The 110257-nt window shown below is 71.1% G+C and carries 120 protein-coding genes and 1 pseudogene (2 of these 121 only partly in view); 58 read left to right on the plus strand and 63 right to left on the minus strand.

Annotation, left to right across the window (positions count from 1 at the left end; genetic code table 11):
• From ACIQGQ_RS13420 to ACIQGQ_RS13445, 6 genes are all read right to left on the minus strand, one after another.
• Positions 1-96, minus strand: the beginning of a protein-coding gene (locus ACIQGQ_RS13420) for an ABC transporter permease subunit (protein ID WP_402394535.1). The gene continues 1620 nt to the left of window position 1, outside the view; the window shows 96 of its 1716 coding nt (coding positions 1-96); the start codon lies at positions 94-96; the stop codon falls past the left edge of the window.
• A gap of 4 nt (positions 97-100) precedes the next feature.
• Positions 101-1624 (minus strand): ABC transporter substrate-binding protein, encoded by a 1524-nt coding sequence (locus ACIQGQ_RS13425; RefSeq protein WP_402394537.1) that lies wholly within the window; start codon positions 1622-1624, stop codon positions 101-103.
• A 47-nt stretch (positions 1625-1671) separates the two neighbouring features.
• A complete protein-coding gene (locus tag ACIQGQ_RS13430) occupies positions 1672-2268 on the minus strand; it encodes a GNAT family N-acetyltransferase (protein ID WP_402394540.1) in 597 nt (198 codons plus the stop codon).
• Between the two features lie 119 nt (positions 2269-2387).
• A complete protein-coding gene (gene ispF / locus ACIQGQ_RS13435) occupies positions 2388-2927 on the minus strand; it encodes a 2-C-methyl-D-erythritol 2,4-cyclodiphosphate synthase (protein ID WP_402394543.1) in 540 nt (179 codons plus the stop codon).
• Entirely contained in the window at positions 2917-3663 is a 747-nt protein-coding gene (ispD, locus tag ACIQGQ_RS13440) for a 2-C-methyl-D-erythritol 4-phosphate cytidylyltransferase (RefSeq protein ID WP_402394546.1), read from the minus strand. Before ispD ends, ispF begins: the two co-directional genes overlap by 11 nt.
• Positions 3664-4152: 489 nt before the next feature.
• Positions 4153-4635, minus strand: a complete 483-nt coding sequence (locus tag ACIQGQ_RS13445; RefSeq protein ID WP_006380568.1) for a CarD family transcriptional regulator — start codon at positions 4633-4635, stop codon at positions 4153-4155.
• Between the two features lie 652 nt (positions 4636-5287).
• Here ACIQGQ_RS13445 and ACIQGQ_RS13450 point away from each other — a divergent pair.
• Complete coding sequence (locus tag ACIQGQ_RS13450; RefSeq protein WP_402394548.1) at positions 5288-5935, plus strand: DUF461 domain-containing protein; 648 nt, start codon at positions 5288-5290, stop codon at positions 5933-5935.
• A 124-nt stretch (positions 5936-6059) separates the two neighbouring features.
• Here the strand turns inward: ACIQGQ_RS13450 and ACIQGQ_RS13455 are convergent, their stop codons facing one another.
• On the minus strand, positions 6060-6740 hold the full coding sequence (locus tag ACIQGQ_RS13455) for a response regulator transcription factor (RefSeq protein WP_072487966.1): 681 nt from the start codon (positions 6738-6740) through the stop codon (positions 6060-6062).
• Entirely contained in the window at positions 6737-8011 is a 1275-nt protein-coding gene (locus tag ACIQGQ_RS13460; protein WP_402394551.1) for a sensor histidine kinase, read from the minus strand. Before ACIQGQ_RS13460 ends, ACIQGQ_RS13455 begins: the two co-directional genes overlap by 4 nt.
• 198 nt (positions 8012-8209) lie before the next feature.
• Here ACIQGQ_RS13460 and phoU point away from each other — a divergent pair, with 198 nt between their 5' ends.
• Together phoU and ACIQGQ_RS13470 are read left to right on the plus strand one after the other, a co-directional pair.
• Entirely contained in the window at positions 8210-8887 is a 678-nt protein-coding gene (phoU, locus tag ACIQGQ_RS13465; RefSeq protein ID WP_352279022.1) for a phosphate signaling complex protein PhoU, read from the plus strand.
• 208 nt (positions 8888-9095) lie between these two features.
• Positions 9096-9245 (plus strand): hypothetical protein, encoded by a 150-nt coding sequence (locus tag ACIQGQ_RS13470; RefSeq protein WP_352279020.1) that lies wholly within the window; start codon positions 9096-9098, stop codon positions 9243-9245.
• A 94-nt stretch (positions 9246-9339) separates the two neighbouring features.
• Here the strand turns inward: ACIQGQ_RS13470 and ACIQGQ_RS13475 are convergent, their stop codons facing one another.
• Positions 9340-10647, minus strand: coding sequence for an MDR family MFS transporter (locus ACIQGQ_RS13475; protein ID WP_402394555.1), 1308 nt, complete (start codon positions 10645-10647; stop codon positions 9340-9342).
• Between the two features lie 236 nt (positions 10648-10883).
• Between ACIQGQ_RS13475 and ACIQGQ_RS13480 the strand changes: the two genes are divergently transcribed.
• From ACIQGQ_RS13480 to ACIQGQ_RS13500, 5 genes are all read left to right on the plus strand, one after another.
• Complete coding sequence (locus ACIQGQ_RS13480) at positions 10884-11642, plus strand: phosphoglyceromutase (protein ID WP_352279017.1); 759 nt, start codon at positions 10884-10886, stop codon at positions 11640-11642.
• Positions 11643-11806: 164 nt separating this feature from the next.
• Positions 11807-12259 (plus strand): NUDIX hydrolase, encoded by a 453-nt coding sequence (locus ACIQGQ_RS13485; protein WP_402394559.1) that lies wholly within the window; start codon positions 11807-11809, stop codon positions 12257-12259.
• 183 nt (positions 12260-12442) lie between these two features.
• On the plus strand, positions 12443-12643 hold the full coding sequence (locus ACIQGQ_RS13490) for a hypothetical protein (RefSeq protein ID WP_402394561.1): 201 nt from the start codon (positions 12443-12445) through the stop codon (positions 12641-12643).
• 230 nt (positions 12644-12873) lie between these two features.
• Positions 12874-13122: a hypothetical protein gene (locus ACIQGQ_RS13495; RefSeq protein ID WP_266416166.1), complete on the plus strand. Its 249-nt coding sequence runs from the start codon at positions 12874-12876 to the stop codon at positions 13120-13122.
• Positions 13119-13361: a hypothetical protein gene (locus ACIQGQ_RS13500; protein WP_352279011.1), complete on the plus strand. Its 243-nt coding sequence runs from the start codon at positions 13119-13121 to the stop codon at positions 13359-13361. The genes ACIQGQ_RS13495 and ACIQGQ_RS13500 overlap by 4 nt, the downstream gene beginning before the upstream one ends.
• 87 nt (positions 13362-13448) lie before the next feature.
• On the opposite strand, the gene ACIQGQ_RS13505 is transcribed toward ACIQGQ_RS13500, so the two are convergent.
• From ACIQGQ_RS13505 to mshA, 7 genes are all read right to left on the minus strand, one after another.
• Positions 13449-13826, minus strand: coding sequence for a hypothetical protein (locus ACIQGQ_RS13505; protein ID WP_402394564.1), 378 nt, complete (start codon positions 13824-13826; stop codon positions 13449-13451).
• Between the two features lie 246 nt (positions 13827-14072).
• Positions 14073-14726: a hypothetical protein gene (locus ACIQGQ_RS13510; protein ID WP_402394566.1), complete on the minus strand. Its 654-nt coding sequence runs from the start codon at positions 14724-14726 to the stop codon at positions 14073-14075.
• Positions 14727-14764: 38 nt separating this feature from the next.
• Positions 14765-15838: a MerR family transcriptional regulator gene (locus ACIQGQ_RS13515; RefSeq protein WP_402394568.1), complete on the minus strand. Its 1074-nt coding sequence runs from the start codon at positions 15836-15838 to the stop codon at positions 14765-14767.
• Positions 15839-15961: 123 nt separating this feature from the next.
• Positions 15962-16303 (minus strand): SCO0607 family lipoprotein, encoded by a 342-nt coding sequence (locus ACIQGQ_RS13520; protein WP_402394570.1) that lies wholly within the window; start codon positions 16301-16303, stop codon positions 15962-15964.
• Between the two features lie 138 nt (positions 16304-16441).
• Positions 16442-17236: a hypothetical protein gene (locus tag ACIQGQ_RS13525; RefSeq protein ID WP_402394572.1), complete on the minus strand. Its 795-nt coding sequence runs from the start codon at positions 17234-17236 to the stop codon at positions 16442-16444.
• A 163-nt stretch (positions 17237-17399) separates the two neighbouring features.
• Positions 17400-17942, minus strand: coding sequence for a YbjN domain-containing protein (locus tag ACIQGQ_RS13530; RefSeq protein ID WP_402394575.1), 543 nt, complete (start codon positions 17940-17942; stop codon positions 17400-17402).
• Positions 17935-19272: a D-inositol-3-phosphate glycosyltransferase gene (gene mshA, locus ACIQGQ_RS13535; protein WP_366298621.1), complete on the minus strand. Its 1338-nt coding sequence runs from the start codon at positions 19270-19272 to the stop codon at positions 17935-17937. Before mshA ends, ACIQGQ_RS13530 begins: the two co-directional genes overlap by 8 nt.
• Before the next feature lie 235 nt (positions 19273-19507).
• Here mshA and ACIQGQ_RS13540 point away from each other — a divergent pair, with 235 nt between their 5' ends.
• The 3 genes from ACIQGQ_RS13540 to ACIQGQ_RS13550 all read left to right on the plus strand — a co-directional run bounded on the left by ACIQGQ_RS13540 (position 19508) and on the right by ACIQGQ_RS13550 (position 23360).
• Positions 19508-20284 carry a class I SAM-dependent methyltransferase gene (locus tag ACIQGQ_RS13540; RefSeq protein WP_402394578.1) on the plus strand — a complete coding sequence of 259 codons (777 nt, stop codon included), beginning with the start codon at positions 19508-19510 and terminating at the stop codon, positions 20282-20284.
• 280 nt (positions 20285-20564) lie between these two features.
• Positions 20565-21620, plus strand: coding sequence for an NlpC/P60 family protein (locus tag ACIQGQ_RS13545; RefSeq protein WP_402394580.1), 1056 nt, complete (start codon positions 20565-20567; stop codon positions 21618-21620).
• Positions 21621-22034: 414 nt separating this feature from the next.
• The gene (locus ACIQGQ_RS13550) at positions 22035-23360 is read left to right on the plus strand and encodes a PP2C family protein-serine/threonine phosphatase (RefSeq protein WP_402394582.1); all 1326 of its coding nucleotides are present in this window, start codon (positions 22035-22037) and stop codon (positions 23358-23360) included.
• 52 nt (positions 23361-23412) lie between these two features.
• On the opposite strand, the gene ACIQGQ_RS13555 is transcribed toward ACIQGQ_RS13550, so the two are convergent.
• The 3 genes from ACIQGQ_RS13555 to ACIQGQ_RS13565 form a co-directional block, all read right to left on the minus strand.
• A complete protein-coding gene (locus ACIQGQ_RS13555) occupies positions 23413-23748 on the minus strand; it encodes a DUF2516 family protein (protein WP_402394585.1) in 336 nt (111 codons plus the stop codon).
• 131 nt (positions 23749-23879) lie between these two features.
• A complete protein-coding gene (locus tag ACIQGQ_RS13560) occupies positions 23880-24518 on the minus strand; it encodes a hypothetical protein (protein WP_402394587.1) in 639 nt (212 codons plus the stop codon).
• Positions 24519-24691: 173 nt separating this feature from the next.
• Positions 24692-25117 carry a helix-turn-helix domain-containing protein gene (locus ACIQGQ_RS13565; RefSeq protein ID WP_402394589.1) on the minus strand — a complete coding sequence of 142 codons (426 nt, stop codon included), beginning with the start codon at positions 25115-25117 and terminating at the stop codon, positions 24692-24694.
• 260 nt (positions 25118-25377) lie between these two features.
• On the opposite strand from ACIQGQ_RS13565, the gene ACIQGQ_RS13570 reads away from it, so the two are divergent.
• The 6 genes from ACIQGQ_RS13570 (at position 25378) to ACIQGQ_RS13595 (ending at position 30830) form a co-directional block, all read left to right on the plus strand.
• A complete protein-coding gene (locus ACIQGQ_RS13570) occupies positions 25378-25677 on the plus strand; it encodes a hypothetical protein (protein ID WP_402394592.1) in 300 nt (99 codons plus the stop codon).
• Positions 25678-25850: 173 nt separating this feature from the next.
• Positions 25851-26531, plus strand: coding sequence for an SMI1/KNR4 family protein (locus ACIQGQ_RS13575; protein WP_402394595.1), 681 nt, complete (start codon positions 25851-25853; stop codon positions 26529-26531).
• A gap of 212 nt (positions 26532-26743) precedes the next feature.
• Positions 26744-27319 (plus strand): NUDIX hydrolase, encoded by a 576-nt coding sequence (locus ACIQGQ_RS13580; protein WP_402394846.1) that lies wholly within the window; start codon positions 26744-26746, stop codon positions 27317-27319.
• 18 nt (positions 27320-27337) lie between these two features.
• Positions 27338-27991 (plus strand): nucleotidyltransferase family protein, encoded by a 654-nt coding sequence (locus tag ACIQGQ_RS13585; protein WP_402394598.1) that lies wholly within the window; start codon positions 27338-27340, stop codon positions 27989-27991.
• 429 nt (positions 27992-28420) lie between these two features.
• Positions 28421-28717, plus strand: coding sequence for a hypothetical protein (locus ACIQGQ_RS13590; protein WP_402394849.1), 297 nt, complete (start codon positions 28421-28423; stop codon positions 28715-28717).
• A 298-nt stretch (positions 28718-29015) separates the two neighbouring features.
• Entirely contained in the window at positions 29016-30830 is a 1815-nt protein-coding gene (locus ACIQGQ_RS13595; RefSeq protein ID WP_402394601.1) for a CocE/NonD family hydrolase, read from the plus strand.
• Positions 30831-30998: 168 nt separating this feature from the next.
• Here ACIQGQ_RS13595 and ACIQGQ_RS13600 read toward each other — a convergent pair whose 3' ends face one another.
• On the minus strand, positions 30999-31220 hold the full coding sequence (locus ACIQGQ_RS13600) for a hypothetical protein (RefSeq protein WP_402394604.1): 222 nt from the start codon (positions 31218-31220) through the stop codon (positions 30999-31001).
• A gap of 172 nt (positions 31221-31392) precedes the next feature.
• Here ACIQGQ_RS13600 and ACIQGQ_RS13605 point away from each other — a divergent pair, with 172 nt between their 5' ends.
• Positions 31393-31992 carry a TetR/AcrR family transcriptional regulator gene (locus ACIQGQ_RS13605; RefSeq protein ID WP_402394606.1) on the plus strand — a complete coding sequence of 200 codons (600 nt, stop codon included), beginning with the start codon at positions 31393-31395 and terminating at the stop codon, positions 31990-31992.
• A 98-nt stretch (positions 31993-32090) separates the two neighbouring features.
• Here ACIQGQ_RS13605 and ACIQGQ_RS13610 read toward each other — a convergent pair whose 3' ends face one another.
• Positions 32091-32519 carry an ester cyclase gene (locus ACIQGQ_RS13610; RefSeq protein ID WP_402394608.1) on the minus strand — a complete coding sequence of 143 codons (429 nt, stop codon included), beginning with the start codon at positions 32517-32519 and terminating at the stop codon, positions 32091-32093.
• Between the two features lie 94 nt (positions 32520-32613).
• On the opposite strand from ACIQGQ_RS13610, the gene ACIQGQ_RS13615 reads away from it, so the two are divergent.
• On the plus strand, positions 32614-33486 hold the full coding sequence (locus ACIQGQ_RS13615; RefSeq protein WP_402394611.1) for an alpha/beta fold hydrolase: 873 nt from the start codon (positions 32614-32616) through the stop codon (positions 33484-33486).
• Between the two features lie 31 nt (positions 33487-33517).
• On the opposite strand, the gene ACIQGQ_RS13620 is transcribed toward ACIQGQ_RS13615, so the two are convergent.
• Complete coding sequence (locus ACIQGQ_RS13620; protein WP_402394614.1) at positions 33518-34180, minus strand: glyoxalase; 663 nt, start codon at positions 34178-34180, stop codon at positions 33518-33520.
• 134 nt (positions 34181-34314) lie between these two features.
• Here ACIQGQ_RS13620 and ACIQGQ_RS13625 point away from each other — a divergent pair, with 134 nt between their 5' ends.
• From ACIQGQ_RS13625 to ACIQGQ_RS13640, 4 genes are all read left to right on the plus strand, one after another.
• A complete protein-coding gene (locus ACIQGQ_RS13625; protein ID WP_402394617.1) occupies positions 34315-35082 on the plus strand; it encodes an MBL fold metallo-hydrolase in 768 nt (255 codons plus the stop codon).
• Between the two features lie 82 nt (positions 35083-35164).
• Positions 35165-36286: a MerR family transcriptional regulator gene (locus tag ACIQGQ_RS13630; protein ID WP_402394620.1), complete on the plus strand. Its 1122-nt coding sequence runs from the start codon at positions 35165-35167 to the stop codon at positions 36284-36286.
• An 80-nt stretch (positions 36287-36366) separates the two neighbouring features.
• Positions 36367-37287 (plus strand): oxidoreductase, encoded by a 921-nt coding sequence (locus ACIQGQ_RS13635; protein WP_402394623.1) that lies wholly within the window; start codon positions 36367-36369, stop codon positions 37285-37287.
• Positions 37288-37528: 241 nt separating this feature from the next.
• Entirely contained in the window at positions 37529-38062 is a 534-nt protein-coding gene (locus ACIQGQ_RS13640) for a DUF2199 domain-containing protein (RefSeq protein WP_402394625.1), read from the plus strand.
• Positions 38063-38104: 42 nt separating this feature from the next.
• Here ACIQGQ_RS13640 and ACIQGQ_RS13645 read toward each other — a convergent pair whose 3' ends face one another.
• The 4 genes from ACIQGQ_RS13645 to ACIQGQ_RS13660 form a co-directional block, all read right to left on the minus strand.
• Entirely contained in the window at positions 38105-38776 is a 672-nt protein-coding gene (locus ACIQGQ_RS13645; RefSeq protein ID WP_402394627.1) for a TetR family transcriptional regulator, read from the minus strand.
• A gap of 35 nt (positions 38777-38811) precedes the next feature.
• On the minus strand, positions 38812-40071 hold the full coding sequence (locus ACIQGQ_RS13650) for a GNAT family N-acetyltransferase (RefSeq protein WP_402394629.1): 1260 nt from the start codon (positions 40069-40071) through the stop codon (positions 38812-38814).
• Between the two features lie 112 nt (positions 40072-40183).
• Entirely contained in the window at positions 40184-41167 is a 984-nt protein-coding gene (locus ACIQGQ_RS13655) for an asparaginase (RefSeq protein WP_402394632.1), read from the minus strand.
• A 47-nt stretch (positions 41168-41214) separates the two neighbouring features.
• Positions 41215-41847: an ABC transporter substrate-binding protein gene (locus ACIQGQ_RS13660; protein WP_402394634.1), complete on the minus strand. Its 633-nt coding sequence runs from the start codon at positions 41845-41847 to the stop codon at positions 41215-41217.
• A gap of 116 nt (positions 41848-41963) precedes the next feature.
• Between ACIQGQ_RS13660 and dtd the strand changes: the two genes are divergently transcribed.
• Positions 41964-42413, plus strand: a complete 450-nt coding sequence (gene dtd, locus ACIQGQ_RS13665) for a D-aminoacyl-tRNA deacylase (protein WP_402394635.1) — start codon at positions 41964-41966, stop codon at positions 42411-42413.
• 36 nt (positions 42414-42449) lie between these two features.
• Here dtd and ACIQGQ_RS13670 read toward each other — a convergent pair whose 3' ends face one another.
• From ACIQGQ_RS13670 to ACIQGQ_RS13695, 6 genes are all read right to left on the minus strand, one after another.
• Positions 42450-43415, minus strand: a complete 966-nt coding sequence (locus ACIQGQ_RS13670; protein ID WP_402394637.1) for a YgfZ/GcvT domain-containing protein — start codon at positions 43413-43415, stop codon at positions 42450-42452.
• A 52-nt stretch (positions 43416-43467) separates the two neighbouring features.
• On the minus strand, positions 43468-43944 hold the full coding sequence (locus tag ACIQGQ_RS13675) for a Fur family transcriptional regulator (protein ID WP_402394640.1): 477 nt from the start codon (positions 43942-43944) through the stop codon (positions 43468-43470).
• Positions 43945-44052: 108 nt separating this feature from the next.
• Positions 44053-44625 carry an FABP family protein gene (locus tag ACIQGQ_RS13680; RefSeq protein WP_366298592.1) on the minus strand — a complete coding sequence of 191 codons (573 nt, stop codon included), beginning with the start codon at positions 44623-44625 and terminating at the stop codon, positions 44053-44055.
• A gap of 351 nt (positions 44626-44976) precedes the next feature.
• Positions 44977-45885 carry a hypothetical protein gene (locus tag ACIQGQ_RS13685; RefSeq protein ID WP_402394643.1) on the minus strand — a complete coding sequence of 303 codons (909 nt, stop codon included), beginning with the start codon at positions 45883-45885 and terminating at the stop codon, positions 44977-44979.
• The gene (locus ACIQGQ_RS13690; RefSeq protein ID WP_402394645.1) at positions 45882-46721 is read right to left on the minus strand and encodes a hypothetical protein; all 840 of its coding nucleotides are present in this window, start codon (positions 46719-46721) and stop codon (positions 45882-45884) included. Before ACIQGQ_RS13690 ends, ACIQGQ_RS13685 begins: the two co-directional genes overlap by 4 nt.
• Positions 46718-47587 (minus strand): hypothetical protein, encoded by an 870-nt coding sequence (locus tag ACIQGQ_RS13695; protein ID WP_402394648.1) that lies wholly within the window; start codon positions 47585-47587, stop codon positions 46718-46720. Before ACIQGQ_RS13695 ends, ACIQGQ_RS13690 begins: the two co-directional genes overlap by 4 nt.
• A gap of 106 nt (positions 47588-47693) precedes the next feature.
• Between ACIQGQ_RS13695 and ACIQGQ_RS13700 the strand changes: the two genes are divergently transcribed.
• Positions 47694-48056 (plus strand): DsrE family protein, encoded by a 363-nt coding sequence (locus tag ACIQGQ_RS13700; protein WP_352278959.1) that lies wholly within the window; start codon positions 47694-47696, stop codon positions 48054-48056.
• A 33-nt stretch (positions 48057-48089) separates the two neighbouring features.
• Here the strand turns inward: ACIQGQ_RS13700 and ACIQGQ_RS13705 are convergent, their stop codons facing one another.
• The 8 genes from ACIQGQ_RS13705 to ACIQGQ_RS13740 form a co-directional block, all read right to left on the minus strand.
• A complete protein-coding gene (locus ACIQGQ_RS13705; protein WP_366298588.1) occupies positions 48090-48347 on the minus strand; it encodes a DUF3099 domain-containing protein in 258 nt (85 codons plus the stop codon).
• Between the two features lie 167 nt (positions 48348-48514).
• Entirely contained in the window at positions 48515-48802 is a 288-nt protein-coding gene (locus ACIQGQ_RS13710; RefSeq protein ID WP_030925040.1) for a DUF1416 domain-containing protein, read from the minus strand.
• Between the two features lie 50 nt (positions 48803-48852).
• A complete protein-coding gene (locus tag ACIQGQ_RS13715; protein ID WP_366298587.1) occupies positions 48853-49698 on the minus strand; it encodes a sulfurtransferase in 846 nt (281 codons plus the stop codon).
• Between the two features lie 169 nt (positions 49699-49867).
• Positions 49868-49975 carry a putative leader peptide gene (locus ACIQGQ_RS13720; RefSeq protein WP_350983699.1) on the minus strand — a complete coding sequence of 36 codons (108 nt, stop codon included), beginning with the start codon at positions 49973-49975 and terminating at the stop codon, positions 49868-49870.
• 227 nt (positions 49976-50202) lie between these two features.
• The gene (locus ACIQGQ_RS13725; protein WP_402394652.1) at positions 50203-50892 is read right to left on the minus strand and encodes a DUF2993 domain-containing protein; all 690 of its coding nucleotides are present in this window, start codon (positions 50890-50892) and stop codon (positions 50203-50205) included.
• A gap of 168 nt (positions 50893-51060) precedes the next feature.
• Positions 51061-52587 (minus strand): hypothetical protein, encoded by a 1527-nt coding sequence (locus tag ACIQGQ_RS13730; protein ID WP_402394655.1) that lies wholly within the window; start codon positions 52585-52587, stop codon positions 51061-51063.
• A 10-nt stretch (positions 52588-52597) separates the two neighbouring features.
• Positions 52598-52852 (minus strand): MoaD/ThiS family protein, encoded by a 255-nt coding sequence (locus tag ACIQGQ_RS13735; RefSeq protein ID WP_366298584.1) that lies wholly within the window; start codon positions 52850-52852, stop codon positions 52598-52600.
• A gap of 56 nt (positions 52853-52908) precedes the next feature.
• A complete protein-coding gene (locus ACIQGQ_RS13740) occupies positions 52909-53799 on the minus strand; it encodes an alpha/beta hydrolase family protein (protein WP_402394659.1) in 891 nt (296 codons plus the stop codon).
• 258 nt (positions 53800-54057) lie between these two features.
• Here ACIQGQ_RS13740 and ACIQGQ_RS13745 point away from each other — a divergent pair, with 258 nt between their 5' ends.
• The 5 genes from ACIQGQ_RS13745 to ACIQGQ_RS13765 all read left to right on the plus strand — a co-directional run bounded on the left by ACIQGQ_RS13745 (position 54058) and on the right by ACIQGQ_RS13765 (position 59447).
• Entirely contained in the window at positions 54058-54882 is an 825-nt protein-coding gene (locus tag ACIQGQ_RS13745; RefSeq protein ID WP_402394662.1) for a winged-helix domain-containing protein, read from the plus strand.
• Between the two features lie 24 nt (positions 54883-54906).
• The gene (locus ACIQGQ_RS13750; RefSeq protein WP_366298580.1) at positions 54907-55950 is read left to right on the plus strand and encodes a LacI family DNA-binding transcriptional regulator; all 1044 of its coding nucleotides are present in this window, start codon (positions 54907-54909) and stop codon (positions 55948-55950) included.
• Positions 55951-56050: 100 nt separating this feature from the next.
• On the plus strand, positions 56051-57178 hold the full coding sequence (locus tag ACIQGQ_RS13755) for a S1C family serine protease (RefSeq protein WP_402394666.1): 1128 nt from the start codon (positions 56051-56053) through the stop codon (positions 57176-57178).
• A gap of 110 nt (positions 57179-57288) precedes the next feature.
• Positions 57289-58020 carry a response regulator transcription factor gene (locus ACIQGQ_RS13760; protein ID WP_402394668.1) on the plus strand — a complete coding sequence of 244 codons (732 nt, stop codon included), beginning with the start codon at positions 57289-57291 and terminating at the stop codon, positions 58018-58020.
• Positions 58017-59447, plus strand: a complete 1431-nt coding sequence (locus ACIQGQ_RS13765) for a sensor histidine kinase (protein ID WP_402394670.1) — start codon at positions 58017-58019, stop codon at positions 59445-59447. Before ACIQGQ_RS13760 ends, ACIQGQ_RS13765 begins: the two co-directional genes overlap by 4 nt.
• Positions 59448-59458: 11 nt before the next feature.
• Here ACIQGQ_RS13765 and ACIQGQ_RS13770 read toward each other — a convergent pair whose 3' ends face one another.
• The 3 genes from ACIQGQ_RS13770 to ACIQGQ_RS13780 all read right to left on the minus strand — a co-directional run bounded on the left by ACIQGQ_RS13770 (position 59459) and on the right by ACIQGQ_RS13780 (position 60984).
• Positions 59459-59620, minus strand: a complete 162-nt coding sequence (locus tag ACIQGQ_RS13770) for a hypothetical protein (protein ID WP_402394673.1) — start codon at positions 59618-59620, stop codon at positions 59459-59461.
• A 157-nt stretch (positions 59621-59777) separates the two neighbouring features.
• On the minus strand, positions 59778-60287 hold the full coding sequence (locus tag ACIQGQ_RS13775; RefSeq protein ID WP_402394675.1) for a DinB family protein: 510 nt from the start codon (positions 60285-60287) through the stop codon (positions 59778-59780).
• A gap of 106 nt (positions 60288-60393) precedes the next feature.
• Positions 60394-60984, minus strand: coding sequence for a TetR/AcrR family transcriptional regulator (locus tag ACIQGQ_RS13780; protein WP_402394678.1), 591 nt, complete (start codon positions 60982-60984; stop codon positions 60394-60396).
• A 240-nt stretch (positions 60985-61224) separates the two neighbouring features.
• Here ACIQGQ_RS13780 and ACIQGQ_RS13785 point away from each other — a divergent pair, with 240 nt between their 5' ends.
• Positions 61225-63141 carry a serine/threonine-protein kinase gene (locus tag ACIQGQ_RS13785; RefSeq protein ID WP_402394681.1) on the plus strand — a complete coding sequence of 639 codons (1917 nt, stop codon included), beginning with the start codon at positions 61225-61227 and terminating at the stop codon, positions 63139-63141.
• A gap of 17 nt (positions 63142-63158) precedes the next feature.
• Here ACIQGQ_RS13785 and ACIQGQ_RS13790 read toward each other — a convergent pair whose 3' ends face one another.
• Complete coding sequence (locus ACIQGQ_RS13790; protein WP_402394683.1) at positions 63159-64070, minus strand: phosphatidylinositol-specific phospholipase C; 912 nt, start codon at positions 64068-64070, stop codon at positions 63159-63161.
• Between ACIQGQ_RS13790 and ACIQGQ_RS13795 the strand changes: the two genes are divergently transcribed.
• Complete coding sequence (locus tag ACIQGQ_RS13795; protein ID WP_402394686.1) at positions 64069-64716, plus strand: hypothetical protein; 648 nt, start codon at positions 64069-64071, stop codon at positions 64714-64716. The two genes, ACIQGQ_RS13790 and ACIQGQ_RS13795, sit on opposite strands and share 2 nt — an antisense overlap.
• 153 nt (positions 64717-64869) lie before the next feature.
• Complete coding sequence (locus tag ACIQGQ_RS13800; RefSeq protein WP_402394688.1) at positions 64870-65400, plus strand: hypothetical protein; 531 nt, start codon at positions 64870-64872, stop codon at positions 65398-65400.
• Between the two features lie 50 nt (positions 65401-65450).
• Here the strand turns inward: ACIQGQ_RS13800 and ACIQGQ_RS13805 are convergent, their stop codons facing one another.
• The 9 genes and pseudogenes from ACIQGQ_RS13805 to ACIQGQ_RS13845 form a co-directional block, all read right to left on the minus strand.
• Positions 65451-66056: an RDD family protein gene (locus ACIQGQ_RS13805; protein ID WP_402394691.1), complete on the minus strand. Its 606-nt coding sequence runs from the start codon at positions 66054-66056 to the stop codon at positions 65451-65453.
• 87 nt (positions 66057-66143) lie between these two features.
• The gene (locus tag ACIQGQ_RS13810) at positions 66144-67010 is read right to left on the minus strand and encodes an immunity 49 family protein (RefSeq protein WP_402394694.1); all 867 of its coding nucleotides are present in this window, start codon (positions 67008-67010) and stop codon (positions 66144-66146) included.
• A 298-nt stretch (positions 67011-67308) separates the two neighbouring features.
• Positions 67309-67530 (minus strand): annotated as a pseudogene (locus ACIQGQ_RS13815) (RDD family protein); the annotation flags it as partial.
• 73 nt (positions 67531-67603) lie between these two features.
• Complete coding sequence (locus ACIQGQ_RS13820; RefSeq protein WP_402394696.1) at positions 67604-68605, minus strand: hypothetical protein; 1002 nt, start codon at positions 68603-68605, stop codon at positions 67604-67606.
• Positions 68602-70980 carry a hypothetical protein gene (locus tag ACIQGQ_RS13825; RefSeq protein ID WP_402394699.1) on the minus strand — a complete coding sequence of 793 codons (2379 nt, stop codon included), beginning with the start codon at positions 70978-70980 and terminating at the stop codon, positions 68602-68604. Before ACIQGQ_RS13825 ends, ACIQGQ_RS13820 begins: the two co-directional genes overlap by 4 nt.
• Positions 70977-71402, minus strand: coding sequence for a DUF6507 family protein (locus tag ACIQGQ_RS13830; RefSeq protein ID WP_402394702.1), 426 nt, complete (start codon positions 71400-71402; stop codon positions 70977-70979). The genes ACIQGQ_RS13825 and ACIQGQ_RS13830 overlap by 4 nt, the downstream gene beginning before the upstream one ends.
• 203 nt (positions 71403-71605) lie before the next feature.
• Positions 71606-71968: a hypothetical protein gene (locus tag ACIQGQ_RS13835; protein ID WP_402394705.1), complete on the minus strand. Its 363-nt coding sequence runs from the start codon at positions 71966-71968 to the stop codon at positions 71606-71608.
• 332 nt (positions 71969-72300) lie between these two features.
• Positions 72301-72495 (minus strand): DUF397 domain-containing protein, encoded by a 195-nt coding sequence (locus ACIQGQ_RS13840; RefSeq protein ID WP_352278921.1) that lies wholly within the window; start codon positions 72493-72495, stop codon positions 72301-72303.
• 13 nt (positions 72496-72508) lie between these two features.
• A complete protein-coding gene (locus tag ACIQGQ_RS13845; RefSeq protein WP_402394708.1) occupies positions 72509-73360 on the minus strand; it encodes a helix-turn-helix domain-containing protein in 852 nt (283 codons plus the stop codon).
• A gap of 260 nt (positions 73361-73620) precedes the next feature.
• On the opposite strand from ACIQGQ_RS13845, the gene ACIQGQ_RS13850 reads away from it, so the two are divergent.
• Complete coding sequence (locus tag ACIQGQ_RS13850; RefSeq protein ID WP_402394711.1) at positions 73621-74235, plus strand: ATP-binding protein; 615 nt, start codon at positions 73621-73623, stop codon at positions 74233-74235.
• Here ACIQGQ_RS13850 and ACIQGQ_RS13855 read toward each other — a convergent pair.
• Positions 74160-76013 (minus strand): bifunctional metallophosphatase/5'-nucleotidase, encoded by a 1854-nt coding sequence (locus ACIQGQ_RS13855; protein ID WP_402394713.1) that lies wholly within the window; start codon positions 76011-76013, stop codon positions 74160-74162. The genes ACIQGQ_RS13850 and ACIQGQ_RS13855 overlap by 76 nt on opposite strands.
• Positions 76014-76340: 327 nt before the next feature.
• On the opposite strand from ACIQGQ_RS13855, the gene mshD reads away from it, so the two are divergent.
• The 11 genes from mshD to pstB all read left to right on the plus strand — a co-directional run bounded on the left by mshD (position 76341) and on the right by pstB (position 88038).
• Positions 76341-77264, plus strand: a complete 924-nt coding sequence (gene mshD, locus ACIQGQ_RS13860) for a mycothiol synthase (protein ID WP_402394715.1) — start codon at positions 76341-76343, stop codon at positions 77262-77264.
• 103 nt (positions 77265-77367) lie between these two features.
• On the plus strand, positions 77368-77775 hold the full coding sequence (locus tag ACIQGQ_RS13865) for a GntR family transcriptional regulator (protein WP_402394718.1): 408 nt from the start codon (positions 77368-77370) through the stop codon (positions 77773-77775).
• The gene (locus ACIQGQ_RS13870; protein ID WP_402394720.1) at positions 77775-78671 is read left to right on the plus strand and encodes an ABC transporter ATP-binding protein; all 897 of its coding nucleotides are present in this window, start codon (positions 77775-77777) and stop codon (positions 78669-78671) included. The genes ACIQGQ_RS13865 and ACIQGQ_RS13870 overlap by 1 nt, the downstream gene beginning before the upstream one ends.
• Positions 78668-79618, plus strand: coding sequence for a hypothetical protein (locus ACIQGQ_RS13875; protein WP_402394723.1), 951 nt, complete (start codon positions 78668-78670; stop codon positions 79616-79618). Before ACIQGQ_RS13870 ends, ACIQGQ_RS13875 begins: the two co-directional genes overlap by 4 nt.
• 329 nt (positions 79619-79947) lie before the next feature.
• Positions 79948-82200 carry an RNA degradosome polyphosphate kinase gene (locus ACIQGQ_RS13880; RefSeq protein WP_402394725.1) on the plus strand — a complete coding sequence of 751 codons (2253 nt, stop codon included), beginning with the start codon at positions 79948-79950 and terminating at the stop codon, positions 82198-82200.
• Positions 82187-83185 carry a CHAD domain-containing protein gene (locus ACIQGQ_RS13885; protein WP_402394728.1) on the plus strand — a complete coding sequence of 333 codons (999 nt, stop codon included), beginning with the start codon at positions 82187-82189 and terminating at the stop codon, positions 83183-83185. Before ACIQGQ_RS13880 ends, ACIQGQ_RS13885 begins: the two co-directional genes overlap by 14 nt.
• A 62-nt stretch (positions 83186-83247) precedes the next feature.
• Positions 83248-83652: an NUDIX hydrolase gene (locus ACIQGQ_RS13890; RefSeq protein ID WP_402394851.1), complete on the plus strand. Its 405-nt coding sequence runs from the start codon at positions 83248-83250 to the stop codon at positions 83650-83652.
• Positions 83653-83851: 199 nt separating this feature from the next.
• A complete protein-coding gene (gene pstS / locus ACIQGQ_RS13895) occupies positions 83852-84988 on the plus strand; it encodes a phosphate ABC transporter substrate-binding protein PstS (RefSeq protein ID WP_402394731.1) in 1137 nt (378 codons plus the stop codon).
• 167 nt (positions 84989-85155) lie between these two features.
• On the plus strand, positions 85156-86151 hold the full coding sequence (gene pstC, locus ACIQGQ_RS13900) for a phosphate ABC transporter permease subunit PstC (RefSeq protein ID WP_366298556.1): 996 nt from the start codon (positions 85156-85158) through the stop codon (positions 86149-86151).
• Positions 86148-87233 carry a phosphate ABC transporter permease PstA gene (gene pstA / locus ACIQGQ_RS13905; RefSeq protein ID WP_402394733.1) on the plus strand — a complete coding sequence of 362 codons (1086 nt, stop codon included), beginning with the start codon at positions 86148-86150 and terminating at the stop codon, positions 87231-87233. Before pstC ends, pstA begins: the two co-directional genes overlap by 4 nt.
• A 28-nt stretch (positions 87234-87261) precedes the next feature.
• On the plus strand, positions 87262-88038 hold the full coding sequence (gene pstB / locus ACIQGQ_RS13910; protein WP_402394736.1) for a phosphate ABC transporter ATP-binding protein PstB: 777 nt from the start codon (positions 87262-87264) through the stop codon (positions 88036-88038).
• Between the two features lie 177 nt (positions 88039-88215).
• On the opposite strand, the gene ACIQGQ_RS13915 is transcribed toward pstB, so the two are convergent.
• Entirely contained in the window at positions 88216-89214 is a 999-nt protein-coding gene (locus tag ACIQGQ_RS13915; RefSeq protein ID WP_402394739.1) for an anion permease, read from the minus strand.
• A 5-nt stretch (positions 89215-89219) separates the two neighbouring features.
• A complete protein-coding gene (locus tag ACIQGQ_RS13920) occupies positions 89220-89840 on the minus strand; it encodes a DUF47 family protein (RefSeq protein ID WP_352278893.1) in 621 nt (206 codons plus the stop codon).
• Between the two features lie 200 nt (positions 89841-90040).
• Between ACIQGQ_RS13920 and ACIQGQ_RS13925 the strand changes: the two genes are divergently transcribed.
• Complete coding sequence (locus tag ACIQGQ_RS13925) at positions 90041-90391, plus strand: metal-sensitive transcriptional regulator (protein WP_402394741.1); 351 nt, start codon at positions 90041-90043, stop codon at positions 90389-90391.
• 30 nt (positions 90392-90421) lie between these two features.
• Here ACIQGQ_RS13925 and ACIQGQ_RS13930 read toward each other — a convergent pair whose 3' ends face one another.
• Entirely contained in the window at positions 90422-90616 is a 195-nt protein-coding gene (locus tag ACIQGQ_RS13930) for a hypothetical protein (RefSeq protein WP_352278889.1), read from the minus strand.
• Positions 90617-90790: 174 nt separating this feature from the next.
• Positions 90791-91690, minus strand: a complete 900-nt coding sequence (locus ACIQGQ_RS13935; protein WP_402394743.1) for a hypothetical protein — start codon at positions 91688-91690, stop codon at positions 90791-90793.
• 130 nt (positions 91691-91820) lie between these two features.
• Between ACIQGQ_RS13935 and ACIQGQ_RS13940 the strand changes: the two genes are divergently transcribed.
• Both ACIQGQ_RS13940 and ACIQGQ_RS13945 read left to right on the plus strand, forming a co-directional pair.
• Positions 91821-92009, plus strand: a complete 189-nt coding sequence (locus ACIQGQ_RS13940) for a hypothetical protein (RefSeq protein ID WP_402394745.1) — start codon at positions 91821-91823, stop codon at positions 92007-92009.
• 56 nt (positions 92010-92065) lie between these two features.
• The gene (locus ACIQGQ_RS13945) at positions 92066-93670 is read left to right on the plus strand and encodes an FAD-binding oxidoreductase (RefSeq protein WP_402394748.1); all 1605 of its coding nucleotides are present in this window, start codon (positions 92066-92068) and stop codon (positions 93668-93670) included.
• Positions 93671-93703: 33 nt separating this feature from the next.
• Here ACIQGQ_RS13945 and ACIQGQ_RS13950 read toward each other — a convergent pair whose 3' ends face one another.
• The 4 genes from ACIQGQ_RS13950 to ACIQGQ_RS13965 all read right to left on the minus strand — a co-directional run bounded on the left by ACIQGQ_RS13950 (position 93704) and on the right by ACIQGQ_RS13965 (position 98742).
• Positions 93704-94435, minus strand: a complete 732-nt coding sequence (locus tag ACIQGQ_RS13950) for a phosphatase PAP2 family protein (protein ID WP_402394750.1) — start codon at positions 94433-94435, stop codon at positions 93704-93706.
• 296 nt (positions 94436-94731) lie between these two features.
• Entirely contained in the window at positions 94732-95733 is a 1002-nt protein-coding gene (locus ACIQGQ_RS13955) for an NlpC/P60 family protein (protein ID WP_402394853.1), read from the minus strand.
• Between the two features lie 187 nt (positions 95734-95920).
• The gene (locus ACIQGQ_RS13960; protein ID WP_366298546.1) at positions 95921-96520 is read right to left on the minus strand and encodes a hypothetical protein; all 600 of its coding nucleotides are present in this window, start codon (positions 96518-96520) and stop codon (positions 95921-95923) included.
• On the minus strand, positions 96517-98742 hold the full coding sequence (locus ACIQGQ_RS13965) for an alpha/beta hydrolase (RefSeq protein WP_402394753.1): 2226 nt from the start codon (positions 98740-98742) through the stop codon (positions 96517-96519). Before ACIQGQ_RS13965 ends, ACIQGQ_RS13960 begins: the two co-directional genes overlap by 4 nt.
• A 586-nt stretch (positions 98743-99328) precedes the next feature.
• Here ACIQGQ_RS13965 and ACIQGQ_RS13970 point away from each other — a divergent pair.
• From ACIQGQ_RS13970 to ACIQGQ_RS14010, 9 genes are all read left to right on the plus strand, one after another.
• Positions 99329-100090, plus strand: a complete 762-nt coding sequence (locus ACIQGQ_RS13970; RefSeq protein WP_402394755.1) for a DUF4232 domain-containing protein — start codon at positions 99329-99331, stop codon at positions 100088-100090.
• A gap of 184 nt (positions 100091-100274) precedes the next feature.
• Positions 100275-100709: a DUF6892 domain-containing protein gene (locus tag ACIQGQ_RS13975; RefSeq protein WP_402394758.1), complete on the plus strand. Its 435-nt coding sequence runs from the start codon at positions 100275-100277 to the stop codon at positions 100707-100709.
• An 82-nt stretch (positions 100710-100791) separates the two neighbouring features.
• Positions 100792-101430 (plus strand): DUF402 domain-containing protein, encoded by a 639-nt coding sequence (locus ACIQGQ_RS13980; protein WP_402394856.1) that lies wholly within the window; start codon positions 100792-100794, stop codon positions 101428-101430.
• A 313-nt stretch (positions 101431-101743) separates the two neighbouring features.
• Positions 101744-102052 carry a hypothetical protein gene (locus ACIQGQ_RS13985; RefSeq protein WP_352278875.1) on the plus strand — a complete coding sequence of 103 codons (309 nt, stop codon included), beginning with the start codon at positions 101744-101746 and terminating at the stop codon, positions 102050-102052.
• 183 nt (positions 102053-102235) lie between these two features.
• Entirely contained in the window at positions 102236-103108 is an 873-nt protein-coding gene (locus ACIQGQ_RS13990; protein ID WP_402394761.1) for a hypothetical protein, read from the plus strand.
• Positions 103098-104447, plus strand: coding sequence for a hypothetical protein (locus ACIQGQ_RS13995; protein ID WP_402394763.1), 1350 nt, complete (start codon positions 103098-103100; stop codon positions 104445-104447). Before ACIQGQ_RS13990 ends, ACIQGQ_RS13995 begins: the two co-directional genes overlap by 11 nt.
• Positions 104444-105994: an SCO6880 family protein gene (locus tag ACIQGQ_RS14000; protein WP_402394765.1), complete on the plus strand. Its 1551-nt coding sequence runs from the start codon at positions 104444-104446 to the stop codon at positions 105992-105994. Before ACIQGQ_RS13995 ends, ACIQGQ_RS14000 begins: the two co-directional genes overlap by 4 nt.
• 111 nt (positions 105995-106105) lie before the next feature.
• Positions 106106-107536, plus strand: a complete 1431-nt coding sequence (locus ACIQGQ_RS14005) for an ATP-binding protein (protein WP_402394767.1) — start codon at positions 106106-106108, stop codon at positions 107534-107536.
• 1 nt (position 107537) lies between these two features.
• Positions 107538-109121 (plus strand): type VI secretion protein, encoded by a 1584-nt coding sequence (locus tag ACIQGQ_RS14010; RefSeq protein ID WP_402394769.1) that lies wholly within the window; start codon positions 107538-107540, stop codon positions 109119-109121.
• 72 nt (positions 109122-109193) lie between these two features.
• Here the strand turns inward: ACIQGQ_RS14010 and ACIQGQ_RS14015 are convergent, their stop codons facing one another.
• Positions 109194-109751, minus strand: a complete 558-nt coding sequence (locus tag ACIQGQ_RS14015) for a GNAT family N-acetyltransferase (RefSeq protein WP_402394771.1) — start codon at positions 109749-109751, stop codon at positions 109194-109196.
• Between the two features lie 148 nt (positions 109752-109899).
• On the opposite strand from ACIQGQ_RS14015, the gene ACIQGQ_RS14020 reads away from it, so the two are divergent.
• Positions 109900-110257 carry the beginning of an ABC transporter ATP-binding protein gene (locus ACIQGQ_RS14020; RefSeq protein ID WP_402394774.1) on the plus strand. Its footprint extends 578 nt past the window's final position, so the window shows 358 of its 936 coding nt (coding positions 1-358); its start codon is at positions 109900-109902; the stop codon falls past the right edge of the window.

Consider the following 110257-nt stretch of genomic DNA (forward strand, 5'->3'; position numbering starts at 1 on the left):
CGTGAGCGCCGGGTCGGTCCGGGTCAGCCGGGGCAGCAGCCCGATGACGGCGACGACCGCGAGGAGGGTGCCCAGCCGCCCCGCCAGGTGCTTCACCCGGTCACCCGACGCGGGTGTCGGCGGTGATCAGGGTCCGTTCCATCGGGTCGAGCGAGACGCCGTGGACGCGGCTCCCGTCGTAGCCCTGGACGAAGCGCTCGTGGAGCAGCGGGACGAGGGCGTCGGTGCCGAGGACACCGGCCTCGGCGGCCATCTCGGCGCGGTGGCGGGCGGCGGTGTCGGCGAGGGTTCCGGCCTTGTCCACGGCGGCGTCGACGCGCTTGTCGCAGAGCTGGGAGATGTTGAAGCTGCCGTCGCAGGTGAAGTCGGAGGCGAGGTAGGAGACCGGGTCGGCGGTGTCCAGGAGGGTGTTGCGGGCCTGGATGAACGCGTCGAACTTCCCGGCCAGCGCGTCGGCCTCCAGCTGGGCGTAGTCGCGGACGACCTGCTTGACGGTGAAGCCGCGGGCGGTGAGCTGCTGCTGGACGACGGTGGCGACCTCGGGCAGCTCGGGCCGGTTGGTGTACGTGGCGAGGACGACCTCCCCCGTCTTCGCGACCTGCTCCTTGCTCGCGGCCTTCGCCCGGTGGGCGGGGGCGGTCCGGTCGGCGGCGGCCCAGGGGACGCCGGGGCCGAGGAGGCCCTTGGCGGTGTCGGCGCGGCCCTCGTAGACGCCCTTGACCAGGGCGGCCGAGTCGATCGCCTCGCGGGCGGCGGCGCGCATCGCCGGGTCGGCGAAGACCCCGCGCCGGGTGTTGAGGGAGAGGCCGTTGGTGCGGGCGGAGGGGAATTCGTGGACCAGCCCGTCGCCGAGGAGGGGCACCTGGGAGAGCGGTACGTACTCGGCGACGTCGGCGGCCCCGGTGCGCAGGGCGTTGGCCCGGGCGGTGCCGTCGGCGACGAACTTCACGTCGACGCCGGGGGCCTTGGCCTTGCTGCCCCAGTAGCCGTCGTTGCGGCCGAGGGTGGCGCTGACGGCGCCGTTGACCTTGGTGAGGGTGAAGGGGCCGGTGGCGTGCCCGGCGGGGTCCGCCTTGCCGTCGGCGTACGCGGCGCCGGAGAGGATCGTGAGCGAGGGGTTGGCCAGGCGCTGGGGCAGCAGCGGGTCCGGGGTCGCGGTGGTGATCCGCACGGTCCGGGTGTCCGGGGTGGCGACGGTGAGGCGGGTGTCGCTGAGGACGCGCGGCTTGGGGGACGCCTTCTCGGCGGCGCGCAGCGAGCGGGCGACGGCGGCCGCGTCCAGCTCCGTGCCGTCCTGGAAGCGGGCCTCGCGCAGCGTGAAGGTCCAGGTGCGGTCGTTCTCGCGCTTCCATGAGGTGGCGAGGGCGGGCTTGGGCGCGCCGTTGGCGTCCAGCGCGGTGAGGCCCTCGATCACGGCGAGCCGGCTGAGGGTGACCGCGTCGTCGCCGTAGGGGGACATGGCCTGGGCGGGCGGGAAGGCCATGACGACCCGGAGCCGTTGCGCACCGCCGCCGGAGCCGCCGGAGCCGTTCGAGGACGAACAGGCGGTGGCCAGCGGGACGAGGAGGGCGGCGGCGAGGAGCGCCGCGGGCAGCGCGGGGCGACGGCTTCGGGGCAGGGACATGAAAGCGACCTTATATGAAAATGATTGTCATTTAACAGGTGGGGGCGTTACCTGACCGGGGCGGCGGGCGCCGGGGCCGTCACCGGCATCGGCAGTTCGAAGTGGACGATGCCCTGCCCACCGCCCGGGAACGCGCGCTCGTCGCAGACCTCCTCGGCGAGCGAACGCCAGAACGGCTCCGCGCCGGGCACCGCCGGGTCGGTGTGCAGGTAGATCGCCTCGTACCCGCCCGCCCGCGCGGCGAAGTCGCACAGCTCGCGCACCAGCCGCCTAGCCAGCCCGTGCCTGCGGTGGCCGGGAGCGACGTAGATCCGGCAGAGCTGGGCCGTGGTGCCGGACGGGAAGCGGTCCGCGACCCACCGCGGATTGGGCGGCGCCTGCGGGCCCCGGTCGCGCACCGCACCGGTGGCGACGATCTCCCCGCCGCGCTCGACGACCAGCAGGGTGCACCGCTTGGGCCGCAGGTAGGCGGCCTCGGGGTCGATGATGTCGGCGTGCCAGCGCGGCACGTAGCCGGACTTCAGGTCGCGGTAGACGGTGTCCAGCATCACGGCCCGCGCCCCGCCGAGATCGGCCGCGGTGGCGGTGCGCAGGACGTATCCGTCGGTCTCGGGCGCCGCCGGCGCCTGGGTCATGGTGCTCATCGGCGGCTCACCGTTCTCCTGCCTCTACGACACATCGCTTGCCGTACCAGCGTACGTGCAAGCGATGTGCAACAAGAGGCGCGGTCCGGCGTACCGCCAGGTCAGGGCCGTGCCACCGGTCAGGCTGTGCGGTAGACCAGCGCGGTCGCGATGCCCGCGAGCCCCTCGCCCCGGCCGGTGAAGCCCAGCCCGTCCGAGGTGGCGGCGGAGAGCGAGACGGGCGCGCCCACGGCGGCCGACAGCACCCGCTGCGCCTCCTCGCGCCGCTTGCCGATCTTCGGCCGTACACCGACGACCTGGACGGCCACGTTGCCGATCTCGAAGCCTCCGGCCCGGACGATCCGGGCCGCCTCGGTGAGCAGGGTCACCCCGGCCGCGCCGGACCACTCGGGGCGGCCGGTCCCGAAGTGCTGCCCGAGGTCACCGAGCCCGGCGGCCGAGAACAGCGCGTTGCACGCGGCATGGGCCACGACGTCGGCGTCCGAGTGCCCGGCGAGCCCGGGCCCCTCGCCCTCCCAGCGCAGCCCCGCGCACCACAGCTCGCGCCCCTCCTCGAAGGCGTGGATGTCGGTGCCGATCCCCACCAGCGGGATCACCGGCCCGGTCCGCCCCAAGGAGGAAACCGTTTCCTCGGATGCCGTCGCCTTCTCAGAAGCCATCGTTCGCCCTCCTGCGTGCGAGTACCGCCTCGGCCAGCACCAGATCGAGCGGCCGGGTCACCTTGAACGCCTCTTCGTGCCCGGGGACGACCACGACGGGCGCCCCGGTCCGCTCCACCATGCCCGCGTCGTCCGTCGCACCCTCGCCGCTGAGCGCGACGGTCTCGTGCGCGCGGACGAGCGTGTCCCGGTCGAAGCCCTGCGGGGTCTGCACCGCGCGCAGCCTGGCCCGTACGGGCGTGCCGAGCACCGGCTCCGGCTCCCCCGGCGCCCCCGGCTCGACCTCTTTGACCGTGTCGGCCAGCGGCAGCGCCGGTACGACGGCGGGCGCCCCGCCCCGTACCGCCTCGACCACCGCGTCGACCGTGTCGACCGGCACCAGCGGGCGGGCGGCGTCGTGGACCAGGACGACGGAGACGTCCTCGGGCAGCGCCTCGACACCGAGCCGCACCGACTCCTGGCGGGTGGCGCCGCCGGGCACGACCAGGTAGTCGGTGCGCTCGGGCAGGGCGTGCTCGTCGAGGAGGTTCTTGACCTCGGGGGCGCCCTCCGGCGGCGCCACGACGACGACCAGGGAGACGGCGCGGGAGGCCGCCATGGCCCGGACCGCGTGGATGAGCATGGGCGTACCGCCCAGCGCGCGGAGCGCCTTGGGGGCGCCCGGACCGAGCCGCACACCGCGGCCGGCCGCGGGAATCACGGCGGCGGTGCGGGACGGACGCGATTGATCAGACATCGGTTGCACTCCGAAGCTTCGGCATGTTTGTTTCCACGGCCGACATGGGTATGGCCAGAAGCGAGCCGGGCGCCCAGTCCCGACTCGGCCGGGCCCTTTCCGTGACACCCGGCCGATTCGGACCAGCCGCCCCGGCGGCTCGGGGTCGACCGCACAAGATCGCGAGCAAGGTATCGGGGCTCTCACCGATGAAGCCAACGCATCGGTGAGTCCAGATACATTTCAGCCAGGCTGCGTTGAAATCAAGACATCCGCAGCCTGGTAATAGGCATGCCTTAGACATGCCGCAGTGCCCGGCGACATACCGTGAATAGGGATGTCAGCGGGCACTGCGGCACATTGATGGGGACACCGACCGATCACCACCGGCACGGTTAATCGCGTCGACGAGACCGACTCGGCTTCGAACAGCGCGCCCCGACCGGTTCCGGTTCAGTACGGCCGGTTCGTTCCGATCGACTCAGCCCGACCGGGCCCGGTCCGATCGGCTCAGGATGCGAGGACCTCGTCGAGCAGGGCCTCGGCCTTGTCTTCGTTGGTGTTCTCCGCCAGGGCGAGCTCGCTCACCAGAATCTGGCGGGCCTTGGCGAGCATCCGCTTCTCACCTGCGGAAAGTCCGCGCTCGCGCTCACGACGCCACAGGTCGCGAACCACTTCGGCGACCTTGATGACATCGCCGGAGGCGAGCTTCTCGAGATTTGCCTTGTAGCGCCGGGACCAGTTCGTCGGCTCTTCGGCGTACGGTGCGCGCAGCACCTCGAAGACCCGGTCCAGCCCCTCCTGCCCGACTACGTCGCGCACACCCACGAACTCCGCATTGTCCGCCGGCACACGAACCGTCAAGTCGCCCTGGGCGACCTTGAGCACCAAGTAGGTCTTGTCCACGCCTTTGATCTGGCGAGTTTCGATAGCCTCGATCAGCGCGGCCCCGTGATGGGGATAGACCACGGTGTCGCCAACCTTGAACGTCATGTGACAGGTACCCCTTCCGTGGCTATCAAGCGTAACACGAGAACGGCTTCTCCTGAATGGCGTTTTCGCAGGTCAGGGCATATCTCGGGGCTTGACAACAGCGACGGGCACGTGCTGCGGAAGACTTACGGAGGGCGGTATTCGCAGGTCGGAGCGGTTGTGCGGGCAAGGTGAAACACACACGTCCCACACATCCGAACCACCCGGCGAAGGTGACGAACATCCCGTTTTGCCGGATTCCGGATGCCAGACTTTCCCTACTCCGTTCGGAGATCGATCACCCGTCCGAGGGTAAGCGGAGGTAAGTGGCGTTGATCAATGGAATTGATCGCCGGCGCGGCATGATCGCTTATGCGCTCGGAATGCGCCACGCTCCATGAATTGATCACCGGCGATATGTGAACAGCACGTGTCAACGCGTGCCGGTCCGTTTCGGAGGGGCTCCGAGGACACCCGCCCGTACCTCTTCGTCCGCGCGGCGCGACCCTCGGTGATCCGAACGGAAGACCAGGGACACCGTCTTTGGGGCGGGTCGGGTGCGGGGGCGGCGGGGCGGCTCGGTAGCCTAAGGCCGCTGACACACCCTTAGGGCGGCTTTACGCGGCCGTCCTCCCCCGTCCGCCGCCCGAACGTTCAAGGAGTTGCCGCCGCCGTGAGCCGCAGCCTTCGACACGGCGCCCTCGCCGCCACTGCCATCGTGTTCTCGATCGCCTCGCTCGCCGCGTGCGGCGCGGGCAATGACGCAGCGACGCTGCAGGTCAAGCCGGACAATGCCGCCACCACCATCGGCGACATCAGCGTCCAGAACGTGAACGTCATCACCCAGCCCCGGCTCACCGCCGAGGGCCCGGCCGTCATCGCCGCGACGCTGTTCAACAACGGCACCAAGACGCAGACCCTGAAGTCCGTGGCCCTCCAGGCCGGGGGCGCCCCGGTGCAGCTGCACCCCGCCAAGGGCGAGAGCCGGATCGTGGTCCCGGCCGGCGGCAAGGTGACCCTGGGCGGCGCGAACAACGCCGCCGCCGTGATCGAGGGCGGCTCGGAGGCCGCCAAGGCGGGCGGCGTGCAGCGCGTCGTCTTCACCTTCAGCTCGACCGGCGAGGTCCCGATCGACGCCCTCGTCGTGCCCGCGGAGAGCTACTTCAAGGGCTACGGCCCGAGCAGCCTGCCCGTGCTGCCGTCGAAGACCCCCGCGTCGCCGACCGGCTCCGCCACCAACAAGCCCGCCGAGGGCGCGTCCGGCGACGCCGTGCCGGACGCCCCGAGCGACTCCACGTCCGCCTCGGCCGACTCGCACTGACCGTACGCCGCACGGCGGGGCCCCGGCCCTGACCCCGCGCGCATACGTGAACGGCGGAGGGCGCCCTCCCTTTCGAGGGGGCGCCCTCCGCCGTTTCCGTGCGCTTCCGCGCGCCGGTGACGGCCTACGGCTCGAACTTGTAGCCCAGGCCCCGCACCGTCACCAGGAAGCGGGGAGCGCCCGGGTCGGGCTCGATCTTGGCGCGCAGCCGCTTGACGTGGACGTCGAGGGTCTTGGTGTCGCCGACGTAGTCCGCGCCCCACACCCGGTCGATCAGCTGCATACGGGTCAGGACCCGGCCCGCGTTGCGCAGCAGCATCTCCAGGAGGTCGAACTCCTTGAGCGGCAGGTCGACCTTGCCGCCGGCGACCGTCACGACGTGGCGGTCCACGTCCATCCGGACCGGGCCCGCCTCCAGGGCCGCGGGGGTGACCTCCTCCGGCTCGCCGCGGCGGCGGAGCACCGCGCGGATGCGGGCGACCAGCTCCCGCGAGGAGAACGGCTTGGTCACGTAGTCGTCGGCTCCTATTTCCAGGCCGACGACCTTGTCGATCTCGCTGTCCTTCGCCGTGACCATGATCACGGGGACGTTGGACCTGCTGCGCAGCTGACGGCAGACCTCGGTGCCGGGCAGGCCCGGAAGCATCAGGTCGAGCAGGACGAGGTCGGCGCCGTTGCGCTCGAACTCGTCAAGCCCGTCCGGGCCGGTGGCCGCGATGGCGACCTCGAAGCCCTCCTTGCGGAGCATGTAGGACAGGGCGTCGCTGAAGGATTCCTCATCCTCGACGACGAGCACTCGGGTCACGGAAGGACCTCCGGGGCTGGGATTGGTTCAAGGGTGTCGGGGTGGGCGGGTCCCTCGGGACCCTCGTCGTCGTTGACGGTGCGCGGCCCGGCCGGACCGCGGTCGCGCTCCCGTACGGAGCCCGCTTCGGGCAGCCGCAGGGTGAAGGTGGAGCCCTGGCCCTCCGAGCTCCAGACCGTGACCTCCCCGCCGTGCGAGGCGGCCACGTGCTTCACGATGGCGAGGCCGAGGCCGGTGCCACCGGTGGCCCGTGAGCGGGCCGGGTCGACGCGGTAGAACCGTTCGAAGACCCGCTCGCGGTCCTTCTCCGAGATGCCTATGCCCTGGTCGGTCACGGCGATCTCGATCTGGTCCCCGCCGGGTACGGACACCCGCCGGGCGGCGATGCCCACCCGGGTACGGGCGGGGCTGTAGTTGACGGCGTTCTCGACGAGGTTGCCGAGGGCCGCGGCGAGCTGTCCGCGGTTGCCCCAGATGTGAAGCTCCGCGGTGCCGCCGGCCGCCATGGTGATCTGCTTGGAGCCGGCCTGCTGGCGGCAGCGGTCGATGGCCTCGGCCACCAGCTCGTCCACCCGGACCGGCTCGGCGTCCTCCAGCGGGTCGTCGTTCTGCACCCGCGAGAGGTCGATGATCTCCTGGACGAGGTTGGTCAGCCGGGTCGCCTCGACCTGCATCCGGCCCGCGAAGCGCTCCACCGCCTCCGGGTCGTCGCTGGCGTCCATCACGGCCTCGGAGAGCAGCGAGAGCGCCCCCACCGGGGTCTTCAGTTCATGGCTGACGTTGGCGACGAAGTCGCGTCGTACCGCTTCTATCCGGCGGGCCTCCGTGAGGTCCTCGACCAGCAGGAGCACCAGGCGGGAGCCGAGCGGGGCGACCCGGGCGGAGACCGCGAGGGCCTCGCCCCGGCCGGTCCCGCGCCGGGGCAGGTCCAGCTCGACCTGGCGTATCTCGCCGTCCCTGCGGGTGTCCCGGGCCATGTTGAGCATCGGTTCCACCGCGAGCCGACCGCCCCGTACCAGCCCCAGCGCATAGGCGGCGGAGCTGGCCTTGACCACGCTGTCGCTCTCGTCGAGCACCACCGCCGACGAGCTGAGCACGGACAGGACCGTGTCCACTCCGGGCGGAAGGGGGGCGTTGCTGTCGGGCCGCATGGAGGTCCGCGTCGGCTTCTTCTGGTCGCGCTCGCTCCAGCGGAACGCGAGCATGGCGATCACACCGGTGCCCGCACCGCCGATCGCCGCAGCTGCGGCGACTGCCGCGTTCACGTCCATACGTCAAGGTTATGCGGGTACCGGAGGACTCTCCCAGCCATCCGAGTGCCTGTCCGAACACTCGTCGCCCAGAGTTCACCGAGGGGCAAGGGCTGGTTCACTTGGGCGGCCGGAGCCCGACGCGTAGGCGCCCCAAGGTGGCAGCGTGGGGTTCGAAGCTGGCCCCGGCCTTACGAAGAGGACTGGAGAGGGACTTCCATGCGTGACGCGTACCACGAGGAACTCGACTCGATCGGCGAAGGTCTGGTCGAGATGGCCCGGCTCGTCGGGTCGGCGATCGGCCGGGCGACGACCTCCATGCTCGATGCCGATCTCAAGCTCGCGGAGAGCGTGATCGCCGCCGACCAGAAGGTCGACGACCTTCAGCACGACCTGGAGGCGCGGGCCATCGCCCTGCTCGCGCGCCAGCAGCCCGTCGCGACGGACCTGCGCATAGTGGTCACCTCCCTGCGGATGAGCGCCGACCTGGAGCGCTCGGGCGACCTCGCCCAGCACGTCGCCAAGCTGGCCCGGCTGCGTTTCCCGGCGTCGGCGGTCCCGCACGACCTGCACGCCACCATCCTGGAGATGGGGCAGCTGGCGCAGCGCCTGATGGCCAAGGCCGCCGAGGTCATCATCACCAAGGACGTCGACCTGGCCCTCCAGCTGGAGCAGGACGACGACGAGATGGACCTGCTGCACCGCACGCTCTTCCAGCACCTGATGGACGACCGCTGGAAGCACGGCATCGAGACCGCCGTGGACGTGACGCTGCTCGGCCGCTACTACGAGCGCTTCGCGGACCACGCGGTGTCGGTGGCGAAGCGGGTGGTGTACCTGGTGACGGGCGAGCACGCGGACGAGATCCAGCAGCAGGCGGCGGTGGAGGGCGCCTGACACGGGTACGCGGGGGCGTGCGGGCCGCCACCGGGGGCGCGTAAGAGGGCGTGCGCGGGGCGCATGGGCGGCCCTGCGCGAGTGCGCCGTTGATGCGCCCGCCGGTGCGGGCATCCAATGGGGTGGGGCTGCGCGCCTTGCCCGTACGCCCCGGCCGTATGCGCGTCGTCGTGGCGTACGGCCCTGTCGTACGCCTTGAGGAGGATCCATGGCCGATTCCCCCGTCACCGACCCCCAGCAGGACGTGCCCGCCGAGGCGGTCCGCCTGCCCCTGCTCGGCGCCTGTGGCTGCGGCTCCGGCTGCGGCTGCGGCTGCCAGTCGGGCGCCCCGTGCCAGTGCGGTGGCTGCTGCGGCTGACCGTCCGTCGTGCCACCGGGCGCGCCCCGCGCGAAGCTTTCGCGCGGGGCGCCGCCGTGTCCCGGTGCCCCGCCCCGGGTGCGGGTGCGGGTGCTCAGGCCGTCCGCTCGGCGGGGGCTCCGGTGTCGGCGCGGTCCTCCTCCGCGGCCGGGCCCGGCCGGCCCCCGGCCGCCGCCACCGCGTCCGACGCCGGAAGGTTCCGCATCAGCAGCCCATACCCCAGCGCGGCCACCGTCCCCAGCACGGCGCACGTGCCCCACAGCCACTTCGGGCCGAACCGGTCGATCACCAGGCCCGACATCAGCGGGGCGATCAGCGCCGCCACGGCCCACGACATCGTGTACATGCCCTGGTAGCGGCCCCGGCCCCGGGCGGGCGACAGCCGGACGACCAGGCTGCTCTGGATCGGCGAGTTGACGATCTCGGCGACCGTCCAGACGCAGATGGTCAGCGCGTAGGCCCCGACCGACCCGGCGAACGCGGTCAGCCCGAACCCGTACCCGGCCAGCAGCGAGGAGACGACCAGCAGCCGGCGCGGGTCGCGGTGCTCGATGAAGCGCGTGACGGGGATCTGGAGCACCACGATCAGCACCCCGTTGACGGCGACGGCGGTGCCGAAGTCGGAGCTGGAGAACCCGTCCGACCCCATGGCCACCGGCAGCCCCACGTACCCCTGCTGGAAGATCAGGGCGATGACGAAGGAGAGGCCGACCACGCTCATGAACCGGCCGTCGCGCAGCACGGTGGAGAGCCGGACCTCCTCCTCCGCCACACCGCCGCCTGCCGGGCCGACCGCCGCGGCCTTCTCCGGCCGGGTCTCGGGCACCTTCAGGAAGACGACGACGGCGCAGGCCAGCGTCATGACGGCCTCGCCCAGGAACCCGGCGAGATAGCTGTACTCGGCGACGAACCCGGCACCGGCCGAGGAGACCGCGAAGCCGAGGTTGATGGCCCAGTAGTTCAACGAGAAGGCCCGTACCCGGTCCTCCGGCCGGACGATGTCGGCCATCATCGCCTGCACGGCCGGCCGCGAGGCGTTGCTCGCCATGCCGACGACGAAGGCGACGCCCGCGATCGCCACCGGGTGGACCATGAAGCCGAGCACCGCCACCGACAGGGCCGTCGACGTCTGCGCGATCAGCATCGTGGGGCGGCGGCCGAGCCGGTCGGTCATCACCCCGGCCCCGAGCGAGGAGACGACCCCGCCGAGCCCGTGCAGCGCGGCGACCAGCCCGGCGTACGAGGCCGAGTACCCCCGGTCCAGGGTCAGGTAGAGCGCCATGAACGTGGCGACGAAGCCACCGAGGCGGTTGACCAGTGTGCTGGTCCACAGCCACCAGAACTGGCTGGGCAGACCGGACACGGATGCGCGGGCGGCCCGTCTGAGACCGGCGACGGACATGCGGAATCCCCCCGGGGACGTAGGTGACGTGGATACGGAACGAAAGCCGCTGGGTAAGCGGCCCGGCTGTTGTCCACACATTACGAATCCGGAATTCCGGTCCGCCAGTCGTTTGACGCCCGCCGTCAATCGACCGCCCGACCGGCCCGGACCCCGGCCCACCCCGGGGCTGCCCGACCTGTCCGCCCTGTGGCCGCTCGCGCGGGGTTCGTACGGGTTCGATTACGCTCGGCACCATGGCCGACGCACCGTACAAGCTGATCCTCCTCCGCCACGGCGAGAGCGAATGGAACGCGAAGAACCTGTTCACCGGCTGGGTGGACGTCAACCTCACCGAGAAGGGCGAGAAGGAGGCGGTCCGCGGCGGTGAGCTGCTGAAGGACGCCGGCCTGCTCCCCGACGTGCTGCACACCTCCCTCCAGAAGCGCGCCATCCGCACCGCGCAGCTCGCGCTGGAGTCCGCGGACCGCCACTGGATCCCCGTCCACCGCTCCTGGCGGCTGAACGAGCGCCACTACGGCGCCCTCCAGGGCAAGGACAAGGCCCAGACGCTGGCCGAGTTCGGCGAGGAGCAGTTCATGCTCTGGCGCCGCTCGTACGACACCCCGCCGCCCGCCCTGGAGGACGGCACCGAGTTCTCGCAGAGCGACGACCCGCGCTACGCGACGATCCCGCCGGAGCTGCGCCCGCGCACCGAGTGCCTCAAGGACGTCGTCGTCCGCATGCTGCCGTACTGGTACGACGGCATCGTCCCGGACCTCCTCGCCGGCCGCACGGTCCTGGTCGCCGCGCACGGCAACAGCCTCCGCGCGCTGGTCAAGCACCTCGACGGCATCTCCGACGCCGACATCGCGGGCCTGAACATCCCGACCGGCATCCCGCTCGCCTACGAGCTGGACGCCGACTTCCGCCCCCTGAAGCCGGGCGGCACCTACCTCGACCCGGACGCGGCGAAGGCCGCCATCGAGGCCGTGAAGAACCAGGGCAAGAAGTAACGCATCCTGCGATCACGCCTCCCACCTGTGCGTACGGCACGGGCGGGAGGCGTTTTCGTGCGCGGGGCCCCTCCGGGGAAGGCCGGATCGCGATCATGCCGGTACGGCGTCCGCGACGGTGTGCCAGGGTTCGGTCCGACGGAACCGATACGGGGGAGGACATGATGAACGCTCAGGTCAGGACGCGCGTTTCCGCGTACGCGATAGCCGTGCGGGACGGCCACATGCTGGTGGCCCGGCTGTCGGAGGCGTCGCCGGTCTTCGCGCCGGGGCTGTGGCACCTGCCCGGCGGAGGGATCGACCCGGGTGAGCAGCCGGTCGAGACGCTGGCGCGCGAACTGCTGGAGGAGACGGGCCTCGAACCGACCGAGGCCCGCCTGCTCGACGCACGGACGTACCCGGCCCGGCGGAACGGCGTGAGCTGGAGCCTGACGGCCCTGTTCTACGCCGTCTCCCTCAAGGACGGGGAGCCGACGGTCACCGAGATCGACGGCTCCACCGAAGCGGCCATGTGGGTCCCGCTCACCGACCTGGGGCCCGGCACCGTGTCTCCCCCGACGGCCGACGCCCTGGGCATGCTGGACCGGGCCGAGTCGGCTCTCACGCAGGCCCGTTGACGGACCCGACGCGGGCGGCGCCTGCCGGACCTAAGCCGATGGCATGGCTGCTCCACACCACCACCGCCGTGCTGCAACGACCGCCAGAACCCGCCTTTCCGGTCAGGAGAGGGCTTTTCGCGGGCCGTCCCGCGGTGCGCACGGGTGCGGGGTGCGCTCCTGTGCTCCGGTCCGGGAGGCGTCGTGAACGGCCGGGAGTGGGACGACGACAGTGACTACGAGGAGGCCGTCGCGCGGGCCAGGACGGCGACACGGGTCGGCCTGTCCGCGATCGCGGGAGTGACGGGTTTGTCGGTCCTGGCTGTAGTCGCCGCCGTCGCCGCCCTGCTCGTGGGCGGAGTGCTCTTCATGCTCGGCGTTCCGTACGCCGACGCCTGGTCGTGACGTAGCCTCAGGTTGCGTCAACTGCCCCCGTCCGCACGTTATGTCACGGATTGCCGAAGGCGTTCCTACCTGTTTCCGACGGTCCGTGCGTATGGCGTCGTCGGCGGCGCTAAGGTCTTCGTCACACTGCTGCCACGTGCCCGGAAGGCTATCGTCCGGAACGCGGCCGGGTGGCGTTCCGGGGGCGTTTCCGGGGCGTACGGGGAGAGCGACGAGAGCGGGGAGCAATCATGGGCGAGCCCCTGAAGACCTTCGTCGGTGGTGCCGAGGTCGACGTGCCCAACAGCATTCCGGCCATCCGGGCCACGCTGCCGGAGGAGAGACGCGAGGAGTTCGACCGCGCCATCAACGAGGCGGGGGTCCACGAGATCCAGGCGGTGATGCGGCACTGGATGCTGGAGGCCGTGCCCGACCCCGAGGCCGAGCGGATCCTGGACCGGCTGGCGCAGGACGAGGCCGAGAGGCGGAGCGTCGCTTGAGCTTCCGCATCTCCTACGCGCCGCCCGCCGACGACTCGCTGGCCAAGATGCGCGACGGCGAGACCTTCCGGGCCGAGATGGCCCGGACGCTGGGCCTCGACCCGTACGGGCACGGCTCGTCGGCCGTGAAGAGCGAACGCGACCGCCGCGAGGCGACGGTCGCCGGGGCGATCGTGCTCTATTACGTCTCCGGGTCGGTGCTGACCGTCACCGTCGTACGGCTCGTCCCGCTGCCCTGAACCGCCCGGATCACGGACCGGGACTACGAGCCGGCCGGATCGTGTCCCGGGGCTAAGTGGTGGGCTCCGGAAGTCCTTCGGGGTTGATCAGGCTGCCAGGGCGACGGAGGATTCTTCTTGTCGGTCAGCTGGTGTGTGTCGGTCGAGCCGGGCCAGCAGATCGCCCAGGGCGGAGGTGGTGAACTTCCACCGGAACGGCTGTGCCGTGGCGTTGTAACGGTCTTCGAATGCTCGGAGCCGGTCCCGGACCCGGGTGAGGTCCGTGAAGTCGTTGGGTTGGACGACCTTGCGTCGGACGATGGAGAAGAAGATCTCGATCTGGTTGGTCCAAGAGGCGTGTACGGAAGCGTGGACCATGATCGCGTTCGGAAACGCCTTGGTCAGACGGTTGACGGCCTTCTTCCCTCGATGGGAGGAGCCGTTGTCGACGATCCAGAAGACGCGCCTGGACGGAGGTCTTCTCATCGCTGGAGACGACGTACTCGTCCTCGCCCAGCGGGACACCCTCGAACGTGCGGGCGTACAGGTCCAGGACACGCTGGGCCTTGGCGCGGAAGTCCGGGTCGCGGACGAAGATCCAGGACCGGTACCGCCAGGGCTTGAGCGCGTCAGGTCGGCGGGCCATCGTGATCGTTGAAGGTCCGTCGGCCCCCACGAAGGCGGCCGGCGGTCTACGTGCGTGTCGCGCGGGTCACCGAGGATCGGGGGCGCTCACGCGGCGGACCGGGCCTTGATCGCGTGGCTGAGGACGGCCTGCTCCTCGTCGGGAAGACGACGCTCGGCATGGAGCATGCGCAGGGCGGTGGTGACGCGTTCCTCGTCCTCGGGCGTGCCGAGGCTGCCCATGTACGGGGGCAGCAGCAGACTCAGGGCTTCGAGGTCCGCGCGTGCGCAGAGCGTGGTGAGGAGTTCGCCGACCGGGTCTTCGCGCTGCTGTGGTGCGGCCGGAGTGGTGGCACGCAGTCCTGCGGCGATGCGGTAGCGGAGCCACTGCTGGTGGGGGCCGACTGGGACGTCGTCGATGTGCTCGGCGGCGGACTCGAAGTGTTCGCGGGCCTGCTCGATCCGGCCCAGGTCCCGGTGGGCCCGGGCCATGTTGCCGTGAAGTGAGGCGTAGAAGCCGCGGACGCGGTCGTCGCCGACCTTGTCGGCCCGGTTCAGGCACTCCTGGTTCCAGCGCAGAGTCTCCTGCGGAGTCGGCTGGTGCCGGGCGAGGTAGTGCGCGGCGATGCAGGCGTCGTAGTCGTCCTCGGCCGCTTCCCAGGCTTGAAGGAACAGGTCCCGGGCTCGGGCATCTCGTCCTTCGGCCTCGGCCTGCATACCCTGCGCGCACAGCCGCACGACGATGTTCTCGGGGTCGGTCACGGTTCTCCTGAGGTGGTGAGGATGCGGTGCCGGGGGAATCAGCTGGAGGCGTCGAGGGCGACGGGCATGATCAGCGTGCTGAAGCTGCCCTGGTCTGCGGAACGCACCACGACAGGCCGGTCTGCGGCGGAGACCTCCAACAGAACGTCGGGCCCGACACTGGCCTCCAGCGCGGGGCCCAGGACGGCGGGGTCGAAACCGATCCGCTGGGGCAGGTCTTCATGGCAGACCGCAGGCAGGGCGACGGCGTCGGAGCGGTCGGCGAACGAGACGACCAGCTCGTCGTCGGCGAAGCTCAGAGCGATACGTGCGGCGTCTGCGTGGCTGTTGACCGCCTCACGCAGAGCCAGGCGATCCACAATCACGCGGTATTCGGGCGGGGGCAGGGCCGAAAGCATCTCGCGGTAGGCAGGGAACAGGTCATCGATCGTCACCAGAACGCGGGACTCTGCCGTACTGCTTGCGCGGGCGCCGTCCGGTCCGACCTGGATGGTGACCTCATGGACTCGCGCCGCCCATTGCCCGAACTGGATCAGGTCAGCCGCGTGCACCAGCAGGCGGCAGGGCCCTCCGTCGAGTGCCGCCGGCCTCAGGACGCGCATCGACAGGCGGTAGCGATCGGTAGCCACCAGACGCACCTCGCCGTCATCGATCTCGATGAGGACGCAACCCAGCACAGGAAGTTCCGCGTCGGAAGCCGCGGCCGGCACCACCTGGCGTACTGCACTGGCCAACTCCACGCCACCGATTCGCGCTTCCGTCATGCTGTCGGCAGTCGAGAAGGAACGTAGAACCACGGCGATGGCCGCCTCGGCCGTCTGCTTCTGGTCCCGCATCCTGTCCAAGTGCCGCTTCAGTACCTCTCGGCCCTCGTGCTCGGGCCCGTCGAGCACCACGGTGACCTCAGCCAGCGGCAGTCCCGCTTCTCTCAGACTGCGCAGGAGAGCGGCACGGGACTCCTGCGCAGGACTGTAGAAGCGGTATCCCGTCGCCCCGTCAACCCACACCGGCCGCAGAACGCGGCAGTCGTCGTAGAAACGCAAGGCGCTCGGAGCGAGACCGACCCGCCGCGCGAAGGCGCTGATGCTCAGTAGTTCCGTGGTGCCGTCCATGGCCCCGATTGTCAACGTTCATCCAACTTGAACGTCAACTCGCGCTTCGGCCGGGTTCCACGCCACCACCTGGCACAGGAGCTCCCCCAGCATCAACCCCCGAAGGACTTCCGGAGCCGACCGCTAAGAGCCGGCCGGGACCTCGATGATGTCGCCCTTCTTGTCCACGGTGTGGGTCCGCCAGTAGATGTCCCACTTGTCGTCCACGTGCTTCGGCACCCTGCCCTCCGGGTAGCGGACGTATCCCTTCGGCGGGTCCTCGCCGTCGGGCTGGCAGGCCGATCCGGTGCCCCCGATCGTCATGACCGGATACTCCCCGTTGCTGCAGGTCGCGTCCTGCACCGAGCAGCCCGTGGTCAACGCCGCCACGGCCGCCGCCGCGAGGGCGAGGGCCACCGCCGCCCTGTTCCGGCCCCGCCCGTCGCGCGTGGAGATCGTCCGGCCGTTCCGACTGGTCCCGTACATGGTCCTGCTCCTTCTGCTCGCTGGTGCCCCCAGCCTGCCCGGCGCAGAAACCATCGATCATGAGTACGAGTACTCACCCCCGGGGCGCCACGTACTTGTCCGTCCGTACGTACGTGGCGCCCCGTCGCGCACCAGGGGTCAGGCGAGCTTCGCGGCCTGGGCCTCGACCACCGCGGCCGGCAGTTCGAAGTCCCCGCCCTCGCTCGCCGCCGCGAGGTTCATCGAGGAGAACGAGGCGAGCGTGGCGCCCTGGCGCAGCACCACCAGCTTCATCCGGTTCTTCTCGCCGTCCTGCTGCACCTCGATGGTCCAGGCGGCGGCCTCCTCGCCGCCCTTGACCTTCTCCTCGGTGATCCCGGCGATCTTCTGCTTCTCGCCGGCCGCGGTGTACTCGAAGCCGCCCGCGCACTCGGTGGCGGCGGTGCGCATCGAGGCGACCGAATCCTGTGCGCCCTTGCCGTCGTACGAACCGAGGGCGAGCTGCGTGGTCGTGATGTCGAAGGCGGCCTTGAACGCCTTCTCCACGTCCGCGTCGTCCTGCTTCTTCAGGTCGGTCTTCTTCGGCTTGCTGACGACCGTGCGCTTGGTGAACGCCGCCGGCTCACCGACCTGGGAGCCCATCAGGGCGTGGACCAGCGGGGTGCAGGCCTCCTTCTCGACCTTGATCTGGTCGACCGGGAGGGTGTCCTTGGCCGCGGTCTTGCTGATCTCGTGGTCCTTGACGTCGCCCTGGGCCAGCGCGACCTTCTCCAGCTCGGCGGCGCTCAGCGCCTTCGCGGCGGGCGCGGCCGCCGCGGACTCCTTGCCCTTGGTGCCCTTGTCCCCGGCGCCCGGGTCGGACGCGGAGTCCGAACCGCCGCACGCGGTGACGAGCAGAGCCAGGGACGCCGCAGTGGCGGCAACAGCGGTACGACGTATGGCGATGGAGCGCATTGTCTGGTCTGATCCGTCTCTATGAGCCGAGTGTTCGATCTTGATCACTCTAGGAGCGGAAAATGACCTGATGACCCGTCAAATCGGGCGCAGGGGGCGATCGTGACGAGCCTGTGATCCTCCTGTGAAGGCGGCCGCGCGATGGGCGCGGCCGCGGGGGAGCTCAGTCGGCCGAGCCGTCCTGCTGCCGGGTCAGCCGGTCGAACGCGTCCAGGTTCCGGGTGGACTCGCCGCGCGAGACGCGCCAGGCGTACTCCTTGCGGATGGCGCTCGCGAACCCCAGCTCCAGCAGGGTGTTGAAGGACCCGTCGGCCGCTTCGAGGACCACGCCGAGCAGCCGGTCCAGCTCCTGCGGGGTGACCACGGAGAGCGGCAGCCTGCCGACGAGGTAGATGTCGCCGAGCCCGTCGATCGCGTAACTGACGCCGAACAGGCGGAGGTTGCGCTCCAGGAGCCAGCGGTGGACGGCCGCGTCGTTCTCGTCGGGGTGGCGGACGACGAAGGCGTTGAGGGAGAGCGAGTGCGTGCCGACGCGCAGCGAGCAGGTGGTGGACAGCTTGCGCGTGCCGGGCAGCTTGACGACGTAGTCGCCGGGCGCGGGGCTCTCCCATTCGAGCCCGGCTTCCTCCAGGGTCGCCTCGACGACCCGCGCGGCCCGCTCCGTCGTCACGGCTCCGCCGGTCAGGTCCTCGGGTACGTCAGCCATGGTGCGAGCGTACGCGACGGCGGTGGCCCTGCATCGCGGCCGTGTACACCTCGGCGGTCGCGGCGGCGGCGGTGTCCCAGCCGAAGCCCCGGGCGTGCGCGGCCGCCGCCGCGCCCATCCGGGTGACCAGCTCCGGCGAGGCGAACCGGGCCAGCTCGCGCGCGTACGCCGCCGGGTCGTGCCCGGGTATCAGGAAGCCGCTCACCCCGTCCCGCACCGCCACCGGAAGACCGCCCACGGCCGCCGCGACGACCGGGGTGCCCGCCGCCTGCGCCTCGATGGCGACCAGGCCGAAGGACTCGCTGTGCGAGGGCATGACCAGCACGGAAGCAGCCCGGAACCAGTCGGCGAGCTGCTCCTGCCCGACCGGCGGCTGGAACCGTACGACGTCGGCGATGCCCAGCAGCGCCGCCAGCTTCTGGAGCCCCTCCGGCTTGGCGAGCCCGCTGCCGCTCGGGCCGCCGACGACCGGCACGACCAGCCGGCCGCGCAGCGCGGGTTCCCGGTCCAGCAGCACCGCCACCGCCCGCAGCAGCACGTCGGGCGCCTTCAGTGGCTGGATCCGGCCGGCGAAGAGCGGGATCAGGGCGTCCTGCGGCAGCCCGAGACGGGCCCGCGCGGCGGCCCGGCCGTCGGCGGGGCGGAAGCGGTCCAGGTTGACGCCGGGGTGGACGACGGCGACGGACGCGGGATCGGCGTCGTAGAAGCGGACGAGCTCGTCGGCCTCCTCGGCGGTGTTGGCGATCAGCCGGTCCGCCGCGTCCACGATCTGGGTCTCGCCGATCACCCGGGCGGGCGGCTCGGGGGTGTCGCCCTCGGCCAGCGCGGCGTTCTTGACCTTCGCCATGGTGTGCATGGCGTGGACGAGCGGGACGCCCCAGCGCTGGGCGGCGAGCCAGCCGACGTGGCCGGAGAGCCAGTAGTGGGAGTGGACCAGGTCGTAGTAGCCGGGGCGCTGGCCGGCCCACGCCTGCATCACGCCGTGCGTGAAGGCGCAGAGCTGGGCGGGCAGCTCCTCCTTGGCCAGGCCCTCGTACGGCCCCGCGTCGACATGGCGGACCAGGACGCCGGGGGCCAGCTCGACCACCGGGGGCAGCCCGCCGGTGGTGGACCGGGTGAAGATCTCGACCTCGACACCGATCGCGGCGAGCCGTCTGGCCAGCTCGACGATGTAGACGTTCATCCCGCCCGCGTCGCCGGTGCCCGGCTGGTGGAGCGGTGAGGTGTGCACGGAGAGCATCGCGATGCGGCGGGGCCTGCGGTGGCCGCCGGGGAACCTGAGGCGCGGCGCCGCGCGGCCACTGCCGCGCCGGGAGACGTACTGACTCACGTCGTCCGGTCCTCCTCATCCAGGGCATGACTGCGGAGGGACCCGAGCCCCGCCAGGGGCTGGAACATCGGAACGCCCTCTTTCATTTCCGCTTTACCAAATCATTACGGTGCAGCAGGCGCACTTCGGGCGCGCGACCAGCGCGCGACCGGCGCGCCATCCGCACCCGCCCCGGCCCGCCCGCCCGAGCCCCCGTCCCGCCGACGCGCCCCGCGGGATCGTTACGCTCGGTGTCATGCGCCCCATCGGCACCGCGACCCGCGGGACCACCAACCCGAACCGGCTCCGCCGCATGGACCGCTGGATCGCCGCCACCCACGGCCCGGCCCTGCGCCGCGCCGACCGCCCCGTCGCCGTCGACCTCGGCTACGGCGCCGCCCCGTGGACCGCCGTCGAACTGCTGCACCGGCTGCGCACCGCCGAGCCGCGCACCGCCGTGGCCGGCATCGAGATCGATCCGGAGCGGGTCGCGGCGGCGAAGCCGTACGAGTGCGAGGGCCTGACCTTTCTGCACGGCGGCTTCGAGATCCCGCTCCCCGAGCGCCCCGAACTCATCCGCGCGGCGAACGTGCTGCGCCAGTACGAGGAGGGCGAGGTGGCCGCGGTCTGGCGGCGGCTGTGTGCCCGTCTGGCGCCGGGCGGGCTGCTGGTGGAGGGCACCTGCGACGAGATCGGACGGCGGCACGTGTGGGTGGCGCTCGGCCCGGAGGGGCCGCGCACCGTGACGTTCGCGGCCCGGCTCGCCTCCCTGGACCGCCCCTCCGACCTGGCGGAACGTCTCCCCAAGGCGTTGATCCACCGCAATGTGCCCGGCGAACCGGTCCACGCCTTCCTGCGGGACTTCGACCGGGCGTGGGCCGCGGCGGCCCCGTACGCCTCACTGGGCGCGCGGCAGCGCTGGATCACGGCGGTGCGCTCGCTGTCGGGCGACTGGCCGCTGGCCGACGGGGTACGGCGGTGGCGGCAGGGCGAGGTGACCGTGGAGTGGGCCGCCCTCCGGCCCAACCCGTAACGTCTGTCGGCCCGTAGCGCCTGCCGGCCCGTAATGCCTGCCGGTTCGCAGCACCTGCCGGCCCGTAACGCCTTTCGGTGAACGCGCCCGCCGGGGGAACGGGATCGGCGCTCCGTTCGTCCAGAGAGAGGGGAGCGGGGAAGCGGGGGCGCCACCGGGGATATACGGCCGTCAGGACAGCTGTCGTGCGCCCCTGTTGCTTTTCGGTACGGCATGGCACGATCTCGACATCGGCGAAAAGTTACTGACGGTAAATCAGATTTATTCGGAGGGGTGTCCCGTGAACCGACGTCACTGTGCCTCAGCCGCGATCACTCTGGTCTGCGCGCTGTCCGTGCTCATCACGCCGGTCCAGGCCCTCGCCGCACCCACGCCGCCGTCCGCCGGTGCCGAGGTGCCGAAGAAGACCCTCGAAGAGGTGCGCGAGGAGATCGACGCCCTCTACCGCAAGGCCGGGGCGGCCACCGACGCGTACAACCTCGCCGAGGAGCGGGCCGACAAGCAGTCCACCGAGATCGTGAAACTGGCCCGCGCCATCGTCGTCGGCCAGGCGAAGATCACCGAACTCAAGGAGCAGGCGGGCGCCCAGGCCCGCGAGCAGTACCGCACCGGAGGGCTGCCGCCCGGCGCGCAGCTGATGCTCAGCGACGACCCGCAGCTCTTCCTGGACGGCGTGAGCCGGGTCCGGGAGGGCCAGCAGGCCGTCCAGGGCGTGCTCGGCGAACTGACCAGGACACAGCAGGACCTGGAGACGTACACCAAGGACGCGAGCATCAACTGGAAGAAGCTCGAAGCCGGCCGGATCAAGCAGGCCAAGGCCAAGAAGCGGATCAACGCCCAGATCGCCGCGGCGAAGAAGCTGGAGTCCCGGCTGAAGAAGGAGGAGCGGGCGCGCCTGCTCAAGCTGGAGGAGGAGGCCGCCTACCAGCAGCAGACGGCCTGGCTCAGCTCCGGCGCCCTGAAGGACATCAACCGCGAGGCGAGCGCCGCCGGCAAGAGGGCGGTGGCGTTCGCGACCGCCCAGATAGGCAAGCCGTACGTGTGGGGCGCCGAGGGCCCCAGGTCGTACGACTGCTCCGGGCTCACGTCCCAGGCCTGGGCGGCGGCAGGCCGGCCGATCCCCCGCACCTCGCAGGAGCAGTGGCGGCTGCTGCCGCGCATCGCCATCAAGGACATGCGCCCCGGCGACCTGATCATCTACCACTCCGACGCCAGCCACGTGGGCATGTACGTCGGAGACGGCGCGATCGTGCACGCCCCCCGTCCGGGGCGCAATGTGACGCTGGCGGGCGCGGGCTCGATGCAGATACTCGGCGTCGTACGCCCGGACAAGTAGGCGGTACGGGGCCGGCCGACGCGCGGGCCCCGGAAGGGCGCCATGTGCCACGTGCCGTGCGCCCGAGCCGACCGTGAGCCGGTTTCATCCGGTTCGTCGGATTTCTCGTGCCTGCCGGTCCGGTCGGCCGCGGGGCCCGGGGTGGCCCGTCCCGTCCGCCGCTCGGGCACCGCCGGTGCCCGGAACGCCCTCCGGTCGTTCCGCGTGACCTTTGTCATGCCCGGGTAGCGGCCCGTTTCCCGGTTCGGCGCGCCGGATCCGTGACCTGACGCGGCTTATGCCGGTGCATATGCCCGAGGCGGGTCCCGGGACGCCATTCCGTTCCCCCGGCATGGACCGCTATCGTCCCCGTCTGGCAGTTCGTCGATCGTCGTTCCGCCGTGCCCTCGGGGGGAGGGAAGGAAAACCGAGCCGATGCCCGTATCCGTACCGCAGCAGGACACCGACACCGCTGCGGAGTCCTCCCACGACGGCGTCCTCACCCTCCTGGTGATCGAGGACGACCCGGCGGGCACCTTCACCGTGCCCGAGCTCCCGGCCGTGGCCGGTACGAGGGTGCGCGTCCGTACCGCCCGCAATCTGACCGAGGCGGGCCGGCTCCTCACCGACGACGTCGACTGCATACTGCTGGACCTCGCCCTGCCCTCCGGCAGCGAGACCCGGGCCGCCAAGGGCCGCGACACGACGGAAGCGGGAACGGAAACGGGGACGGAGTCGGGGCCGGAGGCGGACCACCGGCTCGCCGCCCTTGAGCACGTGGTGCGGATCGCCCCGCGCCACGCCGTCCTCGCCCTGACCGCCGAGAACGACACCGAGCTGGCCGCCGCGGCCGTACGGGTGGGCGCCCAGGACTACCTCTGCCGCGACGAGCTGGACGGGCGGCTGCTCAGCCGCGCCATCCGGTACGCCGTCGAGCGCAAGCGCGCCGATGTCGCCCAGCGCAGGCTCACCGAGTCCACGCTGCGCGCCCAGGAGAACGCCCGCCTCGAACGCGGCCTGCTGCCCACCCCGCTGCTCGACGGCTCCGACCTGCGCTTCGCGGCCCGCTACCGCCCCGGCCGCAGCCGCGCCCTGCTCGGCGGAGACTTCTACGACACCGTCCGCACCCCCGACGGCACCGTCCACGTGATGATCGGCGACGTCTGCGGCCACGGCCCCGACGAGGCGGCCCTCGGCGTGGAACTGCGCATCGCGTGGCGGGCGTTGACCCTGGCCGGACTCTGCGGCGACGAACTGCTCACCACCCTTCAGCAGGTCCTGGAGCACGAGCGGGAGAGCGAGGAGATCTTCGCGACGCTCTGCACCGTCGACATCGCCCCCGACGGCCGCCACGCCGGGCTCTGCCTGGCCGGCCACCCGGCCCCACTGCTCGCCCGGCACGGGCAGGCCGCACAACTCCTCCCGTACGAGGACGGCGGCCCGGCCCTGGGGCTGCTCCCGCACGCCCGCTGGCCCCGCCGCCAGGTGGAGCTGGGCAGCGGCTGGAGTCTGATGCTGTACACGGACGGGCTGATCGAGGGACGGGTCGGGCCGGAAGGGGCCCAGCGGCTGGGCCAGGACGGCATGGTCGAGATGATCAACCGGCAACTGGCGGACGGGCTGACCGGCGAGGACCTCCTGGAGGCCGCGGTCGCCCGGGTCCGGGAGCTGAACGGCGGCGAGCTGACCGACGACGTCGCGGTCCTCCTGCTCGGCCACGACCTGGAGAACGCGCACCGCCCGGCCGCCGTCGCCCCGTGACCGGGACGGTTCGGCGACCGGGCGGGGCCCGATGGCTGCTGCGGCCGCTCGCTCAGCGACCGCCGTTGTAGGGGCCGTACGGGCCGTCGCTGCTGGAACCGCCGCCCCGGCCGCGCCCGCCCGTGACCGCCTGGAGCGCGGGCCGCACGTCCACCAGGAAGACGATGGAGGCGACCAGCCCCGCGAGCTGGAGGAAGAGCATCGGCACGAAGAGGTTCACGGCGACGGTGATGCCGAGGATGATCAGCCAGAACGACTTCTTCTGCTTGTCCGCCGCACGGTAGGCGTCCTCCCGCGCCATCGACGCCATGATCAGCGCGACCACGGCCAGCACCAGCATGAGCAGGTAGAGCAGCCCGACGAATGTGCTGAATCCGGTGAGCAACATGGTGTGTACCGCCTAGTGAGTGGATGAGCGCCTCGACGCCAAGGTACCCGGGACAGCGGTCCGGACACCCGGATGGATTCCCGGACCACCGTCGTCCGCCGCCCGTGGCGGGCGTGCCGAGTGCCTGCCGGCTACTTCTCCTTCGCGCTCGGCGGGGTGGCCTTCTTCGCGGCGGGCTTGCGCGCGGGCGCCTTCCTGGCGGGCGCGGCGGTCTTGGGCACGGCCTTCGCCTCGGGCGCGGGCTTGGCGGCGGGTGCGGGCTTGGCGGCGGGTGTCGGACCGGTCTTCGCGGTGCCCGTCCGGGTGCCGGACTCCTTGCGCGGCTCGACGACGACGGCGATTTCGACGGCCTCCTCGGCCGCCTCGCCCCGCCAGTTCCGTACGGTCCGCTCGCCGCGCTCGGCGACCTTCTCGTACGTCTCCCGGGCCCGCACCGCGTACTCCGCGGCCACACCCAGGCTCCGCAGCGCCAGGTCCTGCGCGTTCTCCCCGAGCTTGCGCAGGTCGCTGTCGAAGGCGCCGATCACCTCGTTGACCTTGGCCTGCACGGTGGCCTGCGCCTCCTTGGCCTGCGTGGTCACCTTCTCCTGCACGACCTTGGGGTCGGTGTTGCGTACGGCCTCGATGCGCTCGGGCGCCTCGGCGCGCAGCTGGTCGAGCAGCGCCGGGACCTTGCGCGCCTGCTCGACGGCGAGATCGGCCGTACCGGCGGCGAAGTAGAGAGGGGTCGGGTCGGTGAGGGTCTTGCGCAGGTCATCGGTGATGGCCATGACTGTGGTCCTCCCGGATCATCGGGCTCGGTGCGAGGGTTCTCAGAAGTTCTGGAGTTCTGGAGTTCTGAAGCTCTGGGGCTATGGAGTTCTGGAATCGGAGGAGTCGGAGGAGTCGAAAGGGCGCGGAGGACGCGTCGGCCGGACCGAACGGCACCCGCGGCACCACCCGGCTACGAGGGCTCGGCAGGCCCCGCGGCCGCTTCGGCACCGGCGTCCGTTCCCGGCTCGTCGTCGGTCCGGGGACCGGACTCGAAACCGTTCTCCCTGCGGAAGGAGTCGTAGATCTGCAGCAGAACGCTCTTCTGCCGCTCGTTTATCGACGGATCGGCGAGGATCACCGCCCGCGTCTCCAGCTCCTCCCGCTCCCGCTCGTCCAGAATCCCGGCCCGTACGTAAAGGGTCTCGGCGGAGATCCGCAGCGCCTTGGCGACCTGCTGCAGCACCTCGGCGCTCGGCTTGCGCAGCCCGCGCTCGATCTGGCTGAGGTAGGGATTGGACACCCCGGCGGCATCGGCGAGCTGCCGCAACGACAGCTGCGCGTTGCGCCGCTGCTCGCGCAGGTACTCCCCGAGATTGCCGACGTTGAGTGATGCCATGCCCCGATGGTGCACCCCTCTTGCTAACTATTGCAAGCAGACGCTTGCAAAAGTGCGCCACACCACTCCCCCGGCCGATGGCGCTGGAGCGCGACAGCCGTCACCTGCCCGCGATGCCTGCCGCCGCCGACACGTGCGACCGAGCTGTGGCGGCCTGAAGTGTCCTGTCGCGGTACGCCTGGCAGACGGTGAGCCGATGGAGCGTGGAACGCGGCAGAGGGGGGCAGCGTCTCAGTGGCATGAGAAGCACTCTGCTCGTGGTGGCGGTCGGCATCGCTGCCGGCATCTGCCTGATCCTGGCGGATCGCGTTCTGTTGTGGGCGGAACGCCGCGGATGGATCTACTACCGCAAGACGAAGGGGCGTACCGCGGCACTGGCGGAGGAGTTCTCTCCGGCGGCGCAAGCGATGAAGCGGGCGATGGAGCAGGAGAGGGTCCGCAAGAACGTCCGGCCCGCCGAGGGCCCGCCGCTCGGCGTGGACCTGGACAGGGGCGTCGCGCGGATCCGTCGCTCACAGCACGGGCGGCAAGAATCCGCCGACCCGGACGAGTTCGAGTGAGAATCCGCCGGCTCGCATGCGACAGGACATGAAGCCGCAGGTCGGAGCCGTGGTGTCCAGGACCCGGCTGTGACAACAACCGTGAGAACCGCCCACTGGTGGCGGCCACGGCCCTTGGCTCGGTGCGCGCGGACCGGCCGACCGGTGTCAGTGGCGCCGCGTACGGTCTGCGCATGATTGATCAGTGGGCAGGGGTGCGGGAACGCGTCGCGGCGCTGGGCGCTCAGCCGGCGAGCGGTGAAGTCTTCGGCGCGCACGGGCACCAGTGGACCTTGGAGGAGCCGCTCACCGACGAGGAACTCGCCGGACTCGAAGGCCAGATAGGCGTGCGGCTGCCGGAGGACTACCGGACCTTTCTCCTCCGTGTCGCCGCGGGCGGTGCGGGACCGGCCTACGGCCTCTTCCCCGTGCGGCGCGTAGAGAGCCGGTGGCGCTGGGAGGGCGACGGAGCGAGTCTGGCCGACCTCTCCACACTCGCGGAGCCGTTCCCGGAACAGGGACCGGACGCCGCGAGCCTCGAAGAGCTCCTTGCCCAACGCCCCGAGGAAGAGGACTTCGACGAGATCGAGGACTTCGACGATGCCTTCGAAGCGTGGGACGAGCAGTGGGGCGCCCTGTTGTTCGCCCCGGAGCGCACCGCCGGCGCCATCGTGATCTCTCATCTGGGCTGTACCATGCGGGAGTGGCTGGTCATCAGCGGCATTCATCGGGGCACGGTCTGGTCGGACGCCCGGGTCGACGACGTCGACCTGGTGCCGTGCCTCGACGCCGACGGGAAGCCGGTCACCTTCACCCGCTGGTACACCGCCTGGCTGGAGCAGGCCGAACGGTCGACGCAGTCTCGGATCGGGTGAGCGTGGGCGCCCCGGCACGTAGGGGCGCGCGCATGCGGGTGGGGGTGGATGCGGTCGACCGGGCCGGGCCGAAGCACCACCACGGGTCCGCGGAGGACGTACCCGACCTGCTCCGCCGATGCCCGACTCTCCACGGGCCCGGATTCGCCTCGCAGCAGTGCACGCACCTGCGCCGAACGATCCGGGCGTGACGGTCGGTGGGTTCTGCCAGGGTGTGCGGCGTGGATGAACTGGTGGAGCGTGTCGACGATCAGGATCGTGTGCTGGGGGTGGCGGTCAGCCGTCAGCGGGCCATCCGGGAGGGCTGGCTGCACCGCGTCGCCGTGACGGTGTGCCGTGATGGGCGTGGCCGGATTCTCGTCCACCGGCGGTCGGAGCAGGTGTCGCGCTTCCCCGGGCTCCATGAGGTCGAGGTCGGTGGCGCCGTGAGTGCCGGCGAGTCCTATGAACAGGCCGCCGCGCGGGAGTTGGCCGAAGAGCTGGGCGTTCGTGCGCTGCCGCGCCTGCTGTTCACGTTCCTCAACCGCGGCGGGTTGAGCCCGCACTGGCTCGGTGTGCACGAAGCCGTGGTGCCGGACGCCATCGTCCCCGATCCCGATGAGGTCGCCTGGCACGGCTGGCTGACGGAGCCTGAGCTGCGGTCGGCCCTGCTGGAGTGCCGCTTCACTCCCGACAGCCACGAAGCCTTCAGCCGGTATCTCGCGTTCCGGAGCGCGCAGTCCCGACCTCTCCCGCCTCTCGGGCCGGGACGCCCGCCGGCGGTCAACGCGCCTTGTGAGAAAGGCTGATCGTGATAGGGAGTACGGATGTTCGGTCGACTCCCGCTCGTTGAGCAGCTCGACGGACTGCGGTCCGTCCTCTCCCGGAACGAGGTCCTGACCGATGTGATGGCCAGGGCGGCGACATTGGAGCTGCCCGGCTGGTACGTGACGGCGGGCTGCCTGTTCCAGACGGTGTGGAACGTGGTCACCGACAGGCCCCCGGCCAGCGGTATCAAGGACTACGACATTTTCTACTTCGACGACACCGACCTGTCCTGGGAGGCGGAGGACGCCGTGATCAAGGCGGGGCAGGAGGTGTTCGCCGGGCTGCCGGCGGAGGTGGAGATCCGTAACGAGGCCCGTGTGCATCTCTGGTACGAGCAGAAATTCGGCGTGGCCTGCCCGCCCCACGATTCCACCGAGGCGGCGATCGACTCGTTCGCCGCGACGACGTGCTGTCTGGGGGTGCGTCCGGACCACGACGGTGGCTGGCGAGTCTATGCGCCCCACGGGCTCTCCGACGTGTTCAACCTCGTGGTCCGGCCCAACCCGGTCCTTGCCCCTCGGGAGGTCTACGAGGCCAAGGCGGAGCGTTGGAGGGACGAGTGGCCGCAGCTCACCGTACTGCCGTGGCCGGACGGACACCCGGATGCGAGTGACCATGCGGCGAGTTCCTCTCCGGCGGGCCGGTTGCCCTGACGGCAGCCGGCAAGGGCTGCGAGATCCATGCGGGCGTCGCGGGTGGGCGCCGAGAGCGCGGTCTGCGTCACGCCGTCACTGGACGAGCGGGGCCGGACGCTTCCGCGCTCCGCTTGGGCCTGCGGCGTTTCCGTCAACCCCGGCACCGGTCGCATCACCATGTTGACCGGCGGCAGCGGGTTCGCGGCCGCCCGCTCCTCCCTGTCGCCGGGCCGTGGCGGGCCTCTGGCCTGCTGTGACGGCTCGGTCCGGCTGCGACGCAACCGTTGGCGGAGTACTTCCTCCTCATCGGCGACTTCTGCCGTAAACGAAGGCCTTCCGGGGCATTTCACCTTCGGTCTCCGCGTGAAGCGGTGACCGAAGTACCACCGGACGCGGGCCTGTTGGAGGCCCCGCGCGGCCGTTCAGTGAAAGGCGGAAGCCGTGAGCATGACCCAGACCGGCACGCTCCAGTTGAGCTCGTCCAGTGCCGTGGCGTTGAAGGGCGGGGACACCTCGACGTTCACCCAGGTCACCTTCCCCTCGCCCTTCCCGCGCGGCTCGACGGTCATCGTCGTTCCGTTCGTACAGACCTTCGCGGGCCCGGACACGCCGGGTCTGCGGATCGCCGACGTCACCGTCACCGGCTTCAAGATCCGTATGAACGAGCTGGCGGGCAGCGGCAAGGCGCTCTCGGACGGAACCCACACCTCCGAGACTGTCGGCTGGATCGCCAGCACCGTCTGAGCGGCCGGGACGACCGGCACTGCCCGTCCTGCCGCCTGCCGCGCCCGGGGCGCGGGAGGCGGCAGGCGTGAGGCCCGTCGCCGCGGCGGCGCGGTCGGTCCGGCCCGCTCGCGGTGGGGTCGGTGGGGCGCGTCCACCGGCTGGGGGTTCTCCATCCGATCGAGTGCGGTGGGCCGCCCTTCCGTTTCGGTGGGTGTGCTCCTGTCCATGATCCGCCTGGCGCCCGGCGGGCGTCCCGGCCGCCCGGACGCGGAAGAAGTCCTGGTCGGCCGGCTCACCAGAAGGAACGGAGCGGTTCATGACTACCGAAGGCGGAGCGCCCCTCGCGTCGGTCACCGACGCGACCCTCGCGGACATCGCGGCCAACGGCATCTGGCGCGGCGCGAGCCTCGACATCAACCCGTCGGTGCTCGCCGTCGCGCGCGCCCTGCTCGCGGCCCTCCAGGGCACGGCCCCGGCCGGGACGCTCCCCGAGGATCTGCGGGAGCTGGTGGCGCGGGTCCTGCGGGAGGCCGGGGTCACCTTCCCGCGGATCGCCGTGACGGACGAGATCGGCCTCTCCGCGATCGCGATCAAGCAGAAGACCTCGGAGCCGCGCCCGGTCGTCATCGTGCCCGCCGGCTGGAACCCGTACGGCTGGATGCCGTTCATGGTCGGCTACCTCTCCCTGGCGGCGCGCGGTTACCACGTGCTGGCGTACACGCCCCGCGGGTTCGGCGAGACGGACGGGCCGTTCACGTCCGACGGGTTCATCGGCGTCGCCGGACCGGACGACTGGGCGGACGGGTCGAAGGTGATCGACCACGCGGAAGAGCTGTTCACGCCGAACAAGGTCGGGTTCATGGGCCTGTCCTACGGCTCCGGCATCAGCCAGCTGGTCGCCGCGCACGACAAGAAGGACCGGGTCGCCGTCGTGGCCGCCCTCAGCACCTGGGGCAACCTCGCCACCAGCCTCTACGACAACGGCACCCGGCACGAGAAGGCCGTGGAGCTGCTGATCGGCTTCACCGGGGCCGAGAAGGGCAAGGAGCACGAGCGGTTCGACGAGGCCACGTGGGCCATCCTCCAGAACTTCCAGAACGGGGAGAAGATGGATGAGGTGGTGGAGTGGGGCACCGAGCGCTCCCCGGAGACCTACGTGGACATCACCAACGGGCGAGCCATCCCGACCTTCTACTCCAACACCTGGCACGAGAGCCTGTTCCCCGCCGGTGAGGCGATCGCGACCTTCGAGAAGCTCACCGTCCCCAAGCACCTGAACCTGTGGATCGGCGACCACGGCGCCCCGGAAGGCGTCGGCATCACCGGCTTCCCGGGCGGAACCCCGTTCTGGAGCTACCTGGCGCCGACGACGGAAACGTACGCCTGGCTCGACCACCACCTGCTCGGGAAGAGCGGCGACGTGCCCGACTGGCCGGTGGTCAACAGCCAGGTGATGTTCACCTACAAGACCAGGCCGACCGGCATCGGCGGCGACCGGATCGTCGAGGCGGCGCGGCGCGAACCTCTCCGCTCCTGGTCCGAGGCCACCACCCGCACCGAGACCTGGTACCTGAGCGGTGCCGAGGGGAACGGCGGGGCCACCCTGTCGGACAAGCCGTCCGCGGGCTGGAGCCGGGAGTTCACCGCCGGGCACGAGACCACCGCGACCGCCATGGACGACATCATGGAGACCGGGCAGAAGGAGTGGTTCGGCAACCCCAAGCCCTACGACCCGGCGGGCTTCGAGCCGGACCGGCTCCTCGTCTGGTCCACGGAGGAGTTGGCGGGCGGACGCCGCGTCCGGGGCGCCGCCGGACTCCGGCTCACCGTCCGCGTCGAGGAGGGCGACGCCGCGACCCTGGTCGCCTATCTCTTCGACGTGGCCCCGGACGGCACTGCCCGGATCATCACCCACGAGCCGCTCACCGTCACGGATCTGGCCCCCGGCACGGACCGGAACGTCGACTGGACGCTCCAGCCCGCCGCCTACGACCTCGCCGACGGCCACCGCCTCGCCCTGGTCGTCAACAGCCGGGACCGGCTCTACGCCTTCACCGGCACGGAGGACTCCACCACCACCATCACCTCCCCGACCGGCCAGGAAGCGGCCCTGGAACTGCCGCTCGGCTGACGGCACCCCGGGCCCGACCGGGTACCGAAGGGCCCTGAATGTCGTGGGGGCCGGCGGGGAGCGGAACAACACCTTGCTCCCGGGCCCGGCCCCCTCCTCTCGCCACGGGAGACCCCCGCGATCCGGTCGGCCGGTCGGCCGCGGCGCGGTCGGCCGACGGCGATCCGGTCAGCCGCGGCGTCCGGCCGCCTTCGCCTCGCCGTGGGCCCGGCCCGCGACGACCGCGCCCACCACCGCGCCGAGCACGTAGACGGTGATGCAGGCCGCGAATCCGCCCGGCAGCCAGCCGAGCAGGCCGAGGTTGTCGTGGTCGATGAGCAGGCGGATCGCTCCCTGCGCCCCGATGGCGAGGAGGACCGCACCGAGCACCTGAAGGATGTCGTACTTCATCGCGATGCCTTCCAGATCTTCAGAACGTCGCCGCCACACGAGAACGCCATGCCAGAGGGGTTTCGAGGCCGCCGACGAGGCCGTTGCAATGCACTTGCATTGTAATAGGATGGAGGCCTCGTTCGCAATGCGTTCGCATGGTGAACGGAGGAGAGGGAGGGACGGAGGCGCCGTGCCGAAGATCGTGGATCACGAACAGCGCAGGAAGCGCCTGATCGAGGCCGTCTGGGCGCTGGCGGTCCGGGGCGGCATCGAGCAGGTGACGCTCCGCAAGGTGGCCGAGGAGGCGGGCGTCTCCATGGGGCAGGTGCAGCACTACTACGCGTCGATGCAGGCCCTGATCCGCGACGCGCTCGAACGGGCCGTCCAGGCCGTGAACGCGAACATCGAGCACGCGGTCGCGGCGGCGGACGCGACGAGCCCGGAAGCCGTGCTCCGGGCCTGCCTCCACGCCCTGATCGGCCCCGACGAGGAGAGCACACGGCTCATGCGGTTCTCCCTGGCGGTGGCGGGCCGGGCCGTCTCCGATCCGACGATGGCCAGGGTCCTGGCTCCGGGCGACGACGCGCTGCTCTCCTTCACGGCCGGGCTCATCACCGCGGCCCGGCAGGAGCGGGGCCGCGAGCCCCACGGGGACGAGCGGACGGACGCCGACATCTGCTGGTCGCTCGCGACCGGTCTCGGCGTGGACGTCGCTCTCGGGTACCGCTCGCCCGATGCCGCCGGGCGCGTCCTCGGCCACCACATCGACCGGCTCCTGGAATCGCGGTAGCGCGCTTCGACGGCCGGCGCGGCGACGCCTTCCCGGTCGCCGCCCCCGGTCGGGGGCCGCAGCCGCCGCGCGGGTCCGCGAGCGGGAACGGGGCGGGGTCAGTCCCCGGTGGCCGCCCGCCGCAGCTGGGCGGCGGTTCCCTGCCGGTCGATCTGGATCCAGTACTCGACGATGAGCCCGTCCTCGACGCGGTAGACCGCACTGGTCATCGTCGTGATCCGCGCGCCGGTCGGAGCATGGCCGCCCACCGGGCCGACATGGCGCCCGTCCTGCGTCCACCGGGCGTAGACCCGGTCCCCCTCGGCGATGAGCTCGTCCACGGTCAGCGTGAAGGGACCGTACGCGTCGAGCATCTCCTGGACGTGCTCGGTGTACTGCCGCGGCGTCCGCTCCACGACCTCCGGCGCCTCGGAGGCGACCTGGTGGGCCCGGACCAGGTCGGCCATGAAGTGCCCGGCCCGCTCGGGGTGCAGCCCCGAGCGCACCTGGAGGAGGAACTGGCGGACGGTGTCCTTGGCATTGTTCATGGGACAAGTCTGGCATCCCGCTCGGACAGCCCCCGTTCCGCATATTCCGGGCTTCCGAACTTGCCCTGGAGATCGTTCCGTTGGAGGCTGAGGCATGCGTAATCCGCCGACCTTCGTCCTTGTCCACGGAGCCTTCGCGAACTCGTTCTCGTTCGCGCCCCTCCAGGCCGAACTCGCCCTGCTCGGGCACCGTTCGGCCGCCGTCGACCTTCCGGGGCACGGATTCGGGGCGACCTTCCCCGTGGCCTACCAGGCACCCCAGGACCTCGACGCGCTCGCCTCGGAACCGGGGAGCATCAAGGGGGTCACCCTCGCCGACAACGTCGCCCGCGTGATCGAGACCCTCGAACGGGCCCGACGGAACGGGCCCACCGTCCTCGTCTCCCACAGCAGGGGCGGCATCACGGCCACCGCCGTCGCCAACGCCCGGCCCGACCTGGTCGACCGGATCGTCTACGTCGCCTCCTGGTGCCCCGTCGAACTGGACGTGGCGGGCTACTACACCCAGCCGGAGATGGCGAGCGTCGACCCGGCGGCCTTCCTCCCCACGATCGTCGGGAACCCGGCCGAACTCGGCCTGCTCCGGACCAACTTCCGCACCGCCGACCCGGCGGCGCTCGCCGCGTTCAAGCGGGCCTTCGCCGCCGATCTGACCGATGACGAGTTCCGGACGCTGCTGAACACCTTCCAGCCCGACGAGAACCTCGACGCCGGTACGCCCGACGACCGGGCCCGGGCCGAGACCTGGGGCCGGATCCCCCGGACCTATGTGCGGCTGGCCGCCGACACCAGCGTTCCGCCCGCCGTCCAGGACCGCATGATCCGCGAGGCCGACGCGCTCACCCCCGACAACCCCTTCGACGTGCGGACGCTCGAAGGGAGCCACCTGCGCTGGCTCGTCCACCCGAAGCCCGCCGCCGAACTGCTCGCGGACCTCGCGGACTCCCCGGGTCCCACCGCGCGCTGACCGGTACGGGGTGCGGGGCGACCGGCGCGGCTCACGGGGCGGACGGTCCGGCGGTCTCCCAGACGAATCCGTCCGGGTCGGTGAACGGGGCGCCGGTGGAGCCGCCGAGGGCGATGCGGTGCGAGCCGGTGCCCTCGGCGGGGACGCCCAGGTCCTTGGCCAGGCCGCCGCGCTTGTACAGGGCCAGCTTGACGGGGTCGGAGTCCTCGGCGGCGAACTCCGCGTACTTGCCGCCGAAGCTCTTGGCCACCGTCAGGCCCAGGCCGGCGTAGAACCGGCGGCTCGCCCTGACGTCCTCGACGCCGAGCAGGAGGACGAGCTCGTCGATCCGGCGGGTGGCCGGGCCGGTGTCCTTCTTCGCCGAGGTCGCGATCTTCCAGATCGTGCCGTCCGGGGCGCGCACGACGCCGCCGTACCCCCACATCGACTTCGTGGCGGGCTTCAGCACCGTGGCCCCCGCGTCCACCGCGTCGGCCACGAAGCCGTCGACGGTGGCCGGACCGGACACCGTGAGGGCCAGGGTGAAGCCCCGGAACCCGGTGGAATCCGCACCGGACGCACCGGACGCCCGCAGCCGGATCCGCGGCTCCACGCCGAAGGCGGTGTAGAAGCGGCGGGCGGCCTCGGGGTCGGCCACCTCAAGGGTGACGGAGGCGACGGAGGTGACGGGCGCGGGGGAAGTGGTGGTTGCCATGGATCCCACGTTAGGGACGGCCGGGTGGCGGGGGCTTCTCGATTCCTGATCGGTTCTCCCTCCGGCCGGTCCCGGATGCCGAACCCCCGCCGAACCCCCACCGGACCCCGCCCGTGGCCTGCCAGGATGGCCGTATGGCGGAAACAAGGAAGTCGGCCGTGGGGGACATGGCGGTGCGCCGCCTCGATCTGGGGTACTTCGTCCGGCCCGCCCAGGAGGTCGGCGGCCCGCAGCCCAGGGTCGAGCCCGTCCTCGCCTACCTGGTGCGCCACGAGCGCGGACTGCTCCTCTTCGACACCGGAATCGGCGACGCGGCCCCCGGGACCGAGGCGCACTACCGGCCCCGGCGGCGGCCCCTGCGGGACGCGCTCGCGGCGGCCGGGGCCGACCCGGCGGACATCTCCGTGGTCGTCAACTGCCACCTGCACTTCGACCACTGCGGCGGCAACCCCCTGCTGGCCGGCCGCACCGTCCTGGTCCAGGACGTCGAGCTGGCCGCCGCCCGCCGGGGCGGCCACACCTTCGAGGAACTGGTCGACTTCCCCGGCGCGCGGTACGAGGAGCTCTCCGGCGAGGCGGAGGTCTGGCCCGGGGTCCACATCGTCCCGACGCCCGGACACACCGAGGGGCATCAGTCGCTGGTCCTGCGCCGGAGCGACGGCACCGTGGTCCTCGCCGGTCAGGCGCACGACTTCGCCTCCGAGTTCGCCTCCGGGCAACTGGCCCGCCGGGCCGCCCTCCAGGACGTGTCCCCGCCGCTCCCCCCGTACCCGCCCTGGCTGGACCGGCTCGCCGACTTCGACCCGCGGCGGGTGCTGTTCGCCCACGACTGCTCGGTCTGGGAACCCGCGGAAGGGCCGCCCGGCGACACCCCGTACGAGGTGTCGCCGGCGTGGACGTGAGACCGCTGGTTGACCTTGCCCCTGGGGGAGCCCGCAGCATCGGTGGGGCCGGGCGCCGCGCCCGGCGCGAGGAGGGACCGGCATGGGCCTGTTGACCATCGGGGCGTTCGCGAGGGCGTCCCGGCTGTCGCCGAAGGCCCTGCGGCTCTACGACGAGCTCGGGCTGCTGACCCCCGCCCGGGTCGACCCCGTGACCGGCTACCGCCACTACGCACCCGAGCAGCTGGAACGGGCCCGGCTGGTGGCCTGGTTGCGGCGGATCGGGATGCCGCTGGCCCGGATCCAGCGGGTCTGCGCGCTGGAGCCGGAACCGGCCGCCCAGGAGATCCGCTCGTTCTGGGCCGGTGTCGAGGCCGACACCGCCGCACGGCGCGATCTGGCCGCCTTCCTCGTCGACCATCTGGCACGGAAGGACCCCGCCATGACCGCGACCACCGCACCGCTGGAGATCCGTTACGCCGCCCTCTCCGACACCGGGCTCGTCCGCGAGCACAACCAGGACACCGCGTACGCCGGTTCCGGGCTCCTCGCCGTCGCCGACGGCTTCGGCGGTACGGGAGCCCCCGCGAGCGCCGCCGCCGTCGACGCGCTCAGGCGGCTCGAAACCGGCGGCGTCCCGGCCGGCGGCCTGCTCGACGCCCTCCAGGACGCGGTCGAACAGGCCGCGCGAGCCGTGCGGGACGTCACCGGAACCGGTACGGACACGGACACGGAGACGGATGCCGCCTCAGGGGCCGGGGCCGAAGCCGATCCCTGGGCCGGGGCCGGGACCACGCTCACCGCGATGCTCTGGACCGGATCGCAGCTCGCCCTCGTCCACATCGGCGATTCCCGCGCCTACCTCCTGCGCGACGACGAGCTGTTCCGGATCACCGACGACCACACCCTGGTGCAGTCCCTCGTCGACGAGGGACGCCTCACTCCGGAGGAGGCCGCCTCCTCCCCGCAGCGCTCGCTGCTCCGGCGCGCCCTGGGCCGGGGCGCCGACGGCACCCCCGATCTGCGCCTCCAGGACGCCCGCCCCGGCGACCGGTACCTGCTCTGCTCGGACGGCCTGTCCACCGTCGTACCGTCCGACGCGATCCACCGGCTCCTCGCCGGTACGCCGGAGCCGGAACGGGCCGTCCGCGCACTCGTCGGCCTCGCCAACGAATCCGGCGGGCCCGACAACGTCAGCTGCGTGGTCGCCGACGTCGTGGGCTGACCGGCCCGCACCACGGAACCGCACCGGCCCCCACGCAACCGGAGGCGACGATTCGGCCCGGGTGAGCGATGCTGCACCCCATGATCGCCTCGCAGAACGACCCGAACCCCTCCCCTGAACCCGACCCCGTACCCGCGCCCCCGGCCGGCCCCGGCGTCTTCGCGCTGGGCGGCACCGTCACCGTCCCCCGGCTCGGCTTCGGCGCCATGCAGCTGCCGGGGCGGTGGAGCGGCCCGGCGGGCGACACCGAGAGGGCCCTGGCCGTGACCCGGCGCGCGGTGGAGCTCGGGGTGCGGTACATCGACACCGCCGCCTTCTACTTCTCCCCCACCCACCGGGCCAACGACCTGCTGCGCGAGGCGCTCTTCCCGTACGCCCCCGACCTCGTCATCGCCACCAAGGTCGGCCCGCTGCGGGACGAGACCGGCGAGATGTACGCCGAGGCCCGCCCCGACCAGCTCCGCGCGGAGGTCGAACGGAACCTGGAGGACCTCCGGGTCGACACCCTCGACCTGGTCCATCTGCGGGTGGGCCGGCTGGGCTCGGGGCTCGACGACCCGCTCGGCGAGCGGTTCGAGGTGCTGGCCGCCCTGCGCGAGGAGGGGCTGATCCGGCAGCTCGGCGTCAGCAATGTGACGGCCAACCAGCTCGCCGAGGCCCGGTCCATCGCCCCGGTCGTCGCCGTGCAGAACCGGTTCGGCGTGCTCGACCAGTCCGATCCCGGGCTCGTCGACCTCTGCGCGGACGCCGGTATCGCGTACATGCCGTTCTTCGCGCTCGGCGGCGGGCACACCCCGCTCGACAGCGAGGGGGTACGGACGGTGGCCGCCCGGCACGGCGCCACGGAGCACCAGGTCGCCCTCGCCTGGGGCCTCGCCCGCTCCCCCTCGATCGTCCAGATCCCCGGCACCGCCTCGCTCGCGCACCTGGAGCAGAACATGGCCGCCGGGCGGCTGGCCCTCGACGCGGAGGACCTGGCCCTGCTCGGCCACCGCGGCTGAATCACGGCAGCACCGCACGGCCGGGGCTCCGGGCCCGCGCCCGGAGCCCCGGCCGTGAAAGGCCCTGAGGGCTGTCCGGTAATCCCTGGCGGGCGTGCGACGACAGTCACGGCACCTCGCCGCGTTGTCGGAACGCCCGAATACATCCAGTATTCGGGCGTCCCTCCGCCTTGCGATGCACCGCGTCTGACGCCGCACACCGATCCACCAGGGATTGCCGGACAGCCCTTAGGATCCGCCCATGGCTATCGACCCCGGATACACCTGCTCCCGCTGCGGCGAACACCACGCGGAACTCCCGATGGGGTACTCGACCATGGCGCCCGACGTCTGGGACGCGAGCCTGGAGAGCGACCCCGACAGCATGCTCTCCTCCGACCAGTGCATCGTCAGACACGAGCACTACTTCATCAAGGGCCTGATCGAGATACCCGTCTCCGGCAGCCCGGAGCCGTTCTCCTGGGGCGTGTGGATCTCGCTCAGCCGGGAGAACTTCGGCCGCGCCCTCGACCGGTGGCAGACCCCCGGCCGCGAGTCGGAGCCGCCGTACTTCGGCTGGCTGAGCACCGAACTGGGGCTGTACTCGCCCCGCACCACCAACCTCAAGACCAACGCCCACACCCGCGCGATCGGTCTGCGCCCCCGCATCGAGCTGGAGCCCACCGACCACCCGCTCGCCGTGGAGCAGCGCACCGGCATCACCCTCGACCGGGTCCGGGAGATCGCCGAGGCCGTACTCCACGGCGACGACGGCACGACCGGCGCGACCGGCTGAGCCGAGGCGCGGGGCGACCGGCCGGGGGCGCGGTCGCCCTCGTCACTCCCCCAGACCGTCCCGCAGCTGCGCGAAGGCCAGTGCGGCCGCCTCGACCGCCTCCCCGTACACCCGGTCCGCCCGCTCCCCCGCGTCCATCCGCCGCCAGTTCTCCAGGGCCAGCACGTTCAGGACGGCGACGATCTGGGCGGCCGCCAGCCGGTCCCGCATCCGGCCGCCCAGCGCGGCGGCGAGCGCCGCCTCCGAACGGCTCCGGTAGGCGGACATCCCGGCCGCCAGCGACGGCGCCGCGTACAGCATCCGCTGGTACGCCAGCACCTCCGGCACGTCGCAGAGCCCGGTCACCGGGTCGCGCCGGTCCAGGCCGTCCAGGAAGTTGCGGTGCAGGGCGTCGAGCGGGGACTCGGCGCCGGAGCGCCCGGCGACCACCCGGGCCGACTCGTCCTCGTGGTCGGCGAACCGGTGCAGGGCCAGGTCCTCCTTGGCGGGGAAGTACCGGAAGAGCGTCGGCTTGGAGATGCCCGCCGCGGCCGCCACCTCCGCCACCGAGACCTGGTCGAAGCCCCGCTCCAGGAAGAGCGCGATCGCGGCGTCGGAGACCGCCTGGTACGTCAGCCGCTTCTTCCGCTCCCGCAGCCCCAGCCGCTCGTCCCCGGACCGCCCGGCACCCGCGCCCCCGTCCACGTCACCGCCCCTGCTCCCGTCCACGTCCATGGCCCCGAAGCGTACGCGGGACGGTCCCCGGCCGGTCAGAACATGTCCGGGCACCAGGCACGCCGGGCCGCCCGGAACATCCCCTCGGCGACCGCCACCGCGCCCTGCCGCCGCTCCTCGATCCGCCCCAGCGCGGCCAGCCGGACCGGGGACTCGTCGCCGAGGTAGAGGGTGCCCAGCTCCCGTACGTCCAGCGCGAGGTCGGCGTCGTCCGTGGTGGGCGTGCAGGCCGCGGCGCCGGAGGCGGTGGCTTCGAGGCGGTAGCGCCCGCCGGCCAGGCCCGCCGCGTCGTGGATGTCGAGGACGAGCGTGCCGGGCACCGCGTAGCTGCGGGCCTCCAGGGCGGCGACGACGTCCAGCACCCGCACCCACAGGTAGTCGGCCTGGGTCACCACCCGGGCCGCGCGCGGGTCCGGCAGGAGGAGCGGCACCAGGTCGTCGGGGGCCCGGTTGCCGGTACGGACCTTGGTGACCCAGTCGACCGAGCAGAGGTAGTGCCACAGCGCGCGCTCGGCGGCCGGCGTGGTGGCGATCAGGCTCGACACCGTGGCGGTGTTCAGCGGCTGCTTGGCCTCGCTCCAGACGGAGTCGGCGCGGTAGACGAGCAGGCCGTCGGGCTCGCCGTCCGCGTCGCTGTGGAGCACGTAGAAGGGCTCCCTCCAGGGGAAGGGACCGGCCACGTTCTCGCCGGTGTTCAGCTCCCACCAGCGGGCGTCCCGGTCGATCACCCCGTGCTGCCGGGCGCGCAGCCGGTCGTGGACCGCCGGGCCGAGCTTGCGGACGGTCGCGCCGTCGACCAGGTCGATCCGGCCGTCCCCGGGCCCGGTGGGGACCGGCCGGTGCGGGTCGAGGCCGCTCCTCGGCACGTCGATCTCCCAGTCGGTCGTCCAGACCGCCGGGCCGAAGCCGAACCGCCCGTAGATCGGGTACTCGGCGGCGACCAGTGTGGCGACCACCTCGCCGCGCTCCTTGGCGTCGGCCAGGTCCGCGTCCATCATCCGGTGGAGCAGGCCGCGCCGCCGGTGGGTGGGCGAGACCGTGACGTTGGAGATCGCGTCGGCCCGCACCACCCCGCCGCCGACGACCGTCAGCTCCTGTGCGAAGGAGCGGTACGTGGCCACGCACCGCCCGCCGTCGAACGCCCCCCGCGTGCGGTCGAGGTCGGTGTACGGAAACCGTTTCCGGGCCTCCTCCGCCGCCTCCTCGGCCGTGGTCGGACGCAGGAACCCGGCGTGCTTGGCGCGGGTCCAGTCGGGGAGTTCGGCAGCGGTGATGGTACGGACGTCGAGGGCCATACGCGCCACGCTAGGTGCCCCGGCCCGCACTGTCGCCCCGTTTTCCCCCCGGCCACCGGAATCGACCGAAAGCCGCTGGTCAGCAGCGGGACGGCGGCCGGCCGGCGACGGGTCAGAAGGCCGCCCGGACCTCGCCGACCTCCCGGTCCCCGCCCATCAGCGGGGCGCGGCCGATCCGCTCGACCACCGGCGCGTCGACGCCGAGGAGCCGCAGCGCGCGGGCCAGCACCGGGCCCAGCACCCGGATCGCCCCGTCGTCCACCTTGAAGGCCAGCGCCCGGCCGTCCGCCAGCGCCACCGCCTGCACCGCCTCGGCCCCCATCTTGGAGAGCGTGCCCGGCACCTCCCGCATCAGCCAGGTGTCGGGGCGGCGTGTCCCGGCCACGTACTCGGGGTGGGCGCGCATCGCGTCGCCGACCCGGCGCTCCGGCGTCCCGGGCTCCGCGAGCACGAAGGTGCGGAAGGCCCGCGCCAGGCCCACCAGGCTGATCGCCATCAGCGGCGCCCCGCACCCGTCCGTGCCGACCGCCGTGACCGGCTCCCCGGCCGCCGCCTCGACGCCCCGGTGGACCAGCTGCTGGAGGGGGTGGGCCGGGTCGAGGTAGCCCGCCCGGTCCCAGCCGTTGAGCGCGCAGGCCGCGAGCATCGCCGCGTGCTTGCCGGAGCAGTTCATGGTGATCGGCGCGCGGACGTGGCCCGCGGCGAGGTACGCCTCCGCCTCCACCGGGTCCAGCGGCAGGTCCGGCGGGGTCTGGAGGTCGTCGGGCGTCAGTCCGTGCTCGGCGAGCATCGTGCGGACGAGCTCCAGGTGGAAGGGTTCGCCGGAGTGGCTCGCGGCGGCCAGAGCCAGCCGCTCCCCGGACAGGTCGAGCCCGGCCCGCAGCACGGCCGCGGCCTGCATCGGCTTGTTGGCGGACCGGGGGAAGACCGGTGCCGTCGGGTCGCCCAGCGACCACTCCACGCTCCCGTCGGCGGCCAGGACGACCAGGGAGCCCCGGTGGTGGCCCTCCACGAAGCCGGACCGTACGACCTCGGCCAGGACGGGGAGCTCCGGGGACACGGGGGATATGGCGGCGGGGGCGGCGCTGGAGGACATGGATGGACCTTCCGGGGACTGGCGTACCCGCCCCCGGAAGGATCGCTTCAGGCGAGCAGGTCGTCTACTTGGGCTTCCCCGTCACGGTACCTGCGGGCGATCTCCGCGCTGCAATCGTCGGCGGTGCGCTGGAGGTGGTGGCGGCGGCGGGAGACCTGCTGCTCGTAGCGGACCAGGCGCCCCATCGCGGTGTGCAGCTCCTCGTCCGTACGGGCGTCGAGGTCGGAGAGCTCGACCTCGGCGAGCGTCTCGGCGGCCAGCCGGCGGTACTCGTCGCTGCGCGGCGTGGTGAGCGTGACGTGCCGGGCGGAGGAGCGGTGCCGGGACGGGGTGTCGGCGAGGATCTCCGAGAGCCGGTCGACCACCGGCACCTCCGGGTCCAGCCGCCGGGCCAGCTCGGCGCGGAGGATGTCGATCCGGCCCTGGACGAGCCGGCGGACGTAGCTGAGGTCGGCCTCGTCGCGCTGCGAGTCGCGGCGGAGCGTACGCAGTTCCGGCAGCCGCAACGCGCCCAGGGGCGGGGCGGTGTCCAGGTGCGGGGAGCCCGGTTCGGCGAGCGCGTCCCCGGAATCGTGGCCGGTACGCTGCACGGGTGGGCGCATGGTGCTGGTGCTGGCACCGGCGCCGGTGGGCGTGACCGGCACGGCGCCGGGGGACTGCCCGGTTCCATAGGTACTCATGCTTGTGTCCATCCCCTCGACCGGTGCGTCGGCGCACCGCCTTCGAGCATGGTGCCACTTGGCCGGGTCCCATGTGGATGCTCTGTACCCATTCAGCCCAAGATAGGTTGGTCTGTATGCGTGCAGTGGTACAGAGGGTGGACGGCGCGAGCGTCACGGTCGCCGACGGTACGGACGGGGTGGACGGCCCCCGGGTGGTCGGCGAGATCGTCGGCGAGGGGCTGTGTGTGCTGGTGGGGGTCACCCACGAGGACACCCCGGAGAAGGCGGCCCAGCTCGCCCGGAAGCTCTGGTCGCTCCGGGTCCTGGAGGGCGAGAAGTCCTGCTCCGATGTGAATGCACCGCTTCTGGTGATTTCTCAGTTCACCCTCTACGGGGACGCCCGCAAGGGCCGCAGGCCCACCTGGAACGCGGCGGCGCCCGGCGAGGTCGCCGAGCCGCTCGTGGACGAGGTGGTGAAGCAGCTGCGGGCGCTGGGCGCGCGGGTGGAGACGGGCCGGTTCGGGGCGAGCATGCGGGTCTCGCTCACCAACAACGGCCCGTTCACCGTCCTCGTGGAGATCTGACCGGGGCCGGGCCCTGGTCCGGGTCGGCCTGTCGGCCTACGGCTCGACGACCGTTTCCTGGGCGGCGGCGGTGTCCCCGGCGAGCAGCGGGGCGTCCACCGCGACGTTCCGCTTGACCAGGGCCAGCGCGATCGGCCCCAGCTCGTGGTGGCGGGCGGACGTGGTGACGAAGCCGAGCTGGCGCCCCTCCGCCCCGTCCGCCGCGAGCCGTACCGGGGTGCCGTGTCCGGGCAGCACGACCTCGCTGCCGTCGAGGTGCAGGAAGACCAGCCGACGCGGCGGCTTGCCCAGGTTCTGCACCCGGGCCACCGTCTCCTGGCCCCGGTAGCAGCCCTTCTGGAGGTGGACGGCGGTGCCGATCCAGCCCAGCTCGTGCGGGATGGTGCGGTGGTCGGTCTCGAAGCCGAGCCGGGGCCGGTGCGCCTCCACGCGCAGCGCCTCGTACGCCAGGACACCGGCCACGGGGCCGTTCTCCGCCGCGTACGCCGCCAGGTCGGCACGGGGCAGGAAGAGGTCGCGGCCGTACGCCGTCTCCCGTACCGGCACGCCGTCCGGGGCCTTCGCGATGGATCCGGCCGGCAGGTGCACCACGGCGAAGTCCTCGGTGCGGTCGGCGACTTCGACCCGGTAGAAGAACTTCATCGACTCCAGGTAGGCGACCAGCTCGCCCTGGGTGCCCGGCTCGGCGTGCATCCACACGGTCTCGCCGTCGTCGACCAGGTAGAGGGCGTGCTCGATGTGCCCGTTGGCGCTGAGGATCAGGGCCTCGGTGGCCTGGCCGGGGGCGAGTTCGCTGACGTGCTGGGTGAGCAGCAGATGCAGCCAGGACAGCCGGTCGCCGCCGCTGACGGTGACGACGGCGCGGTGCGACAGATCGACCAGGCCGGAACCGTCGGCGAGCGCGCGCTGCTCGCGGAACAGGTCGCCGTAGTGGGCGGCGACGCCTTCGTCGCGGCCTTCGGCGGGGACGGCGCCGGGCAGGGACAGCAGGGGGCTCTTCATGCGACCAGCGTACGACGCGGTGCGCCGGGGCCCGCCGGGGTCCTCCGGACCGTCACGGACGCCGGGACGCGGGGTCCTGCGCCGCCCCGGCCGGCTCGCCCGTCCCGCCCTGCTTCGCCGCGCATCCGGCGCAGCGGCCGAAGATCGCGAAGTGCTTCATGTCGGTCTCGAACCCGAAGTCGGCGCGGAGCCGGGCGGTGAAGTCGGCGACCACGCCGAGATCCGCCTCGATGACGTCCGAGCAGTCCCGGCAGACCAGGTGGATGTGGTGGTGCCGGTCGGCCAGGTGGTAGGTGGGCGCCCCGTGCCCGAGATGGGCGTGGCTGACCAGCCCCAGCTCCTCCAGGAGCTCAAGGGTCCGGTAGACGGTGGAGATGTTCACCCCGGAGGCGGTCCTGCGCACCTCGGAGAGGATGTCGTCGGGGGTCGCGTGTTCCAGTGCGTCGACGGCTTCCAGGACCAGCTGGCGCTGCGGCGTCAGCCGATAGCCGCGCTGCCGGAGATCGGTCTTCCAGTCGGTGCTCACCACAGGCCCAGTGTAGGACCGGACGGGCACCCGTCCGCCGTGGTTGCGCGGAGAATCCGTACGGCCGTACGGATTCTCGCGGCCCGTACGGCCCCGGGCGCCCCCTGCGGGCTACTTGAAGAAGGCGATGCCGTCGTCCGGCAGGTCGCCGAGGTTCTTCGCCATCGCCTCGACCTCTTCGGGGGTGACGACCTTCTTCAGGTGCGCCGACATGTACGGGCGGAGCTCCACCTCGGGGGTGGCCTTCTCGCCGACCCACATCAGGTCGCTCTTCACGTAGCCGTACAGCCGCTTGCCACCGCTGTACGGGCCGGAGGCGGCGGTGCGCGCCACCGCGTCGGTGACCAGGTCGATCTGCGGCTTCTTGTCGGCCAGCTCGCCGTACCAGATCTCGATGACGCCCTGGTCGCGGACCATGACGACCTCGACCTTGCGGTCCTTGTCGATGCGCCAGTAGCCGGACTCGGTCTCCAGCGGCCTGACCTTGTTGCCCTCGGAGTCGAGCACCCAGCTGCGCGAGACGTACTCCAGGAAGTCCCGGCCGTCGTGGCTGAAGGTGACTTCCTGGCCGAAGTTGCACTGCTCGGCGCCGGGGAAGTCGGAGACGCCCGCGCCCGCCCAGTTGCCGAGGAGGAAGGCCAGCGGGACGAGGTCCGGGTGCAGGTCGGACGGGATCTCGATCATGAACGGCTCAGGCGATCTGTGAGGTGGGGGCGAGGGTGGGTGCGACATCGGACGTGACACGTCGGGTACGAGGTGTCACGTCGCCGCGAGGGGTACCCGTGGTGGCCGGGTGTGCCCGGAGGGTCAGCGCTGACCCTGGTACAGCTTCTTCACGCTCAGGCCGACGAAGGCGAGAACGCCGACGCAGACCAGGACCAGCAGGGCGGAGAAGAATGCCTCAAGCACGGGAACTCCTTGCAACGAGCGTTATGGCAGCAGTACGGGCCGGGCCCCAGCCTAATGGGTTGGGGCCCGGCCCGCCGGTCCGGGGCCGCTGCCCGGGGGACGGGCCCGGACGGCGGCCGGGACCGGTCAGCCCAGCAGCTGGGCCTGGAGGATCATCGTCTGGTGGAACGGGACGGCCGGGGTGGCCTCCTTGCCGGTGCCCTCGCGGGACTGGACGACGAGGGCGAGGGTGTCCCCGCCGACCAGGTACCCGTGGCGGACCCGCGCCTCGCCGTACGGCTTCTCCTCGTCGAACACGTAGGGCGCGACGCCCTCCACCTTTCCGCCGCCGTTCCACTCCTCGTCGAGGACCGAGTCGGACACCCCGGTCAGCGGCGTCTCCACCCCGCTCTCGGTGATCAGGTCCAGGAAGCTCTGGGCGAAGGCCGTCGAGTTGAACCGGACGAGGTAGATCCGGGTCGACGTGCCGTCCGGCATGGTCCAGCCGCGGGCGACGGCGTGACGCGGCGCCGCGTCCCTGAGAGCCGCCCCGAGCTTGGAGCGCCCCTTCTTCTCGTACGCGGAGAGGTACGTGTCCGTGCTCACCCAGCCGCCGTCGAGTTTCTTGTCGACGGTTGCTCCGGCCGGGGCGGGCAGCAGCAGGCGCCGCAGGTCGGCGTGGTGGACCTCGCCGGTGTTGCCCTCGCTGTACGGGCGGGGCGCGCCGTCCGGGAGCGCGGGCAGGCTCAGCTCGGGGTAGTCCCAGCGGCCGTCGCTCTCGGTGGCCAGACCGGGTACGTCGGTGCGGTCCATCGAGGCGATGCCGTACGCCGTACCGACGCCGAGCCCGACGAAGACCGCGGCGACGACGGTGTACCGGGCGACGGCCCGCAGGATCCGCCGGGGCGGCTTCGGCGCCGCTGGCGGGTCCTGCGGGCCGACGGCCTCGGCGGGGGCGGCCGGCTCGGCGGACACGGCGGGGACGGCCGGCCCGGTGGGCTCGGTGGCCGGGTCCGGTACGGGGTCGGCGGGTGTGCGGGTCGGCTGCTCGGTCATACGTACTCCCCCGGGGACGTGAGGTGGTTGAGCTGGTCCTTCAGGAGGTCGGCGACGGCCGTCCGGTCGAACGGCTTGGTCCCGGACGCCCTGAGGGTGATGCTCATCTCGCCCTCGTACGCGAAGCAGTCCATCGACGCGAGGTCCTTCCCGCTGCCCTTGCGGGGGGTGAAGCACGTGGCCTTCTTGGTGTGCTCCTTGATCTTCGGCCCCTCGCGGAAGAGGTCGAGGGCCCCCATGAGGCCCGTCCGGAAGCCGTAGAGGTCCCGGACCGCCTTCCGGTTCTTCACCCGCGTGATCTCGGTGCTGACCATCAGGGTGTTGCCCTCGTCCACATAGGTGCGGACGGCGATGCCCTCGATGTGGAGCTTGTCGATCCGTTCCTCGTAGGCGCGGCGTTCCTTGCCCGCGAGGCCTTTGGCGCCCTGCTTCATGGCGGCGGCGGCGCGCTTTCCGCTCAGCTCGCCGTCGTTGCCGAGGTCCCGCTGGTCGGGGCCGAGCCGGTAGCCGGACGGGACCGGCAGCAGCAGCTTGCTGAGCTCGGTGGAGGCCCGGCCCCGGGCCACGTCACCGGCGGGGTCCTTGCCCGGCTTCTGCGCGGGCTCCGCCCAGAGACGGGTCGAGGTGCTCCGGTCGGCGCCGTCCACCGTGACCTTGACGTACGCGGCGGAGAGCACGACCCCGGCGAGGGCGGTCGCGACGGGGAGCCAGACGAAGGCGGCGCGGCGCACCCGGCCGGGTCGGGCGGGGGCCTCGGCGGCCGGGGTCCCGGTGTCCGGGGCGGGGGCGGCGGTGCTCTCCTCGGGTGCGGCCGCCTGCGGGGTCACGTCGTTCACAGGCGCTCCAGCTGTCGTTCGGCCAGCGTCCGGATGTCCTTCTTGCTGATCGGCGCGGTGTCGTAGAGGTGGATGTCGGCCATGATGTCGCCCCGGTACATGGTCGCCCTGGCGTGGTAGAGCGGCATGTAGCCGGGTTTCCGCTCGACCCCGTAGAGGTAGTAGCGGCCGATGCCGCTGCCCTTGATCGCGTCGCCCTCGTTGCCCGCGCCGATCTCGCTCCCGGACATGTACGCGAGCTGGTCCTCGGCGAACTCCCGGGCCGGCTGCACGGCCGACGGACGGAACTGCACGAGGTGGACCGTGGCGTTGGCGTACTGCCCGCGCTTCCAGGCGGCGGCCGCGACGCGGCGCACGTCGCTCTCCAGGAGGTACTCGTACATGCCGCCCTCGTCCTTGTAGGAACGGGCGTAGATGTCCGGGCTCGCCCAGCCGTCGATGACGCCCAGCTCCAGCGGGTCGTCGCTCCAGCCCGCGGGCCGGTCCACGAGCAGCTTGCGCAGGTCGCCGTCCGTCTTCACCCGGCGGTCCTGGGACACGGGCAGCGGGTCGGGGGTCTTGCCCGGGGGCAGCGCCTTCGCCGGGTACGCCAGTCCGGGCTGGGACAGGGCGGGCAGCGGGGTCGGGTCGCGGCGGTCCTGGATCTCGTAGCCCGCGGCGGTGCCGACCCCGATGCCGAGCACCGCGGCGACGGCGACGAGCAGCGCCGTACGCCCGCGCGGGCGCTTCATGACAGGTGCGGCGGGTACGGCGGGCTCGGCGGATGCGGCCGGTGCGGCGGGCGGCTCGGGATCGGCCTGTTCGACCTGCTCCGGCTGCTCGGGCTGCTCCAACTGCTCGTCAGAAATGGTGTCTTTTGGTTCCAATGGAGGTCCCCCCACGAGACCTGAGGCGCGAGTTCCGTTACCCGCGCATCCACCTGACCTTCACCATGTGAAGAAGGTTGCCCGCCCGCCGATTACAGTTCGGCATATGTCGAAGAAGCTCGTGATCAAGGTGACCGCAGGTGCCGACTCCGCCGAGCGCTGCTCGCAGGCGTTCACGGTGGCCGCGGTCGCCGTCGCCAGCGGGGTGGAGGTCTCGCTCTGGCTGACCGGGGAGTCGTCCTGGTTCGCGCTGCCGGGGCGCGCCGCCGAGTTCGAGCTGCCGCACGCCGCGCCGCTGCCGGACCTGATCGAGTCGATCCAGGCGGGTGGCCGGATCACCCTGTGCACGCAGTGCGCGGCCCGGCGCGACATCACCGAGCAGGACGTGCTGGAGGGGGTGCGGATCGCCGGGGCACAGGTCTTCGTCAGCGAGATCATGGCCGACGGCGTCCAGGCGCTCGTCTACTGACATCGGCACCCGTCACCGGCCCGGCCGCCCGGGTCAGTGGCGCTTCTTGCCGTCGAGTTCGTCCCACCACTCGTCGGACTGCGGGTCGCCGGACGGGTCGTCCCACCAGCGGTCCTCCGGCCCGCGCCGGTTGGCGACCATCGCCGCCACCGGCGGGATGACCATCGCGACGACGCACATCGCTATGGCGGCGGGCATCGACCACAGCCGGACGAACGACCAGGCGGAGACGAAGAGGACGATGCAGACGCCCATCATCAGGAAATAGCCGCGACGGCGTCGCGCGTACATGCCTCCAGGGTAGGCCCGGCCACCGCCCGGCGGCAGTGCGCCGGGGCGGTACGTGCAGCACGAGGGGCCGTACCCCGGATCAGGAAGGCGTCCAACCCCCTGGGGTACGGCCCCTCGGCCGGTTCACGGGCCGTACGGAACGGCGTCCGTACGGGCGGGTGTCCGTACTAGACGGCGATGGCCACCTCGGAGAGGCCGCCGGTCTGCGCGACGACGGTGCGGTCGGCGCTGCCGCCGGGGACCAGGGCGCGGACCGTCCAGGTGCCCTCGGCCGCGTAGAAGCGGAACTGTCCGGTGGCCGAGGTCGGGACCTCGGCGGTGAACTCGCCGGTCGAGTCGAGCAGGCGCACGTAGCCGGTGACGGGCTCGCCGTCGCGGGTCACGCTGCCCTGGATGGTGGTCTCACCGGGCTTGATGGTCGAGGCGTCGGGGCCGCCGGCCTTCGCTCCACACATGGGGTTTCGTCCTTCGGGTCGGGGTTCGTGCTGGTCCGGGTCGTGCGGAGTTACTTGTTGGCACCGAGCTCGATCGGCACGCCGACGAGCGAGCCGTACTCGGTCCACGAACCGTCGTAGTTCTTGACGTTCTCCTGGCCGAGCAGCTCGTGCAGGACGAACCAGGTGAGCGCGGAGCGCTCGCCGATCCGGCAGTACGCGATGGTGTCCTTCGCGAGGTCGACCTGCTCGGACTCGTAGAGCGCCTTGAGCTCCTCGTCCGACTTGAAGGTGCCGTCGTCGTTGGCGTTCTTCGACCACGGGATGTTGCGGGCGCTCGGCACGTGGCCGGGACGCTGGGACTGCTCCTGCGGGAGGTGGGCCGGGGCGAGCAGCTTGCCGCTGAACTCGTCGGGCGACCGGACGTCGACCAGGTTCTTGTTGCCGATCGCGTCCACGACGTCGTCGCGGTAGGCGCGGATCGACTCGTCCTGCGGCTGGGCCTTGTACTGGGTGGCCGGGCGGGACGGGATCTGGTCGCCGTCGACCAGGTCGCGGGAGTCGAGCTCCCACTTCTTGCGGCCGCCGTCGAGCAGCCGGACGTCCTGGTGGCCGTAGAGCTTGAAGTACCAGAACGCGTAGGACGCGAACCAGTTGTTGTTGCCGCCGTACAGCACGACCGTGGTGTCGTTGCCGATGCCCTTCTCCGACAGCAGCTTCTCGAAGCCGGCCTGGTCGATGAAGTCGCGGCGGACCGGGTCCTGGAGGTCCTTGGTCCAGTCGATCCGGATCGCGTTCTTGATGTGGTTCTTCTCGTAGGCCGAGGTGTCCTCGTCGACCTCGACGAGGGCGACCTGCGGGTCGTCGATGTGGGCCTCGACCCAGTCGGCGTCTACCAGGACGTCACTGCGGCTCATGCTGTTCTCCTCCGGGGCAGTCTGCGGCGGGATGATGCGGGACGGTGCGGGGTGCGGGTGCGATGCCGGGCACGGCCGTGCGACGTGCGGCGCCCGTACGACGGCGATCGGAAAGAGGCCCCGACTTCGGTCGGAAGGGCCGGGAAGCGCGGGGTGCCGGAGCGCCCGCTCAGACAGTGCGACAGAGCATGGCGGCGACGCGGCACAGGTCCACTGCCCGCCGCTTCGTGAGATCCGCCCGGCCCCGCTGAGGGAGCCCGCCAATAGAGCACTGCATGGAACCGATCGTAGGGAGGTCCGGGCGGCCATGTCACCGCTGTATCGAATCCTGATACACGATCGTCCGCATCTCGGGACGAGAAGGGGCCCGGCGCCCCTGGCGGAGCGGCCGGGCGACGCCCGTGCGGGGCGGCCATCTGCGGATCGGACTCGCGCGTCTCACTATGTGGTGCGAGGGGGTGGACGACGCGCGGTCCGGGCGGGCTCGGCCCGGATCAGTCCGGATCAGCCCGCGAGCCGTACCTCGGTGCCGGTCACCGAGATCTCCAGTCCGTCCGCCGTGGGCTGGATCCGCTGGAGCTTCAGGCCGCTGGGCAGGCCGCCGACCTCCCGGTCGAAGTCGGTCTTGCCGCGCACCAGCCCCTCCAGCCCGGGGATGCCCTCGCCGGGCACCTTGTCGGCGCGGACCCGGACGGTGTCGCCGTCGACCAGCGTGACACTGGAGAGCACGCTGCGCGAGAGCGGACGGCCGAGGATGTCGACCGTTCCGGTGACCTTCACCTTGCCGTTGCCGCCGTACTCGACGACGACCCCGTCGCTGGCGGCCTTGGTGAGGTCCTCGTACGAGACGACGGCGGTGCCGGTGGCGCGGGCGGCGGTGGCGGCGGTGTAGTTGTCGGTCAGCCGCACGTCGTGCAGGGCCGCCTCCATCCGGCTGATCCGCAGGCGGCGGCCGTTGGCGTCGGTCTCGATGCCGGTGATCCGCACGTCGACCTCGTCGAACCGGCTGTCGGCCGCCTGGGTGAGGAAGGGGAAGCCCTTGATGGAGACGTCCGCCGAGCCGATCGTGGCCCCGGTGATCTTGATCTGTCCGGCGGCCTCCGACTCCGCGAAGTACACCGCCGCCCGGTCGGCGGCGACGAAGACGCCACCCAGGATCACCACGACGACCAGCAGTATTCGCAGTGCGCGCATGCCCGCTCTCTCCCCCACCCGCAGTCCGGCCCGGCCCGGAACGCCCACACCGTCCACAGGTTGTGCACGGCTCGTGCGTGGCGCCCCTGAAGATCGACGAGCATAGACCCCCGCCCGGTTCCCTGGGCGGGAAACCGGGCGGGGGCAGAGGCGCGGGCGGTACGGCCGTTACGCGACCATGCGGCCGATCAGGTAGACGGCGGGCGCGGCGGCGGTGAGCGGCAGGGCCACCCCGGCGGTCATGTGGACGAAGCGCGACGGGTAGTCGTAGCTCGCCACCCGCAGCCCGATCAGCGCGCAGCCGCCCGCCACCAGGCCGAGCAGCGCGCCCTTGGTGCCCAGGTCGGTGAGGGCGCCGCCCACGGCGCCGCCGGCCGCCGCGACGAGCAGCGCCGCCACGACCGAGACCGGGCCGGGCAACGGCAGCGCGCGGACCAGCGCCGCGGCCGCGACGGCCACCGCACCGGCCACCACCGCGTCCGGGACCGCCGCGAGGTAGCCGCCGGCCAGGACCGTCAGGGCCGCCGAGGCGAGGGTGGCCATCAGCCCCTGCATCCGCTCGTCGGCGCTCGCCCGGCTGCGCAGCTGGAGGACCAGGGTGAGCAGCACCCAGACGCCGAGGGTGCCCAGGAGGGCGGCCGGGCCGTTCTCCCGGCCCGCGGCGAGCAGCGCCACGTCGGCGACGAGGCCGCCCGCGAAGGCGAGCGCGATGCCCTGCCGGGCCGGCCACATGCCGTTGAGCCGGAACCAGCCGGCCGCCGTCAGGGCCTGGAGCAGCACCAGCGGCACGACCAGGGCGTACGAGCCGATCGCGGCACCCAGGGCGATCAGCAGCCCGAGCGCCGCGGTGATCCCGGCGGGCTGTATCCCCGGCGCGATGATCGGCGAGCGGCCCTCGGCGCGGGCCCGCTGGGCGTCGGTGATCCGGCTGTTGCCCACGGTGGTGGGCGCGCCGTACCCGTCCGCGTCGAGCGCGGGGGCGATGTCGGCGGACCCGGTGACGGCCCCGGTCGCGGGCCCGGTGACCGGCTGCGCGACCGGCACCTCGGGCGGCAGCGGGTACGAGCCCGATGCGCCCTGGGGCGGCACCGGCGGCAGGTAGGCGGTCTCGGCGGCGTCCGGGGCGGGCTGCTGGTGCTGCGCCTGCGGATGCTGCTGGTGGTGCTGCGGGTGCTGGGCCTGGTGGTGCTGTGCCTGGTGGGTCTGCGGGTCCGGCTGGGGCTGCTGCGGGTACGGGGACTGCTGCGCGGGCTGGACCGGCTGGAGGTACTGGGTCGGCTCGGCGTGCTGCTGGGGCGCGGCGGTCTGCTGGGGACGCTGGACGACCGGCTGGTACTGGGTGTCCCAGGTCTGCCCCTCCCAGGTCTGCGCGACGGCGGGGTCCGGTGCGGCGTGGGCGGCGGCCGGCTCCTGCGGGTACCCGCCCGGCCAGGACTGCCCCTGGGCCTGGCCCTGCTGCTGCCCCTGCGGGGCGGCCCCGTACGCGTCGGACCCGTACGACTGACCGCCGTAGGACTGGCCGGCCTGCGGCTGACCGCCGTACGACCGGTCGCCGTACGGCTGGCCGGCGTGCGGCTGCTGCGTGCCGTACGCCGGGTCGTGGCCGGGAGCGGAACCGGGACCTGGGCCGGGACCGGGGCCGTGCCCGTACCCGGGGTCCTGTCCGTACGGGTGCTGCTGATCGTTGCTGCTCATGTTCTGCGGTTCATCCTCCTGCGAACGGCGGGAGCACCTCGACCGTGCCGCCCTCGGCAAGGCGTACGGTCTCATGGCCACGGGTGCCCACGGGGTCACCGTCGATGAGGAACGAGCACCGCTGAAGCACTCGGGTGAGCTCTCCGGGGTGCCGTTCACGCACCGTGTCGAGCGCCTCGGCCAGGGTCCGAGCCGTGCACGGCTCCTCCGCGATTCCGGCCGCGGCCTTGGCGGCGGCCCAGTAGCGGATCGTCACCGTGGACATGGCACCGCTCCTCTCGTCTCGTGCCGTCCCGTCTCCGGTCGGCTGTCCATCATGGGTCACGCCGTGACCGCCCAGTCGGCGATCCGGGTGAGCAGGTTCTCGTCCGCGGCGTTCTCGGCGTGGCCCATGCCGGGTTCCAGCCACAGTTCGGCGTCCTCGCCCGCCGCGGCGGCCAGCGAGCGCGGGTGGTCCAGCGGGAAGTACGCGTCGCGGTCGCCGTGCACGATCAGCAGCGGCGCCGGGGCGATCAGCCGGGCGGCCTCGACCGGGGGCATCGGCACCGGGTCCCACGGCCCCCGGGCTATCCGGGTGCGCAGGCCGTACCGGCCGGCCAGCCGGCCCGTCGGGCGGGTGACCAGCCAGTGCACCCGGCGCATCGGCGCCGTACCCCGGTAGAACCAGCGCGCCGGGGCGCTCACCGCCACCACCGCGTCCGCGCCCTCCGCCGCCCGCCCCGCGTACAGCGCCCCGTGGCGCAGCACCACCGAGCCGCCCATCGAGAAGCCCACCGTCACCACCCGCCGGTGCCCGAGCGACCGGGCCCACGCCACCGCCGCCGCCAGGTCCCGCACCTCGCGGTCGCCGACCGTGGACCGCCCGCCGGACCCGCCGTGCCCCCGGAACGAGAAGGTCACCACGGCCGCCCGCCCCGCGAACACCCCGGCCGCCCGCCGCACAGCGGGCCGGTCCACCGAACCGGTGAACCCGTGCGCGACCACGATCACGGTCCCGGCGTCCGCACCGTCCACGCCGTCCGCAGTACCGTCGAAGGATGCCCCCGGCTCGTACATCGCCTCGATCCGCACCCCGTCGTCGGTGCGCAGAACCGTCCGCAGAACGGCCCGCGGCGCCGTCCCCGGAGCCGTGCGCGGCGCGGTACGCGGGAGAGCGGGCGTGATCGAGGGAACAGGAGAACGCCCGATCGGCCCCTCGGACACAGAAGTCATGTGGGCTATTGTGCTGGGAAGAGGATCCGGGCAGAGCAGCCCCCGGGTCCTTTTGTGCGTTCCGGACGTTGTTACGGCGACGTTTCCACAAACTCAGCACCCATCGGAACCCGCACCACGAACCGTACGAAGAAGTGCCGCATACTCCCCCGGGTCCGGCCCGGGAGTGCCCCTCTCGCAGGGAACGAGGAGGACCGACGTCATGGGCGAGCGAACCGCACACCATCATCGACCGATGCCCCGGGCAGGTGGGCGTCGATGAGCTCACTGCTGCTTCTCACCAACGCGCTCCAACCGTCGACGGAGGTGCTCCCCGCGCTCGGCCTGCTGCTGCACAGCGTGCGGGTGGCGCCCGCCGAGGGCCCCGCGCTCGTCGACACCCCCGGTGCCGACGTCATCCTGATCGACGGCCGCCGCGACCTTCCCCAGGTGCGTTCGCTCTGCCAGCTGCTGCGGTCCACCGGGCCGGGCTGCCCGCTGGTCCTCGTGGTGACGGAGGGCGGGCTCGCGGCCGTCACCGCCGACTGGGGCATCGACGACGTGCTGCTGGACACGGCGGGACCGGCCGAGGTCGAGGCCCGGCTGCGGCTGGCCACCGGGCGGCAGCAGCTCGCCTCCGACGACTCCCCGATGGAGATCCGCAACGGGGACCTCTCGGTCGACGAGGCCACGTACAGCGCGAAGCTGAAGGGGCGGGTCCTGGACCTGACCTTCAAGGAGTTCGAACTGCTCAAGTACCTGGCGCAGCACCCGGGCCGGGTCTTCACCCGCGCCCAGCTGCTCCAGGAGGTCTGGGGCTACGACTACTTCGGGGGCACGCGCACCGTCGACGTCCACGTACGGCGGCTGCGGGCCAAGCTCGGCCCGGAGCACGAGTCGCTGATCGGGACGGTCCGCAACGTGGGCTACCGCTTCGTGGTGCCCGAGAAGGCGGAGCGCGCGGCCGAGGAGGCCAAAAGCAGGGGCCGGACCGCCCCGGCGCGGGACTCCGGGGCGGCAGCCCGTTCGGAGGTGACCCGTTCGGAGCAGCCGGTCCGTTCCGGGGCGCGGGAAGAAGCCCCGGTCCGCCCTGCCGGACGGTAGGTATATCCGCGTAGACTGCCGCGCGTGGCCAAGGTGACGCGGGACGATGTGGCGAGACTGGCGGGGACGTCGACCGCGGTCGTCAGCTACGTCATCAACAACGGACCGAGGCCGGTCGCCCCGGCCACGCGCGAGCGGGTGCTCGCCGCCATCAAGGAGCTGGGCTACCGGCCGGACCGGGTCGCCCAGGCGATGGCCTCGCGGCGCACCGACCTCATAGGGATGATCGTGCCGGACGCCCGGCAGCCGTTCTTCGCGGAGATGGCGCACGCGGTCGAACAGGCCGCCGCCGAGCGCGGGAAGATGGTGCTGGTCGGCAACTCCGACTACCGCGACGAGCGCGAGGTCCACTATCTGCGGGCCTTCCTCGGCATGCGGGTCTCCGGCCTGATCCTGGTCAGCCAGGGCCCCAGCGAGCGGGCCGCGGCCGAGATCGAGGCGTGGGACGCGCGGGTGGTGCTGCTGCACGAGCGGCCGGAGGCGATCGAGGACGTCGCGGTCGTCACCGACGACGTGGGCGGCGCCCAGCTCGCCACCCGTCATCTGCTGGAGCACGGCAACGCGTACGTGGCGTGCTTCGGCGGCGTGGAGTCCACCCCGGCGGTCGGCGACCCGGTCGCCGATCACGTCGAGGGCTGGCGCCGGGCGATGCAGGAGTCCGGGCGGTCGACGGAGGGCCGGCTCTTCCAGGCCCCGTACAACCGCTACGACGCCTACAAGGTGGCGCTGGAGCTGCTCGCCGGGCCGGACCGGCCACCGGCCATCTTCTGCTCCACGGACGACCAGGCCATCGGCGTACTGCGGGCCGCCCGCGAGCTGCGGATCGACGTGCCGGGGGAGCTCGCGGTGGCGGGCTTCGACGACGTGAAGGAAGCCGGGCTGACCGATCCGCCGCTGACCACGGTCTCCTCGGACCGCCCGGCGATGGCGCGGGCCGCGGTGGACCTGGTCCTCGACGACTCGCTGCGGGTGTCGGGGTCGCGCCGGGAGCGGCTGAAGCAGTTCCCGTCCGCGCTGGTGGTTCGGCGCTCCTGCGGCTGCGGGGACCCGGCCCTGGGCCCGAGGTAGGGCCCGGCGGCCCGCTCCTTATATCGGGCATACGCGCTTCTGCCGGGCTTCTCAGGGCGGACTCAGGCTCCTCTCATCTTCGGCGGACACGCTCGTAGTCATGACAGAGAGCCAGCGCCCGAGCGGCGAGTACCCGATGTACCCCTCGTACGGCAACGGCGACGCGGCCTACCCGCCGCCGCCGTCATACCCGCCCGTGCAGCCCTCCGCGCAGCCGCAGACACAGACGCACCCGGAGCCGCAGCCGTACCCGCAGGCGCAGACGCAGTCCGAGCAGGCCGCGTGGCCCCCGCCCGAGCCGGCCGCGCCCCGTCACCGCGAGCGGGCCAGGCGCCCGGTGGCCCTCCTGGCCGCGGTGGCCATCGCGGCGGCGGTCGTCGGCGGCGGCACCGCCGCCCTCGTCGGCGAGCTCACCGGCCGCGGCGGCGACACCGACTCCGCCGCCGGTGTCGTCCCCGGCACCACCGTCTCGCAGAGCAGCAAGGGCACCGTCGCCGGTGTCGCCAAGGCCGTCTCCCCGATGATCGTCGAGATCAACGCGGCGTCGACGGCGGGCGAGTCCACCGGCTCCGGCGTGGTCATCACCTCCGACGGCGAGATCGTCACCAACAACCACGTCATCTCCGGCGCCTCGTCGATCAAGGTGCAGCTCAGCACCGGCCGCACGTACACCGCGAAGGTCGTCGGCACCGACCCCGCCAAGGACCTCGCCCTGATCAAGCTCCAGGGCGCGAGCGGACTCAAGACGGCCACACTGGGCGACTCCTCGGCGGTCGCGGTCGGCGACCAGGTCGTCGCGATCGGCTCCCCCGAGGGCCTCACCGGCACCGTCACCAGCGGCATCGTCTCCGCCCTCGACCGCGATGTCACCGTCGCCAAGGAGGACGGCAGCGGCCAGAGCCAGGGACAGGACCAGAGCCAGGGCGGGCTGGGCGGCGGGCAGTGGCCGTTCGAGTTCGGCGGCCGCCAGTTCAACGGCGACACCGGCGAGTCGACCACCACGTACAAGGCCATCCAGACCGACGCCTCGCTCAACCCCGGCAACTCCGGCGGCGCCCTCATCAACATGAACGGCGAGATCATCGGCATCAACTCCGCGATGTACTCGGCGAGTTCGTCCGGCGGCTCGGACAGTTCGAGCGCGGGCAGCGTGGGGCTCGGCTTCGCCATCCCGGTGAACACCCTCAAGGCCGACCTGGACTCCCTGCGCTCCGGCGGCAGCTCCTGAGGGCCCGGCCGTACGGGGCCGGGCGCCCGGGCGTGCGAGGCTGAGACCCGGAAGCCACCGCCGTACGCGAACGAGAGAACCGGACCGACCGGGGAAGAGGACCACGACCGATGAGCCCCGCCGAGGACGCCCCGCAGCGCATCCTGATCGTCGACGACGAACCCGCCGTGCGCGAGGCCCTGCAACGCAGCCTCGCGTTCGAGGGCTACGGGACCGAGGTCGCCGTCGACGGTCTCGACGCGCTGGCCAGGGCCGAGTCGTACGCCCCCGACCTCATCGTCCTCGACATCCAGATGCCCCGGATGGACGGCCTGACCGCCGCCCGACGGCTCCGCTCCGCCGGCACCACCACCCCCATCCTGATGCTGACCGCCCGCGACACCGTCGGCGACCGGGTCACCGGCCTCGACGCGGGCGCCGACGACTACCTGGTCAAGCCCTTCGAGCTGGACGAGCTCTTCGCCCGCATCCGCGCCCTGCTGCGCCGCAGCTCGTACGCGGCCCCGGCGGGCACCACCGCCGCCGACCCCGACGAACTGGCCTTCGCCGACCTCCGGATGAACCTCGCCACCCGCGAGGTCACCCGGGGCGACCGCCGCGTCGAGCTGACCCGTACCGAGTTCACCCTGCTGGAGATGTTCCTGGCCCACCCGCGCCAGGTCCTCACCCGCGAGCAGATCCTCAAGGCCGTGTGGGGCTTCGACTTCGAGCCCAGCTCCAACTCCCTGGACGTGTACGTGATGTATCTGCGCCGCAAGACGGAGGCGGGCGGCGAGCCGCGCCTCGTGCACACCGTGCGCGGGGTCGGCTACGCGCTCCGCGCCGGCGGCGGTGACGGATGACCGGCTCCCCGTCCCGTTTCCGGGCCCTGCCGCTCCGCTCCCGGCTCGCCCTGCTGGTGGCGAGCGCGGTCGCGGCGGCGGTCGCGGCGGTGGCGGTGGCCTGCTGGTTCGTCACCCGGGAGCAGCTGGAGAACCAGCTCGACACCTCGCTGCGGAACGTCTCGGTCAGCGACGACCTCGTACGGAGCCTGTTCGCCGCCTGCACCCGCCCCGACCAGGCCGCTCCCCCGCCGGTCAAGGGGACGTACACCGTGCAGCTGGTCACCGCGTCCGGCAGCACCTGCACCTCGGCCGGGGCCTCCCCGATCGACGTGACGCCCGCGGACACCGCCGTCGCCGCCGGGGAACAGCACGACGCCCTGCACACGGCCACCACCAGGAACGGCAGCAAGGTACGGGTGCACACCTACCCGTACGAGACCCGCACCCCGCTGCCCGGGCTGGTCACGGGCGGTTTCGCGGTCTCGGTGGCCCGCCCGCTGAGCGAGATCGACGACCCGCTCTCCTCGCTCGCCTGGATGCTCCTGGTCGTCTCCGGCATCGGGGTCGTCGGCGCCGGGGCGGCCGGGCTCTGGGTGGCCCGCACCGGCCTGCGCCCGGTCGACCGGCTCACCGGCGCCGTCGAGCACGTCGCCCGCACCGAGGACCTCACCGTCCGCATCCCGGTCGACGGCGAGGACGAGATCGCCCGGCTCTCCCGCTCCTTCAACTCGATGACCGCCTCCCTGGCCAGCTCCCGCGACCGCCAGGCCCAGCTGATCGCCGACGCGGGCCACGAGCTGCGCACCCCGCTGACGTCGCTGCGCACCAACATCGAGCTCCTCGCCCGCAGCGACGACACCGGCCGGGCCATCCCGCCCGACGACCGCAGGGCCCTGATGACCTCGGTGAAGGCGCAGATGACCGAACTGGCCTCGCTCATCGGCGACCTCCAGGAACTGGCCCGCCCCGACGCCCCGGCCCCCGGCCCGCTCCAGGTCGTCGCGCTGCACGACATCGCGGACACCGCCCTGGAACGCGCCCGGCTGCGCGGCCCGGAGCTGACCATCCGGGCCGACCTGGCCCCCTGGTACGTACGGGCCGAGCCCGCCGCGCTGGAGCGGGCGGTGGTCAACGTCCTGGACAACGCGGTGAAGTTCAGCCCGCCCCGGGGCACCGTCGAGATCGCCCTGCGCAACGGCGAACTGACCGTACGGGACCAGGGCCCCGGCATCCCCGCCGACGAACTCCCGCACGTCTTCGAACGCTTCTGGCGCTCCCCGTCCGCCCGCCAGCTCCCCGGCTCGGGCCTGGGCCTGTCGATCGTCGCCCGCACGGTCCAGCAGGCCGGCGGCGAGATCACCCTCCGCCCGGCCCCGGACGGCGGCCCCGGCACCCTCGCCACGATCCGCCTCCCGGGCGCCCCGACACCACCGCCGGGCCTGTGAGGCGGGGCCGCTCAGAGGCGGCGCCGGAACTCCGCGGCGAACTGCGGAACGCCACCCGCGCCCAACCAGAGCGGCTCGTACAGCTCGTCCTCGGCCTCGACCGGGATGCGGACGGAGACGAAGCCACCGAGAGCGGTGAGCGCGACGCCGAGGACGATCAGCCGACGGCGCACCGTGCCCCACGCTCCCGGCGTTCCCCCGCCCCCGTTCTCGGTTCCGTTCCCGTTCCCGCGCGCCGCCGCCATACGGATCCCCACCCCTGGCCCAGATGTACGAAAGATCCACAACGTAGGCGGTTTCCGGCCATCCCGCCCCGGTTCGGTCGTCGCCTCAGGCGCCCACGGCCCCGTCGACGCCCTCGCGCAGGAAGTCCGCGTGCCCGTTGTGGCGTCCGTACTCCAGGAGCACGTGCACCATCACCATCCGCAGCGAGACCTCCTCGCCCCACCTCGGCTGGAATCCGACCAGGTCGAGCGAATCCGCCGCCCACTCGATCCGGCGCGCCGCCGCCACCTCGGCCTCCCAGGCGGCGAACGCCTCCTCCCGCGTCGAGGAGCCCGCGTCGTACGCCGCCTGGAAGTCCATCTCGTCGGACCAGACCAGCGGCACGTCGTTGTCCTCGAACACCCGCCGGAACCAGGTGCGTTCCACCTCCGCCATGTGCCGTACCAGCCCGAGCAGCGACAGCGTGGAGGGCGGCATCGACCGCTGCCGCAGTTCCTCGTCGGTGAGCCCCTCGCACTTCATGGCGAGGGTCGCGCGGTGGTAGTCGAGGAAGGCCCGCAACGTCTCGCGCTCGCTGCCGAGATGGGGCGGTCCCGTTCGATGATCGCTGGTCACTGGCGTACTCCTCGTCGTCCGTAACGGTGTTGATCAGTATCCGACGACACGGGACCGCCGAGGGAGGGGTTCCGGGGGCCGGGCCCGACGCGCCCGGCTCACGTGCCTACCGGCCTACGGAGCGCCAGATGCGGTCCGCCATGGCCCGCTCGGCCTCGGCCAGGTCCACGTCCCCGAGGGAGAGCCAGCGGCGGGCGACCGCCGTGACCGGCCCCAGGATCAGCGATTCCAGCACGGGAAGGGGAAGGTCGACGAGCTCCCCCGAGCTCTGCCGGGCGTGCAGCCAGGCAGCGAGCGGGGCCAGCCGGGCCTCCTGCGCGCCCCGTATCCGCCGGGCGTGCGCATCGATCTCGCGGTCGGCGGCGACGGAGTGCATGAGCCGGGCCGCGCCCGGGTTGAGCTGGACGAAGCGCAGATAGGCCCGCACCAGCGCGTGCACCCCGTCCCGGGCGTCGTCCACCTCTTCCAGGGCCGCGCCCAGGTCGTCGAGGAGCCGCCCCAGCCAGGACTGCGCGAGGGCGAGCACCACGCCCTGGAGGCTGCCGAAATGGTGGTAGACGCTTCCCGCGCTGACCCCGCTGGCCGAGGTGATCGCGCCGAGTGTGAGACCGGCCTCGCCCCTGGCCTCGTAGAGGTCGAGGGCGCAGTCGAGCACCTGCGCGGCGGTGGCCTCACCTCGTTGCTGCTTCGGGCTCATCGATGCCGTCCTCGCTTCCGGAGCCAGAGGCCGCACGTCCCGTCGGCCCCTTCCACGGTGTCCCGGCCGGACAGCCTAGTGAAGTTTCCGAAATTATTTCCGGAAGTAGTTCCAATTGCCGTATGTGGTACCCCAGACTGAACCCCGCTCACCCCAACTCACGTTGTGGTGAAGGCATTTCGGACTGGCCGGTTCGCCCTCGGGGGCCACGGCGCGGGACACACGGGGGAACACTCGGACATGACCAGCGCGCATCACGACGACCACGGGGGCGGCGGGGGCGGCGGGGGCGGCCTCGACGGAGACATAGAGCCGCTGGCAGCGAACGATCCGGTCCGCATCGGGCCCTATCTGCTGCTGGGCAGGCTCGGCTCGGGCGGTATGGGCCGGGTCTATCTCGCCCGCTCGGAGGGCGGCCGTACGGTCGCGGTCAAGGTGGTGCACGCCGAGCACGTGGCGGACCCGCAGTTCAGGGCCCGCTTCCGGCGCGAGGTCGAGGCGGCGAGGCGGGTCGGCGCGCGCTACACCGCGCCCGTGCTGGACGCGGCCCCCGACGAGGAGTACCCCTGGGTCGCCACCGGTTACGTCCCCGGGCTCTCCCTGGAACAGGTCGTACGCGGCCACGGCGCGCTGCCCACCTCGTCGGTCCTCGCCCTCGCCGACGGGCTCCTGCACGCGCTGAAGGACATCCACGCGGCCCGCATCGTCCACCGCGACCTCAAGCCCTCGAACGTGATGCTCACGGCCGAGGGCCCCCAGGTCATCGACTTCGGCATCGCCCGCGCCGTCGAGACCTCGGTCGAGTCCCTCCTCACCAGTACGGGGATGGTGATCGGCTCACCGGGGTTCATGGCCCCGGAGCAGGTCCTCGGGGAGGACGTGGGCCCGAAGAGCGATGTGTTCGCGCTCGGTTGCGTACTGACCTACGCGGCGACCGGCACGCTCCCGTTCGGCCGCGGCGCGAGCAACCAGCACGCGGTGATGTACCGCATCGTCGAGGGCGCGCCGGATCTCGGCCCCGTACGTGACGAGTCGCTGCGCGCCCTGATCGACCGGCTTCTGACCAAGGCGGTCGACCAACGCCCTTCGGTGGAGGAGCTGTTGGCCGACCCCGACCGGCCGCGACCCGCGTCGGGCGCGGCGTCGTGGCTGCCGCCGGAGGTGGTCGGCCACCTCGCGCGGCGGTCCGCGCGGCTGCTGGACGCGGAGCCGGTACGCCGGGAGCCGGTGGACCGGAGCACGGTCGCCCTCCGCCCGCCGGCGCCCGAACCCGAGCCGGCCGCTCCCGGCGGGGCGCCGGCAGAACCGGAACCGCAGTCACCGACACCGCCGCCCCGGAAGGAGAAACCCGGGCGGGAACGGCGGCGCCGGGCGCTGATCGTGTCCGTCCCCCTGGTCCTGGTCCTGGGCGGGGGCGCCGGGACGCTGGCCGTGCTGCAGCCGTTCGGCGGCGACCGGGACGACCACGCGTCCCCGCCCGCCACCTCCTCCACCGGCCCCACGGGCACGGCCTCCCCGGCGGCCCCGTCCGCCTCCCCGTCCGCCACTCCGCCCCGGAGCCGGAAGAGCCCCCACGCCTCCGACGGCAGGAGCGGGAAGGCCCGCGACGGCAAGGACGGACGGGACGGGCAGGACGGGACGGACGGCCGGAACGCCACCGGCCAGGGCGGAGGCTCGGGTACCTCCGGCTCCACCGGCAGCGGGTCACGCAGCGGCGGAACCGGGGCGGGATCCGGCAGCGGATCCGGCGACGGGTCCGGGTCCTCCTCGGGCTCCACCACCGGTTCGGGCGGCTCCTCCGGTGGTTCCACGGGCGGCTCGGGCGGTTCGGGCGGCGGGAGCTCGGTCCCCTCCTCGTTCGTGGGCACCTGGAAGTACGGCGAGACGTACAACACCGGGCAGCCGGGCACCGTCACCATCTCCCGGACGGGTGTGGTGCGCATGTCCGACTACCCGTACAACAACTGCCCGTACGAGGGAAAGGTGACCTCTACGACGAGCAGCCGCGTCAACGTCGGCGCCCTCCAGCTCGTCGGCGCGAACCCCGGCTACTGCTACCGGTCACTGGACCCGTCATTCTTCGTCCTCAACCCCGGCGGCATCCGGCACAACGTCGGCCCCGCCAGCGGCGACGGCTACTTCTACAAGCGGGGCTGATTCGGCCGGCCGGCGTCTCAGACCCCCGGGTTGTGCCGGATCAACGACTCGACCAGGCCCGGTCGGGTCGCCGGGAAGTCCAGCGGGACGATGCCGAGGCCGGTCCAGCCGGAGGCCTCCGCGCCGTCGAGGAAGGAGTGCACCTGCGGGTTGAGCCGGTCTGCGTTCCAGCGGGGCGGCAGCAGGGCGGCGGTGCTGACGTAGTTCATGAACAGCTTGCCCGGCTGCCCGGCCGCCTTGCGGAACTGGTCCTCGATCTTGGGGTACTTGGCGAACGGCTCCGCCATGTAGTCGTCCTGGATGTCGAAGAGTTCCGGGTCCGCGTACCGGACGCCGGGCAGCCCGCCGTTGTCGGCGAGGAGCACGACCTTGCCGCGCGCCTCCCCCAGCGAGGGCAGCGAGGAGCCGATACGGAACAGCGGGCGCCAGCCCCGGTTGTCGAGGTAGTCGTCGAAGACCGCCCGGAACGCCGCGTCGCTCTCCTCCGAGTACTCCTGCTTGACCCGCATCAGCACGGTCTCGGTGGGGTGCGCCGCCAGGAAGTCCCAGCAGGCGCCGAGCACATCGCCGAACATCAGGTTCTGGTACGAGGCCCCGTGGTGGATCGCGAACGATCCGTCGGTGATCCGGCACCGTACGTCGAGGAAGCGGATGCCGCTGTCCAACTGCTCGGCGATCGTGGTGTTCTGGCACTCGGTCCAGGGCCCGCCGTACCGTGCGCCGGAGTCGTGCGACCCCGGGATCGTGAGGGCCCGCAGCGCGGTCGCGTCGGGTATCGCGCCCATCCACCCCTGGGTGGTGAGCGCCTGCCGGCTGTCGGCGCGCGCGGAGCCCGCGCCGATCAGCACGGTGGCGGTGGCGGCGAGGGCTCCGGCCAGGAAGTTCCGGCGGGTGGCGGGGTTCGGGCCGTGCGGGCGGTACGGGCTCATGCGGGCGGTCCTCCGTCTGCCGTGGGGTCAGCCGTCAGATTATGACCGGCACACGTCACATCGGGAACAGCGTCAACGGCCGCCCCGGACGCCCAAAAGGCGTCATTATCCTTACTTCCTACCGATCTACCGGTCTACCGATCCGTCCGGTGGACGGACCCGCCGCCAAGGAGCCGACATCAACGCCACTTCCCGGCACCGCGACACCATCGGGCGGGGCGCCAGAGCCCTCGCCCTGACCGGAGCCGCGATCCTGGCCCTCGGCGGCTGCGATGCCCTGAACACGGACAAGACCCCCGAGCGCGTCCGCAACGGCACCAACGAGCTGGACCTCAAGGTCACCGGCCGCCCGACCCCCGGCAGCCTCTCCGTCACGGAACAGGTCCTGGCCCGTCTCAAGGCCCGCGACGCCGACGGCCTGGCCGCGCTCGCGGCGTCCGACGGGGACCCCGAGGCCGACGCGAAACGCTGGACGGCCCGATGGAGCGGCCCCGCCCTGCACCCGGCCACGGCCGACTTCTTCCAGGGCGAGCGGGAGAGCACCGTAGACATCCGCTTCACCGACGTACGCCCCACGCTTTCCCTCGTGCTGAGGGACCACGACTACGACGACGCGTACGACGTCGTCCTGAACGACGAGGGCTGACGCCCCGACCGCCACCCCCGCTCCTGCCGCCGGACGACTACGGGACGACAACAAGCGCACAACGGATGGGAACAGGCACACACCGGACACCGCCCGCCCTCCTACGCTCCGACGACAGGGTGCCTCGCGCGCGCCCGGACAGGGGGCTGAGCCATGCGGTCGACCACTCCACGCCCGGCGCTCCGGCGCCTCGTCGGCGCCGTCGCCACCGGTGCGGCCCTGGTCACGGTCTCGGGCTGCGGCGTTCCCATCGACGCCGTCTCCGGCATCTCCGTGACCGACGACGGCCACCTCCTCGGCGTCATCATGGTCTGCGGCCACCACATCGACGGCGCGACCCTCTACGTGGACACCGACGACGCCGGCGATGAGCCCCCCGCAGGCAACTGGACGGCCGACCGCCCCCTCGCGCCGGGTCTCACCACCTGGCCCCTCGATCCCCCTGCCCCCGGCTGGACCGCAACCGGCCCCCTCACCCCACTGACCCCCAGGACTGCCTACGCGCTCTACGGGTGGACCAAGGACAACTCGTGGTCGGCGAGCCACGTCACCTTCACCCTGGCCGACCTGGACGGGCTCACGCCGGGAAAGGTCTTCTACCAGCGGCCCACAGGAGTCGGCAAGGAAGTGGCCGTCACCGTCTCCACGGCCGAGTTCAGGGCCACGGCCTGCGGGCAGGAATGACGCGATGGCGCTGCCGCCCGGCCGCCCGCACGCCCGCCCGCGTGGGCAGTTCAGGTGTGGCTGACCTTGACGACCACGGTGCGGCACATCTTGTCGGCGAACGTCTGCCGCTTGGTGTCGAACAGCGGCAGGAACCAGCCGATGTAACAGGGCAGGCTGTCCACGATGTGCGCGAGCTTGCGCACGAACGCCATCCCCATGCCGAGCGTGCCGCCATCGGCCTCACGACGCAGGCTGATGCCCAGGACCCACTTCCCGGTCGTCTGGCCGGTCGCCCCTTCCCTGTAGAGCTGGAATATCGCCATCACCAGGGTGTAGACGACACCGACCGCGAAGAACGCGCCGGGCTCCGCGGTCGCCGGATCGTCACTGCGGGCCAGATCGATGAACCCCATCCCGTACATCGGCCCCAGAATGATCAGCCCGTCAAGCAGATAGGCGCCAACCCGACGCCCCCAATGCGCCAGCGGCGGCACGCCCACCCCGTACCCGCCCTGCGGATACGCCCCGTGCGGCGGATACCCGTAAGGCGTGTACCCGTACGGCGCGTGCCCGGGCATGCTCTGCGGCGCCGAGGCCTGGTATCCGGGCTGGGCAGGTGAATTCTGCGGGTCGTACGGGGTATGCGGGTCGCCGAAACTCAAGGTGCTCTCCATGGAACGGAAACAGGCTGCGCGGGGAAATACACACGATTCGCGACCCGGTTGCGAGTCTGACCAGGCCGCATAGTGATCCAGGTTGGCTCAGGTGGGGAATTCGCCGAGCCAGGAGTGCTGGAGCAGGTGTTTCGGAAGGTACTCGGACTCGACACCGATCGGGAACTTCCCGTCGTACGCGAGACAGGCGATGGCCAGGGGACCAAGCGCAATACTGCCGCCCGTTTCGGTGGAGCGCTCTTCGGTCAAGGTCCAGTACGCCTGGTGCAGCTTCAGGGCATCAATCAGAGCGGGAGTAAAACCTTCAATGTCCCTGGTAACGAAGTGGTAGAAGAGATTGATCGGCGGATAGAGCTGCCCCTGCAGCAAGTCAGCCGGAGCGATCCGCGCCACGGACAGGTCCGACATCTCAATCGCAGCAGTGAGCTTCTCCACCAACCCCGGCCGCCGCAACCAGTACGTCTGCAACGTATCCACCCAGTGGTAGATGTACTCGTCATACGCGCCCTCAGGACTCCGCAACCGCTCCAACGGAATCTCGCACAACTCCGTCATCCGCCGCTGTTCCCGACAAATCACAGCCAACCAGAATGCGGACAACCAGCTTCCCGCATCAGCAGACGACTGCGGCCCCCTGGCTGCCTGGAGAGTAAGCGACTTTCGATTTACTCGACATTCCACCGAACCTTCGAAAATACCAGTCACGGCGAACAGAGCCGAACTGAGCTGCATGGCGTTCACAGCAGATTCCCAAGTTTCCACCGCCGCTGCCCGAGGGTCGGAAATGCAGCGAGCATGCAACAGTATATTAGCCGTCGAAGCGGCCGAATCAATCAGCTCGGTCGCCTCTTCGAGAGACGAGATCTCATCGAGAAGCATTTCGTCCAAGCCTTCGACAAGTTGCCCTACATCGGACCTCATCGACAGGTCATGTCGGGCAAAGTTCACAGTCACGGAAGGGTTCCCTTTCTGATGTCAAATCACCTGTATCGATATCCGGTATATGTTCCCGCATTCTTGTAAAATGAAGAGATATTCACAGCTCCCATGATGCACTTGCCTACAACAAGGAAGTGGCGGTCATCCTCTCCACGGCCGAGTTCAAGGCCTCGGTCTGCGGGCAGGAATGACGCGATGGTGCTGTGCTGCCGTCTGGCTGCCCGGGGGGGCGTTTTTTAATGTGACACCTGCCCCCTCATGTGTCACATATTTTTGCAAGGGGGTGACCACACCGCCCGCACGCGTGGGCAGTTCAGGTGTGGCTGACCTTGACGACCACGGTGCGGCACATTTTGTCGGCGAACGTCTGCCGCTTGGTGTCGAACAGCGGCAGGAACCAGCCGATGTAACAGGGCAGGCTGTCCACGATGTGCGCGAGCTTGCGCACGAACGCCATCCCCATGCCGAGCGTGCCGCCATCGGCCTCACGACGCAGGCTGATGCCCAGGACCCACTTCCCGGTCGTCTGCCCGGTCCACGGCACCCACTGAGCGTTGTCACTACTGCCCCTCCAGGGCGAGGCATTTCTAAAAACGATCAGTGACCAGTCATGACAGGCGTGGCTGCCGAAGTTCCAAGATTTCCCTTGCCTCCAGCGGAGCCTCCTCTACCAGAATTCCCGCTTCAGCAGCTTGTGGCATCTCCCGAAGAACCATCAGCGCGGCCTCAGGCGTCATTCCCCGCACATAGGCTTCTTTTAGCCGCTCCAACCAGATAAGTCCGGCTTGGTAGCCCTCAACGTCGGCTTCATCGCGGGGTTCGAAACTCGCCGCACCTTCGCTGTTTGATGCCCAGAGGTAGCCCAGAACTCCGCTGCGACTGCGAGCCGGGAAGTACAGGACGCGACCTGACGCCTCACGCCGATAGCCCTGCTCAAATTCTTGGGTATGCCTGAAGATCCTGTTCCGGTAAGGGATCTCGAACCGCCCCCACGAATCGGACGGCGCACCATCATCCTCGAAATGACTTTCTACGCCAGTTTCAGTGGGTTTCCCAAAGTAAGTCGGATCTTCTGGCCCCGTATCTGAATCGAGGACCACAGAAAAGTCCCTCAGAGCAGAAGCCAACCTGGGTGAATTCTTGGCATACACAGAAGGTTGAGGATTACCTTTGAGGTCATAGGCCATCCACGCATCGGAAAAGGTAGTCAAATCAGTGGTGACGAAATCAAGAAACGCAGAAGTGCCGAGTTGGAACAGGTTTTCCTGGAGGTAATCACCCTCTTCACCCACAAGCATTCCGGCGCACCGGATGGAGGTATCTACCGATCCTATCGACCCTGCGTCGACTCTCGCCTCGATGACACGCGCAAACCTTTGAGCGACCTCATCTCGGCCCCCACCTTCCGAGGGGATTTCACCACGAAATAGGTAACTGCCCGACGCGCCCGCCTCCGAGACGGAAATTTTAAAGTTGGGCCTCCCACAGGCCAGGCGATGCGCATGAAGAATCGAGTAGGCGTTGAGTGAATCACGGATACACCGAATGATGAGCCCTTCCTCACTGTCGCACCCCCAGGTCCAACGGGCTACCGGCGTGCTGGTAATCACGATGATCCTTTCGGGAAGAATTTAGCCTCGGGAGGAACGAACAAATTCCCGTCCGGCGAACGAAATATGAACTGGACATTATTTTTGGCGTGCAAGCCATGCAGGCGACCGAGCTGAGTAGCTATTTCAGCCCTCGACGCCTTGGTCTCCACCAAGAAAATTTTCACGTCCGCATGAGAGTCCGTGAGCTGCCGGATCTTCTTGAATACATTCCTGACAACCTTACCCGGGTCGGCCGGAGATTCCGGGCCTGTCATATCTTTTAGTTGCCACCCGTATACAGTTCCGTCCACATCACGTGCCATCACATCGAGATCTGTCTTTTCACCCGTGAAGACACCGGGCTTTATTTCATACCCATCCTGCTTGATCTCAAAAACTATTTTATCAGCCCCTCCGGAAAGCAATCTCTCACCGAGGCGCAGTTGCTCAATCCCTCCTGAAATCCCATCAAGCCTACTCAGGCCGGACACTACCTCCCTGTATCCTTCGAAAGCTCCAAGCTTTCCAGACGAAATTATCTCGGATATTTCCTGTCCAGCTGGATTCTTGGACAAATTGTTCAAGGCCCGTTCAATGTCGTCAGGCTTCACACCAGTGCTGGTCAGCTGGCCACGTACCTGCGCCTCCATTTCACCACCGAGTTCCAGAGGGCCTGAGTGGTCCTGAGGCCTGTCCCACCCGCCAGGATCGCTGATGTCACGAGCGAATCCATCCGGCCCTCCGCCCCCGACGCCACCTCCACCTCCTCCGGTACCGCTTCCCGCAGGTAGGTCGTGGCTCGGGCTGTGCCTGGTCCCTGGCAGCTCGGTGTGATGAATGGTGGTGTCGAGATGGTTGTGGGGTGGGGTGGGGCTGGTGTTGCCGGGTGGGGTGTGGTCGGGGGTGTGGTGGGCGACTGCGCCGGTGAGGGCGGGTTCGTGGACTGCGGCTGGGGGTTGGGCGTTGAGGTTGCGTTCCTTGGTTGCCTGGTCGGCGCGTTGGAGGAGGGTGCCGTCCTCTTTGTAGAGGTTGCCGTCACGGTCGAAGTAGGCGGCTTCGCCGGCGAACGGGGAACGGACGGCACCTTCGGGGAGAGCCACCGCACCGTCGGGGAGTTCGACCGTGCCGTTGGGGAGGGCGGTCGCGCCGTCGGGGATCGCGGCGCCCTCGGGGAGGTGCAGGGTGCCGTCCGGGAGGCGGAGGGTGCCCTCGGGGACAGTAATGACGTGGTCCGGGAGAGGCGGGAAGGTGGTGGTCTCCAGGCCCTTCAGCCCGGTCATGACGTCGCTGACCTTCGTGAGTCCGGCACCCGCACCCTTGAAGACGTACGTCATGGGGTCGACGACACGGGCGGTCTTGCCCGCGACGGAGAGGGTCTTGGCCAACGCGCCGGCCTTGCCGGCACCCGCTGCGGAGCCGCCGGTGCCGCCGGTGAAGACGGTGGTCAGGACGTTGAACGTGACCGCCCCCGCCGCACGGGACGGGTTGGAACCCCACTGGTCCCAGGCGATCAGGGCCTTGCCGGTCTCCTTCATCGCGGCGCGTGAGTCGCGTACCCAGGCGGGCAGTTCGTCGTCCGGCGCCGCCCAGAAGATGCCGTTGACGCCAGGAGTGATGGCGAGCGTCACTCCGGTGGCGAGCTTGGCCAGGCCGGTCCATGCCTGCTTCATGGAGTCCCAGCCCTCGGTGCCGACCAGGATGCCGAGACCTTCGAGGGTGCCCCCGACCCCGTCGACGATGAAGCCCTTACCGAAGTCGTAGGCGTGGCGCCACACCTTCCACCACGGCACCGACTCCTCGACCGGTTCGCCCCACGGCAGACTCGGCGCCTGCTTCAGCGCCTCGGCGTCGTACCCGTACGTCCCCGACTTCCCCGAACCGTCACCGGTCTTCAGCGGATGTCCGCCGACCAGGGCGACGATCTTCGCGTGGCAGGCCCGCTCCACCTCCTGGAACGCGGCCCACACCTCGGCGATCTCGTTGCGGCGCCGGTTGTTCTCCTCGACCAGGTCGCCGTCCTCGTCCCAGTCGTCGTCCCCGTTCACCTTCACCCGGAAGGCGACCGCGTCCCGCTTGAGCGCCTTCAACTTCTCCACCAGCGGGAACGCGTCGTCCGAGTACGTGCCGAGCGCACCGGCGACCACGCGCAGGTCCTCGCTCAGCGAGAGCCCCTTCGCCGCGACCGGGGCCGTCGTCGCGAAGAGCTGCTCCGCCTCCGGCGCCTGGTAGAAGGCGCTCAGCCCGCCGAAGCTGGTGTGTACGTCACCGGCCGCCTCCGCGATCTTCGCGCCGCACCCCGACAGCTCCGTCACCTTCACGTCCAGCAGAGCCAGATCGCCGGTGAACACGGGTATGCCGACCGGGTCGACCGGCGCCGCACCCCCGCCGCTCACCGCGCCCCCCGCATCCGACGCAGCTCGTCCACGCGCACGGCCCTGGCGGCGTTCTGTGCACGCTCGGCCGTCTCCAAGTCCCCGCGCACGTAGGCATTCGTCGCGTCCACCGCACCCAGCACCGCGGCCTCGGTGCGCTTCCCCATCGATACGAAGTCCTGCTCACGCACGTGAAGAAACTCCGCCAACGCCGCCGCAACCGGGCCCGCCGCCGCCCTCGACAGCGGTGCCTGCCCCGGCGCCACCGGCCCCTGAAGTGCGGTGGAAGCCTGCGGACCGGGCACTGCCGTACCCGCCGCAGACGCCGCCTCCGACACCGTCTTCAGCAGCGATGTCAGCGCCTTGTGCAGGTCGTCGGCGTGCCCGCCGACCGTCCCCAACTGCCCCTGCACTCCCTGTGGACGGATGTCCCAACCCACCACCGCAAGCCCCCCGGAACGTCGCATTCGAACGCCCGCCCCGCGACAGGACAGCCGTTCCTGAGGCCCTTCCTATCAAGCCGAACATCGCTGTTGCAATCAGCAAATTGACAATCGGCCAACTACGTCCGAGATCGTGCGCTCACAGGAACTTCGGGGCGCCGGAACCAGACCGGAGACTCCTGATTGGTTCGCCATTGCGACCTCTACGGCAACGGAGACTCGGCATCCACGGGGAGGTCGAACCCCGGGCGTACGGTCCACTCGATCCAGGCGTCACCGTGGCTCAGTGAGAGTCCACAGGGTTCACCGCGATGCAGGGCGGCAAGAGCACCCACGCATCCGCCGCCCTCGACCCAACTCAGCGCGCGGTGCCGCTCGAACGGCGGGAGCCCGACCGCCAACTCCCTTACGTTCAGGCGGATGAAGCGGATCGCCTCGGCGGGGTCGAGCGCCTGGTGCCGGGACACCTCGGCGATCTCGTCGGCCGCCATCGTCCGGTAGGTGACCCGTTCACACCAGAAGACGCGTGTCGCGGACGGTGTTGCGGGGCGCTGGCGGTCGAGCACGGGCCTCTCCTCGCGCCATCAGAATCGCCTCGCGCCCGCCGCCGGCGTGACGAGCCGCGAACGCGAGGCGATCCTTCGGAACTCCACCCAACGGGCGCAGCACTGGGCGGAGTTGTGCATCACGACCGCCAACCCACCGGGGGCCGAGTCGGCCGGAGGCACACTTCGAAGCTAGCGTTTTATGGGAAGCCGTATCAAGCGTTTGATATCTAACGAGTGAGAGGGAGGGGTCAACTCAGAGAGGCAGAGGATTCATTCCAAGCCATCCATGAACGCTTCGGGCGGCCCCCACCTGCGCCGATGAGAACCGCCCGAAGCTAGAACGCCATGAATCAGGCCAGATCGTCGAATTCGCCTTCCTTGACGCCTCCGAGGAAAGCGCGAAGCTTCGCACGGGTGGTGCGGACCACCACATCCGGGTTGTCGCTCTCGCGCAGCAGAATCTCACCACCGTGCTCGGCCAGCTCCAGGCAGTCGTTGCCGTCGGCGTCAGCCGACTTCGACGACTTGCGCCACTGAATGTCCATGGTTCTCACGCCTTCACACTTGCTCTGAGACTTCCTTGATGAAGTCTCTTGAACTCTGCGGATCGAGCGATCGCCCTTCCGTCCGGTCGAGCACCGCTCGAAAGACCCTGAGCCGCGCCTCGGCGTCCACGAATCCGGAACCCGTCGGGGTGTCCGTCTGCACGGTGTCGAGCTGCGGCACCGGACCATAGACATAGTTTGCCGAACTGCTGGCGTTCGGAAAGCCACCTGCCGCAAACGGGATCACCCGGACGGTGACGTTGTCGCGTTCCGACTCCTTCATCAGGTGATCGAGCTGACCACGGGCCACCTTGCGACCGCCGAACCGCATCCGGAGCGCCGCCTCGTGGATCAGGAACGTGCAGAGGGGCGGGTTCGGCCGGTCGAGCACGTCACGGCGCCTCAACCTGTGCGAGATCCTGCGCCGGAGCATCGTCGGGGTCGGGGCCGGCATCGCCTCCGCGTAGACGGCACGCACGTAGTCCTCGGTCTGAAGAAGGCCGGGCATGTGCATGATCTGGACCGACCGGAAACCCGTCGCGTGGTGCTCCAACTCCGCCAGATCGAGCGCGCTTCCGGAAAGCTCACCCCGGTAGTCCTCCCACCACCCCTTTATCCGCTCCTCAGCCATGCCGGCGAGCGCGTCGACATAGGCGGCGTCGGAGCACTCGTAGTGCCCGGCCCACGTACGGACTCTCGTGCCGCTCACACCGAACCGTCCCGATTCGGTGTTGCTGATCGTGGTGCGGTCCGTGCCCAGCAGGGCGGCGGCCTCGGTCGGTGTCAGACCGGCGTGCTCGCGCATCCTGCGCAGCTCCGCGCCCAGTCGGCACTGCCGGACGGTAGGGGGTTTCCTCGGTGGCATCAACCTCTCCTCTTGTCGAAACCCAGTCTGGCCGCATCCCTCGAAGGGGTCCACTTCTCGCAAGAATGATGGGTTCTCACACAACAATTGATACGTCCACGCTACCGTTCTCACAGATCGCGCCGCACGCCGGTAAGCCCGAAGTGCAGCCGTACACAGGCGTGTTCATCCACGCCCGCGTACGGCCATCGCCACGGGCGACGAGTGACGCACGCACGCCAGCACGTTCGCACCGCATCGCATCGCGTTGGGAGAACGACATGACCTCCGTCCACGCCACCGCCCATCCCTCGCCGCCGGGTCCGCCAGGTAGCGAGATCTACCGGCTGACCCTGCCCAACACGTCCGGGGCGGCCAAGGTGTCGCGGGACTTCGTGGCGTCGCTGCTGGGCGTCAGCAGATGTGGCGGGCTGGCCGGACTGGTCGACGACGCACGGTTGTTGGTCACGGAGGTGGTAGCCAACGCGCATCGGCATACGGCCACTGCGCTGATCCAGGTCCATGTCGCCGTGCGGGACGAGCGGGTCACCGTCTCCGTCGCGGACGACGCCCCCTGGGACCTGCCCCGGTGTCCCGGGCAGCGCGACGGGTCGTTTCAACCGGAAGGCGGGCGCGGGTTGTTGCTGGTGGAGCGGGTGGCGGACGCGTGGGGTACGCGGGTGCTGGGCGGCGGTGTGCCGTACCGGAAGGCGGTGTGGTTCACGCTCGGCCGGGGCGGGGCCCTGAGGCGGGCCGGAAACGCGGAGCGGGGCGGCGGGCCCGTCGGCCCACCGCCCCGCTCGACCGGGTACGGGTCGTACTACTGGATGACCGTGATGCGGTCGGCCGCCGGCGGGGCCAGCGGGGCGGCGGCCGTGGAGTGGGCCACCAGGTAGTCGTTGAACATGTCCAGGTCGGAGGCGCCGACCAGCTTGTTCGTGCCCTGGCCGAGGGCCGCGAAGCCGTCGCCGCCGCCCGCCAGGAACTCGTTCATCGCGACGCGGTAGGTCTTGGCCGGGTCGATCGCCTCACCGTTCAGCTTGATGGTGTCGGTGACCACGCGGGCCGCGCCGGACTTCGTCATGTCCAGGGTGTAGGTCAGGCCCTTGGAGATCTGGAGGATCTTCGGGCTGGCCTCGTTGGAGCCGCTGACCTGCTGCTGGAGAGCGGCGACCAGCTGGGCGCCGGTCAGGTCGACGACGTTCATCATGTTGGTGAAGGGCTGCACGGTGAAGGACTCCCCGTACGTCACCACACCGTCGCCCTCGGCGCCGCTCGCCTTGTACACCAGGTCGGCGCGGATGCCGCCCGGGTTCATGAACGCGACGACCGCACCGCCCTTGTCCGCCGGGGCCAGGCCCTCCAGCTGGGCGTCGGCGATCAGGTCGCCGAGCGGCTTCTCGTAGGCGTTGGAGCCACGGCCGTTGATGTCGGCGGAGATGTAGCCCTGCGGCCGGTTGGAGATCGGGGCCGCGAGGGCGTTCCAGCGCGCGATCAGGGCCGTCATGTCGTTGGCCTTGGGCTGGTCACGGCTGACGATGTGGTTGGCCGACTTCGGGTTCTTCGCACCGGCCGACTTCACCGACGTGCGGACGATGTCCTTGGTGCGGCGGTCGTAGGTGAGCGTCGTCTCGGTGTAGAGCTTGCCGAAGGAGGACGCCGAGGTGACCAGGCGCGGGTTGCCCGCCGGGTCCGGGATGGTGCAGACGTACGCCTGGTGGGTGTGGCCGGTGACCAGCGCGTCGACCTTGGGCGTGATGCCCTTGGCGATGGTGGTGATCGGGCCGGAGATGCCGTCGCCGGGGCCGTTGCTGTCGCAGTCGTAGTTGTACGAGGACGAGGCCGGGGCGCCGCCCTCGTGGATCAGCGCGACGATGGACTTGACGCCCTGGCGGTCCAGCTCCTTGGCGTACTTGTTGATCGTCTCGATCTCGCTGTGGAACTTGAGGCCCTTGACGCCGTTGGCCGTGACGATGTTCGGGGTGCCCTCCAGGGTCACTCCGATGAAGCCGATCTTGACGCCGTTCTTCTTCCACACCGTGTACGGCTTGAGGATCGGCTTGCCGGTCTTCTCGTTCGTCACGTTGGCGGCGAGGTAGGGGAAGTCCGCGCCCTGGAACTTCTTGCCCTTCTCGTAGCAGCCCTCGACCGGGTGGCAGCCGCCGTTCTGGAGGCGGGCCAGCTCGGTGGCGCCCTCGTCGAACTCGTGGTTGCCGACGCTGGTGACGTCCAGGTCGATCTTGTTGAGCGCCTCGATGGTGGGCTCGTCGTGGAAGAGACCGGAGAGCAGCGGGCTCGCACCCACCATGTCGCCGCCCGCCGCGGTGATCGAGTACGGGTGGCCCTTGCGGGCGGTGCGCAGCGAGGAGGCGAGGTACTCGACACCGCCGGCCGGGACGGCCTTGACGGTGCCGTCGGCCTGCGTCTCGTTGACCGTGCCCGCCGAGCCGGCCGGGGGCTCAAGGTTTCCGTGCAGGTCGTTGAAGGACAGCAGCTGCACGTCGACGGTGGGGCCCTGGCCGTGGTTGCCCTGCCGGCCCTGGCTGTTGCCCTTGCCGGGGTTCTCCTGGGCGCCGGCCGGCATCGCGGCGATGAGCGCGCCCGCGGTGGCGAGCCCGGCCGCGGCGGTGAGCACCCGCCGGGACGCGCGGTTCTTCTTCGGTGTCGCTGACATCGGTCCCCTTGTAATTCTCAGCGGGAAGTTTTCGATTTGTGACAAGTCCGGAGACTTCGTGCGCAGCCTAGGGTCAACGCGCGTAGCGCGACAGGTTTGGCGGGTTACGAACTGGTTGCCATGTGGTGCCGCCGGGGCCCGCGCCCCGGGCACCGGCCCGCCCCGCGCCCCGGGGGCGACCGTCCGTCAGACGGCGGGCACGGTACGTACGGAGCGGCGCGCGGCGGGCGGCCGCACCGGTCCGGTCGGCTGAACCGGGCCCGGCCCCTGCCCGCCGTGTCCGCCGGGGCCGCCCGGCGCCAGGGCCGTCGCCGTACGCTCGTAGCCATGACGACTGACGCAGCTCTTCCCGCCCCCGGCCGTGAGATCCGGACGCTCGACGTGCTCTCCCCCGAGGAGGCGGAGGCCGTATCCGAACTGCTCGCCGAGGCGGCCCGGTCCGACGGCAGGCAGGCCGTGTCCGAGCAGGGGCGGCTCCAGCTGCGGGGCGGGCGGCGCGCGGGGGTCCGGCATCTGCTGCTGACCAGCGGGCCGGACCTGGTCGGGTACGCCCAGCTGGAGGACACCGACCCGGTGGAGGCGCCGGCCGCCGAGCTGGTCGTGCACCCCTCGTACCGGGGGCAGGGCCACGGGCGGGCGCTGGGCGCGGCGCTGCTCGCCACCACGGGCAAGCGGCTGCGGGTGTGGGCGCACGGCGGGAAGTCCGCGGCGCGCCACCTCGCGCAGGTGCTGGGGCTGGCCCTCTTCCGCGAACTGCGCCAGCTGCGGCGCCCGTTGACGTCGCTGGACATCGCGGAGCCGGTGCTCCCGCCGGGCGTCACCGTACGCACCTTCGTGCCCGGCGAGGACGACGCGGCCTGGCTGGCGGTGAACCGGGCCGCCTTCGCCCACCACCCGGAGCAGGGCTCGCTGACCCAGCGCGACCTGGACGACCGCAAGGCGGAGCCCTGGTTCGACCCGAAGGGCTTCTTCCTGGCCGAGCGGGACGGCGAGCTGATCGGCTTCCACTGGACGAAGGTGCACGCCGAGGAGGGGCTCGGCGAGGTGTACGTGGTCGGCATCCGGCCCGACGCGCAGGGCGGCGGCCTCGGCAAGGCGCTCACCGCGATCGGGCTGCGCCACCTGGCGGCGGAGGGCCTGCCGACCGCGATGCTCTACGTGGACGCGGACAACAAGGCGGCCCTCGCGGTGTACGAGCGGATGGGGTTCACGACCCACGAGGTGGACCTGATGTACCGCACGGAGTCCTGAGTCCGGGTCAACAGCCCAGGTCAACTCCTTCGGGGGCGGCGTCTCTTGACGCCGCCCCTTTCTTACGTCACCCTTTCACTACTCAATTAGTGAAAGGGTGAACATGGCAGAGTCCGCAGCGGTCGAATACCGCATCGACCGGCGCAGCGGCGTCGCCACGTACCTCCAGATCGTCCAGCAGACCAAGCAGGCGCTCCGCCTCGGACTGCTGAAGCCCGGTGACCGCCTGCCCACCGCACGCGAGGTCGTCGAAGCCACCGCCATCAACCCGAACACCGTCCTCAAGGCGTACCGGGAGCTGGAGCGCGAGGGCCTCGTCGAGGGGCGGCGCGGGCTCGGCACCTTCGTCACCCGGGGCCTCGGCGGCGCCGCGGCCGCCGACGACGCGCCGCTGCGCGCCGAGCTCGCCGACTGGGCCCGCCGGGCCCGCGCGGCCGGGCTGGAGAAGGACGACGTGAGCGCGCTCTTCACCGCCGTACTGGACAGCACATTCGAGGGGGATCGAACCTGATGACAGGCGTTGCGATCGAGGCCGCCGGCCTCGGTGTGAAGTATCGGGGCGGGGGCGGGAAGTGGGTGCTCCGCGACTGCTCGTTCCGGCTGCCCGCGGGGCGGGTCTGCGCGCTCGTCGGGCCCAACGGGGCGGGCAAGTCGACCCTGCTCGCCCTCGCGGCCGGGCTCCTGCGGCCCTCGGTGGGTTCGGTGCGGGTGCTGGGCGGTACGCCCGCCGAGGTGCGTCCCCGGATCGCCTTCGTGGCCCAGGACAAGCCGCTGTACCCGCAGTTGACGGTGGACGGGATGCTCCGGGCGGGGGCCGAACTGAACCCCGCCACCTGGTCCGCGGAGACCGCCGAGCGCATCGCCGGGGACCTGCCCCGCAAGGCCCGGGTCCGGCAGCTCTCCGGCGGCCAGCGCACCCGGCTCGCCCTGGCCCTGGCGCTCGGCAAGCGGCCCGAACTGCTGCTGCTGGACGAGCCGATGGCCGATCTCGACCCGCTCGCCCGCCAGGAGCTGATGGGCGCCCTGATGGCGGAGACCGCCGAGCACGGCACCACCCTCGTGATGTCCTCGCACCTCCTCACCGAACTGGAGGGCGCCTGCGACCACCTGCTGCTCGTCGACGGCGGCCGGATCCGGCTCGGCGGCGGGACGGACGACCTGCTCGCCGCGCACACCCTGCTCACCGGCCCGGTACGCGACACCGCGCCGCACACCGCCGTCGAGTCCCGCACCGCGGGACGGATACAGACCACCCTGGTACGGAGGGAGGGCCCGGTGGACACCGGAGTCTGGGAGACCGCGGAACCCTCGCTGGAGGAGCTGCTCCTCGCCCACCTGCGGTCGCCCGGGGCCCCCGCGCTGCTGACCCCGGACGTCCTCCCCGTCGAGGAGGTGGCGGCCCGATGAGCGCCCTCGCCCTGAGCGGCCCGGTCCGGGTCACCCTGCGCCAGCACCGTACGACCCTGTGGACCGTCGGCGCACTCGCCCTCGCCGGGATCGCCTCCGTGGTCATCGCCTGGCTGGTGGTGGCGTCGGCCACCGACACGTTCGCGGACACCGGCTGCTCGGTCAGCAAGGTGACCCACGGCTGCGGCATCGCCGTCCGCCACTTCCTCAGCGTCAGCTTCCACTTCCATCAGCTGCTGGAGTACGCCGGGCTGGTCATGATGCTGGTGCCCGCGTTCGTGGGCATGTTCGTGGCCGGTCCGATGGTCGCCCGCGAGCTGGAGAGCGGCACGTTCCGGCTGTCCTGGAGCCAGGGGATCTCGCCCGCGCGCTGGCTGGCGGCCAAGCTCGCGGTGCCCGCCGTGGCGACGGTCGCCGGAGTCTCGGTCCTCTCGGCCGTCTACACCTGGGCCGTGCCGCGGGCCGACCGGACGCAGTACCCGATGGAAACGTACGACCGGACCGTGTACGGCTCCATGGGCACCGTCCCGGTCGGCTACACCCTGTGCATGCTGGCCCTCGGTACGCTGGCCGGACTGCTGCTGCGGCGCACCTTCCCGGCGATGATCGCCACCGTGGTCGCGTACGCCCCGCTGACGGCGATCATGAACCGGGTGCGGGAAGATCTCTGGCCGACCGTCCGCGTCACCGAGAACCAGTGGGTCAGGGACAACACGACCTGGCTGGTCGACTCGGAGACGCTCACCGCGTCCGGGAAGCCCCTGGACCCGGCGGTCTGCGGGGAACCCGGTGCGCCCGCCGCGTGCAAGGGCGCCGTCGACTACGTCGACTACCACCCGCTCTCGCACTTCTGGCCCCTCCAGCTCGTCGAGACCGGCATCCTGCTGGCCGTGGCGGCCCTCGCCGTGGCGCTCGCGTTCCGGGTGCTGCGCGGCCTGCCCGCCTGACGGCGACGCGGTACGGGCACCCCTGCGGCGCGGTGCGGGCGCCACGGGGGTGCGCCCGTACCGCACCGGCCGCACCCCGCACCGCACCGCGCACCGCTTCCTGCACGTCATGTCGCCGTTACCAGCCATTCAGACGGGCTTGCGAACCTCTGACAATGCAGCCAGCTGTGCCGACCCCCCGCAACGGGAAGAAACCCGGCAACGGGAGAACCCCCGGCAAGGGACGTACGGGCGAAACCGCCCTCCTGTCCCCCACGGCCCCCACGAACCCCGTGATCCCCGCCCCTTCCGACGCGCCTCCCGAGCCGTCCGCGCGGAAGAATGGGTCCATGAGCCAGCAGCCCAGCTCCGAGGTAACGGTCCAGCCCGCCACGCAGCCGTCGGTCGGCTCGCTCGCCGCCCAGCGGCCGCGCGCCGTGGCCTCCGCGTCCAGCTCCGCCGCCCTGTCCACCGCGGCCGACCTGGACCCCGACATCGACGCCGACGCCGACGCGTACGAGCCCGACATCGACGGCGACGAGCTGCCGCACGACCGCTTCCTGGACCGGGAACGCAGTTGGCTCGCGTTCAACGAAAGAGTGCTGGAGCTGGCCGAGGACCCGGCGACCCCGCTCCTCGAACGGGCTAATTTCCTCGCGATCTTCGCCTCGAACCTGGACGAGTTCTTCATGGTCCGGGTGGCCGGTCTGAAGCGCCGCATCGCCACCGGGGTCGCCACCCGGTCCGCCTCCGGACTCCAGCCCCGCGAGGTCCTGGACCTGATCTGGACCCGCTCGCGCGAGCTCATGGCCCGGCACGCCGCCTGCTACCAGCAGGACGTGGCCCCCGCCCTGTGCGACGAGGGCATACAGCTGATCCGCTGGCCCGAGCTGACCGAGAAGGAACAGGCCCGGCTCTTCACCTTCTTCCGGCAGCGCGTCTTCCCCGTACTGACCCCGCTCGCCGTCGACCCGGCACACCCCTTCCCCTACATCTCGGGGCTCTCGCTCAACCTCGCCGTCGTCGTACGCAACCCGGTCAGCGGCCACCGCCACTTCGCCCGGGTCAAGGTGCCGCCGCTGCTGACCCGCTTCCTGGAGGCGTCGCCGCAGCGGTACGTACCCATAGAGGACGTCATCGCCGCCCACCTCGAAGAGCTCTTCCCGGGCATGGAGGTCCTCGCCCACCACATGTTCCGGGTCACCCGGAACGAGGACCTGGAGGTCGAGGAGGACGACGCGGAGAACCTGCTCCAGGCCCTGGAGAAGGAGCTCATGCGGCGCCGCTTCGGCCCCCCGGTCCGGCTGGAGGTCGAGGAGTCCATCGACCCGTACGTGCTCGACCTGCTGGTCCGCGAGCTGAAGGTGTCCGACGCCGAGGTCTACCCGCTGCCCGGCCCGCTCGACCTGACCGGGCTCTTCGGCATCGCCTCGCTGGACCGGCCCGAGCTGAAGTACCCCAAGTTCGTCGCCGGCACCCACCGCGACCTCGCCGAGGTCGAGTCCGCCTCCGCGCCCGACGTCTTCGCCGCGCTGCGCGAACGCGACGTGCTCCTGCACCACCCGTACGACTCGTTCTCCACCTCCGTACAGGCCTTCCTGGAACAGGCCGCGAGCGACCCCGACGTCCTCGCGATCAAGCAGACCCTGTACCGGACCTCCGGCGACTCCCCGATCGTGGACGCGCTGATCGACGCCGCCGAGTCCGGCAAGCAGGTCCTGGTGCTCGTGGAGATCAAGGCCCGCTTCGACGAGCAGGCCAACATCAAGTGGGCCCGCAAGCTGGAGGAGGCCGGCTGCCACGTCGTCTACGGCCTCGTCGGGCTCAAGACGCACTGCAAGCTCTCGCTCGTCGTCCGGCAGGAGGGCGACACCCTGCGCCGCTACTCCCACGTCGGCACCGGCAACTACCACCCCAAGACGGCCCGGCTCTACGAGGACCTCGGACTGCTGACCGCCGACCCGCAGGTCGGCGCGGACCTCTCCGACCTCTTCAACCGGCTCTCCGGCTACTCCCGCCGCGAGACCTACCGCCGTCTCCTGGTCGCCCCGAAGTCCCTGCGGGACGGGCTGATCGCCCGGATCGACAAGGAGATCACCCACCAGCGGGCCGGGCGCACCGCCTACGTCCGCATCAAGGTCAACTCGATGGTCGACGAGGCGGTCATCGACGCCTGCTACCGGGCCGCCATGGCCGGGGTGCCGGTGGACATATGGGTGCGCGGCATCTGCGCGATCCGCCCCGGCGTCCCCGGCCTCTCCGAGAACATCCGGGTCCGCTCGGTCCTCGGCCGCTTCCTGGAGCACTCCCGGATCTTCGCCTTCGGCAACGGCGGCGAACCCGAAGTGTGGTTCGGCAGCGCCGACATGATGCACCGCAACCTCGACCGCCGGATCGAAGCACTGGTCCGGGTCACCGACCCCGCCCATCGCGCCGCGCTCAGCCGTCTCCTGGAGACCGGCATGGCCGACACCACCTCCTCCTGGCACCTCGGTCCCGACGGGAACTGGACCCGGCACGCCACGGACGCGGACGGACGGCCGCTGCGGCACGTACAGGAAATGCTCATCGACGCGCGGAGGCGCCGGCGTGCGACGCCATGACCACCAGACGACGACCCAGGCGGACCTTACGGCGGGCGCCGTCCTCGCGCCCTACCTCCAGGAACAGGCCGCCGAGTTCCTGCGCAGCCTGCGCCTCCACCGCGAGAACAGCGCCCCCACGGACGCCGGTGCCCAGGGCGCCGAGGAGGCCGCCGAAGCGCTGCGCCGCTCCTCGCGCCGGATCGGCGGCACCCTGCACACCTTCCGGGCGGCCCTGGACACCGCCTGGGCGGAGCAGCTCCGTACCGAACTGGCCTGGCTCTCGGGCACCCTGGCCCGGGAACACGCCTACGCCACCCGGCTCGCCCGGCTCCTCGAAGCGCTGCACACCCTGTCCGGTGCCCCGCTGCCCGCCGCCCGCAAGGGCTCCGGCGACTCCCCCGACAAGGAACGCGCCGCCCTCGGTGTCGGCGCCGCCCGCGCCGGGGCCCTGCTGGAGCGCCAGCTGACCCTCGCCCGGACCCGGGCCCACTCCGCCGCCCTCCAGGCGCTCGGCTCCTCCCGCTTCCACGCGGTGGCCGACGCCGTGGCGCTGCTCGCCTCCGAGGTGCCGCTCGCCCCGGCGGCGGCCGCCCCGGCGGAGGAGATGCTGCACGGCCCCGCCGACCGGGCCGAGCAGCAGCTGCGGGACACGGTCGCGGCGCTCCCCTCCGGCGGCCATGCGGCCCAGCCGTACAACGAGGCGCAGGACGCGCCCTGGCACCGCACCCGGCTCCTGCTGCGCCTCCACCGGTACGCCCACGAGGTGGTGCGGGGCGCCCCCGATCCGGTGCTGGCCGCGCCGGGGCAGGCGCTCGACCTGCACCGGGACGCCTCGGAGGCGGCCGCGGCGGCGGCCTCCGCGGCCCGCACCCCGCGGATCGCACCGGCCACCGCGTACGCCCTGGGGGTGCTCCACGCCGACCAGCGCCATGCGGTGGAGGCGGCCCGGGGCGTGTTCCGGACGAGCTGGCCGTACGCGGTGGCGGCCGCGGGCGCGCCGTGAACGGGACCGGTCCCGGGCCCGCGAAGAACGGGAAGAACGGGGCCGGGAAGAGCGGGAAGCCGGTGCGGGCCGCCGGGTGCGTGCTGTGGCGCCGTACGGACTCCGGCGGGCTGGAGGTCTGCCTCGTGCACCGGCCGCGTTACGACGACTGGTCGCACCCGAAGGGGAAGCTGAAGCGCGGCGAGTCCGGGCCGGCGGCCGCCCGGCGCGAGGTCCTGGAGGAGACCGGGCAGCACTGTGTGCCCGGCGCCGCGCTGCCCACGGTCCACTACACCGTGGGCGACCGGCCCAAGGAGGTCGTCTACTGGGCCGCCGAGGCGACCGGCGGCACCTTCGTGCCCGGCGACGAGGTCGACCGGGTCCGCTGGCTCGCCCCGGCGGCGGCCCGGGCCCGTCTCACCCAGGAGCACGACCGGAAGCTGCTGGACGCCCTGCTCGTGGCGGTCCCGGACGCGCCCGGGGCCTGAAAGGGTTCCCGGGAACGGCCGGAACCGCGCCGCCCCGCACGGTTCACCTCCCGTTCACTCTCCCCCGTAGGCCGCTTCACCTGATCTGCCTAACTTCGTCAGTGCACGGTGCGCGGCACAACGGCCCGGCACCCACCCCAACGCACGCCGTCGTAAGAACCAACAAGACCTCGGCGGCTCCTGGAAGGAACACCCGAAAGTGAAGCTTCAGCGCAAGAACCGGCTTCGTGCCACCGCGCTCGGTGCCCTCGCCGTCTCCAGCGCCCTGGTCCTCACGGCGTGCGGTTCGGACGACAACACCGGTGGCTCGACCGGCGGCAGCGGTGGCAAGACCAACGCCGCGTCGAACATCAAGTGCGACGACGCCAAGGGCCAGCTGCCCGCCTCCGGCTCCAGTGCGCAGAAGAACGCCATGGACCTCTGGGCCAAGAACTACATGGCCGGCTGCTCCGGCGTCGAGATCAACTACAAGTCCTCCTCCTCCGGTGAGGGCATCGTCGCCTTCAACCAGGGCACCGTCGGCTTCGCCGGCTCCGACTCGGCGCTGAAGCCCGAAGAGGTCGCCGAGTCGAAGAAGATCTGCAAGGGCGGCCAGGGCATCAACCTCCCGATGGTCGGCGGCCCGATCGCCATCGGTTACCACCTGGAGGGTGTCGACAGCCTGGTGCTGGACGCCCCGACCCTCGCCAAGATCTTCGACAACAAGATCACCAAGTGGAACGACCCGGCGATCGCCAAGCTCAACAGCGGCGCCAAGCTCCCGGACAAGCCGATCCAGGCCTTCCACCGCTCCGAGGACTCCGGCACCACGCAGAACCTCGGCAAGTACCTCGGCGCCGCGGCCCCGAGCGACTGGAAGTACGAGGCCGAGAAGAAGTGGCCGGCCCCCAAGGGCCAGGCCGCGTCCGGCTCCTCCGGTGTCGCCGCCCAGGTGAAGCAGGTCGACGGCGCGATCGGCTACTTCGAGCTGAGCTACGCCACCGACCAGTCGATCTCCACCGTCGACATCGCCACCGGTGGCGCCGCCCCGGTCAAGGCCACCTCGGAGAACGCCTCCAAGGCCATCGCCGCCGCCAAGATCAAGGGCACCGGCAAGGACCTGGCCCTGGAGCTCGACTACACGACCAAGGCCGAGGGTGCCTACCCGATCGTCCTGGTCACGTACGAGGTCGTCTGCGACAAGGGCAACAAGGCCGAGACCCTTCCGACGGTCAAGTCCTTCCTGAACTACACCGCCAGCGACGAGGGCCAGAAGCTCCTCACCGAGGCCGGCTACGCGCCGATCCCGGCCGAGATCAACGCCAAGGTCCGCGAGACGATCGCGTCCCTCTCGTAACGACGGGGCACGGGTGACCCCGAGCCCGTCACGCACGTAACACCCGCAACACCAGCAACACCCGGCGGACCGGTCCGGTACACCCTTCCGGACCGGTCCCGCCACCACCCATCCGGTGCACCGCCGCCAGGGGAGCCAGCCGCTCCCCCACACAGACCGGAAAGACCATGGCTTCCACCACACCGATAGACACGCCGCCGGCCCCGCCGGTGGCGCGCAAGCGCGCCGGGACCTCGTCCGGGCGCGTGGGCGACAAGGTCTTCCTGGGCCTCTCCCGGGGCTCGGGCATCCTGTTGCTCGTGATCATGGCGTCGATCGCCGTGTTCCTGACCTACCGCGCCTCGATCGCCATCTCGAAGAACGAGGGCAACTTCCTCACCACCTTCGACTGGAACCCGGCGGGCAGCCCGCCGGTCTTCGGCATCGCGGTCCTCCTCTTCGGCACCGTCGTCAGCTCGGTCATCGCGATGGCCATCGCCGTCCCCGTCGCCGTCGGGATCGCGCTGTTCATCTCGCACTACGCGCCGCGCAAGCTGGCCGCGCCGCTCGCGTACGTCGTCGACCTGCTCGCCGCGGTCCCGAGCATCGTGTACGGCATCTGGGGCGCGCTCGTCCTGGTGCCCTACCTCGAAGGCCTGAACCTCTGGCTCGACCAGTTCTTCGGCTGGACGTACGTCTTCGAGAAGACCGAGCTGGGCGTCGCCCGCTCCCTCTTCACCGTCGGCATCCTGCTGGCGATCATGATCCTGCCGATCGTGACCAGCGTCAGCCGCGAAGTCTTCCTCCAGGTCCCCCGGATGAACGAGGAGGCCGCCCTCGCCCTGGGCGCCACCCGCTGGGAGGTCATCCGCCTCTCGGTGCTGCCCTTCGGCCGCTCCGGCGTGATCTCCGCCTCGATGCTGGGCCTGGGCCGCGCGCTCGGCGAGACGATGGCCGTCGCCACGGTCCTGTCGCCGAGCTTCATCATCTCCGCGCACGTGCTCAACCCGGGCGGCGGAACCTTCGCCCAGAACATCGCCGCGAAGTTCGACGAGGCCAACGAGTTCGGGCGGGACGCCCTGATCGCCTCGGGTCTCGTGCTCTTCGTCCTCACCCTGCTGGTCAACGGTGCGGCCCGGCTGATCATCGCCCGCCGCAAGGAATACTCGGGGGCCAACGCATGAGCCAGGCAGCCAACACCGGCATACAGGAGCGGCCCGCCCCGGCGGCGCCCGCCCGTACGAACAGCCTGAGCAGCCGGGCGCTCCCCCGCTGGTCCCCCTTCGCCTTCGCCGCCGTCGCGCTCGTGCTCGGCGTGGGCACCGGCATCGCGGCCGGCTGGCAGAGCCGCACCCAGTGGGGTCTGTTCTCCGCCCTCCTCTTCGTCGTCGTCTCGTACATCGTCACCTCGGTCGTCGAGAACCGCCGCCAGGCCAAGGACCGGCTCGCGACCAGCCTCGTCTGGGTCTGCTTCCTGCTGGCGGTCGTCCCGCTCGCCTCGCTGCTGTGGACGACGGTCAGCCGCGGCGCCGAGCGCCTCGACGGCTACTTCCTGACCCACTCCATGGCCGGTGTGCTCGGCTCCGAGCCGACCGGCGGCGTCTACCACGCGCTGATCGGCACCCTGGAGCAGGTCGGCATCGCCACCCTGATCTCCGCCCCGGTCGGCATGCTGACCGCCGTCTACCTGGTGGAGTACGGCAAGGGGGCGCTGGCCAAGGCCGTGACCTTCTTCGTCGACGTCATGACGGGCATCCCGTCCATCGTCGCGGGCCTCTTCATCCTGTCGATCATGCTGATGACCAAGACCCAGCCGTCCGGTCTGATGGGTGCCCTGGCACTCGCGATCCTGATGATGCCGGTCGTGGTCCGCTCCACCGAGGAGATGCTGAAGCTCGTCCCGAACGAGCTCCGCGAGGCCTCCCTCGCCCTCGGCGTCCCGAAGTGGCGCACCATCCTGAAGGTTGTCCTGCCGACCGCGATCGGCGGCATCACCACCGGTGTGATGCTCGCGATCGCCCGTATCGCCGGTGAGACCGCGCCGATCATCCTGCTGGTCTTCGGAAGCCAGCTGATCAACCCCAACCCCTTCCAGGGCGCGCAGTCCTCGCTCCCCTTCTACATCTGGGAGCAGTACCGGGTCGGCACCGACCAGTCGTACGACCGTGCCTGGGCAGCGGCGCTGGTCCTGATCGCCTTCGTCATGATCCTCAACCTGGTGGCCCGCGGCATCGCCCGCTGGAAGGCCCCGAAGACCGGCCGCTGACCGCGGCACGAAAGAAGCAGTGATTCCGATGGCCAAGCGCATCGACGTCAGCGGACTGTCCGCCTACTACGGCTCCCACCTCGCCATCGAGGACATCTCGATGACCGTGGAGCCCCGCTCCGTGACCGCCTTCATCGGCCCGTCCGGCTGCGGCAAGTCCACCTTCCTGCGCACCCTGAACCGCATGCACGAGGTCACCCCCGGTGGCCGCGTCGAGGGCAAGGTGCTGCTGGACGACGAGAACCTCTACGGACCCAGCGTCGACCCGGTCACCGTGCGCCGCACGGTCGGCATGGTCTTCCAGCGCCCGAACCCGTTCCCCACCATGTCGATCTTCGACAACGTCGCGGCCGGCCTCCGGCTGAACGGCTCGTACAAGAAGAGCGAGCTCGCCGAGATCGTCGAGAAGTCGCTGCGCGGCGCGAACCTCTGGAACGAGGTCAAGGACCGGCTGAACAAGCCCGGCTCCGGCCTCTCCGGCGGTCAGCAGCAGCGGCTCTGCATCGCCCGCGCGATCGCCGTCGAGCCCGACGTGCTGCTGATGGACGAGCCGTGCTCCGCCCTCGACCCGATCTCCACCCTCGCCATCGAGGACCTGATCGGCGAGCTGAAGGAGCGCTTCACGATCGTCATCGTGACGCACAACATGCAGCAGGCGGCCCGCGTCTCGGACCGCACCGCGTTCTTCAACCTCGCGGCGGTCGGCAAGCCCGGCAAGCTCATCGAGATCGACGAGACGGAGCGGATCTTCTCCAACCCGTCCGTCCAGGCCACCGAGGACTACATCTCGGGCCGCTTCGGATAGACCGCTCCACCCCGGCGGTACGGGGAACCCGGCCCACGCCGGACCCGTACCGCCGGCACAGACGGCCTTGGGGTGCTGCATGGCGGTGCCACCGCAAGGCGAAGGGGCCGCCCCCACTCCCCGCGAAGGGAGTGGGGGCGGCCCCGTATGCGTCCGCGCCGCGCGGGGCGGCGGACGTCAGCCGAAGAGCAGGTACACGATCCCGTAGCTCCCGGCCGCGACCAGTGCCGCGGCCGGCATCGTGATGAACCAGCCCATGATGATGTTCTTGGCGACGCCCCAGCGGACCGCGTTCACCCGCTTCGTGGCACCCACGCCCATGATCGCGGAGGTGATCACATGCGTCGTGGAGATCGGCGCGTGGAACAGGAACGCCGAACCGAACATGATCGACGCACCCGTCGTCTCGGCGGCGAAGCCCTGCGGCGGATCCAGCTCGATGATCTTCCGGCCGAGCGTCCGCATGATGCGCCAGCCGCCGGCGTACGTACCCAGCGACAGCATCATCGCGCAGACCAGCTTCACCCAGACCGGGATCGGGTCGCTCGGGCTCTCGACATCCGCGATGACCAGCGCCATCACCACGATGCCCATGGTCTTCTGCGCGTCCTGGAGGCCGTGGCCGAGCGCCATGCCCGCGGCCGAGACCGTCTGCGCTATGCGGAAACCGCGCTTGGCCTTGTGCGGATTGGTCTTCCGGAACATCCACATGATCGCGACCATCACCAGATAGCCGACGACCAGACCGATGACCGGCGAGACGAACATCGGGACGACGACCTTGTCGATCACCCCGTCCCAGTGCACCAGCGTCCCGCCCGCGAGCGCCGCGCCGACCATCCCGCCGAACAGGGCGTGCGAGGAGGAGGACGGCAGCCCGAAGTACCAGGTGACCAGGTTCCAGATGATCGCGCCGACGAGCGCCGCGAAGAGGATGCCCATCCCCTTGGAGCCCTCGGGCGTGGCGATCAGGCCCTCACTGACGGTCTTGGCGACCCCGCTGCCCAGGAAGGCACCCGCGAGGTTCATCACCGCGGCCATCGCCAGCGCCGCACGCGGCGTGAGCGCACGGGTGGAGACGGAGGTGGCGATGGCGTTCGCCGAGTCGTGGAAACCGTTCGTATACGTGAAGCCGAGCGCGACCCCGATGGTCACGATCAGCGCAAAGGTGTCCACGGCGGTCAGGACTCCTTGACCGCGATGGTCTCCACCGTGTTGGCGACGTGCTCGAACGCGTCGGCCGCCTCTTCCAGCACGTCCACGATCTGCTTGAGCTTCAGCACCTCGATGGCGTCGTACTTGCCGTTGAAGAGATGGGCGAGCAGTTTGCGGTGGATCTGGTCGGCCTGGTTCTCCAGACGGTTGACCTCGATCCAGTACTCGGTGAGATTGTCCATGGTGCGCAGACCGGGCATCGCCTCGGCGGTCAGCTCGGCCGCCCGGGCCAGAACCTCGATCTGCTGCGCGATGCCACTGGGGAGTTCCTCGATCTGGTACAGCACGACCAGGTCGACGGCCTCCTCCATGAAGTCCATGATGTCGTCGAGCGACGACGCGAGGTTGTAAATGTCCTCACGGTCGAACGGCGTGATGAAAGAGGAGTTCAGCTGGTGGAAGATCGCGTGGGTGGCATCGTCCCCCGCGTGCTCCGCTGCCCGCATGCGCTCCGCGATCTCGACTCGGGAGGCAGAGTCCGCCCCGAGCAATTCCATCAGGAGTTTCGAGCCCGTGACGATGTTGTCCGCGGACGCGGAGAACATGTCGTAGAAGCTCGTCTCCCTGGGGGTCAGACGAAAGCGCACGTGGGGTCCTCGGGGTGCTTTGGATTCGGTCAGGCTGATGCTAGGCGCATCATCCGGCCACGGCTAACCGGCGTTCTTCAGTGTCGCGCATCGGACACCACGATCAGCACGGACCCCCGGTCACGTTTCAGATGAATTCGTTAGGATATACCCACCAGGGGTATGTATACGGCAGAGCAAAGGGAAAACGGGAGGCAGTAATGACCACGACCGAGACCACCGTGACCGGTGCGGAGACGGAATCCCCGGTCACCGATCACGACCACGGCATACACGGTTATCACCACCAGAAGGCCGAGCACCTCAAGCGGCTGCGCCGGATCGAGGGCCAGATCCGCGGCCTCCAGCGCATGGTCGACGAGGACGTGTACTGCATCGACATACTGACCCAGGTCTCGGCGTCCACGAAGGCGCTCCAGTCCTTCGCCCTCCAACTGCTGGAGGAGCACCTGCGGCACTGCGTCGCCGACGCGGCGGTCAAGGGCGGCGAGGAGATCGACGCCAAGGTCGAGGAGGCCACGAAGGCCATCGCCCGCCTGCTGCGCACCTGACGGCAGGGCCCCCGCCCGGACGCGCCGCGCTCACCCCCGGTGGTCACCGTGCCGGGGGCCGGCGGACCGCTCGGCACCCGCGTGGACGTCGAGCACCTCGTCGATCCGGGCCGCGCTGAGCCGCTCCCCGATCGCGGCCGACGCGGCGATCATCAGCTCGCCGCAGAGCTCGATCTCGGCGAGGGCCACATGGTCGGACACCGTCCGCACGCCGCGCGTCACCACGTCACCACTCACCTCTCGCTGCCGTCGCGGGCTTCCCAGCGTAAGGAGCGGGCCCCCCGCCGCGCATGGCACGGACGGACCATTTCCCGCTCCCGGCATGGCTAGGGCGACCCCGGCCACGATCCGCCGGACACGCGCTGAGGGCTGTCCACATGCCCGCTGCTCCCGGATCCGCTACTTCTCCCGGATCCGCCCCGTATAGATGTCGCCCCCGTCCGGCAGCCGTACGGAGACCGGGGCCCCGAACCCGAACAGCAGGGTGGTCGACACCACCTCCACCGCCGGGCCCTCCCCCGCGAAGCCGAAGCGGTGGCGCACCTTGCGCAGCCGCCCCTGCTCGTCGAGGTACGCATCGAACGGCACCGCGTCCGAACGGAACCCCTTCGCCGCCGAGGCCAGCGCCGCGCGCGAGCCCGGCCCCGCCCGGCGCGCGGCCAGCGCCAGGTCCGCCGTCCCCCGGTAGTGCCGCACCCGGACCCCGGCGATCTCCGTCCACCCCGCGTACGTCACCTGCCGCGCACCGCGCAGCAGCTCGGCGGCGGCCATCGGGTCGGTCGCCCCGCCGGTGACGAGATTGCCGTCGGCCAGCGTCGCCGTGTCGATCCTGACCCACTTGTCCTCGGGCACCCCGGCGCCCCGGTTCTTCATGTAGAGCGCGCCCGGCGCCAGCAGCTCCGTGATCGGGCGGTGCGCGTCCGTACCGGCGGCGTCCTTCGGCAGCACGACGGTGAGCCGGCCCGTACCGGTGCGGAAGTCGTACGCGCCCCGGCCCCTGATCGTCACCCGCGTACCGCCCGCGGCGGTCTCCATCGACGTACGCACCTCGGCGCTCCCGGCCACCGCCCCGGCGGTCCCGGCCACCACGGCCGTCCCCGTCCCGCCGGCGGTGGCGGCGAGGACGTCGGCCGCGCGGCGCACCTCGGCGAGGGAACCCGAGCCGCCCTGCTCGTCGGCGACGGCACGGTCACCGCCGCCACCGGCCGAGCAGCCGGCGGCCGCCGCCATCACCCCCACCACGGCCAGGGCACAGACAGCGCGCGCCCCACTCCTGGACCTGTGCTGCCGCACCACCATCGCCTGCCAACCCCCAACGCCGTCACCTGCCCGAGAGGCCCGTCCGTCCGGATAACGACGCCCCGTGTCCCCCGTCACGCGGCCCTCCCGGGCCTCACCGCCCGGGGGGTACGGCCAGTACCGTGGTCGAGTGCATGACCGACACGTCGAAGAGGTCCCGCCGACCGCCCCCACCACCGCGTCCACCGGCCACACCCCCACCACCGTGGAACGCGGCTCCTTCTGCATCGCGCGCTGCTCCTGCGGCTGGTCGGGACCGGCCCGCCGCTCCCGCGACCGGGCCCGCACGGACGCCGCGGAACACCTCGCGGCTCCCTGACACCCCCGGTTCCCCCCTTCCGGCCTCCGCCCCCACACCGTGATCCCGGAGCTCCGATGAACCTTCCTCCCCCACCCGCCCGGCGCACCCTGCTCGCCGCCGGCACCGCGGCGGTGCTCGCCGGTGTCACCACCGCGTGCGGCGGCCCCTCCGCCACCCCGGGCGGCACCACGGACGACACCAGCGGCACCGGGAGCACCACCGGTTCCCCCTCCGCACCGCGGAAACCTTCCGCCACCACCCGTGCGGACTGGTCCGCGCTGGCCAGGAGCCTCGACGGCAGCCTCGTACGACCGCAGGACGCCGCCTACCGGACCGCCCGTCAGCTCTACAACACCCGCTTCGACGGGCTGAAGCCGGCCGCCGTCGCCTACGTCCGGCACGCGGCCGACATCCGCGAGTGCCTCTCCTTCGCCCGCCGCACCGCCACCCCCGTCGCCATCCGCGGCGGCGGCCACTCCTACGCGGGCTGGTCGAGCGGGAACGGCAGGCTCGTCCTCGACGTGTCCTCGCTGGACCGGGTCTCCCCGGACGGCACGATCGGCGCGGGCGCCCGGCTCGGCGACATCTACCGGAGCCTGGGCCGCAGCGGGCTGACGATACCCGGCGGCTCCTGCCCCACCGTCGGCATATCCGGCCTCACCCTCGGCGGCGGCCACGGCGTCGCCTCCCGCGCGTACGGCCTGACCTGCGACAGCCTCACCTCCGCGACCCTGGTCACGGCCGACGGCAGCACCCTCACCGTGGACGCCGACCACCACCCGGACCTCTTCTGGGCGCTGCGCGGCGCGGGCAACGGCAACTTCGGCGTGGTCACCGAGCTGAGGTTCCGCACCCGCCCGGTCCGGCCGGCCGTCACCGCGTACCTGACATGGCCGTGGTCGCGGGCCCGGTCCGTCGTCGCGGCCTGGCAGGAGTGGGGCCCCTCGCAGCCCGACGAGATCTGGACCTCCGCCCATCTGGACGCCGGCCCGGCGGGCGCCGACCCGACCGTGTCGGTCGCCGCGTTCGGCCTGGGCACGTACGGCGGCCTCCAGAACGCCGTGGACCGCCTCGCCGACCGGATCGGTGCCCCGGCCTCCTCGGTCTCGCTGCGCCGCCGCGGCTATCTGGAGGCGATGCTCGGGTACGCGGGCTGCGCGGGCATCAGCGAGGCACAGTGCCATCTGCCGGGGACGACGCCCGGCCGCACGCCCCAGGGCGCGCTCCGGCGCGAGACGTACGCCGCCGCCTCCGACTTCTACGACCGCTCGCTCCCCCCGGCGGGGATACAGGCGCTGCTCGACCGGACCGCGGCGTTCACCCGGATCACGGCGGCGCAGGGCGGCGGGAGCGGTTCGGTCGCGCTCACGGCCCTGGGCGGGGCGATCAACCGGGTCTCCCCGCAGGCGACGGCCTTCGTCCACCGGGGTTCACGGGTCCTCGCCCAGTACATCGGCGCCTGGGACCCCGGCACGGCGGGCAGCGCCCAACAGGAGTGGCTGAAAAACACCCATGCGGTGATGCGCCGTCATGCTTCGGGCGCGGCCTACCAGAACTACAGCGACCCGACGCTGACCGACTGGCGCCGGGCCTACTACGGTGCGGCGGCCGACCGCCTCACCGCGCTGAAGAGGACGTACGACCCGGACCGCCTCTTCTCGTACCCGCAGGCGCTCTGAGGCCGGGGCCGCGCGGTGGCCGCCGCGCGGTCACTACGCGGCGAGGTCCTTCTCGCCGTTCCCGCCGCACGTGCCCGGCCGCGGCTCGGGGATCCCGAACGACCCGGACCGGTCCCCGGCCCCGTCCACCGCCTCGGGCCGCCGCGACCGTACGAGGCGGCCGAGCCGCTCCGACCGGGAGACGGCCGCCACCAGCGGGGTCAGCAGCATCCCGGCCAACGGGGCGAGCAGCAGGGCGACCGCCGTGCCGAGCGCGAATCCGCCGATGACGTCGGTCGGGTAGTGGACGCCCATGTAGACCCGGCAGAACCCCTCCAGGAGGGCGAGCCCGATCGCTGCGACGCCGAACTTCCGGTTGGCCACGAAGAGCCCGACCGCCAGCGCCATCGCCATCGTGGCGTGGTCGCTGACGAACGAGAAGTCGTTCTTCCCGGTCACCAGGACCTCCAGCCCCTGGTGGTCCTTGAACGGGCGCGGGCGTTCGACGAATCCGCGGATCGGAATGTTGATCAGGAGCGCGATCCCGGCGGCGAGCGGTGCCCAGACGATCCCCGCGACCGACGCGACCGCGTCGTCCGCCGTACCGCGCCGCCGCACGCTCCACCAGCACCACAGGACCACCAGGACGAGCCCGAGCAGGATCCCGTACTCACCGAGGAACTCCATCACCCGGTCGAACCAGGGAGGAGCGGACTTGGCGAGCCCGTTGATGTCGTAGAGCAGGCCGACGTCGGGGTTCGACCCATCGACTGCGACTCCAGCCATCTGCTGCGGCCCCTTGTCCTGTCTGCTGCCGCGGGCACCCACGTGTGCGCCGCTCTGACGAACCCCCGTGTCGGTTCGGTTCCGGCCGCCGTCGCACGGTCGACGCGTCGGCACGCCGTCGGCCCGGTCCTCCCAGGGAACGAGACCCCTGGTACGTGTGTTCCGCTCTCCACCGAATGATCACCATGACGTTATCGAAGAGAGATGCATCACCGCAGCTCAGGGCTGAGGTTTCACGGAGAGTTCCGGCCACCGCCGCCCCGCCGCCATGCCCCGCGCGCCGCCCACGCCGCCGCTCATGCCGCCGACCGGCTCTTGGGAAGGGCCTTCGGAAGAGCCGCGGCCCCGTCCTTCGTCACCCGCGTCGCACCGAAGTAGTCCGGCGCGTCGATCTTGTCGAAGCGGATCACGGCCCCCGTGTACGGAGCGTTGATCATGTACCCGCCCCCCACGTAGATCCCCACGTGGTGGATGGCCCGCGAATTGGACAGGTCGTTCGAGAAGAACACCAGGTCCCCGGGGAGCAGCTCGTCCCGGGAGGGATGCGGCCCGGCGTTGTACTGGTCGTTCGCCACCCGGGGCAGCTCGATGTCCACCGTCCGGTACGCGGCCTGGGTCAGCCCCGAGCAGTCGAACCGGCCGTTCTGCTCCGGCGTGCCGTTGCCGCCCCAGAGATACGGCGTCCCGAGCTTCTTCTGCGCGAAGTAGATCGCCCCGGCCGCCTGCTGCGAGGGCTGGACCCGGCCGACCGGCCGGGCGAAGCTCTTCTCCAGACTGCGGATGATGGTGACGTAGTTCTGCGTCTCCGAGATGGACGGGACCCCGCCCGCCCTGATGACCCGGTAGGCCCCGGCGTTGTACGCGGCCAGCATGTTGTCCGTCGGGTCGCCCGGCACCTTCTTCACGTAGCCGGCCAGCTCGCAGTCGTACGACGCGGCGGACGGGATGGCATCGGCCGGGTCCCACACGTCGCGGTCGCCGTCACCGTCCCCGTCGATGCCGTGGGTGGCCCAGGTGCCGGGGATGAACTGGGCGATGCCCTGCGCGGCGGCGGGGCTCTGCGCACGCGGGTTCCACCCGCTCTCCTGGTAGAGCTGGGCGGCCAGCAGGGCGGGGTTGATCGCGGGACAGAGGTTGCCCCACTTCTCCACCAGCGCCTGATACCGCGCCGGCACCGCGCCCTTGGCCAGCGCGACGGCCCCGCCACCGGTCCCCATCCCGGCGGCGGCCGAGTACGTACCGACGACGAGGAGCGCCACGAAGCTCATGGCGCTGCCCGCAGCGATGCCACCGACCACCCAGAATTTACGCACCCCTCAACCATCCCCCATCCGGGACGTGTTCATGGGCGGTTTCGACGGTGTGTACGAGTAATCCGCGTCATGCGGGGGCGATCCGTACGCAGCTCCGGCGCACGGGACCGCACGAAGGGCGCACCGGGTGCACCGGCCGGATCGACCGGCGCACCCGATACCCGCATGACCGTCAGGCCCCGGTGGACCAGTGGTCCGAGCGGACGTTGGGGCTCGGCAGCGGATACACGTCCTTGTACGCCGGGCCGTTCGGCTTCGACGCGGACTCGGCGACCTTCGACTCCTTCACGCAGGGCGTGTCCGCCTCGAAGAAGACCTGCCCCTTGGCGCGCACGCTCACGCTGATGCCGAAGCCGTCCTTCGTCACCGCGTAGACCGCCGGGAACTCGGTGTCCTTGTTCTTCGCCCGGATACGGAAGTCGCTCGCCCGCCAGGCCTGCTCGACCTGGTCCAGGAACGCCTGCCTGCGGTCCGCGGACACGATGGTCATGACGGTGCGTCTGCGCGTCACGTCACAGCTGCCCTTGGTCGTCGGACCGTGCGCCCACTGGACCTCGGGGTCGATCTTCTTCAGTACGTCGTCGAGCATGCCGTCGGCCCGGTCGGCAGCCTCCTGCATGTCCATCTTGTTCCCCTTGGTGCTTTCGGAGCCTGCGGTGCTGCTGGTCGAGGTGTTCGCACCGGCCTCCGGGTGCGCCTTCTCGCTGCCACAGGCGGACAGCGCGAACCCGACGGCCAGAGCCACGGCGACGATCTGGAACCTTCGGCTCATCGGTACTCCTCAATCTTGAGCCGGTCGGCGTGCCCGGACACGATAAGGGCGATGCTGTCGGCGGAGACGGCGTCCCGCGACGGGGTGAAGTAGTTGGAGTGCGAATCGAAGCTCATCGGCTTGCCCGGGTCCACCGGGAACCGCCTGGCCCCGAACGCCTTGCTCGCCGGGTCCTTCCCGAACCAGAGGTTGTCGTCGCCCGGGTCGGCCAGGTCACCGGCGATGAGCGCGCCGGCCGGCCCGCCCAGCACCATCCCGATCCCGCCCACGACCACCTGGGTCTTGGACGGCAGCTTGGTGACCGGGTCGTTCTGCGCCGCACCGACGAAAACGTGCTCGGCACCGACCCCGAGGTCCACGGCCCGGTCCACGCCCACCCCGGGGCTGCCGACCAGGATGATGTCGTCCACCCCGGGAATCCCGCCGATCCGCCGGGCGGCGGCACCGACGGTGCGCGAGCCGTAGGAGTGCCCGATGGCCGTGATGTGCGGATCCTTGTTCTGGTTGGTCGCGACGATCCCGCTCATGAAGTCGTTGTACGCCGCGCCGCCCACCTCCGCGCGCTTGGTGCCCGCCACCGCCAGGCTCTGCAGCCCGTCCGGCGTCTGCGGGGCGTCGTAGCCGAGCCAGACGATCGCGGCGCTGGACGGGTCGTACCCCTGGGCGCCGATCGCGGTGTCCTTGGCCCGCCGCAGGCCGCTCTTCGCGAACTCCTCGTCGAGGGCGGTGTTCAGCCCCGGCACGTAGGCCGACACGTTCTTCGAGGTGTCGGGGTTGCCGTACGAGACGATCGCCCGCCCGTTGCCCTCGTCGCTGATGCCGATGAGGTACATCGGGGGCTGGCTGCCCTCCTTGAGCTGCCGGTCGATCTCCTTCAGCCCGGCCAGCTGCTCGCGGGACTTCTTGTCGGTCTGCCCCTCCAGCTTCTGGATCAGGTTGGGCAGGTTACGGCGGTTGGCGGCGTCCCGGTCCGCCACGGGGATGCCGTCCAGCCCGCCGATCTGGTCCGGGAGGAGCTCCAGGTAGCGGTCGCGCTGCTGCTGCGTCAGCCCCTTCCACCAGTACGCGCGTCCGGCGGCGCTGCCGTTGCGGGGGATGAGCCCGTCGAGGTACTGCCGCTCGCTGTCCCGTACCGCGGACTCGACGCGGCTGCCCGAGCCGGGCAGACCGGTCAGCGGGTTGCTCCCGCCGGGCTGGGCCACCTGCCAGGCGGCGTTGACGAACTTGCCCTTGTTCCACTGGTCGCCGGCCTTCTTCGCGACCTGCGCGTACTGGTCGACGACGTCGCGGCCGGTGGTGACGGGGTGCGCGATGGTGTCGACGGCGCCCTGGACGTCGCCCAGCAGGCCGTCCTTGCCGACGACGCCGGAGAGGAAGCCGCCGTTCGGACGGGGCTCGTAGTCCGAGACCACGGGTTGTCTACCCGCGTTGACTCCTACAGAAGAACCGCCGTCCGCACCCGAACCACCACTGCCATCGGAACCACCAGCACCACCGGCACCACCTGCACCACCTGCACCACTGCCGCTGCTGCCACCATCGGCACCTCCGGAACCACCAGCGCCTCCGGAACCATCAGCACCCCCGGAGCCGGACCCTCCGGTCTGCGACGAACCCGACGCACCCGAACCGCCGGTCACGGTCGCGCTGTCCGACCCGGATCCGTCGCCGCTGCCGCCCTTCCCCCCGTGGCCGCCCTCGGCGACGGCGGCGGGCGGCGGGCAGGAGCTCCCGGTCAGCCGGCAGACGGCGTCCTGGATCCGGCCGGACACCTGACCGCCGATCCCCGTCGCCACCAGCGCGCCGACGAGAGCCACGACCACCAGGATCGTGCCCAGGTACTCCATCGCGGTCTGCCCGTGGTCCCGGCGCCGCTGGACCAGCAGCCGGCCGAGGCTGAACCCTTCGTGCCGCACCCGCTGCTCGGGAGCGAGCCTGAACCACGCGCGCGACCGCGCCCGGCACAGCAGTACGAGAACGAGGACCGGAAGGACCATCCGGGTCACACCCCGGCCGTCCTCCGACCCCAACGTGGCCAGCGCCCCGAGCAGGAGCCAGGCGTGCACGGCCACCAGCCCGCGCCACACCCAGACGCCCCCGGTCCGCACCCGGAACGACAGCACGACCCCGACGATGCCGGGCAACGAGGCGTACAGCAGCATGCCCAGCAGATGCCCGTCGACCGCCTCGACGGACGAGGCGGTGAGCAGCACGTTGAACACACCCACGACCGTGACGGCGAAGAGCAGCCGGACGAGGACCAGAACTGCTTGCAGGGGGCGTGACAGTGACTGTCTGCCGGGACGGTCATCGGGGGCGCGCAAGGCAGCACCGCCCGGTACCGCTAGTTCCTGTATGCCAGACACGGCGAGTCTCCCCAACTTTGTGAGTGGGCGCAGCGACAGTTCCCCCCGGTATCCGTATGCGACCACAACACCCCGGGGCCCGGCATGGGCCCTGGGACCCAATGCCGGACTCAATGCCTGCTCGGCCCGGTATCACCACCCCCCATTTCAGGGCCAGTTGGGACTCAGGCCCCGCCAACCCCTTCGCCCCCTTCAGTGCCCTTCGACCCATTCGGCGCTCCTCGGCCGCGCAGCGCAGGAGTCGCGTCCGACTGGGGCGGGCGACTCCCCGCAGCGCCTCGCACGGCACCGGACGAAGGGATCCAGACGGCGTCAGCCGGACGTCAGTGGGGCGTCAGCAGAACGTGAGCGATCCACAGGATGCTTTTGATGTCAAGAGGTCGGAGCAAGCGGTTCACCGCAGGATTCGGGCCTTGTCTCACGCTCATCCTGGGAGAAATCCATGCGCTCGATCCGCACCCGCAAGCACACCGCCGCCCTCGGCGTCGTCACCGCCGTACTCGCCCTGGCGCTCACCGCCTGCAACGAGGAGGACGGCACGGACGCCGCCGGCGCCGCCGGCAACACCTCCTCCTCCGCCTCCTCCACCGAGGCCACGCAGGCCGGCGGCGACGCCAAGGGCACGGACACCTCGAAGTCCGGCGGCAACGCGCAGAACGCCGGCGCGAAGACCGGCTCGTCGACCGGCGGCGGCTCCAAGGACAGCGGCAGCTCCGCCGCCGGGGGCAGCGGCAACACCAGCGACAGCTACGCCTACAAGCACCCGTGCAAGGCCGGCGACCTGTCGATCCGCGTGTACCCCCGCGAGGGCTCGAAGACCCAGCACGTGATCGAGGTCAACAACACGGGCGCCAACTCCTGCGGCCTGAGCTACTTCCCGCAGGTCAGCCTGGGCGCCTCGAAGGCCTCGGACCACAGCGGCGACATCATCCCGGCGGTTCCCGGCGGCCTGGGCGGCGCCCCGGCGTACCCGGTCAAGCCGAAGACGGCCGCCATCGCGGTGATCGACCTGAACCCCAAGGGCGGCAACGGCCTGACCTGGATCAACGAGATGAACGTGCTCGCCGACGGCGACCACATGCCCAACGCCGACACCCAGAACTTCGAGCTCGGCCCGGACGTCAAGGTCCTGGACCCGAAGCTGGGCCTGTACGAGGCCTCGGTCGCCGACGCCGTGAAGTCCATGGAGTCCGCGGGCAAGTAACCCCGCCGTACCCCGAAACACCCCGTAGGGCCCGGATCCGAGACGCGATCCGGGCCCTACGGGGTGTTCGACGCGACCTCCCGCACCCGCACCGGGCGGGGCGCGGCCTCCGGCGGCCGGCCCACCGGGCCACCGGGGCTCTGCCCGGGGCTCCCCTGTCAGAGGGGCTCTGCAGGGTCCGGGCATGCCCGGATTCCGCGACTTCAATTTCAAGCTGCTGGTCATAGAGAAGCTCATGTACGAGGACCGGACGCTGACCCCGGCCTTCAGCATCGACGAACTCCTGCGCGCGAGGGGAATCAGGCACACGGACGTGTACGTCCACGAGAACGGCCTGGAGTTCACGGTGCTCGACGAGTCCCGCGCCTACTTCGAGGCCCTGGAGATCGGCGAGGAGCTGCTCGCCACGGTGGATGTCCTCCTCGTCGACGGCGGCAACCGGGTGTACTACCACTGCTCCCCGGTCTGGGACGGCGAGGACGAGCTGTTCGACGTGGCCTCGCTCGACGATCTCGACCTGCTGCCGAACCTGCGGCTGGTCAGTGGCGCGCAGGACTGCGGGATAGGTGTCGCGTTCGACGAGAAGCTCCTCGCGGCCCGGGGCATCGCCTCCGACTGAGCCGCACACGCTCTCCCCCTGTCGCCCCGTCAGGTGATCGGACAACGTGTCCGGCGGCTCCGTCACGGGCACGATCAACGGCATGAACGACGGCATGAGCGACGAGCCGGGCAGGATCCTCCGCTGGAACTTCTTCATCGGCGGACACCTGAGTTCCTCGGTGCCCGTACGCCTGGTCCAGCGGACCGGGGCGGGCCAGCTGGTGTGGATGGAGACCGGCACGCCGATGTGGCGGACGAAGCTCCCGCGCGGGGCCCATCTCCGGGACATAGCCCCGGACGACCGGCCGACCGGCGGATACCCGGTCGTCGCCGACCGCTGGCCGATGGGCAACGCACTCTTCTACCAGCCGACCGGCGCAGCACATTCGGTGCTCTGGCTCTTCGGACGTGGACGAAAATTCCGCGGCTGGTACGTCAATCTGGAGCGCCGCACCCATCGCGGCGACGACATCGACGTGTCCGACCACGAGCTCGACATCAACGTGGCACCGGACCGGACCTGGAGATGGAAGGACGAGGAGTCCTTCGCCGAGAAGACCGGTCACCCCGTCTACTGGTCGGCCGACGAGGCGTCAGCGATCCGGGACGAGGGCGCCTCGGTCGCCCGACTCGCCGAGGCCGGAACGTTTCCCTTCGACGGCACCTGGTGCGATTTCCGGCCGCCGCGCACCTGGACCACCCCGCCCCGGCCACCCGTTCCCCGCCACCCACTGCTCTGACGTCCCCCCACTCCGTACGGCATCACCTGTCACAGCCGCGCTGACCAGGGGATCAACGCATTCTCGGCCAGAGTGGCGAGATGCCAATCATTGCCCGGGGTCACACCCCGTGATACATAGAGTAACCATACAAATTCAGTCATACGCCGTTCCGCCCCACGGGCCCGAGACAGCCCGACCGGCCACATGTGCGAGGCCGGAGCAAAGAGAGCCGTCGAGCCGTCGCCCGAGACCGGTTTCATCAGCGAAGATAGAGAGCGACCCGTGCCGTGGGGCAGGGGCAATGAACTACCCAACAGGGGCGGTGACTTACATGATCCTGGCAGCGGAAAAGGGCGACATCACCACCATCATCGGCGGAATCGCCCCGAACTGGGGACCGTTCGGGACCCTGGGCAACGAGGCCCGCGTAATGATCGAGGTCGTGATGGCCGTCGCGATCCTGCTCTGCCTGGGCATCGCGATCTGGGGTGCGGCCAAGCAGCGCATCGGCGCGACGGCCCTGCGCGACACCTTCAGCGCGGAGCAGGGCAAGGGCCTGATCGTGGCCGGGCTGACCGGTGTATTCATCATCGGATCGCTCGGCACGGTGTTCACCATCGTCTACGGAATGGCCGTCTGACCCGCTGTCATCCCACGTCCGGGGCCGTCCGGCCCGTCCACCACCATCCGTCGTCCGTCCGTCGTGCCCACCGGCAGAGGTTGCGTCCCTGATGTCGAGTCACCACACCGCACCCGCGCGGAAGCCCGCACGGCTACCGTCGTACTACCCGGTCCAGGAAACGGTTGAGGGGGCGTACGCGGCATGAGCCTCGGCAACGACAACGGCTACCGCAGCGACTCAGGTCGTACGGACGATGCGTACAGCACCATCGGCGGCACACGGCAGACCCGCACCCGCCTCCCCGACGGCGAGGGCGGCGACGGCTACGGTCCCCCTCGCCGCCCGGCCCGCAAGCCGCGCTCCATGATCATGATGGTCGGCGTGATCGTCCTCCTGATCGCGGCCATCGCGTTCGCCAACATGGGCGGGGGCGGCGGAGACGACGACAACGGCGGCCGAGGCCGCGCGGGCGGCAGCCCGAACACCTCGTCCACGGCCGCCACCGGAACGAAGCCGGTAACCGGAAAGAACGGCACCATCGCCTCCGGCTTCGCCCACGACGAGCAGGGGGCGCAGAGCGCGGCGGCGAATTATGCGGTGGCGCTGGGTTCGGTGGAAATGTTCAAGAAGGACAGCCGCCACAGCATCATCGAAGCTACTCACGACCCGGCGGTCGTCGAGAAGCTTTCCGCAGCCCTGACGAATGCCTACTCGCCGGAATTCCTCAAGAATGTCGGGCTCGACGCGGACGGTTCCTCTCCCAATGGTCTGACTTTTGTGTCCCGGACCATCCCGGTCGGCACAAAGGTGATCGACCAGGGCGGTGACACGGCCACCATCGAAGTCTGGTGCACAGGTCTCGTCGGAATGGCCGGGCAGGGATCCACCAAACCTGTCACAGCGACGTGGTTCACCATCTCCGAGAAGCTCAAATGGGTCGGAGGTGACTGGCGCATCGAGTCGTCCAGTCAAAAAGAGGGCCCCACACCCGTGAACGGTGACAACAGAGCATCGACAGCTGACGAAATCGCCAGTGCGGTTCAGGGTTACGGAGGCTTCACCTATGCCCGATAGCCGCCGCCCAAGTGTGCGTTACGTCTTTGCCGTACTGGGGAGCCTTCCAGCCGCGGTAACTCTGCTGGCTGCACCAGCAGTCGCTGCGCCCACCCCCTCGCCTTCGCCCTCGCCCAGCAGCAGCGACAATACCTGTGACCTCATCGTCGGACTCGCCAAGGACTACTGCGAATCCGGCGACGCCGGCACCGGCCGTTCCTCCAGCACCCTGAACGACTCGCAGGACCCCCTCGCCTCCCTCGCCCGTGGGTGCGCCGACGCCGCCGCGTGGATCGTCGACAAGCTCAGCGAGGCCGTGAAGAGCACCGCCAACGTCGACTTCACGAACACCAAGTTCCTCCAGCAGTACGCGATCGTCTTCGCCGCCTCCACCGTCCTCACGCTCGTCCTCTGGCTCCTCGCCGTGGCCAAGCGCGCGATCCGCGGCGTGCCGCTGACCACCGCGATCTCCGAAGCCGTCGGGTACCTGTGGCTGACGGTCCTGGCGTCCGCGTTCACGCCGCTGATCCTCTACACGGTCGTCTCTGCGACCGACGGCGTCACCGACGTCATCGCCGGGTCCTCCGGCGGGCAGACCGACGTCTTCTTCGGCTCGTTCTCCGAAGCCCTCAAGAAGGGCTCCGACATCGGCGGCGGCCCGATCATGCTGATCGTCGTCTCCCTCGTGTCGATCCTGGCCGCGGGCGTCCTCTGGCTGGAGCTCGTCATCCGGGCCGCCCTGCTCTACGTCGGCGCCCTGCTCGGCACCGTCGTCTACGCCGGGCTCGTCGACAAGAACATGTGGGGCCACGTCCGGCGCTGGGCGGGCATCATGATCGCGGTGATCATGGTGAAGCCGGTCATCGTCGTCGTCCTCGGGCTGGCCGGCGCGCTCTCGCAGGACGACGGGCCCAACGCCGTCTCCGCCGTCGTCTCCGGCCTCGCCATCATCCTGCTGGCGATCTTCGCCTCCGCGATGATCTACCGCTTCGTCCCCGGCTTCGGCGACGAGATCCAGGGCGCCCGCACCAACCGCAAGCAGGCCACCGACGGCGCCCAGGCCGCCGCCCTGGTCAGCTCCCCCGCCGCGCTCGTCTCCCAGGGCATCAAGACGCACAGCAGCCGAGGCGGCCAGGGCGGCGCCGACAGCACCGGAGGCGGCGCCCGGCCCGCCAACCCCGCCAGCGGCGGCATGGCCGCCCACAGCTCCCGCGGCTCCGGAACAGGTACGGGCGGCTCCGTGGCCCCGTCGCCCCGCAGCGGCTCCTCGCCCACCTCCGGCACCCCGCACGGCAGCCGCCCGCACCGCGGCGGATCAGGCAGTTCAGGTAACAACAGCACGGGAGGTGGAGGGCGTTGACGACTCCGTCCCACACGATCGCACCCCGCCGCACGTATCTCATCGGCCGGGCCCGGCCGAACGCGATCGTCGGCAAGAACCGCGAGACCGGCGAGATCGCCCTGATCATCGCCGGGGCGTTCCTCGGCATGATGTGCGGCCTGCTCGTCCCGGTCCTGTCGCTGCGGATCGTGCTCCTCACCGGCTTCCCGATGCTCGCCCTGGCGATCGTGTACCTCCCGTACAAGCACCGCACCTTCTACCGGTGGTTCGAGATCAACCGCAGCTACAAGCGCACCCTGCGCCGCGGTACGACGTACCGTTCCGCGGCCATGGAGGCGGGCGTCGGCAGCGACGGGCGCGAGGTCGAGATCGGCCCGCCCCCCGGCATCGGCCGGATCAGCTGGCTCGCCGCCCCCTTCGGCCCCGACGAGATCGCCGTACTGCTGCACGCCGACCGCCGCACCGTCACCGCCGCGATCGAGATCGAGGGCCCCGGCGTCGGCCTCCGCGACAGCGAGGACCAGGAAGCCCTCGTCGACCGCTTCGGCACCCTGCTCAAGCACGTGGCCAACGGCGACGGCTTCGTGACCCGCATCCAGATGCTGGCCCGCACCCTGCCCGCCGACCCCGACGCGCACGCCAAGGACGTCGCCCAGCGCGGCGACACCGCCTCCCCCCGCTGGCTCAAGGACTCCTACGACCAGCTCCAGTCGATGGTCTCCACCTCCAGCGAGCAGCACCGCGCCTACCTCGTGGCCTGCATGCACTACACCCGCGAGCTGGCCGCCGAGGCCAACGCCATGGCCCGCGCCGCCCGCCCCCAGGCCGGCCGCAAGCTCGACCGGGACGCCGGCCTCGCCGTCGTCATGGCCCGCGAGCTCACCGACATCTGCGCCCGCCTCGCCGAGGCCGACATCCGGGTCCGCCAGCCGCTCGGCCAGAGCCGCCTCGCCTCCCTGGTGCACTCGATGTACGACCCCGACCACCCCATCGACCACATCCAGGCCATGACCAAGCGCAACGCCTGGCCCGCCGAGCTGGACGCGGTCGAGCCCACGTTCCTCCAGGCCAAGACCCGCGAGTCGGTCACCCGCGCCCCCTGGTGCCACTCCACGGCCTGGGTGAAGGAGTGGCCGATGACCCCCGTCGGCGTCAACTTCCTGGCCCCGCTGCTCGTCCACACCCCCGACGTGATCCGAACGGTCGCGGTCTGCATGGACCTCGAACCGACCGAGGTCGCCATCGAGCGGATGCTCACCGAGAAGACCAACGACGAGGCCGAGGCCAGCCGCCAGGCCAAGATGAACCGCACCGTCGACCCCCGCGACATCGCCGCGCACGGCCGGCTCGACCAGCGGGGCGAGGACCTCGCGAGCGGCGCGGCCGGCGTCAACCTGGTGGGGTACATCACCGTCTCCTCCCGCTCCCCCGAGGCCCTCGCCCGCGACAAGCGGACCATCCGGGCCTCGGCCGGAAAGTCCTACCTCAAGCTGGAGTGGTGCGACCGCGAGCACCACCGCGCCTTCGTGAACACCCTCCCGTTCGCCACCGGCATCCGCCGCTGACACCCGTCCCGAACACCCCGGACCGTCCCGAACACCCCGAACGACGACCCGGACCGTCCGAACAACTCGAACGACCCGAACGACCCGAACGAAAGGGAGGTCGGTCACGCCATGCGGGATCCGCTGTCCGCGCTGTCGGACGCCTTCACCGCCTTCCTCTTCGGAAAGGTGGAGACGACCAGGCTGCCCGTCCGCACGTCCACGGGGCAGGCCCAGGCCGTCTACCTGCCCACCGCCGCCCCCGGACTCGGCGACTCGGGCGTGATCATCGGTCGCGAGGTCTACTCGGGCAAGGGCTACATCTACGACCCCTTCCAGCTGTACGGGCAGCAGCTCCCCGCCCCGCACTGGCTGGTGCTCGGCGAGTCCGGCAACGGCAAGTCCGCGCTGGAGAAGACGTACGTGCTCCGCCAGCTCCGCTTCCGCGACCGCCAGGTCGTCGTCCTGGACGCCCAGGGCGAGGACGGCGTCGGCGAGTGGAACCTCATCGCCCAGCAGCTCGGCCTCACCCCCATCCGCCTCGACCCGACCTCCGCCCTCAACGGCGGAATCCGGCTCAACCCGCTCGACCCCTCGATCACCACCACCGGCCAGCTCGCCCTGCTCCGGACGATCATCGAGGTCGCCCTGGGCCACGGCCTGGACGAACGGTCCGGCTTCGCCCTGAAGGTCGCCCACTCCTACGTCAACGAGACGATCACCGACCGCCAGCCGGTCCTCACCGACATCGTCGAACAGCTCCGCCACCCCGAACCCGAGTCCGCCGAGACGATGAACGTCGACATAGACGACGTACGGGCCTGGGGCCTGGACGTCGCGCTCGTCCTGGACCGGCTGGTCGACGGCGACCTGCGCGGCATGTTCGACGGACCGACGAGCGCGGGCATCGACCTCGAAGCCCCACTGATCGTCTTCGACCTCTCGCACATCGACCGCAACTCGATCGCCATGCCGATCCTCATGGCGATCGTCGGCGTCTGGCTGGAGCACACCTGGATCAGGCCCGACCGGAAGAAGCGCATCTTCCTCGTCGAAGAGGCCTGGCACATCATCAACTCACCCTTCGTCGCCCAGCTCTTCCAGCGCCTGCTGAAGTTCGGGCGCAGGCTCGGCCTGTCCTTCGTCGCCGTCGTCCACCACCTCAGCGACGTCGTCGACGGGGCGGCGGCCCGCGAGGCCGCCGCGATCCTCAAGATGGCGTCGACCCGTACGATCTACGCCCAGAAGGCCGACGAGGCCAGAGCGACGGGCCGGGTGCTCGGCCTGCCCCGCTGGGCGGTCGAGATCATCCCGACCCTCACCCCCGGCATCGCCGTCTGGGACGTCAACGGCAACGTGCAGGTCGTCAAGCACCTGATCACCGAGGCGGAACGCCCCCTGGTCTTCACCGACCGCGCGATGACCGAGTCCTCCGTCGCCGATCCGCTCCCCGACTCCCTCCCGGAGGACGTACGCGCCGCGGACCTGGAGGCGGAACAGCGGGCCGCCCGGATCGAACGGCAGCAACGGCTGAACGAGTCGTCCGAGTCAACGGTGGCATGACATGGCAGGGCGCCCTCACGAACGTACCGGCGGCCCCGGACGCCACGACCATGGCCGCACCGGCCCCGGAAACACCGGCCACGAGCGCCCCGGCGGCAGCGGCGGCATCCCCGACGGCCTCCTGATCGGCCTGCTCGTCTTCCTGCTCGGGCTGGCCCTGCTGGCCTGGACGACCACCGGCCTGGCCGGTCTGTTCGCGCACGGCGCCTGGCCGGAGGGCGTCACGCTCACCGAAACGCCCCGCGCGATGCGCAGCCTCGTCTCCGCACCGCACGACCTGCCGGCCGCCTGGCCGGACACCCCGGCGGGCGAGCTCTCCGGGTACGGGCTGTTCTGGGGCCTGTTCATCGGTGAACTGCTGGTGCTGCTGGTACTGACGGTGTTCGTGCTCGGTACGGTGGCCCGCTGGCGCGCCGTACGCACCCGCCAACGAACCGAGCGGAACGCGTACGGGCACGAGGAGAAGGACGCCCGCGAGGAGCTGAACCGCCCCGGTCACGAGACCCGGCCCAGCCCCCACAGCCCCAGCAGCGACACCGTTCTCAACAGCCTCGACCCCCACACCCCCGCACCACCCCGGCAACGCCGCCCCCCGCAGGAACAGCCGCCCCTCCCCGACCCCGCCACCCCCGTGGAGCAGCCCCCCGCCCCGTCCCCCACACCCCTCGTCGTCTACGGACCGCCCCCGACCCGCCGCCCCACCGTCGTACGGGCCGTCCACGAGGCCCCCGGCCCCGCGCTCGTCGTCACCTCCGACCCCACCGTCTGGGACGAGACGAAGGACGCCCGCGCCAAGCTCGGCCCGGTCCTCCTCTACGACCCGGGCCACCTCTGCGACACCCCGGCCCGCCTCCACTGGTCGCCCACCACGGGCTGCGAGAGCCCCGAGACGGCCGCCGCCCGCGCCACCGCCCTGCTGGCCCCGGTCCGCCCCCAGGCCAGGATCGACGCGGCCACCGCCGACACCGCCGAGACGCTCCTGCGATGCTGGCTGCACGCCGCCGCCGTCGACGGCCGCCCCTTCCGCCAGGTCCACCGCTGGGCCCAGGGCAGCAGCGCCCACGAACCGGTCCGTCTGCTCCGCACCCACCCCAAGGCCGCCTCCGGCCTCGCCGGCCTCCTGGAATCGGCCCTGACCGCGCACCCCGAACGCCGCGAGATGGCCCAGGAACTGACGGCCCGGGCGTTCGCCGCCCTGTCGACCGTCCACATCCGCGAGGCATGCACCCCGAACCGCGCCGATTCGCTCGTACTGGAATCCTTCGTGGCCGAGGGCGGCACCCTCTACGTGGTGGGCGAGCCGATCGAGGACCCCCGCTCGGGCCCCGGAGCGATGCCCCTGCTCACGGCGCTCGCCGCCCAGGTCATCGAGCACGGCCGCGGCCTGGCGGCGCGGTCCCCCGAGGGCCGGCTCGACCCGCCCCTGACCCTGGTCCTGGACGACATCGCCGCGGTGGCCCCCGTCCCCCGGCTCCCCGAACTGCTGGCCACCGGCCCGGCCATCGGCCTGCCGCCCCTGGCCCTGCTCCGCTCCAGGGAACAGGGCCGCGCCCGCTGGCCCCAGGAGCTCACCCCGGCCCCCTGAGCCACACACGAACCTCAGGGGACGAGAACCTCAGGCCGAGAAGCTCAGGTCGAGAAGCTCAGGTCGAGAAGCTCAGGGCCTCCCCACCGCATGCTCGATCTCCCGCGCGGACGGATCGCCCGGCACCGGCACCGTACTCCCGGTCGGGACGAAACCGATCCGCCGGTAGAAGGCCGCCGCCCGCGGATTGTCCTCGTGCACGTACAGCCGTACCCGCTCGATCCTCGGCTCCGCCAACGACCAGGCCCACTCCGTCGCGGCCCGGAACAGCTCCTCGGCCAGCCCCGCACCCCGCGCCTCGGACCGTACGAACACCCCGACCACATGCGCCTGGTGGACGTCGACCCGCTCCCCGAACGGCTGCTCCACGTCCGGCCGCTCGACCAGCACGGTGACGCTCCCGTCCCACCGCCCGTCCGGCGCCACGGCGACGAACTGCCGCACGTCACTGCTCCCGGCCTCCGAAGCGTTGAACGCCCGCTCCTGCCAGAACGCGTCGGAGCGGGTCACACCCTGCTCGTACGTCTCCAGAAACGCCACCGCCGCGACCGGATCGCGCAGAGCGGCCAGCCGCAACTCCTTGACCTGCGGCCACTCCTCGGCGCGCACGGTTCTCACCACATGTTCCATCCGCCGATCCTGTCGCCCGCCCGGGACCTGCGCAAACGACATTCCCGACCCGCCGACGGCCCCGTGTCGTACCCCGGTACCACGCGCGCCGCCAGGTCCCCTCCCCGGTCCGACGCCGCCCGGCGCCCCGCTCCGTAGCGTCGAACGCATGATCAGGGCATACGGACTCACCAAGAAATACGGCGACAGGACGGTCGTCCAGGACCTCGACTTCACGGTCCGCCCCGGTACCGTCACCGCCTTCCTCGGCCCGAACGGCGCCGGGAAATCCACCACGATGCGCATGCTGCTCGGCCTGGACGCCCCCACCCGGGGCCGGTCCACGATCGGCGGCCGCGCGTACGCCACCCACCACGCGCCCCTCACCGAGGTCGGCGCGCTCCTGGAGGCCCGCTCCGTCCACCCCGGACGCACCGCCTTCCACCACCTCATGGCGCTGGCCCACACCCACGGCATCCCGCGCCGGCGCGTCGAGCACGTACTCGACCTGGCCGGGCTGACCGCCG

Origin of the sequence: Streptomyces sp. NPDC092952 (assembly GCF_044754785.1) — a bacterium.
Classification (GTDB): domain Bacteria; phylum Actinomycetota; class Actinomycetes; order Streptomycetales; family Streptomycetaceae; genus Streptomyces.

Coding starts and splice junctions, on each gene's coding strand:
- mshD (WP_402394715.1), top strand. CDS start 76,341: ATGACGACTGACGCAGCTCTTCCCGCCCCCGGCCGTGAGATCCGGACG.
- ACIQGQ_RS13925 (WP_402394741.1), top strand. CDS start 90,041: ATGACCACGACCGAGACCACCGTGACCGGTGCGGAGACGGAATCCCCG.
- ACIQGQ_RS13655 (WP_402394632.1), bottom strand. CDS start 41,167: ATGTCCTCCAGCGCCGCCCCCGCCGCCATATCCCCCGTGTCCCCGGAG.
- ACIQGQ_RS13730 (WP_402394655.1), bottom strand. CDS start 52,587: ATGAGCAGCAACGATCAGCAGCACCCGTACGGACAGGACCCCGGGTAC.
- ACIQGQ_RS13585 (WP_402394598.1), top strand. CDS start 27,338: ATGTTCGGTCGACTCCCGCTCGTTGAGCAGCTCGACGGACTGCGGTCC.
- ACIQGQ_RS13700 (WP_352278959.1), top strand. CDS start 47,694: ATGTCGAAGAAGCTCGTGATCAAGGTGACCGCAGGTGCCGACTCCGCC.
- ACIQGQ_RS14015 (WP_402394771.1), bottom strand. CDS start 109,751: ATGGAACATGTGGTGAGAACCGTGCGCGCCGAGGAGTGGCCGCAGGTC.
- ACIQGQ_RS13845 (WP_402394708.1), bottom strand. CDS start 73,360: ATGCCACCGAGGAAACCCCCTACCGTCCGGCAGTGCCGACTGGGCGCG.
- ACIQGQ_RS13560 (WP_402394587.1), bottom strand. CDS start 24,518: ATGGCCATCACCGATGACCTGCGCAAGACCCTCACCGACCCGACCCCT.
- ACIQGQ_RS14005 (WP_402394767.1), top strand. CDS start 106,106: ATGCGGGATCCGCTGTCCGCGCTGTCGGACGCCTTCACCGCCTTCCTC.
- ACIQGQ_RS13850 (WP_402394711.1), top strand. CDS start 73,621: ATGACCTCCGTCCACGCCACCGCCCATCCCTCGCCGCCGGGTCCGCCA.
- pstC (WP_366298556.1), top strand. CDS start 85,156: ATGGCTTCCACCACACCGATAGACACGCCGCCGGCCCCGCCGGTGGCG.
- ACIQGQ_RS13575 (WP_402394595.1), top strand. CDS start 25,851: ATGATTGATCAGTGGGCAGGGGTGCGGGAACGCGTCGCGGCGCTGGGC.
- ACIQGQ_RS13740 (WP_402394659.1), bottom strand. CDS start 53,799: ATGACTTCTGTGTCCGAGGGGCCGATCGGGCGTTCTCCTGTTCCCTCG.
- ACIQGQ_RS13620 (WP_402394614.1), bottom strand. CDS start 34,180: ATGGCAACCACCACTTCCCCCGCGCCCGTCACCTCCGTCGCCTCCGTC.
- ACIQGQ_RS13565 (WP_402394589.1), bottom strand. CDS start 25,117: ATGGCATCACTCAACGTCGGCAATCTCGGGGAGTACCTGCGCGAGCAG.
- ispF (WP_402394543.1), bottom strand. CDS start 2,927: ATGGCTTCTGAGAAGGCGACGGCATCCGAGGAAACGGTTTCCTCCTTG.
- dtd (WP_402394635.1), top strand. CDS start 41,964: ATGCGTGCAGTGGTACAGAGGGTGGACGGCGCGAGCGTCACGGTCGCC.
- ACIQGQ_RS13475 (WP_402394555.1), bottom strand. CDS start 10,647: ATGTCCGTCGCCGGTCTCAGACGGGCCGCCCGCGCATCCGTGTCCGGT.
- ACIQGQ_RS13875 (WP_402394723.1), top strand. CDS start 78,668: ATGAGCGCCCTCGCCCTGAGCGGCCCGGTCCGGGTCACCCTGCGCCAG.
- ACIQGQ_RS13800 (WP_402394688.1), top strand. CDS start 64,870: ATGCGGTCGACCACTCCACGCCCGGCGCTCCGGCGCCTCGTCGGCGCC.
- ACIQGQ_RS13995 (WP_402394763.1), top strand. CDS start 103,098: ATGCCCGATAGCCGCCGCCCAAGTGTGCGTTACGTCTTTGCCGTACTG.
- ACIQGQ_RS13840 (WP_352278921.1), bottom strand. CDS start 72,495: ATGGACATTCAGTGGCGCAAGTCGTCGAAGTCGGCTGACGCCGACGGC.
- ACIQGQ_RS13980 (WP_402394856.1), top strand. CDS start 100,792: ATGAACGACGGCATGAGCGACGAGCCGGGCAGGATCCTCCGCTGGAAC.
- ACIQGQ_RS13765 (WP_402394670.1), top strand. CDS start 58,017: ATGACCGGCTCCCCGTCCCGTTTCCGGGCCCTGCCGCTCCGCTCCCGG.
- pstA (WP_402394733.1), top strand. CDS start 86,148: ATGAGCCAGGCAGCCAACACCGGCATACAGGAGCGGCCCGCCCCGGCG.
- ACIQGQ_RS13780 (WP_402394678.1), bottom strand. CDS start 60,984: ATGAGCCCGAAGCAGCAACGAGGTGAGGCCACCGCCGCGCAGGTGCTC.
- ACIQGQ_RS13795 (WP_402394686.1), top strand. CDS start 64,069: ATGCGGGCGGTCCTCCGTCTGCCGTGGGGTCAGCCGTCAGATTATGAC.
- phoU (WP_352279022.1), top strand. CDS start 8,210: ATGCGTGACGCGTACCACGAGGAACTCGACTCGATCGGCGAAGGTCTG.
- ACIQGQ_RS13760 (WP_402394668.1), top strand. CDS start 57,289: ATGAGCCCCGCCGAGGACGCCCCGCAGCGCATCCTGATCGTCGACGAC.
- ACIQGQ_RS13615 (WP_402394611.1), top strand. CDS start 32,614: ATGCGTAATCCGCCGACCTTCGTCCTTGTCCACGGAGCCTTCGCGAAC.
- ACIQGQ_RS13550 (WP_402394582.1), top strand. CDS start 22,035: ATGCCCGTATCCGTACCGCAGCAGGACACCGACACCGCTGCGGAGTCC.
- ACIQGQ_RS13485 (WP_402394559.1), top strand. CDS start 11,807: ATGAACGCTCAGGTCAGGACGCGCGTTTCCGCGTACGCGATAGCCGTG.
- ACIQGQ_RS13870 (WP_402394720.1), top strand. CDS start 77,775: ATGACAGGCGTTGCGATCGAGGCCGCCGGCCTCGGTGTGAAGTATCGG.
- ACIQGQ_RS13785 (WP_402394681.1), top strand. CDS start 61,225: ATGACCAGCGCGCATCACGACGACCACGGGGGCGGCGGGGGCGGCGGG.
- ACIQGQ_RS13525 (WP_402394572.1), bottom strand. CDS start 17,236: ATGCGCTCCATCGCCATACGTCGTACCGCTGTTGCCGCCACTGCGGCG.
- ACIQGQ_RS13725 (WP_402394652.1), bottom strand. CDS start 50,892: ATGCGCGCACTGCGAATACTGCTGGTCGTCGTGGTGATCCTGGGTGGC.
- ACIQGQ_RS13935 (WP_402394743.1), bottom strand. CDS start 91,690: ATGGTGGTGCGGCAGCACAGGTCCAGGAGTGGGGCGCGCGCTGTCTGT.
- ACIQGQ_RS13445 (WP_006380568.1), bottom strand. CDS start 4,635: ATGACGTTCAAGGTTGGCGACACCGTGGTCTATCCCCATCACGGGGCC.
- ACIQGQ_RS13505 (WP_402394564.1), bottom strand. CDS start 13,826: ATGAGAAGACCTCCGTCCAGGCGCGTCTTCTGGATCGTCGACAACGGC.
- ACIQGQ_RS13715 (WP_366298587.1), bottom strand. CDS start 49,698: ATGAGCCGCAGTGACGTCCTGGTAGACGCCGACTGGGTCGAGGCCCAC.
- ACIQGQ_RS13990 (WP_402394761.1), top strand. CDS start 102,236: ATGAGCCTCGGCAACGACAACGGCTACCGCAGCGACTCAGGTCGTACG.
- ACIQGQ_RS13625 (WP_402394617.1), top strand. CDS start 34,315: ATGGCGGAAACAAGGAAGTCGGCCGTGGGGGACATGGCGGTGCGCCGC.
- ACIQGQ_RS13555 (WP_402394585.1), bottom strand. CDS start 23,748: ATGTTGCTCACCGGATTCAGCACATTCGTCGGGCTGCTCTACCTGCTC.
- ACIQGQ_RS13970 (WP_402394755.1), top strand. CDS start 99,329: ATGCGCTCGATCCGCACCCGCAAGCACACCGCCGCCCTCGGCGTCGTC.
- ACIQGQ_RS13950 (WP_402394750.1), bottom strand. CDS start 94,435: ATGGCTGGAGTCGCAGTCGATGGGTCGAACCCCGACGTCGGCCTGCTC.
- ACIQGQ_RS13590 (WP_402394849.1), top strand. CDS start 28,421: ATGACCCAGACCGGCACGCTCCAGTTGAGCTCGTCCAGTGCCGTGGCG.
- ACIQGQ_RS13460 (WP_402394551.1), bottom strand. CDS start 8,011: ATGGACGTGAACGCGGCAGTCGCCGCAGCTGCGGCGATCGGCGGTGCG.
- ACIQGQ_RS13680 (WP_366298592.1), bottom strand. CDS start 44,625: ATGATCGAGATCCCGTCCGACCTGCACCCGGACCTCGTCCCGCTGGCC.
- ACIQGQ_RS13600 (WP_402394604.1), bottom strand. CDS start 31,220: ATGAAGTACGACATCCTTCAGGTGCTCGGTGCGGTCCTCCTCGCCATC.
- ACIQGQ_RS13945 (WP_402394748.1), top strand. CDS start 92,066: ATGAACCTTCCTCCCCCACCCGCCCGGCGCACCCTGCTCGCCGCCGGC.
- ACIQGQ_RS13495 (WP_266416166.1), top strand. CDS start 12,874: ATGGGCGAGCCCCTGAAGACCTTCGTCGGTGGTGCCGAGGTCGACGTG.
- ACIQGQ_RS13645 (WP_402394627.1), bottom strand. CDS start 38,776: ATGGACGTGGACGGGAGCAGGGGCGGTGACGTGGACGGGGGCGCGGGT.
- ACIQGQ_RS13430 (WP_402394540.1), bottom strand. CDS start 2,268: ATGAGCACCATGACCCAGGCGCCGGCGGCGCCCGAGACCGACGGATAC.
- ACIQGQ_RS13520 (WP_402394570.1), bottom strand. CDS start 16,303: ATGTACGGGACCAGTCGGAACGGCCGGACGATCTCCACGCGCGACGGG.
- ACIQGQ_RS13755 (WP_402394666.1), top strand. CDS start 56,051: ATGACAGAGAGCCAGCGCCCGAGCGGCGAGTACCCGATGTACCCCTCG.
- ACIQGQ_RS13805 (WP_402394691.1), bottom strand. CDS start 66,056: ATGGAGAGCACCTTGAGTTTCGGCGACCCGCATACCCCGTACGACCCG.
- ACIQGQ_RS13985 (WP_352278875.1), top strand. CDS start 101,744: ATGATCCTGGCAGCGGAAAAGGGCGACATCACCACCATCATCGGCGGA.
- ACIQGQ_RS13855 (WP_402394713.1), bottom strand. CDS start 76,013: ATGTCAGCGACACCGAAGAAGAACCGCGCGTCCCGGCGGGTGCTCACC.
- ACIQGQ_RS13530 (WP_402394575.1), bottom strand. CDS start 17,942: ATGGCTGACGTACCCGAGGACCTGACCGGCGGAGCCGTGACGACGGAG.
- ACIQGQ_RS13480 (WP_352279017.1), top strand. CDS start 10,884: ATGGCCGACGCACCGTACAAGCTGATCCTCCTCCGCCACGGCGAGAGC.
- ACIQGQ_RS13735 (WP_366298584.1), bottom strand. CDS start 52,852: ATGTCCACGGTGACGATCCGCTACTGGGCCGCCGCCAAGGCCGCGGCC.
- ACIQGQ_RS13975 (WP_402394758.1), top strand. CDS start 100,275: ATGCCCGGATTCCGCGACTTCAATTTCAAGCTGCTGGTCATAGAGAAG.
- ACIQGQ_RS13960 (WP_366298546.1), bottom strand. CDS start 96,520: ATGAGCCGAAGGTTCCAGATCGTCGCCGTGGCTCTGGCCGTCGGGTTC.
- ACIQGQ_RS13865 (WP_402394718.1), top strand. CDS start 77,368: ATGGCAGAGTCCGCAGCGGTCGAATACCGCATCGACCGGCGCAGCGGC.
- ACIQGQ_RS13880 (WP_402394725.1), top strand. CDS start 79,948: ATGAGCCAGCAGCCCAGCTCCGAGGTAACGGTCCAGCCCGCCACGCAG.
- ACIQGQ_RS13670 (WP_402394637.1), bottom strand. CDS start 43,415: ATGAAGAGCCCCCTGCTGTCCCTGCCCGGCGCCGTCCCCGCCGAAGGC.
- ACIQGQ_RS14010 (WP_402394769.1), top strand. CDS start 107,538: ATGGCAGGGCGCCCTCACGAACGTACCGGCGGCCCCGGACGCCACGAC.
- pstB (WP_402394736.1), top strand. CDS start 87,262: ATGGCCAAGCGCATCGACGTCAGCGGACTGTCCGCCTACTACGGCTCC.
- ACIQGQ_RS13425 (WP_402394537.1), bottom strand. CDS start 1,624: ATGTCCCTGCCCCGAAGCCGTCGCCCCGCGCTGCCCGCGGCGCTCCTC.
- ispD (WP_402394546.1), bottom strand. CDS start 3,663: ATGTCTGATCAATCGCGTCCGTCCCGCACCGCCGCCGTGATTCCCGCG.
- ACIQGQ_RS13515 (WP_402394568.1), bottom strand. CDS start 15,838: ATGGACGGCACCACGGAACTACTGAGCATCAGCGCCTTCGCGCGGCGG.
- ACIQGQ_RS13660 (WP_402394634.1), bottom strand. CDS start 41,847: ATGAGTACCTATGGAACCGGGCAGTCCCCCGGCGCCGTGCCGGTCACG.
- ACIQGQ_RS13710 (WP_030925040.1), bottom strand. CDS start 48,802: ATGTGTGGAGCGAAGGCCGGCGGCCCCGACGCCTCGACCATCAAGCCC.
- ACIQGQ_RS13650 (WP_402394629.1), bottom strand. CDS start 40,071: ATGGCCCTCGACGTCCGTACCATCACCGCTGCCGAACTCCCCGACTGG.
- ACIQGQ_RS13685 (WP_402394643.1), bottom strand. CDS start 45,885: ATGACCGAGCAGCCGACCCGCACACCCGCCGACCCCGTACCGGACCCG.
- ACIQGQ_RS13745 (WP_402394662.1), top strand. CDS start 54,058: ATGAGCTCACTGCTGCTTCTCACCAACGCGCTCCAACCGTCGACGGAG.
- ACIQGQ_RS13635 (WP_402394623.1), top strand. CDS start 36,367: ATGATCGCCTCGCAGAACGACCCGAACCCCTCCCCTGAACCCGACCCC.
- ACIQGQ_RS13720 (WP_350983699.1), bottom strand. CDS start 49,975: ATGCAGTGCTCTATTGGCGGGCTCCCTCAGCGGGGCCGGGCGGATCTC.
- ACIQGQ_RS13790 (WP_402394683.1), bottom strand. CDS start 64,070: ATGAGCCCGTACCGCCCGCACGGCCCGAACCCCGCCACCCGCCGGAAC.
- ACIQGQ_RS13630 (WP_402394620.1), top strand. CDS start 35,165: ATGGGCCTGTTGACCATCGGGGCGTTCGCGAGGGCGTCCCGGCTGTCG.
- ACIQGQ_RS13705 (WP_366298588.1), bottom strand. CDS start 48,347: ATGTACGCGCGACGCCGTCGCGGCTATTTCCTGATGATGGGCGTCTGC.
- ACIQGQ_RS13640 (WP_402394625.1), top strand. CDS start 37,529: ATGGCTATCGACCCCGGATACACCTGCTCCCGCTGCGGCGAACACCAC.
- ACIQGQ_RS13595 (WP_402394601.1), top strand. CDS start 29,016: ATGACTACCGAAGGCGGAGCGCCCCTCGCGTCGGTCACCGACGCGACC.
- ACIQGQ_RS13610 (WP_402394608.1), bottom strand. CDS start 32,519: ATGAACAATGCCAAGGACACCGTCCGCCAGTTCCTCCTCCAGGTGCGC.
- ACIQGQ_RS13540 (WP_402394578.1), top strand. CDS start 19,508: ATGCGCCCCATCGGCACCGCGACCCGCGGGACCACCAACCCGAACCGG.
- ACIQGQ_RS13470 (WP_352279020.1), top strand. CDS start 9,096: ATGGCCGATTCCCCCGTCACCGACCCCCAGCAGGACGTGCCCGCCGAG.